Below are 104888 nucleotides of genomic sequence, written 5' to 3'. Positions count from 1 at the left end.
TTATTGAAACAGTTTTTAGTGTACTAAAGGGGTTTTGAACTGAACATACAAGACATAGATCAATTTGGAATGCCTTCGTCCATATCTTATCTACTCTTGTTGCTTACTGTATGAAATCTAACAAACCAGCTATATCTAAAAATTATCTAATCCAGAATTGAGGTTATTATGCAGGATTCTTGCACCCATAGGTAAAATAATTTTAGCTGTTAAAGTACCGTTATCTGATAAGTAATGCGATACTGCTCCGATTGTGCTTTTAATTTTTCCTACAATTAAAACTTCAGTATCGACTCCAACTTTTCCGCTTAAAGACTCCGGCAATTCAATAAAAATACTTTGTGAGTTTTCTGTTCCGGTAATGCTAAAAAGATAATCGCCTATTTTTACTTCATCGCCAACCATAGACTTAATTAAACCTATTTTACCGGAGTAGGGTGCAGTAATTATCATGTCGTTGTATGTTTTAGAGCTTTGGAATAATTAAATTTTGTATCTTCAAGTTCGCTTTTTGACCTTTTATATTCCTCGTTGCTTACAAATTTTTTAGCAAATAAAGCTTCTTTTCTATTATAATCTTCTTGTTTTGTATTTAATAAAGCTGCTGCTCTAGATTTAGTAGTTTCTGCTATGTTTTTATCTATAACCACAATATATCCCCTTTTTTACTATTTCTCCTTGATGCAACTACTCTGGTGGCATTAGCATAATAATCACGGCTATTATCATTCTGGCATTGCCCTACAATATTAAATATGTCGTAAAGCTTGGCAATTTGTACTTTAGTTGCTTTTACTCCTGTAATTTTTCCTTCTTCCTTTTTACTTGCCATAGTAGAAAGTGAGATAAGTAAGGTAAAAGGAACAATAAGTTTTGCAGGCATAATATTATACTCTAAGGTGAATAAGTGTTATTCTAGTAGTTTGTCCACGGCATCTAGGGAAGGTAACTAAAAGCGTATGTTGTTGTAACATTTTTAGCTGGATWCCGTGGACAAGCCACGGTATGACAAAGTGTGCTTTTTAAGCTCCTCATCTGTTAACCATTTATATTCTTTTTCTAGAATTTCAAATCTGATTTTTTCTAATTGTTCATCAAGATCAGGTTCAGGAACGATAGCAGAACCCATAAATTCAAATCCTTGATAGTTAATTTTAAGTTTCTTACAAGTTTCTTGTAATGATAATAAATTTTCTTCTATATTATCAATAAATATTATTGATTGCGGATAATAATTTGTTTTGCGTAATACATATTCAAGTACGCTTCCTTTATCATATTCTGCGGTGTAAATTATGCCGTCTTTTAATGTAGGTTCACCGCAGCCGGCATTAAAATCTTCTATTATTATCTCATCTTCTAAAGGTGAAAATTCTTGAAAAATTACCTTTAATTCAGTGAGTTCACGAATTCTCCATTCGATCATATCTTCAATTACGCCGAATTTACCGGTAGGAAGTTTAGTAAGACCCATTGCTGGTATATTTTTTTCTTTAAGTAGAGCAAATATTGTTAATATATCTTGATTAACAAATCTAGCTTTTCTATCTTTAAGAACGATGCTAAGTAATGATTCACATTCTTTTCTAGTAAGTCTTTTTTCAATGCTCTTCATTAATTCTTTTCTATAATCATGTGTTAACCTAGATTCATCACTATCCATTACAATTACTTCATCTACATCAAAAAGCACCAAGTTAGTATTATCGGCTTGTTTTACCGCTTCTATAACTTCTTTAAAATTGTGAACTTTATTTATTTTGCTATACATATTTATTATTTATTTAATATTAGAGAGGCTAATTACTTCTTCTAAGGAATTTGTCATTACCTTTAAATCTTCTTCTCTAGACAAATTATGGTGACCGTCTTTAATTAGCTTCATTACTATTTGTTTACTCGTTATTTTTTCTAATAATTTTACTGAAACATTATAAGGCACGTCTTCATCTAACATCCCATGGATTATATGTAGCGGTGTATTTATATCAATCTGTTTCTTTGTCAATAATAAATGTTTTTTTGCATCTTCTATCAGTTTATAGCTTATAGGATATTTATGCTCACAATTTTTACCGCTTACTTCTAGTATTCCTTCTTTTTGCATCTTATTTTGATCATTTAGAGATATATTTTGCCAAATATTTTCAGTAAAATCTGGAGCAGGGGCTACACACACAAGCCCTTTTATTTTATCAGGAAATCTTAAAGCCGCAAGAAGTGCTAGCCATCCTCCCATGCTCGAACCTACTAATATCGCCTCTTTATCAATTAATTTATCTAAAATTAGTGATACTCCTTCTAACCAATCACTAATTGTTTGATCCTCAAATTGTCCTGATGCGTTTCCATGACCGAAATTATCAAAAACAATAAAATTATAATTGTTTTTTTTACAATAATCTATTAAATAGATAGCCTTAGTTGATTTCATACTAGACATCAAGCCGTGTAAAAAAATTACAGATGGAATATTTGTATTAATTATTCTATAATTATCATAGACAATAAATTTGTCTTGTGTTTTATTATAAAGCTTGTGCATTTTAAATAATTATTTTAATAGATTGAGATTTAATGCCTTCATTAAAGTCAAGTAAACGATACAATAAATATACTATTTTGCAAGTAGTTCCTGCTCTAGTTTCGGGAGGGGTTGAAAGAGGTACTATAGAAGTTGCAAAATATCTTAAAATTCTCGGTCATACTCCTATCATAATTTCAGCAGGCGGTACTTTAGTTAAAGAGTTAGATAAGGAAGATATATTACATATTAAAATGAATAGTAGCAGTAAAAATCCTTTTGTAATTCTGAATAATGCAAAATTGATAGCAGAAATAATCAAAAAATATAATGTTGATATAGTTCATACAAGATCAAGGGCACCGGCATGGAGTTCATATCTAGCAACAAAATGGACTAATGCTAAATTTCTGACTACTTTTCATGGGGTTTATAATATTCCGAATAGTTTTAAAAAATATTATAATAGCATAATGCTAAAAGGCGAGAAAGTTATTGCCGTATCTAATTTTGTAAAACAACATTTGCTTGAAAACTATAAAATTGATGAAGATAAAATAGTAGTAATTGAACGTGGAGTAAATTGTGATTATTTTAATCCGGCAAATTTAACACCCGAAAAACTTAAAAAATGTCGTGATAAATATGATGCACCGAGCAACGTGCCGATAATATTAATGCCTTCTAGAATGACAAGCTGGAAAGGGCATCTTGTTTTAGTAGAAGCATTAAGTAAGTTAAAACATAGAGATTTTTATTGTTTAATGGTCGGTGATATATCTAGACATCCCAATTTTACTAATAGAGTAAAAGAGCTTATAGCTACTCTAAAACTTCAAAATAAAATTCAAATTTTCGGTAATGATTCGGATATAATAAACCTATATGGGATTTCCAATATTATCGTTTCTGCCTCAATCGAGCCTGAAGCTTTCGGTCGTACTATTATAGAAGGGCAGGCGATGGAGAAGCTTGTTATTGCAACTAATATCGGCGGTGCAGTAGAAACGATAAATAATAATATAACCGGTTTCCACGTAGAACCAAATAATGCCGAAGCGTTAGCACAGAAAATCGATTATTGTTTCTCAATTTTAGGTACTGATACTGCTAAGAAAATCCAAGAAGCGGCAAGACATACGGTAATTAATAATTTCTCTTTTGATCTGATGCTAAGAAAAAACCTTGAAGTCTATAAAGAAATCTTAAAAAACTTCCATAACTAAAGAACCCTCAGCTATAAGCTGAGGGGTTATAAAGTGGAATCGATTAGAAATCGATCATCATTCACAGGTTCACCTTCCTGTTCATCAATATAGTGCTGTATCATTTCATCAGTTATATTACCTGAACTGACCGCCATATAGCCCCTAGCCCACAAATGATTGCCCCAAAATTGTTTTCTTAAATGAGCAAATTCTTGCAATAAAATTCTTGAGCTACTACCTTTTAAATACTGTACTAACTTGCTAAGAGATATTTGTGATTTATATGAGATAAACATATGCACGTGATCACATGATATTTTCCCTGAAATTATATATACTTCATGTTCCATACAAATCTGCCTTAGTAAATCTCTAGCCCTTTCCGCTACTTTGCCTATCAATACTCTCTTCCTATATTTTGGTATCCATATAAGATGTACTTTTAAATCATACTGACTATGACTATTCTTTCTATAACTTCTCATGTTTCTTGATATAAATTCATTGCTAAAGCAATTTCATTATATCTTCCCTTCGCCTGAAGGCGAGGGATTTCTTATCCCCGAAGGGGGACATTAAGATTTTATTATAATCGCTATTAGTTAGTAGTGTGGTTTATGTCATTCCCGTGTGGCATTGTTGCGTAGACGCCTAATCGTCATTGCGAACGACTGCAAGGAGCGTGGCAATCCAAAAAAAATAACAAAAAAAATTCTATAAATCAGAATTTTACTGGATTGTTTCGTCAATTACTTACGTAATTTCCTCGCAATAACGGAAAAAACGCTCTACGCAACAATGCCTTCCAGCAACGGCGGGAAGGAAGAAAAAACATATATAAAAAACTAGATTACTCTTCATTTACTCGAAATATATAGGGATAGGGTTGAATAGAATGACTATTCTCCTAATAATTCTATTCCGGCATACAAATCTTCAAGATTTATATACTGGTCATAAAAATTATTATAGTCATGAATTTACCGTTATGATGTACTACAAGCATTAAAGTTTCCGGTAAAAATTCTTTTAAAGCTTGTTGTACATTTTCTATAGATGTTTTATCAAGATTGGCAAACACCTCGTCTAAAATTAATATTTTAGGGTTTGAAATTATAGCTTTAATGATTCCAATTTTTTTCTTTTGACCGCCACTTGGTGCATTTATTACATCATAATTTTTATTAAAAATTATGGCATTATATGTTCTTAAAAAGAATACGCAAGTAGAAACAATTATTATATACCTTTGATACTTCAAGATTTGGTACGTCAAATTTCGGGATTCGCCTGTGCTCACATACTATTGTACGCTGTGCAGGCTCACCGCTTATTTGACTTCCAACTTTTGAAGTATCAAAGGTATATATGGGGCATTGTTTATTAAAAATAGATATAGTCATTGCGAGCGGGCGTTGTTGCGTGTATCGAAAAAAGCACTCAGTGTCATATCGTGGCTTGACCATGGTATCCATAAAAACAACTAAAAATACTAATAATGTTAGTATTTTTAACTGGATTCCCGCTTTCGCGGGAATGACATTACGAACATTCTTAGTGGGCTTAATTTGTAAAGACAGTATTATGTATTAACGAGAATATAACTCGATTACTAAATGAACTTCTGCTTCAAAAGGATATGGAACATCAGAAAGAGCAGGAACTCTTAAATATTTACCGGTTAATGAAGGTACATCAAATGATAAATAGCCCGGTGTTGTTTGACCTTGTTTTGAAACGGATTCTTGGATAAGCGATATTTGTTTTACGGATTCTTTAACTTCTATAACATCACCTTCCTTTAGTCGTATGCTTGCTATATCGGCTTTCTTACCGTTTAATTTAATATGTCCGTGTGAAACTAACTGTCTTGCAGCAAAAATAGTTGGAGCTATGTTCATTCTATAAACAACAGTATCAAGTCTGCTTTCAAGTAACCCAATGAAGTTTTCACCGGTATTACCTTTCATTTTTTGAGCAAGTACAAAAATATTCCTAAATTGTTTTTCAGTGACACGACCGTAGTGGCATTTTAATCTTTGCTTAGCTTTTAAATGTAAACCATAATCTGAAGTTTTAATCATGGTATTCTGCCCATGCTGCCCGGGACGATAATTTCGTGTATTGAAAGCATCCTTGCTATCACCCCATAGACTTACCCCAAGTCTTCTACTAGCCTTATATTTAGAACGAACAATTTTTGTCACTGATAATATCCTTAACTTTTATTTGAATTACAGCGTCATTCAAAAAGCTTGATACAAGCGAATTTTCTGACATTTGCCTTTGCTCACGTACTTTTTGTACGCTCCGCAGGCTCAGTCGTCAATTCATCTTGTCTAAAGCTTTTTGAATCTAGCTTTGTAAAAAAATATATACATTTCTTACATCAAAGTCAATCATTGATTTTTAACCTAAAACTTTTTATACTTAAATAAAAAAATCGTATGAGTTCTTTGATAAAATCAATAAATTTAGGTAAAATAAATTACTCTCAGAGTACAGTTAAAGACTATATATTATTAATGAAACCACGTGTGATGTCGCTTGTGATTTTTACGGGTTTTGTAGGTATGTGGCTTGCTCCTTATTCCGTGCATCCTTTTATTGCCGGTATTGCAGTTGTTTGCATAGCTCTTGGTGCAGGTAGTGCAGGGGCAATTAATATGTGGTACGATAGAGATATCGATAGCTTAATGAAACGCACTCAAAAAAGACCTATAGTCAGAGGTGCTGTAGAACCTGATGAAGCTTTATCTTTTGGTTTGATAACGGGATTTTTTGCAGTATTTTTTATGGCTTTATGTGTTAATCTACTTGCATCCTTTTTACTGCTATTCACTATTTTTTATTATATCTGTATTTATACTATTTGGTTAAAGCGTCGTTCTATACAAAATATTGTTATTGGCGGAGTATCGGGAGCATTACCTCCTGTGATAGGTTATGCAGCGGTAAGCAATACTATATCTCTAGAGTCGATTATATTATTTTTGATTATTTTTATTTGGACACCGCCGCATTCATGGGCTCTTGCTTTATTCTGTAACGAAGATTATAAAAACTGTAAAGTACCGATGATGCCTGCAGTAAAAGGGAATTTATATACTAAAAAACAAATTCTAATTTACAGTATTCTTTTATTTATTGTTTCGCTAATGCCTTTTTTTATCGGAATGAATAATTTTATATATTTAATAATTTCCGGTATTCTTGGGTTAGTATTTCTATATTATTCCGGTTCTTTATTCTATGACACCCCTGATAACAAACAAGCTAAACGATTTTTTGCCTATTCGATATTTTACTTGTTTTTTATATTTTTACTTTTGTACTCAACTAACACTATATCCCCTATCAGTTGAGAGATAATAGTGTTGGGTTACTTTTATGGGAGATAAAATTGAAACCCAACGTGAAGAAACATATCATAAGTTTATTTTCATGCAAGTGATTTTTTATTTATAACTGTAATTTTCAAATTTTATGCTTTTGTTTCGTAATTTTGATAAGTAGGAAGAGTTAGAAGATATATTGGATTTGATTCCATGGGATCAATCTGTTATGCAATACATTCCATCGTTGGATTAAATTACTCTTAATACCGGCTTTATAACGTACAGCCTTGCTTCCGTATTCACTTACTTTATTTTCCTGTATGTTTGGTTGCCAAATTAAAGCTTCACTCTCTAATCTATTTGAGGCAATATTTCTTTCATGCTGCTTGTCGTTATGTGTTAAAAATATGCATTCCGCTTTTATAAACGGTTTATATTGGTTATTTATGTATTGATCTAAATCTTCAAATAACTTTGCATATTCGGTGAGCCAGCCTTCATAAGCAATAATAGGAGAAAAGTTTAGATGAACTTCGTAACCTGCTTCAATAAAAATATTCACTGCTTTTATTCTCTCAATAATCGGACTCATTTTTGGCTCTAATATCTCGCTTATCCTTGCCGGTATCAAACTAAATCTAATCCTTATTTAGCCTTCAGGATTAAAATTAAGCAGTTTAGGATTAACATATTTAACGCGAGTTTCGTATTCAAAAAGTCGCTGAATAGCTGATAGTAACTGGGTTACGGGGATCTTGATAATACTGTTTTTGTTATAAAGTGAGTACAAAATACAAATTGCTAATTAAAATATGGTATTTATAGTATTAGAAAAAAGTTTATAGGTTATTGAAAAAACTTTAAGAGCAATAACCTATGATAATGGATTTTACAGAAATATTTTGTTACGTCGATGATTTTTTTCAAGAATTAGACAAGCATACAAATTCAATTACTAACCATAACAACAAATCTGGTCCTAAAAGTCGACTGAACAGAAGTGAGGTAATAACAATTATAATAGGCTACTGGCAGTCATCTTATGATTGTTTTAAGAATTATTATCTGAAGCAAATATGAATTCATCATCAAAGAGATTTTCAATTAGTAAGCTATAGTCAATTTATAAAAATAATAGGTCCACATTTACCACTATTAGTACTAATATTCAATTCTATTTTGGATCAGTGTGACGGACTCTCTTTTGTAGATTCAAGTAATATAGAGGTATGTAAGAGATACCGTATTTCAATGAATAAAGTGTTCGCCGGCATAGCAGCAAGCAGTAAGACAACAAAAGGTTGGTTCTATGGACTTAAACTACATCTAATAATTAATAGAGCCGGTGGTATAGTTAAAGCATCTTTTAGCCCTGGCAATAAGGATGATAGAAAACAGCTGGAACTGATAATCAAAAATCTTTTTGGTAAAGTATTCGGAGATCGTGGTTATATTTCGCAACAATTATTTCTACAACTTTTAGAGCAAGGAATTTTTATGGTAACTAGGGTAAAGAAAAATATGAAAAATAAACTTATGTCTATGTTGGATAAAATATTATTGCTTAAAAAAGCATTAATAGAATCTGTGTTTAGTAAAATTAAACTATTGGGGAAGTTTGAGCATTCAAGGCATAGATCAGTTACAAATGCCTTTGTGCATATGGTTGCAGCACTGATAAATTATCAAATGTCTGATAATAAACCTTCTATTACATCTCTCTTGATATGCTAAATCCTATGCTATATTAATTCAAAACTCGCGTTAGTTAATAATTTATAACTACAATTTCGATGTAAGTAAATAAATCTGAAGTTTGTGAAGCTAAGTAAGTATTTTAAATAAACTTTAATTTAAAATCGTATGATTAAAAAAATAGTACAAAATACGAAAACTTTGCTGGTATAGCTTAAGCAGGTAAGGTAGTTACTTTTTGTAATACGTGATAAACAGCATCAAAAAAATATGTAAAGTTACTAGTATCTTTTCTAATTTGATGTTTAATTTTAAACCAATAATGTTCTATAGGATTAAGGTCAGGACTGTAAGTAGGAAGGAATAAAATACTTGCCCCTACCGATTCAATTAATTCTTTTACCTTAACGCGAGTTTCGTATTAATAGAGGAACTGAATAGCTGATAGTAACTGGGTTACGAGGATATTAGTAATATTGTTTTTGTTATAAAATGTACTTAAAACTGCATAAATTTTTAGTAAATTGTCTTTTTTGACTATAACTATTAAATTGTAAACTTGTCACACCTCTTACAAACCTTGAAAGGATAAGGATTATAGCATATTCATTAACCATAATTTAGGCATCTTAATACGAAACTCGCGTTAATTACAAATATATCATAAGTTATGGAAAAACCAAGCTATCTAAATTTTGATAATAAAAATTATAAATGGAAAAATGATATTGATTATCGTAAATGCCTGGAAAGTTATAGAGTAGGTAAAGGTGAGCAAGGAGTATTAATTTGTCAACCATATAAAAATGAAATTTTGCCTTATTGGAAGTTTAAAACTCCTAAAATTGCTAAAGAAAGTAGTGAAAAAATATATGAAATATTTTTAAAATACTTAGAGGATAATGATTTTGTTGGAGCTGATATGGCTCGTAAATATTTGCAGATGGGTTTTACTAAAAGTAGACGTTATGCTAATTATAAAGATGGGGAAAAATATGACAAAGAAAATGATTATAAGAAATTAGAAAGAGGAGGGGGATCCAAAAAAAGTGAAAAGTGCCTATATATTTTTCAAAAAATGGTAAGAGGCAGAAGATAATAAGAAATATAAAAAGATGAAAATAGAATGGAAAAAACAATATGGGTAAATATTAGCTTTACCAAGTTAGTTTTTTTATATTATAGTAGATTAATAGAGGATAGATTATGACTAAAGATGAAATTGCGGAGCTGTTTAAAAAATGTCTTGCTCTTCATAACAGATATCAATATCAAGAGGAAAAAGACAATTTACGAAAATTCGTTGAAACTGATCCTGAAGAACTTTCAAATTTTATTGAAACTTATAATAAAACAAGAATAAAAAATCATTATATGAAGACCTTATTATTTTATTAAAAAAGCAAATTATGATGAAGAAGAAGCAAAAATTACTGAAGCAATTCAAGATTCCCCTAAAAACATACCTAATTTGGTATTAGATATTGAGGAAACAAAGGATGTGTATCCATTAGGTTTGGCACAGGAATAACTGTATCAAAACGTGGGTATTTACGAGTTTTTCACTGTCATCTAGTTTGCTTGCTAACTAAGTCTAGAAAAAATAACTTCAACATTGTTACTATACTATATGTTTTGCTGGATCCCGTGAATAAATCACGGGATGACACAGAGAGGAATAATAAGTCGCACAACACCCGTGACGGTCACATCAAAACAGTTTCTTTAATCCTTTTTGTAGCAGTTTGTTTACAGGATCTGCTTGTTGGTTTTCCTGCGGAGGGCTGCTTTGTTCCTCTGCATTTATATCTTTTTTCTTTCTAAGACCTAAAGCATCTTTAATAATATTTTCAGGTTTCTTCTCTCCGCTTTTTAAGTCTTTAATAACGCTATTAAATACGTTTTTAACTAAATATGTTTGAAGGGCTTGAACGTCTAATTTATGCTGCGGATTATTTATGAATCCGTATAATTTAACGGCTATAGGTGGTAAATCCCCAATAGTAACGCTTGCACTAATATCCATCATATATTGTGGTAAGTTAATTTGACCGCTTGCATTTGCTTTGGCAGGTGAAGCATCTAAACTACATTCATTTAAATTAAGCTTGCCATTCGCTATATTTCCGCTGCCAATTAATTTTTTGAAAGATGTGGATCCGCCTCTAAAGGAGCTGTTAATAAGTCGCAATACTCCTTCGGTATTTTTAACATTATTTACCGTATCTGCAATTCGGTTTAAATCAAATCCGCTTATTTTCCCGTTATCACTATTTACGTTAAATTGTCCATTTAGATTATTAACATATGTATAAACGCTATTACCGTGAGAAGTAAGATCCTCTTTAAAGCTTAGTCGTCCATCGGTAATTTTTATTTTACCGGATTGTGGAGTTAAATTTTTGAGATAGGCATTTTTTAAATCGATTTTGATTGAAGCATTTTGATCTTTTCCTGAACTCACATAACCGGTGCTACTTAGTTCGCCACCGTAAATGCTTGCATTAACTGAAGTAATATTCAGCATGCCGCCGGTGATATTTAATTTTGCTTTTAAATTATTTATGATTAATGAGCCGTTAGTTAATTTATCAATATTTGCGGATAGTTGCCCTTCAATTTCATTTAAAAATCCTAAGTTAATAGGATTGTTTGACCAAGGAGAATTATTTTTAGCTGTAGGTGTATTTTGAGTAGTAGGGGTACTAGTTTTACTTGGATTAGCAGTAGAGTTATTGCTTGAAGTAATTTTCTCTAAATTAACTAACGGGCTATATAAGTTAAGGTTAAAATTTGGCTTCTGAGCGGCTAAATTAATATCTCCTTTAATAGATATATTAGTATTAAAAGCGGATATTTTATTATTAATATGGAAAGTATCTTTAATTTTTTGTACTTCCCCGTTTAACTGCAGCACCCCAATCTTACTTAAATTACTTACTCCCATAAGAGACATAAACGACTCAAAATTATTAATTTTTAGATTGTGAGAAATAGTTATATCTTGTGCTAAATTTTTAAGCTCAATATCTCCTATTAGATTACTATTTGCCGCCGATAAATTAATATTTTGCAGCTTTATTGCTTGGGAGTTATAAATTACATTAGAAGTAGCATTCAGTTTTTGGTTAATAATAGGAGGTAATTTATCAGTCTTTAGTTTTAGAGCATCAAGTATAGGTTTTAAACTATCAGCTTGTAGCATAATATTTGTCTTATCTAAATTAGAGTTAATCTCGGTTATAATGTTACCAGGATTGATAATAATATTTGATTTTAGGTTATTACGTTCTATATCATAATTTGCATTTGCTAGTAATTCTATATTTGGATAATTAAGTCTAGCATCTTTGATAGCTATATTTTTACTATCGGCAGTAATTGCCGTAGTTAGCTCATAGTCATTTTGTAAGTCAGCAGGCATACCTAAAGTTTTAGTATTGCCTTTAATATTTGCGTTACCTATAAAAGAATTATTTTCACTATCAAACTTTCCTTCGATTTTAATTTTTTCACCAGCAAGATTAATATTGGCACTTAACGGAATTATTTTTCCGATTTCTTCAATATTCCCCTCTATATTAATCTACTGTTCTAAAGCCTTTAAAGCTAAAGTAAAGTCTATAGGACCTTTAAGGCTTTTAATTTTAGTATCTAAATTAATATCGTTAAATATTTTCTCACTATTTTTTTCTATATATATTACTTTGCCGTCTATAATTTTAAAATGACTAATCAAAATAGGAAGTTCTAATTCACTATTAGCATTAGTAGATTCTGTAGAACTAACGTTATTTTCTTTAGGGTTATTATTAGATGTAACGAATTGCCAATTTTTTTGTCCGTTATTCAAGATTTCTAGATTTATAGTTGGTTTTTGCAGTTCTATAGAAGCTACTTCAATTGCTCCTCTAAAAAGAGGAAAAAGCCTTAATGACGCTTTAGCACTTTCAACGGAAACTAGATGAGGTTCTTTTGTGCCGTCTATGGATGATAATTTAATTTCTGATAGTGATACTGCCGGATTTGGTAATAAAGATAATTTTATATCGCCGTTAATAGTTAAATCTCTATTTGTAGCCTCTTTGACTTTGTCTATTATTACTCCTTTATAATTATTTAAAGGAATAAAGAAAGGAATAACAATTAATAACAATATTATACTTATAAATATAATAAGTGAGTATTTTAAAGTTTTAGGCATAGAGCTTAACCTTCTATTTATATATATATTGATTATAGTATTTAAGGATTAATTGTCAAATTCATATAATTTACTCAATTAAAGATTAAAATAATTATATTACTATATTATGGGACCATATGGTAAAGTAGGAGGATATTATCCATATGCTAAAAAAGCTTTTGAAGGTAATATTAATTATGATCCTAAAAAAGGCTTTGCTATTAGTGAAGAGTTTATGCTAAGAAATGAGATAGATCATTATAAAATAACTGCTGCACAAAGAAAATTATTTGGAGAGCTATATAAAAGCGGTAGACCAAACACTTTACAAGAGCATACACGTATAGCAGTTGAAGCTTTAAAAGCGGGTGGAGCAACAGAGCAACAAGCGCGAGATATTGTAGCTAAAGCTTTACAACAGTTAAGGAAAGATAAGGTATTGGCACCTACTAATATTCCTTGGTATAATAAAAATAAAAACTAATAAAAGGTAAAAATATGAGTAAAAAACAAAAACTATTAGATAAATTTGGAAGTGTATATATAGATTTTGTACGTGATGGTGTGCTAGCACAAATGCTTGGCATTTTAAATAATACAACTAAAGCAAATAAAATTTTAGCTCAAAAAGTTAATGAGATATCAAATGAAAGTAAAGAAATCATAGAAATAATTGTACAAGAAATCTTGGATAGATGCCTCCACTATACTTTATTTATGCTACAAGAGTATGAAGATGAAATGGCATTAATTATGTATGACGAAGATCATAATCAATACTCCTTAGCTGAAATTAGCGATGGTTTATGCGGAGAATTATATAGTGAAGATGGTTGGATAGCAAAATATTCTAAATACCCCAATTGGAAGACGATAGAAAAATAATCATTTAAAGCTGATTAAGAAAAAGTAAACCAGTAAAAGTATCAAGTATATCAGAAGAAGTGGTAATTAATTCTCAAGGTTCTATTAATGTCGAGATTGAAGCTGGTAAGAAGCCTGCATGGCTGAGTATGCTTGAGGCAAGACAGGGCGGGCAGAATGTAAATATAAATGAGATATAAGGCGATAACTGGGAGAAGAAAGTGCGTCAGTTAACGACGCAAGGGCAGGTGCTGATAACAACAGCAGTTACGGCAGCAACAACTGGTGCAGGTAGCACTATTGGAGCCGGAGCAGTAAGCAGTGCGATAGCAACGGGGATCAGTGGTTTTGCATCTAACTTAGCGGTAAATACGATCAATAGCGGCAGTAATGTAAGCAAGGGACTTAAGTCTGCAACGACTAAGGAAAGTTTAAGATCGCTCGGTAAGAATATGCTAGCAGCCGGTGTTACAACCGGAATAATGAACGGAACCGGTTTTGGAAATGTAAATTCAGCGTTAATGTACGCAATATGGCAATTGCCGAGCAAACAGGTAACCCTTACATAGCGGCACTTGCGGGCGGAATGGGTGAGGCGTTAAGCGGTCTTACTTCTTCCCCGGGTCATGAGTTCTCCAGCATAGGTCCAAGCAGCACTGGCTTATCTAACTGGAACGATACTATAGTTGCTGCTACTACCATGCTTGTTGGCACCTCCGCCGCTGATATGCAAATGGCAACCGCAGTCTCATCATCTGTTGTTAGGAGTATAATGATATATCACACATCAAGAGCATCTAGTGTATTTATAGTATCATACATCAATAATATTTATGTCTAAAAAGCTTAAGCATTCTATGTCATTCCCGCGAAAGCGGGAATGACATAGAATTAGTTAATATTGGTATTAATTATATAGAATTAATTTTATGCTATACTTTGACCAAAATTAGTCAAAATGATATAATAGAAATAGAAAAAATACTTAAATCACGCGAGTTTCGTATTAATAGAGGAACTGAATAGCTGATAGTAACTGGGTTACGAGGATATTAGTAATATTGTTTTTGTTATAAAATGTACTTAAAACTGCATAAATTTTTAGTAAATTGTCTTTTTTGACTATAACTATTAAATTGTAAAACTTGTCACACCTCTTACAAAGCTTGAAAGGATAAGCATTATAGCATATTCATTAACCATAATTTAGGCATCTTAATATGAAACTCGCGTTTAAATCACATTTGAACCCTGAAGAAGGAGAACAAATTATGGGAAGTATAGTGGAACATTGGCTGCAAGAAGGTAGACAAGAAGGTATAGCATAGGCAATTAAGATAGTGATATTAATAAAAGGATATGGTAAAGTAATTAGAAAATAGTTATGCCAAGTCCATATTCATATGATTTAAGAAAGGGAGTGATTCAATATATTGAGTCAGGGAAAAGAATAATAGAAGCAAGTCAAGTATTTAATATCAGCCGTAAAGTAATATATGATTGGAAGAAATTAAAGAAAGAAACAGGAGATGTTCAATTAAAAACTGGCTATCAAAAAGGGCATAGTCATAAAATAACAGATATGGAAGGATTTAAAAAATTTTTGGAATCTAATAAAGATAAAAGCAGTCGAGAGCTAGCCATCTTGTATCCTAGTAAAGTGTCAGCAAGAACTATAATAAACATGATTAGAAAAGTTGGTTACAGCTATAAAAAAACTTTTCTTCATCCCAAAAGAAATCATAAATTAAGAAATGAGTTTATAGAAAAGATAACCACCATAGACAAAGATAAACTAGTGTTTTTGGATGAATCAGGAATAGAAGATAATGCGTGTCGAGAACATGGCTGGAGCCCAAAAGGAGAAAGATGTTATGGTGAAAAAGTTTATCAGCACAAACACAGAATTAGTATGATTGCTGGCCTATTTAATAGCAATATTGTAGCACCTCTAATATTTGAAGGCAATTGTAATAAAGCTATTTTTGAGACGTATGTCAAGGATATACTCATTAAAGAATTAAGGGCAGGACAAGTCGTAGTAATGGATAATATTAATGTCCCCCTTCGGGGATAAGAAATCCCTCGCCTTCAGGCGAAGGGAAGATATAATGAAATTGCTTTAGCAATGAATTTATATCAAGAAACATGAGAAGTTATAGAAAGAATAGTCATAGTCAGTATGATTTAAAAGTACATCTTATATGGATACCAAAATATAGGAAGAGAGTATTGATAGGCAAAGTAGCGGAAAGGGCTAGAGATTTACTAAGGCAGATTTGTATGGAACATGAAGTATATATAATTTCAGGGAAAATATCATGTGATCATGTGCATATGTTTATCTCATATAAATCACAAATATCTCTTAGCAAGTTAGTACAGTATTTAAAAGGTAGTAGCTCAAGAATTTTATTGCAAGAATTTGCTCATTTAAGAAAACAATTTTGGGGCAATCATTTGTGGGCTAGGGGCTATATGGCGGTCAGTTCAGGTAATATAACTGATGAAATGATACAGCACTATATTGATGAACAGGAAGGTGAACCTGTGAATGATGATCGATTTCTAATCGATTCCACTTTATAACCCCTCAGCTTATAGCTGAGGGTTCTTTAGTTTTCATAAAAACTCTAAGGTAAAAGAATTAATTGAATCGGTAGGGGCAAGTATTTTATTCCTTCCTACTTACAGTCCTGACCTTAATCCTATAGAACATTATTGGTTTAAAATTAAACATCAAATTAGAAAAGATACTAGTAACTTTACATATTTTTTTGATGCTGCTTATCACATATTACAAAAAGTAACTACCTTACCTGCTTAAGCTATATGTATATAGGTGAAATGAAATTAGCAGAGATGGCAAAAAAATGTTAAGGAAAAATAAGCCTTTAGACGAAATTATTGAATTTACCGGTTTTACAAAAAAAGAAATTGAAGAATTACAAAAACAACTCCAAAAATAGGAGATTTAAAAACTACGGTAAATTATTCAAGCTTCTCTTTGATAATTTAAAATCACATAATCTTTAGTTATAACAGGAAAAAATTCTTTATTGAAAGGTAATAATTCGGTTGTTTGATCTGAAAATTCTATTTCAATTATGTCACTGGCACCAAAGTTAAGAATATTTTTAATTTTGCCTATTTCTTTATGATCTTGGTCTAATATCGGTAAATGATTTAAATCCGCTATATAAAATTCATCTTCTTCTAGCTCCGGTAAACTTGCTCTTAAGCAAAATATTTTATAACCTTTTAAATTTTCAGCTTCATTTCGAGTAGCTATATCATTAAATGTACAAATTAATTCTCCTTTGGCATTTTGGCTAATTAGCTTAATATGTATATTTTCTCCTGACTCATTTACTAAATTTCTTTCAAGTATTTTTGTAGCAGGGTCGGTAAAAGATTTTAAAATTACATGACCTTTAATTCCGTGACATGATTTTATTACACCGACTAAAATTAAATTTTCTAAAGAATTCATTAATTTGCCTTTAAATTTTGGTAATTATATATAATAATATATTTAAAAACTTTTTTATAGACATGATAAAAAAAATAGCTGCCGGCATCATAATTTGTTTCTCATTATTATTATTTATAATTTTTGGTACATTATCGTTTGTTAACTATAATTCGGTTACTAATAATTTTACCAGTCATTTAGGAATTGCGAAAGAAAATATCAGAAAAATAAAGATGAATAAATTTCCTTTGCCCTATTTAGTTATTGAGACGATAAGAGAAGAAGGAAAGTTAGATTTAGAGCAGATTAAAATTCATTTTTCATTATGGTCGCTTATAAAATTTAATCCTAAAATTAATAAAATAGATATATTAGATGCTAAATTTTATTCAAATTCTAATGTATTAAATATTTATAATCATGAAGAGTTAATAAAGAATTTCTTTAAATATAAATTACAAAATATAAATCTAAATGTTACTAATCTAAGTATTATTAATAAACAAGATTATTCTATTTTAAATTTTAATAATTATATATTTAAAAAAGAAAATGCTTTATCGTCTAATTACATATTTAAAACTACAAGTAACTATATAGGTAAAATTTCAGGTTCAATTAATAAACGTGACGATACAGTAGATTTTAGTCTTAATATTGATAATAATGATTATGGTTTTAAGTTATTGCAAATTTACAAAGATTCTAAGCTTACTAGCGGTAGCGGTGAATATCAGATTAAAAATTTAGCATCGGTAATGTATAATATATTACCGGATTTAAACCATCTTTTTAATAAATTTAATCAAAATGAGGCAGTAAACGTTAAATTTAATATTTCAAATAATGAAGATGAAATAGAGCTAAAAGACATAGTAATAGCATCGTCTTTTATTACCGGTAATGGATTTGTTAACATTGCTAAAAATGATAATATTACTACTAATGTGAAACTAAATTTTTCTAAAATAGATTTAAGTTCGTTAATTTCTCCAAATGCAGGGGTAACATTTAATACTTCTTCTTCAAATATTAGATTTATTTTTGCCGATAAATTACTTAAAGCAGATGTGGCAATTAACGAAATAATTTTAAGTAATAATGAAACACTAGAAAAAATAGTTTTTTCTTCTAACTTATCAAAGGGTACTTTAAAGATAAATGAATTTTCAGGTAATATTAAGTCAGGTGGGGAATTTAAGCTTACAGGTAATGTAACACAGAATGCAGTTAGAAGTATGTTCGATGGACAGCTATATTTAAAGCACAACGATATAAATTCGTTACTGAATATTTTAGGATTTAACGACGTTACTATTAAAGAAGCTATTCCTTTTATCTTGTCATCGGATTTAAAACTCACTTTAATAGATTTATTTTTTAAAAATTTATTACTCAAAACAGATAATTTAAATTTATCAGGAAATTTTTCTAGTAAATTTATTGCTCAAACACCTCGTTTAGATGCTACGCTTAATATATCTTCGCTTGACTTAAGCAGTAGAACGTATCCAATAATTTCGCCGCTTATCGAATTTACAAAAAATTTAACTAAAGATATGAAAACTTTAGATTATCCAAGCAAATTTATTCCTATTAGAACAATAGGATATTTAGCTAATTTAGATATTTTAATAGATAGCGTTAAATATAACGATCATATATTTGACAAAATGAATTTGCTTGCTAAAATTGTACCGGCTAATATAAAAATTAGTAATTTAGATTTTAAAACTGCTAACAGCTATTTATCAACTAGCTGGAACTTGGATGCATCGAGTGTATTACCGTCTTTGACCATAGAAATTAAGGACGGTAATCTTACTACTGATTTATTATCACCGGCAGGAATGCTTAATTTAAGAAATAAATTAATAAATGATTATAGTCTAGATAAAACTACATTGCAATTTTACGGGACATTATCAACATTATCACAAAATGATTTAATATTGAAAAATGTTAAATTTTATGTAGCAAATAATAATAATCTATTACAATTTAATAATATTGAAGCAGAATTATTAGGCGGTAAGCTTCGAGGTAGCGGCAATATTTTATTAGAACCTTATTCTATAAATTTCGTATATGCTTTAAATACAATAGATTTAAACAAAGTTTCGGCTCTTATGAAAATATTTACTGCAAGTAGCGAAAAAGTAAGTATAAGCGGTAGTTTAGGGACTAACGGTAACACTCTTCAAAGCCAGCTATATAACCTTACTACAAAATCACAGTTTGCTATAAACAATATAGATGTTAATAATTTTGCAATTGATTCTTTTATAGAAAAAATTAATACAGCTGATTATAAGGTACAAAATTTAGATAAAGATATAAATAGTGCTATAACCACAGGACAAGAAAATATTAGAGGCATAAGCGGTGATATTGAACTACAAAAAGGTATTGCCCTTTTAAAGAAAGTAAAATTTGCAACACAATATAGTAGTGGTGCGGCCTCTTTTGCAGTTAATATATATAATTTTGATATGGATGCATCGAGTATTTTATCATTTTATGTACCGGCAAGGCTTGTTAAGTTAAATACCTCAAATACGAGTTCCGATAAAGATAGTTTGGCACATCTTAATATAAAAATGCAAGGGAGTATTTTTGCTCCTAAGAAAACTTTTGATAGTAGTGAGCTAAAAAAATTACTTATACCACAAACAACTGAAGACAAAACTACTACAGATAACCATTAAAAAATAAAAATAAATGACTAATACTAAAACTTTAGAAGAAAATATTAGCTTTGAAGAAGCTTTAAAAGAGCTTGAGGAAATTGTTAAAAAAATAGATAACGGACAAGAGAGTCTAGAGACGGCAGTTAATAGCTTTGAAAGAGGTATTTTACTTAAGAATCATTGTGAGAAAAAACTAAAAGAAGCTCGGTTAAAAATTGAAAAAATTACTAAACTTGCTGATTCTACGGTGGTCTTAGAAGAGACGGAAGTGTAGTGTTGACATAAAGCATACATTGTACTAATATCATAAGATGACAAAGAAATGTAATTATAGCTTTTCTGCTGAAAAAAATTATAAGTTAATAAGTGAGCGAAAGGTAAGTTTTAAAGAAATAATATCAGTTATAGAAAGTAATTGTTTATTGGATATAATAGAACATCCAAATCCTGATAAATATTCAGAAATGTATATAGTTAAATTTAATGAATACGCCTATTTAGTTCCTTTTATTACTGAAGTTGATGGAACAGTTTTTTTAAAGACTATTATCCCAAGTTGAAAAGCTACTCAGAAATATCTAAAAATAGGAAAAAGTAATGAGAAATAAAGAGAATATATCAAATATAATACTAGATGCTGAAGAAAAAGCATTGCTAGAGTCTTTTGAAAATGATGAATGGCAAAGAATTAAAAATTTTGAACAAGAGAAACATATAGCACAAGTAGCAGCAGCTAATTATTTAAAAAAAGATACTCGAATAAATATTCGTATTTCTAGTAGTGATTTAATGAGAATAAAACAAAAAGCTGCTTATGAGGGATTACCTTATCAAACTCTTATTTCTAGTATATTACATAAATATTCAGCAGGACATAGTTAATAATACCTATGGTTAATCATATAATTGACTTTATCTATACCGTTCCTAATATTGTTTTGATGAGTTTTTGTGCGGGATGTTTATATTTAACAAAATACATTATTCCTAATAATTTTCTTACTACATGACAATTTTTAGAGATGTAAGGACTAAAGGATTGAATTTTGCTGATAATTCATGATGATAACAGGGAAAGAACTTGGTTTACATATGAAAGATCATTCCGCCCCTCTAGTCGAATTATTACAAAAACATATTTCGCTTAATTTATCAAGAGCAAAATGTTTAGGATTATTTATCATTTCAATGCTTAACAGCAGGACAGTAAACATGTCATTGTTATGCAATAGAATGCCGTCTGGGATTAAAGCAGCTTCATGGTATAGAAGGATGCAAAGATTTATCTCTGAAATCTCAATATCATGGAGAGTATTACCTGTTATGTTAGTCATGATGACTGGGTTTGAGCAGGAGCAAAAATGGTTATTGTGTTTAGATAGAACGAATTGGAAATTTGCTTACTACATGACAATTTTTCATTTTATCATCTTTGGATATTGGAATATCAAGGACAACAGCTGTATCCAACGTACTAATTGAGTAGAAATATTATACAAGATATTAACCAATGTATCTAATCCAACACGAAATATACTATTTTGCCTATAACCATGTTTTTTAATAACTATTGGTTTATCTAAAACTATAATCTCTCCAGTTTGATAAGCTAGGCAAAATGCAATAGACAATATTTGCATCAATGTATCTAATCGTAAATCATTAGTAATATGAGTTGCTTCACAGTTGAATCCTGCTGATTTAAAAGCTTTGAACATTGTTTCAATTTGCCATCTTTGAGCATATATCTCAGCAGGATTTTTGATCTCATCACTATGTATTAAGACTGCAAGTTCACTCTTCTTATTTCTGATCCCTACTACATTAAATATTTCACCTTTTGTACCAATTCTACGTTGTGACAAACTCACATGCGATCCTATGGCTAGAGGGCGAAATAACTCTTGTATTTTAACCATTTTTCCCCTTGCATTACTGATATATTGTCTATTTTCTCTAACTCGAAAAACGTATCTTATTTGATTTGTTCTAAGCCAAGAGAGCCATTCCTTACCTATAAATTCTCTATCAGCGGTTAATGCTTCAATGCGGTTTTTGTCAAAAACTTCTAAAAAACACTCCATCAGATCAATACGCTCAATATAATCAGAGTTACCACACTTTTTATCACTTAGAAAATTCCAAAAAGGGGGATCGCTATACCATGAAAACTGACAGCTAAATATAAAATATTTATATGTCGTTTACCAAATTTCCAATTCGTTCTATCTAAACACAATACCCATTTTTGCTCCTGCTCAAACCCAGTCATCATGACTAACATAACAGGTAATACTCTCCATGATATTGAGATTTCAGAGATAAATCTTTGCATCCTTCTATACCATGAAGCTGCTTTAATCCCAGACGGCATTCTATTGCATAACAATGACATGTTTACTGTCCTGCTGTTAAGCATTGAAATGATAAATAATCCTAAACATTTTGCTCTTGATAAATTAAGCGAAATATGTTTTTGTAATAATTCGACTAGAGGGGCGGAATGATCTTTCATATGTAAACCAAGTTCTTTCCCCGTTATCATCATGAATTATCAGCAAAATTCAATCCTTTAGTCCTTACATCTCTAAAAATTGTCATGTAGTAAGATTGCTTCCAAAAATTATGATAAAATTTATTATTAGTTGTAATAGGGGGTGTCAGAAAGTTTGTGTAAGTTATAAAAATAGTTAAGAATAAAATTAATTAAAACAACTTACATGAGGCTAATATGAAGAATAAGAGTAAAGTATCAAATCCGACTATAGAAAAAGTAGTATCAGAAATACTATCACAAAGTGATCCATCTGAGATATTTGGCAAAGAAGGAATATTTCAGGAAATTAAAAAGCAGATAGTAAATAAGATTTTAGAAAAAGAAATGGAATCTCATATAGGTTATGAGAAGCATTCTAAGAATACCAAGGAGTCAGATAATAGACGTAATGGCAATTATGAAAAGACTCTAATAGATTCCGAGGGTCGTAAATTGATAGTAGAAGTGCCAAGGGATCGGGAAGGAGAATTTGAACCTCAACTAATTCCAAAAGGAGTAAGGAGATTTGAAGGATTTGATGATAAAGTAATATCTTTATATGCTAGGGGAATGACTATTCGAGAAATACAAGGGCACTTAGAAGAACTATATGCCACCAAAGTATCATCTGAGTTAATATCAAAGGTAACTGATGGCATTTTAGAGGAAGTTACTGCGTGGCAGAATAGAGCACTTGATAGTGTATATCCTATAATGTAGATTGTATTCATGTTAAGGCAAGAGACAATCATATAATAATAAATAAAGCAGTTTATCTAGCTATTGGCGTGAATATAGAAGGCAAGAAGGAACTATTAGGTATTTGGATAGGCAAGAATGAAGGATCTAAATTTTGGATGCAAGTAGTAACAGAACTGAAGAATCGTGGTGTAGAACAAATATATGTTGCGTGTGTTGATGGTCTTAAAGGTTTTCCAGAAGCAATAAATAGCATTTTCCCAAAAACCACAGTACAACTGTGTATTGTTCATATGGTAAGAAACTCTGTAAAATACGTATCATATAAAGATTTAAAATTGGTAACAGCTGATTTAAAGGCAGTTTATTCTGCAATAAATGAAGCAGAGGGATTAAGAGAATTACAAAATTTTGCTAAAAAATGGGATGAAAAATATCCAGTTATTTTTGATATATGGCAGAGAAATTGGTCTGGAATAGCTCCGTTCTTTAGCTTTCCGGAAGACATTAGAAAGGCGATTTACACTACTAATGCTATTGAATCAACTAACCGTCAAATTCATAAAATTATAAAAAATAAGGGGGTATTTCCAGATGATAAATCGATTCAGAAAATAATCTTTTTAGCATTGACAAATGCTTCTAAAAAATGGACAATGCCTATTAAGAATTGGGCCATGGCTTTAAATCAATTTGCTATACTTTGTGATACTAATTTACAAAATTGGGCAAATGGAGAAATCGTACTTACACAAAAAATCTGACAGACCCCGATTTACTAAAAATTTATGCAGTTTTAAGTACATTTTATAACAAAAACAATATTACTAATATCCTCGTAACCCAGTTACTATCAGCTATTCAGTTCCTCTATTAATACGAAACTCGCGTTACATAAGATTTCGGTTGGTTTAGTTTGTATCACTTCATCATCAATGCTTTTTTTATTATTTATATTAGACAAACCTTTTCGAGGTCCTTTCGCCGTAAATCAATATGACCTTATTAAGGCTGTACATTATATTGAGAGATTAAATTAGTGATATCTGTAACAACATAACGCCATAATTTATCCGTGCCTTTGGTAATACCGATGCGGGTAGTAGTAGAGTAGGGGAGTTTTAAACCAATATCACTGACAAAAAATTCGTTGTTATTTATAAGATTGCATTTATTATGAGAAATATTAATTCCTAAATATTTGCATAATTTACCCGGACCGTTGAGGTATAGATTTTCAGGTGAAATAACATGTACGCCTCTTATTAAGGTCGCAGCAGGGAAGCCTTCAGCTTCAGTTACGAAATTTAAACAATAATACATTCCGTAAATTAAATAGACATAGCTAAAGCCTGCAGGACCAAACATTATATCCGTTCTTTTAGTCCGCCCTTTTGCTGCATGGCAAGCAGGATCATCCTGTCCTATATAGCTTTCAGTTTCAGTAATGATAGCTGTCTTACCTTGGAAATAAAGAGCTTTACCGATTAACTCAGTGCTTACTAGGTTAGTATCTCTTGCAAAAAATTCACGAGGTAAAGGATTTAAATTCATTTCACTATAGTATTTATATTTATGACCCTAGCAAAGCATATCGATTTCATTCCTGCGAAAGCAGGAATCCAGAAAAAGCGAAATTATTTGAGCTTTTAATTCTAAAATTTAGTGTGTTTATACCTTTTAGTGGCTGGATTCCCGCTTTCGCAGGAATGAAATCGAACTTCTGTATCATGCAATAAAACCCCATTATAAAACGGTTGGCATTTGATGATTCTTTTAAAGGTAAGCAATAAGCCTTTAAGTGTGCCGTGTGTTGTTATAGCTTCTTTTGCATATTCTGAACAAGTGGGACGAAATCGGCAATTATTGCCAAGTAGCGGGGAAATGAAATATTGATAAAACTTTATTATTAATAAGAGTATTTTACTCATTTTGCAGCTTATCTATAATAGTTTCCATTTTTTCTTGAGTTAGATCTTCATAATAATCATCATTGATTTGTATGACCGGAGCGTTAACGCATGCTCCTAAACATTCTATCTCGCTTAAAGTAAATTTTTGATCTTCAGTAGTTTCTTTGAGTTTTACACCTAATTTCTTTTCGCAAATTTTCATTATATGATCACTACCACGCAGCCAGCAAGGAGTAGTAGTACATACTTGAATATGATATTTACCGACGGGCTTTAAGTTAAACATAGTATAAAATGTTGCAACTTCATAAGCCCGCATATAAGGCATTTCTAACATATTTGCGACACATTCGATAGCAGGCACGGGCAGCCAACCGCCATTTTGACGTTGTGCTAGATCAAGCAGCGGAAGTATTGCACTTCTTTTACCTTTCGGCGGATATTTCTTTATAATCTCTTCTGCTAGATTTAAATTTTTCTTATCAAATATAAAATTTGTGTTCATATACCTCTTATATTATTCCTGTGTGGATCGATTCCCCCGCTGTCATCCCGCGACTTGATCGCGGGATCTAGTTAAAAAATACTAGTATTTTTATTGTTTTTCTGGATACCGTGGTCAAGCCACGGTATGACAAATTTGGCATTTTTCGATCCATGCAACAATGCCTGCTCGCAATGACGACCTATCTATCTATCTCACCAAATACTATATCAAGCGTGGCTATAATAGTAATAACATCTGCCATTAAATGACCTTTAGACATAAAATCTAGTCCTTGCAAATGAGCAAAGCCTGGGGCTTTAATTCGGCATCTATAAGGTCTGTTATTGCCGGTTGAATATAAATATACTCCGAACTCGCCTTTAGGAGCTTCTACTGCTTTGTAGGTCTCGCCGGCTGGTACGTCATATCCTTCCGTATAGAGCTTAAAATGATGAATCATTGCTTCCATAGATTCTTTCATTTTAGCTCTTGTCGGTGGTGTTAATTTAGGATCATCGGTTTTAACTGCACCTTTCGGCATTTTTTCTATACATTGCTTGATTATCTTAACAGATTCATACATTTCAAGCATACGAACGAAATATCTGTCGTAACAATCACCGTTTTTGCCGATTGGTACTTTAAAGTCCATTTCATCGTAAACGTCATAAGGGTTTGACTTGCGTAAATCCCAAGCTATACCCGAACCTCTAAGCATCGGTCCTGAAAACCCCCAGTTCATTGCCTCTTTTTGAGACACAACGCCGATATCTACTAAACGTTGTTTCCATAATCTATTTTCATTTAGTAGACTTTCAATATCGTGAAGTTTAGGAGGAAACTGCTCTATGAACTTATCTATATCCTCAAGTAAACCATCGGGTAAATCTTCTACAACTCCGCCGGGTCTGAAGTAGTTTGAATGCATACGAGAGCCGGAAACACGCTCGTAAAATTCCATGATCTTTTCTCGCTCTTCAAAAAGCCATAATAGAGGAGTAGTAGCACCGATATCTAAAGCTTGGCTGCTGATATTTAAAGTATGGTTAAGAATTCTTGTTAGCTCTGAAAATAGCACCCTGATAAACTGAGCTCTTCGTGGGATTTCGCATTCTAATAATGACTCGACAGCTAAAGCAAATGCATGTTCCTGGCACATTGGCGAAACATAATCAAGGCGATCAAAATAAGGTATAGCCTGCAAATATGTTTTATGCTCAATAAGTTTTTCCGTACCACGATGAAGTAATCCAATATGAGGATCGGCGTTATTTACTACTTCTCCGTCCATCTTAAGTATTAACCTTAAAACTCCGTGAGTTGCCGGATGCTGCGGACCAAGATTTAGAGTTATAGTTTTAGTGTTGTTAGTCATAGTATCCGTCATTGCGAGGAGCCGTAGGCGACGCGGCAATCCAGTTAAATAATTTCATCATACAAATCTTTCCAATTTACATTCATTTGCTCAATTAAATTAAGCTTTTTTGCTCTTGAGCCTGATTTAATTTGTGTTCATATATACGTTTGATAAGATTAGAAGTTACTCCTAAGTAAATAGTACCGTTTCGTTTATTAGCAATAATATATACAGTCGGTTGTTTCATAATTTTTACTGGATTGCCACGCTCCTTACAGTCGCTCGCAATGACGACTTGGTATCCTTCTCGCAATGACGTTGTTACTTCCCAGCTTTCTCATCCCCAGGCAATATGTAAGTCGGGCTGTGCCAGTGAGAGCTAAAATCAAACTCACGATATTCTATGTCTAAATCGACCGGTTCATAAGCTACTTTCTTTAGCTTCTCATCATATTTAACTTGCGTATAACCGGTTAACGGGAAATCTTTACGTAATGGATGCCCCTCAAATTCATAATCGGTTAGTATTCGTCTTTTATCATCATTGCCATCAAAATTTATCCCGTACATATCGTAAACTTCACGCTCATACCAACAAGCGGCACTAAATATATTCATTGCCGAAGGTATAGTTTCTTTTTCAGATATATCTACTTTTATTATTAAACGCTTATTTAATTTTAAGCTTAGTAAATTATATACTACTTCAAATCTTTTATCTCTTTCAGGAAAATCAGAGCCGAATAAATCCGTAAGTACAGTAAAACGTAATTCTTCCGATTCTTTTAAAGCTTTTAAAAACGGTAATAAAAAATTCGGCGCAATTTTATAAGCTAAATAATTCTTAACTGTGACCGGAGTTATTAAAATGCTAGATTTAGCTACAAGTTTTTCAATGAGTTTGTCTAGCGTCATACTTAAAACCTGTAGTGCGTTTAATTTTTTTCTGTAGCTGCATAAGCCCGTAAATTAATGTTTCGGCAGTAGGAGGGCAGCCAGGGACATATATGTCAACCGGTACGATTCTATCACAGCCACGCACTACCGAATAGGAAAAGTGGTAATAGCCGCCGCCGTTAGCACAGCTACCCATTGAAAGCACCCATTTAGGCTCAGCCATCTGATCATATACTTTACGTAGAGCCGGTGCCATTTTATTAGTAAGCGTTCCTGCGACTATCATAAGGTCGGACTGCCTTGGACTTGGTCTAAATAACATACCGAAGCGATCCATATCATATCTGCTTGCTGCTGCCTGCATCATCTCAACAGCACAACAAGCAAGCCCAAAAGTCATAGGCCATAAGGAATTAGTTCTCGCCCAGCCTATAACGTCATCAACTTTAGTGAGTAAGAATCCTCTATTAGAAAGCTCATGGTTTAATAATTCGTCTTCTTGATAAAAGTTATTATGCATGTTTATTCTTAATAAATTAAATACAGTAAATATAGTCATTCCGTACACGTCAATCCCGTAGCTTGTCCAGCTTTGTTGCATGGATCGGTTTTTTCGTCATTGCGAGKARAAACTGTAAGTTTTGACGAAGCAATCWCAGGAGKTTCTCATTATTTCATGAGAWTGCCACGYTCSTTACAGWCRCTCGCAATGACGAAAAAACCKATCCATGCAACAAAGCTGGACAAGCTACGGGATGACCCCAAGTATTTTTATTACCAGTCTAAAGCTCCTTTCTTCCATTCATATATGAACCCGATAGTAAGTACGAATAAGAAAAATATCATTGAGAAAAAGCCTATTTTACCTATTGTATTAAGGCTAATAGCCCAAGGCACTAAAAATGCGATTTCAAGGTCAAAGATAATAAATAAAATAGCAACTAAGTAAAAACGTATGTCAAATTTTGACCTTGTATCACTAAAAGGTTCAAAACCACATTCATAAGGCTCTAGCTTATCTTTATTATATTTCTTTGTCGATAATAGGTTAGGTAGAATCATTATTAAACCGGAAACCAATACCGCAATACCGAAAAATATAGCAATCGGTAGGTATTCTTGTAAAAGCTCTGAGTTTTGTAGCATATGTTTTTTATTATGTAATTTCTGTGTCATACCATAGAAAATGTCATCCCGCGACTTGATCACGGGATCCAGACTTTTTAAATTTTTTTCTGGACCCCGTGGTCAAGCCACGGGGTGACACAGTGGGTTTTACCGGTCCACGCAATGACGTAGGTTTAATGATACTTATTTCTATATTTACCTCAAATAGCATCAATTATCAACGACAATATCAGGTTTAACTAGTAACTTCATTAAAACTAGTACCCAAATACTGCTTGATATCCACCATATTTGCCAAATATTATATGAAATCATGCCGATAATGTAGTAATTTGTAAAACATGCATAAGAAGCTGACCTAAAATTATTATTCTTTATTTTATCAATTTGTTTTAAGTATTTATAGGTTAAGCTTAAAAATAATATTAAACCTATTATACCGAGTTCAAGAGTAATTTGTAATATATTATTATGAGGATGAAGCGGCAAAGGATGCCATTTTTCACCTTTATAATTGATCATTTCACTATCATTGACTTCGATATATTTAGAAGAAGCAAAGCCATAGCCTAAAATCGTCTTTTCGATGATTTTGTTTGCAGCGAAATGCAAAATAAATAAACGATGAGCAGCTGAAGGCTGAGTAGTTAAATATTTTTCAGATAAATATTGCGGTTCTATTTGTTTAGCTATAACGGGGAATAGTAATGAGCCGGTAATTAAACTTATTGCAATTAATTTGAAAAATATCGGCTTTATAAGTCTTGCTAAAATAAATATTACTCCTCCTATACCGAAACCTAAAAAACTTGCTAAACTATCGGAAATACTTAATAAATAAAGCACTAATATATATAGCATTAATGCATGTCTTCTTTTACTAGACCTCTTCGGAAACTCTACTTCTATAGGTAATTTGTACGTCGATCCGGTACTTGAGTCCTCACGTACATTTGAGTACGCTGCGGTTCTGCGTTCCGTGTCTCCTCCAAATTCCTCTCTATAAGCGAGTTTCCGAAGAGGTCTACCGTTAGAGAGTAAAATTATAATCGCTACCCAAGCAGTAATTGAAAGTAAAGCACAGCCCCGATCTAACATATATAAGCCAAAACTAGCTTTGAATATTCTTGTTAAAAAACCATGAGAAGAATATTCGATGAAGAATAATATTATTGCTGTGAGAATCCCGAATATTAAGGCTTTTTTAAGCTGTAAGCGATTTTGAAAAGGAGCAGAATTACTAACGATAAATCCAAGGAATAAGAGTATGGAAACTTGAGTAAAAGTAGCTAAGCTATTAATAGGATTAATTGCGAATGAACAAGATATAAAGCACCAAGCGGTGAATAATAGTTCGGTTTTTATGTCATCCCCACACTTTATGATGTCATTCCCGCGAAAGCGGGGATCCATTTTATTTTTTCTAGATTCCTGCTTTCGCAGGAATGACATAGACATTTGTGGGAGGGTATTCCGTACAACAATACTTAGCAAAAAAATTGTAACAGTAGCTGCAGCTGATAAGCCCGCAAGCATCCCAAGGCTTGGAATTAAAAATATTAAACTTGAAATTAAATATTGCATCTAAAAACAATCTTTAGCAAAAATTTCATAGATTGGGTGTTCAAACGTTGAAAGTGAAATGCTTGAAGAAATCATCCATCCTTGAAAGAGTAAATTAGGATCTTCGTCTATTTTATATTCTGTTATGGTCATCAACAAATAATTATCTTCATTATACGGATCAAGATTTTTTATACATTTATGTAATTTGATTTTTATATTACCGAAATATTTTTCTTCCCCGACTTTAAAATCTATCTCTTCAGAAGTAGCGGTAATTTTATTTAATGCAATAATTTTACCGTTTGTGTAATTCTTAAATTCAGAACTATTATTAATATTATCGTTTGGATTTAAAATAGGATGATTTTCATCAAGAGGGATAAATACATCATTTTCAATATCCTCGGTTGTAGTAACCGACTCTAAATTTTCTGCGAATATAGGAAAATTAATGCATATAGTAATGATAAAAATAATTTTTAGTAATTTCATAAATAAACATATTATTTTTCAAAATTATATATTATAGGGGATTAATGGCAATGATAATTTATGATATATGTCATACCGTGGCTTGACCACGGTATCCAGTTTTTTTAATTATTTTTTGGACCCCGTGGTCAAGCCACGGGGTGACAGTAAGTCACAGTATGATATAATAACATGCTCCACTCTAAAGAACTCTTAAATTCTATTTTACGGCAGGATTTTACAGTTTTATAATTAAGGTATTTAATACTATTAATCCCGGAGCAGAGTATTACCCAAGTAAACATATAAGAATAATTACCGATTATTTAAATGCCGTGCAAAGCGGTGATATTAATCGTTTAATAATTAATATACCGCCAAGGAGTTTAAAGTCTATTTGTGTTAGCGTTGCTTGGCCTGCTTATTTACTTGGGGCCAAGTCCCACCAAAAGAATTATGGCTGCCAGCTATTCTCAAATACTTAGCATTAAACACTCACTAGATTGTCGGTTTATTTTAAATTCCGATTGGTATAAGGAACTTTTTCCAAGTACTATCCTTAGTAAAACTCATAATCAAAAAGTAAATTTTTAACGACAGCTAACGGCTTTAGATTTGCAACATCGGTTGGAGGATCGGCAACAGGCGAGGGCGGTGATATCTTAATTATCGATGATCCTCATAATCCTACGCAAATTCATTCTTATAAAATACGTAAGAAAGTTATAGATTGGTTTGAGCAAACTTTTGTTAGCAGACTAAATAATCGTAATAAGGGAGCGATAGTTTTAGTTATGCAGCGTCTTCATACGGATGATTTATCCGGTTATCTACTTAATAATAGCAATTCATGGAATCATTTAAAAATTCCGGCGATTAGTATTCAAGATTATTCTTTTAAATTAATGAATAAAGAATATCAATATCTTAGTGGTGAAGTATTAGACAGCTATAAAGAGCCTCCTGATTGCTTAGCAAAGTTAGAGCAGGAAATAGGTAGCTATAATTATAATGCTCAATATTTGCAAGAACCTATAGCTATAGGGTCGTCGCTACTTAATATGGAGGAAGATATTAGCTTTTATGAAAATTTACCTTCAAGATTTGGTTATTTTGTACAAAGCTGGGATACGGCAATTAAGATTTCCGAAGATTCCGATTATAGTGTTTGCACTATACCTCTAGTAAATGAAACATTGCTTATAGTGAGATAATATGCTAATAAGTAATCATGGAATATAAAAAATTATCAATAATAGAAAAGCAAGAATTAAAGAGTCGTCATAAGCAGGAGAGAGACGGTAGGATCAGAGGATCAAAGCTGTTCTTATGTATGATGATGGCTATAGTATTGGTGAGATATCAAAAGTGTTAATACTGAGTGATGAAGGGATAAGGAACCATTTAATAGATTATCATAATGATCAGAAGCTGAAGCCGGAAAATGGTGGTAGTTGTAGTAAACTTACTAGAAATCAAGAAGAAGAATTAATAGAGCACCTTGAAACTAATAATTATGTGTATGCTAGAGATATAGGTTTGTATATAGAAAATCAATATGGAGTAATCTATACATTAGCTGGTGTAATAAAGTTATTACACAGATTAGGTTTTAGTTATAAAAAACCTAAGTTAATTCCTGGAAAAATAGATTTAGATAAACAAGAGGAATTTAAGCTTCAATATAGTTTGTTAAGAAATAATTTAGCAAGTGATGAGTGTATTTATTTTATGGATAGTGTTCATCCACAATATCAAACTAGGGCTCGATTTGGTTGGATTAGAAAGAATGCAGTAAAAACATTACCAAGCTTTAGTGGATGGAAACGTAAGCATATTATAGGTGCAATTAATCTAAAAAGTCTAAATGTAGTAACAACTGATAATCCTAAGGTTAATGGCGATTATATCATTGAATTTTTAAAGAAATTGGAAGAAAATAATCAAGATAAAAGTAAGATTTATCTGATATGTGATAATGCGGGATATCGTAGGTCAAAAAAGGTTAGAGAATATCTACAAAATAGTAAAATAGAGCTAGTCTTTTTGCCACCGTATAGTCCCAATCTGAATCCCATTGAACGACTGTGGAAATTTATGCATTCTATTATAAGTAACAATAAATTTTATGCAAATTTTGAAACATTTACTGATTCTATAAGGTTATTTTTTGAGAATATTGAAAAATATAGAAATAAAATTTCTTCATTGGTAAATGACAATTTCCAAACTATTGTTCCTAATCACTTTAACAACTCTTCATGTTAAAGAAGTATATATGAGGGGATTCTTGAGCAGAAATATTATCTAGTATCATTAGTACGGAAAAAAATTAATTATCCTGAGCTTAAGAATTTGACGGAAAAATTAGCTAGAGAATATCAGCCAAAATTTATATTAATCTTTATATTAATCGAAGATAAAGCAAGCGGTCAACAATTGATTCAAGATATAGGATTTTTAGGCGATAATATTAGAGTGATCGGGATTAAGCCAAGATTTGATAAAGTTACAAGATTCGCCTCGGTAGTTCCTTTATTTCAATCAGCTAGTGTTCTAATATCCAAACAATCAAGCATAATTTTAAAGGAATTATTGAATTTTTTCCATATTAAAAATGACGATATAGTAGATTCAGTTAGCCAGTTCTTGAATTTTATGAAGGATAAATCGTTTAAATATCCTGCAAGGATTAGGACTTTAATATAAAAATAGTTGCTTTTTTGTATGGATGTTGGTAGTATTACAGTGGTTTAGTAGTGGCTTTAAAAACGTCATTGCGAGGAAAGGCAAAGCCTTGACGTGGCAATCTCAGAAATTTTGTGCTACTTCATGAGATTGCCACGCTCCTTACAGTCACTCGCAATGACGATGGACATCATAAAAACAACCAAGGCTGGGTAGCAAAGTGGTAATGCCGTGGACTGCAAATCCTCTATTCGTCGGTTCGATTCCGACCCTGGCCTCCAATATAGAAATTAAAACATCTTATGGAATTTATTTCGCAATTCCTAGAAATGCTTTTAGCCGAGAGAGCATTGTCAAAAAATTCCATACTTAGCTATAAGCGTGACTTATTCGATTTTCAAAATTATCTTGCTAAACAAAAATTATCAGAATTAAATATTACCACAGAGAATGTTAGAGATTGGATTGAGTATCTAGCAACTAATGATTTGCAAGCACGCTCAATCAACAGAAAAATCTCAACTATAAAAAGTTATTATGAATTTTTAATTAGCGAAAACCATATCGCTTTTAATCCGGTTCTTAACGTAGATTTGCCCAAATATCAAAATAAACTTCCCGAAATATTATCTATAGATCAAATTAAATCGTTACTTGAACATTGCTCTCAAGATAATTCTCCTGAAGGTATCCGGCTTAATGCTATGATTCATTTGCTTTATGCTAGCGGTCTTAGAGTCTCGGAGCTTGTTAGTCTTAAGCTTGCTGATATTCTGACTAATAAAACGTCTAAAGGAGAAGTAAGAAAAATATTTTCGGTACTTGGTAAAGGTAATAAAGAAAGAGTCATAGTAATAAATGAACAGGCAGTTATCAGTATTGCTAAATATCTTGCAATTAGAGATGTTTTTGTGAATAAAGCTAAACCAAAAAATCTAATTTATTTATTTCCCTCATCAGCTTTAGCGGGTTATATGACTAGGCAAAATTTTGCTATTCTGTTAAAATCTGCTGCCCTTTATGCAGGACTTAACCCTGAGCATATTTCTCCGCATATATTACGTCACAGTTTTGCAAGTCATTTGCTTGAGGGCGGAGCAGACTTAAGAGTAATTCAAGAGCTACTCGGTCACGCTGATATATCCACTACCCAAATATATACTCATCTTCAAACTAATCATCTAAAAAAAGCATTATTGCATCACCCCCTTAATAAAAATTAATTTATCTTAATCTTTTATAAAGTGCTTGTTAATATTTTTTAACTAAATATAATACGCCTTTTTAATTTAAGGAATAAATTATATGAAGCTAAAAGAAATTATGATCTCTTGTATTAGTAAACCTAGAGAAATTGAAAAAAAATATCCTAGATTAGATCAAAAGAAAGAAGCAGGATTCAATGTTTGTTCCGGGTTAGGATACAAAAATCAAGAAGTAGAATTTAGCAACTATTATGAGTTAGTTAAAAAAACTCAACAAGGAGAAATAACTTTAGAAGTTCTAGAAAATTTAAGGAAATTAAAAGTAGATGATAAAAAATCTTTTCTAGCAGATGTGAAAGATATTATATCTAACAATAGGTTACATGAACTTAATGGAAAAATAATAGAACATGCTTTAGATTTAGTTGATTCTAAAGATTCAGCTTTTTTACTCCGTAGGACAAAAGAGGATGGTATATTTCGAGATCTAATATATTTAGAAGCAAAAGAAAACAAGTTTACTGTAGAAATTGATAGAAAAGGAACTTTGAAAATTAACTTTCCTAGCGGGGTACTTGAGCTTTACAAGCTATTAATTGATAATTTTTATTTGAAAAAATTTGAAGAAGAGGAATTACAGAAAAAATTATATAAAGAATTATTACCTGATTTCAAAATTCCTTTTGAAAAACTAATTGAAGAAGAGGAATTACAGAAAAAATTATATAAAGAATTATTACCTGATTTCAAAATTCCTTTTGAAAAACTAAATTTTTTTGATGGTTTTATTGGATGCTTAAAAGAATTTTATATTAAAAATAGTTTAGCACGAAGCATAATGAGTTTATTTGTAAGTAGAAATATTAAAGAACATGCTGTATGTGAAGGATTACTTGAATTAGATACATTTAAAAAATTATTTGAGGAAAAAATGTCATTATACGGAACTTCTACTGATTCTAAATTATTAGTGGTTGATTATGTATTAAATGATGTAAAAGATGTTTATATTAGCAATTTAGCATCTTCAAATATTTTAGATTTAGTAATGCATAGTCAGTCAAATAGTGAGATAGTAGAATCAATAGAAATTCTAGGAAATAGTGAAAGTCCAGTATGACTTTCTAGATACTGTCTTAAAGTTTTGATTATAAATATAGTAAAAACATCTAGAAATTAATTTAATTTAATCTATCATTAATATTTAAATAATTATAAGTTAGATTAATATTAAATATGGCTACAAAAAATAAAAAAGAAACAGTGAATACTGAAACAAAAAATTTAGCAAATTTAGTTATCAAAGAAATAGGTAACGAAAATTTTGATTTTGGTGTTTTGCAAAAGATGCAGCAGGCTTTTAGTACTGTAAGTAAGCAAAAACAAAGGGAAGCTTTTATAAGTTTTTTAGATAAAAAGCTTATAAAAGAGCAATTACATAAACTCAATCAAGCAATAATGGAAAATGCAAATGAATTAATGCCGGATAATGATCCTAATTTTGTTTGTCGTACTCCTAATAATAAAGTTTTTCAAGAAATATTATTATTGGAAGCAAAACGCTCAGGTATGAAAGCAAAATTTAATGATAAAGGAGAATTACAATCTCTTGATGTAAAAGATATAACACAGGAAATATTAGATCACTATTGTATTTTACAAGAAAAATTTTATCCTAAAAGAGATTCTAAAGATTTGATAGATAGTAGAATAGCTCAAAGTATTAATGTCCCCCTTCGGGGATAAGAAATCCCTCGCCTTCAGGCGAAGGGAAGATATAATGAAATTGCTTTAGCAATGAATTTATATCAAGAAACATGAGAAGTTATAGAAAGAATAGTCATAGTCAGTATGATAAAAGTACATCTTATATGGATACCAAAATATAGGAAGAGAGTATTGATAGGCAAAGTAGCGGAAAGGGCTAGAGATTTACTAAGGCAGATTTGTATGGAACATGAAGTATATATAATTTCAGGGAAAATATCATGTGATCACGTGCATATGTTTATCTCATATAAATCACAAATATCTCTTAGCAAGTTAGTACAGTATTTAAAAGGTAGTAGCTCAAGAATTTTATTGCAAGAATTTGCTCATTTAAGAAAACAATTTTGGGGCAATCATTTGTGGGCTAGGGGCTATATGGCGGTCAGTTCAGGTAATATAACTGATGAAATGATACAGCGCTATATTGATGAACAGGAAGGTGAACCTGTGAATGATGATCGATTTCTAATCGATTCCACTTTATAACCCCTCAGCTTATAGCTGAGGGTTCTTTAGTTTTTTATTATATGCTCCACTTTTCCGAGAATCAGATATATATACAAAATTAGGTTTAAAATCTGCTGAGATAGAGCAAGAAATACAAGATCCTAACGTAAGTATGTTAAACAATTAGTAGATGCTAAAATAGGAACCAATATACATTTTAATACCAAAGAAAATTTAGAAAATAAAGCAAATGAAAGAAAAGAGACTAAGATATCTTCAATAATTGAAAAAGCAATAACAACACTCGAGAAAGACAAAAAGGTAAGTATTGAAGATAAGAGACAAGGAGAAATAAAAAGGCATTTATCTAAATCCTTAGAAGGAGCTTCTGATTATATATTAACATTCAAAAAAAATGATTTAGTAGATGTAATATATCAAGGATTAGATAAAAGACAAACTTGGTGGTCAAAGATTGTTAATTATATAGGTACAAAATCATATTCCATTTCTAAAGAAAATCTTGAGAAAATAGGAAAAATAATAAATAGTGAAATTAAAAACTCTCATACTCCTTTAAAGATAGAAGTACAAGAACAGTTAAAACAAATCTAAAAAGAGTTAAATAGATTAAATAATCCGGCATTGCCGTCAGAGGCTAAAAAGGTTCAGGCAAAATCTAAAAAACTGCCTGTTCCTCCAAAACCTGGACACCTCAAAAAAAGAAATCACGAATTATAATGATTTTGTTGTGTGGCTCAGTTTTTTCGTCATTGCGAGGAAAAATTGAGAATTTTGACGAAGCAATCCAGTAAAAAATTCTGATTTTACAGAATTTTTTATTATTTTTCTGGATTGCCACGCTCCTTTCAGTCGCTTGCAATGACGATTCGGTGTCCACACAAGCAAGCCTTTCGCAGGAATGACATCAATCCCTACAATAATTTATTACTTCCCATAATATTATAACCGCAATCTACATAATGAATTTCACCGGTAACACCTTTAGATAAATTACTAAATAAATATACTGCTGCTCCTCCTACATCTTCTTGGGTAGTATTACGTTTTAACGGTGCGGTTGCAGCGTGAGATTTAAGCATAGTACTAAAATCACCTATTGCACTAGATGCTAAAGTTTTGATAGGTCCTGCCGAAATAGCATTTACTCTAATATTATTTTCTCCCAAATCGTTTGCTAGATATTTTACACTAGCCTCAAGTGCAGCTTTAGAAATCGCCATTACATTATAATTAGGTATAACTTTTTCAGCACCGTAGTAAGTTAACGTCACAATGCTTCCGCCGTCATGCATTAAGGCTTCTGCGGATCTTGAGAGTTCTAAAAGAGAGTAACATGATATATGTAAGGAATTATGAAAATTTTCTAAGCTAGTATCAACATAACGTCCTTTTAATTCATTTTTATCGGCAAAAGCCATACCGTGAAGTAAGAAATCGAAACTACCCCATTTCTCTTTTATATCATCAAATAAATTACTAATTGATTTTGGATTTGTAACATCAAGTTCGCTAACAAAATTACAACCTATTTCCTCAGCAAGCGGTTTAACTCGTTTTTCTAGTACTTCCGATTGATAAGTAAACCATAGTTCGGCACCGTGCTTTTTAGCAAGTTGTGCAATCGCCCACGATATTGACATATTATTTGCAATACCTGTAATTAAGCCTTTTTTTCCTTGTAGTAATCCTGTAGTCATTTATTTACTCATTATATTAAAACTTGCTGAAATGATAGCATTATGTATTATTTTGTAAACAAATAATCGATAAAAATGTATAAACCTAAAATCATATGTTTACTGCTAGGTATGTTAAGCGGTTTAGTTTTTGCTCCGACTTTCTTTATACCGGCATTATTAACGTTATCTTACTTATGTTATATAGTTCAAAAATCCGAAAATTGGCAAGAAGCCGCAAAATTTGGTTATTTATTCGGTTTTGGGCATTTTTTAAGTGGAATATATTGGATAAGTATCGGTGTTAGCGTTTATATTGCAGATTTTTGGTGGGCAATTCCTTTTGCGTTATTTGGACTACCTATAGTTTTAGCTTTCTCTATATCGGCAAGTTGCACGCTTAGTTTTTTCGCTAAAAATAATAAATATTACCAATTTATATTCTGTTTATGTTGGGTATTATTTGAGTGGATACGTTCGTGGATTTTTACCGGTCTTCCTTGGAATTTGATCGGTTATGCTTTTTCATTTTCAGATATTTTAATACAGTCTTTAAGTATAATAGGGATATATGGACTTAGTTTTATAGTTATATATATTGCCACTTTCGCTTATCCTTTATTTAGCAAGCAATTTACTCAGTTAAAAATATTACTAGCTAGTTCAGTTCTAGTATTAACCGTAATTGTCATTTACGGAGCAGTAAGGCTAAGTAATAACCATGCAAATTTTACCGATATAAAAGTGCGATTAGTGCAGCCTTCGATCCCTCAAACCGAAAAATGGAATGAAGAAGAATTTTGGCATAATTTAATGCTATATATTAATTTATCGGAAAATTCGGAACCTACCGATTTAATTATTTGGTCTGAAGCAGCATTAGTAGTACCTGATGATATACCGCAAGTTAAATCAGAATTATTAAAAATGCTAAATTCTACAAATGCTATTTTGATAACAGGAGGAATTTCGGATAATAAAAAACAAGGTGATGAATTTGAACTTTACTCAGCTATGTATGCTCTTGATAAAAATGATCATAAATTATTTGAATACCATAAATCACATTTAGTACCTTTCGGTGAGTATATGCCTCTTAAAAAGATACTACCGTTTAAAAAATTAACTCACGGTTTAATTGATTATAAAGAAGGAGACGGAGGGCTTGTTTATCTTGAAAAATATAATCTTAAAATTAAACCTTTAATTTGCTATGAATCTATTTTTCCTGATTTTGTACGGACGAATAATGAAATAGCCGATGTAATAATTAATATTACAAATGATGCATGGTATGGTAAATCAAGCGGTCCACATCAGCATTTTCATATTAGTAGAAGTAGAGCCGTAGAGAACGGTTTACCTATGATTAGAGTAGCGAATAACGGTATTTCAGCTATAGTAGATCCTTTTGGCAGAACAATAAAAAAACTAAATCTAAATGAAATAAATTATACCCAAGGTTTAATTCCTAAAAAACTAACCTCTCCTACTATATTCTCGCAATTCGGTAATTTTACTATTCTATTACTCATCGTTTTTATACTTTTAATTAATTATTTATTAGCCTTGATTCTTGATAACTAAAGGGTTTTAGTATTATTATATTAAATTTTTAATAAAGTTGCTTGATTAAATATAAAGTAATATATATACTACATTTAAAGTTGAATAGACTTTATAATAATTAATTTTTAATAATTAAAGCTTATTGTTAAAATGAATGATTCAATAAAACATCCGGACAAACTCGCAAGTGAACGTTTAAAAGAACGACGTCTTGCTGTAGGTATTAGCCAAAAAGAATTAGGGCAAGCTTTAGACATTAGTGCTCTCCAAGTTAAAAAATATGAAGAAGGTTTAAGTAGGTTATATGTTTTTGCAAAAGTTTTAAATACGTCTTTAAAGTATTTCTTTAATAGTTCTGAAGAAGAAAAGTTAAAAACTGACGATGAAAATACTTCTAATAATAAAATTGAATATCTATTCAAAGAAATAGAAAGTGATTTTTTAAATAATATTGCTGAAGAAGAAGGGCAATATGAAAATGACATCTCTTTTGATTATAAAGAATTATCAAGGACTATGGAAAGAGAACTTTTATCGTTAACTAGAGCATTTACTAGAGTACAAAATCCAAATATTAGAAAAATAATAATTGAACTTGTCAGATCAGTATCTATACCTTGTGAATAATATTAAATTTTCATTGACTTAGCATTACTAAAGTATTAATTTTTGTTAAGGTTTAGTAAATTCTGAACCATTAACAATTATTAAATATATTGGAGGAAGTTTATGAGTAATAAGTAAGGCTATAGAAAATAACGGTATTAGTAATACAAATAGTCCAAACGGTAAATATATGGCTCCAAGACCGGAAGGAGTAAAACCTACCTGTGTAGTAATTACTTATTCTGTAAGCAAGGATATTAAAGCTGCTCGTGAAGTATTGGATGAGCGAGGTGCAAGTGTTCATTACATAATTGATAAGGATGGAACTCAAAAAGAATATCATAATGATTTAACAGATCAAGCTTTTTATGCGGGCAAGAGTAGTTGGAAAGGAGAAGTAGGTGTTAATAAGTTTGGTATTGGGGTCATGCTTATTAATGATGCAAAAAGCGATTTTCCTAAAGAGCAAATAGGGAAATTAAAAAGCTTTTTTACAGATTTAGCAGAAAGATATCCAGATTTAGATTTAAAACATGATTTAGTTGGTCTTGGTGAAGTAACTGTAAACCGAGAAGAAAATGCTCATATAGCTCCTGGATCAAAATTTCCTTGGAAAGAATTAGCGGAAGCGGGTTTTGGTAGATATTTTGAGACTACGCAAGAGCAAAAGAGTAAATTATTATTAAGTCCTGATAGTACTGGAGAAAAAGTTAATACTTTACAAGGAAATTTAAAAGAATATGGCTATGGAGTAGAATCCACAAGTACATTTGATCAATTTACTCAGCAAGCAGTTAGAGTATTTAATGATCGTTATGGTACCGGTTTAACAGGTGAAGAGCCGCCCGTAAGCTGGACTGAAGCAGGTCAAGATGTTCTATCGCAATTACTAGGGCAAACGGTATTAGAACAAACAGAAAATGCAAAGTTTAAGAAATGAATTTCTTTTTCATTTTGCAAGCCTTGCTGCATAAGTACTGAATCGTCATTAAGAGGATGAATTGCTTGTTTAGGTCATTCCTGCGTGGATCGATTCCACCCCTGTCATCCCGCGACTTGATCGCGGGATCCAGTTTAAAATACTAAAAGTTTAGTATTTTAAGTTACTTTATGGATACTATGGTCAAGCCACAGTATGACAACCAAATGCATTTTTCGATCCACGCAACAATGTCATGCGGGGATGACATCGAGTAGGTTTTTCGAGTCGTGCAACAACTTTATGCAATAATAACTTTTCGCAAAGGTGGTAATGACATCGGAGTATAGGCTATCTTAAGCAATTCTTTTAGGCAATACTATTTATTGGTTATTGACATAATCTTAAAATGGTGCTAAACATTAAAAATTTAGAGGCTATCTGTAAATAAGTTTTAATTGGTAATTAAAACTTATTTACAGATAGCCTCTAAGGTAGAGCTTTCTTGACTATTTAGCTTCTAGTCAAAGAAAGATAAGTTTTTTATCTTTACTTTATATTTCTACAGTTAAAAATATTTATGATACCTTTAAAGGTTAATAGTTTAATACAGAATTGGCGTTGGCGTAGATAATTTTTTGCGTTTATATGTTTGCTATATGCAAATTTAGATTTTGATTATTAAATTATAACTTCTAGTCAATTGATTTGAACTCTGTGCTTCGTTGTTAGTCGGCTCGCCTATTATTATAGGCTTCGGTCCTCACGCCTATCACAAAATTCAACTGAATTGACTATATATAATAGGATATTAAAATGTTTATCTCTAATAAAAAATTTTTTTCTTTTCTTTTTGTTTTATTCATCACAGCTGCAGTTTATGCGGATCAAAAAAAGTAGCAGTCATTGTTCCACTTGAACATGCTGCAATGACTGAGATTATATCAGGAATTTAAAGAGTCGCTAAAAGATATAGATGCAGAAATTATAGTTAAAAATGCTCATGCTGATTCTAATATTTTACTTGCCATTATAAAGCAAATAAAAGATCAGGATATTGATGTAATAATTCCAATAGGCACGACAGCCAGCCAAACTGTTATTTCTCATATAACAAATAAACCTATTGTTTGTGCTGCTGCTATGATTAATAGCAAAAACCTACCTTTAGTTATCGGTGTTAACGATGAGATAAAAATCACCGACACCATTAGTAAATTACCTTTTTTATAGAATATCACTTTAATTTATAGCAGTAGCGAGAAAGTTATACCTGAAGTAGAAATGTTAAAATTATATACTGGAAACAATAATATTTCTCTGCACACGCTAATGATACAAAATTTAAATGATATGCCGGTCGCTGTAAAAAATGTTCCTGAAAATACGCAGAGTTTTATAATTTTGAAAGATCATTTAATAGTTAGCGGAATTAATATTTTAAACGCGAGTTTCGTATTCAAAAAGTCGCTGAATAGCTGATAGTAACTGGGTTACGGGGATCTTAATAATACTGTTTTTGTTATAAAGTGAGTACAAAATACAAATTGCTAACTAAAGAACCCTCAGCTATAAGCTGAGGGGTTATAAAGTGGAATCGATTAGAAATCGATCATCATTCACAGGTTCACCTTCCTGTTCATCAATATAGTGCTGTATCATTTCATCAGTTATATTACCTGAACTGACCGCCATATAGCCCCTAGCCCACAAATGATTGCCCCAAAATTGTTTTCTTAAATGAGCAAATTCTTGCAATAAAATTCTTGAGCTACTACCTTTTAAATACTGTACTAACTTGCTAAGAGATATTTGTGATTTATATGAGATAAACATATGCACGTGATCACATGATATTTTCCCTGAAATTATATATACTTCATGTTCCATACAAATCTGCCTTAGTAAATCTCTAGCCCTTTCCGCTACTTTGCCTATCAATACTCTCTTCCTATATTTTGGTATCCATATAAGATGTACTTTTAAATCATACTGACTATGACTATTCTTTCTATAACTTCTCATGTTTCTTGATATAAATTCATTGCTAAAGCAATTTCATTATATCTTCCCTTCGCCTGAAGGCGAGGGATTTCTTATCCCCGAAGGGGGACATTAAATGATATGCCGGTCGCTGTAAAAAATGTTCCTGAAAATACGCAGAGTTTTATAATTTTGAAAGATCATTTAATAGTTAGCGGAATTAATATTTTAAACGCGAGTTTCGTATTCAAAAAGTCGCTGAATAGCTGATAGTAACTGGGTTACGGGGATCTTAATAATACTGTTTTTGTTATAAAGTGAGTACAAAATACAAATTGCTAACTAAAGAACCCTCAGCTATAAGCTGAGGGGTTATAAAGTGGAATCGATTAGAAATCGATCATCATTCACAGGTTCACCTTCCTGTTCATCAATATAGTGCTGTATCATTTCATCAGTTATATTACCTGAACTGACCGCCATATAGCCCCTAGCCCACAAATGATTGCCCCAAAATTGTTTTCTTAAATGAGCAAATTCTTGCAATAAAATTCTTGAGCTACTACCTTTTAAATACTGTACTAACTTGCTAAGAGATATTTGTGATTTATATGAGATAAACATATGCACGTGATCACATGATATTTTCCCTGAAATTATATATACTTCATGTTCCATACAAATCTGCCTTAGTAAATCTCTAGCCCTTTCCGCTACTTTGCCTATCAATACTCTCTTCCTATATTTTGGTATCCATATAAGATGTACTTTTAAATCATACTGACTATGACTATTCTTTCTATAACTTCTCATGTTTCTTGATATAAATTCATTGCTAAAGCAATTTCATTATATCTTCCCTTCGCCTGAAGGCGAGGGATTTCTTATCCCCGAAGGGGGACATTAAAATATGGTATTTATAGTATTAGAAAAAAGTTTATAGGTTATTGAAAAAACTTTAAGAGCAATAACCTATGATAATGGATTTTACAGAAATATTTTGTTACGTCGATGATTTTTTTCAAGAATTAGACAAGCATACAAATTCAATTACTAACCATAACAACAAATCTGGTCCTAAAAGTCGACTGAACAGAAGTGAGGTAATAACAATTATAATAGGCTACTGGCAGTCATCTTATGATTGTTTTAAGAATTATTGTCTGAAGCAAATATGAATTCATCATCAAAGAGATTTTCAATTAGTAAGCTATAGTCAATTTATAAAAATAATAGGTCCACATTTACCACTATTAGTACTAATATTCAATTCTATTTTGGATCAGTGTGACGGACTCTCTTTTGTAGATTCAAGTAGTATAGAGGTATGTAAGAGATACCGTATTTCAATGAATAAAGTGTTCGCCGGCATAGCAGCAAGCAGTAAGACAACAAAAGGTTGGTTCTATGGACTTAAACTACATCTAATAATTAATAGAGCCGGTGGTATAGTTAAAGCATCTTTTAGCCCTGGCAATAAGGATGATAGAAAACAGCTGGAACTGATAATCAAAAATCTTTTTGGTAAAGTATTCGGAGATCGTGGTTATATTTCGCAACAATTATTTCTACAACTTTTAGAGCAAGGAATTTTTATGGTAACTAGGGTAAAGAAAAATATGAAAAATAAACTTATGTCTATGTTGGATAAAATATTATTGCTTAAAAAAGCATTAATAGAATCTGTGTTTAGTAAAATTAAACTATTGGGGAAGTTTGAGCATTCAAGGCATAGATCAGTTATAAATGCCTTTGTGCATATGGTTGCAGCACTGATAAATTATCAAATGTCTGATAATAAACCTTCTATTACATCTCTCTTGATATGCTAAATCCTATGCTATATTAATTCGAAACTCGCGTTATATTAGATCTCGAAAATTGGTTAGTGCCTTTAAAATAATCAATTGCCTTATTATATCTGCAGTTATAATTTTATTGAAAGGTAAGCTCGGTTTATTTCTTCGAGCTTTTGGTTTTAATAAAGATTTATTGATTAATTTAGGAAAACCTGCCGAGCTTTATCGCACTATCGGTCTTAACATAAGTAATTGCTTGGCTGCTTTAACGGGTACTTTATCTGCACAAATAAACGGTTTTGCCTATATTAATATGGGTTTTGGGGTGGCACTAGTCGGTATCGGTGCGATTGTTATAGGGCATCATATTTTAATCCATGCTAATAATTTTAATGCGTTTAAAGAGATATTTTCCTGTTTTATAGGTATATTATTTTACTTTATTGCTCTGAGCGTGTTGCTTCGGATTGGCATTGATCCCATAAACCTTAAACTTATATTAGGGATAGTATTGTTTATTTCGTTGAGTACGGTGAGTAAGAAGTAGGGTATAGTACTCTATGATTTTTATTGTATGTTATTCCCGCGTAGGCGGGAATCCAGAAAATGACTGTCACCCCGTGGCTTGACCATGGGGTCCAGTTAAAAATACTAAATTTTAGTATTTTTAAGTTGTATTTTTGGATACCGCGATCAAGTCGCGGTATGACAATGGAGGATTCCCGCATATGCGAGAATGACATAAACCCAATGCATGTAACAACCCCATGTTGAGCTAGGAATGTTTTTAAAACTAAGTTTTTTTGGGATAAAACCAAACGAGGAGTAAACAGATTAGAAGACCGATATTTAAGAGTAGATTATACTCTGTCATGGAAATACCCAGGATTTTGATAGCGGGTTTAGTGCAGGAAGTGATTGGCTGCGAGTAGAACATTTGTTTGATATGCTGGATGGATAAACCTTTCGGGATACGGATCATTGATGAACAAAGAGCACTTGGTTGTACTATGCCTCTTTCTACGAAGCTATGATATGTTGATAATATGCAAGAGCTAAGGATAGTTAGGAGAATGAATATTAAAGTATATTTGCTTAATTGTCTGATGATTAAAGCAGTTAAGCAAATTTTGATTAGCGTTAAATAGGGGAACCTTTCGTAAACGCATAAAGGGCAGGGGGTGTAATGGAATATATATTCAGCAATATAAGCGGTAGCAAGTGCTATTATAGAAATTGCAATTAGCCCTAAATGTAGAACTTTATAGCTATCTTTTGTGATGTAATTTATAATAGTATTAAATAGCATGGGCTTTTTATTCTTAATGTCATTGCGAGCGACTGTAAGGGGCGTGGCAATCTCAGGAAGTTTGACGAGATTGCCACGTCGCTTCGCTTCTCGCAAGGCATTGTTGCGTGGATCAGTTTTTCCAGTGTCATCCACGACTTGATCGCGGGATCCAGTTAAAAATACTAAAATTATTAGTATTTTTTATTGTTTTTATGGACCCCATGGTCAAGCTACGGGGTGACACAGTGGGTTTTACCGGTCCACGCAACAATGCCTCCTCGCAATGACGCTAGTTTATGCTCAAAATCGTAAAAAATTCAAGTGATATTTTACAAATAAATAAATTTAGTATATTGTCACTGATTATTAATTAAAGTGCAAGAAAAATAAATGTCAGAAATTTGGGAAGATGCAATTAAGTCAAATGCTTTGCCTTTTGTCGAGGCTAAGAAGATATTAGACAGCTTAAACGGTAAAACTCCTGAAAAAGGTTATGTATTATTTGAAACGGGTTACGGTCCTTCAGGTTTACCTCATATCGGTACTTTTGGTGAGAATGCTCGTATGGTGATGGTGCAGAAAGCGTTTGAGCAATTATCCGATATTCCGACTAAGCTAATTTGCTTTTCCGATGATATGGACGGGCTTCGTAAAGTGCCAAGTAATATCCCCAACCCTGAAATGGTAGCACAGTATATGGATATGCCGCTTACCTTTATCCCTGATCCGTTCAAGGAATGTGAAAGTTATGGGCATTATATGAATGCAAAGCTTCGCTCATTTCTTGATAAATTCGGCTTTAAGTATGAGTTTTATAGCAGTACTGAAAGTTATAAAGCGGGTATGTTTGATGAGATGCTACTAAAGGTGCTTGAGAAATATGATGAGATAATGGAGCTGATGCTACCGACTTTTAGAGAAGAGCGAAAGGCTACCTATTCACCTTTCATGCCTATATGCCCGAAAACAGGTAAGGTACTGCAAGTACCTATAGAAAAATGGGATGCTAAAGCAGGGACAGTTACGTATAAAGACGATGCCGGTAATTATATAGAAGTACCGGTAACGGGAGGGCATTGTAAATTACAGTGGAAGCCGGATTTTGGTATGCGTTGGGCTGCTCTTAAAGTCGATTATGAAATGTACGGCAAAGACCATTTGGCAAATGCTCGACTTTATTCGGAAATTTGCCGAATCCTAGGAGGAAAGCCGCCGGTGCAGCAATGTTATGAGCTATTCTTAGATGAAAACGGTGAGAAAATATCAAAATCAAAAGGTAATAGTATTAGCGTTGATGATTGGCTTAAATATGCTCCTGTTGAAAGTATGGCATTATTTATGTACCAAAATCCGACTAGAGCTAAGCGTTTGTTTTTTGATGTAATTCCTAAAAATGTTGATGAATATATTACTTTTAATCAGAAATATCATTTAGAAGAGGATAGGGCAAAGCGTTTTGCAAATCCCGTTTATCACATCCATCACGGAAATGTACCGAAAATTGAGACTTTTGGAATTACCTATTCGTTGCTTTTAAATCTTACTTCTGTGTGTAATCCTTCCGATAAATCGGTACTTTGGGGATTTATTAGCAAATATGAGCCAAAAGCAACTCCAAATACTAGTCCTTATCTTGACCACTTAGCAGAATTTGCTATAAGATATTATAATGACTTTATTAAAGCACATAAATCATATTTAGCTCCTTCTGAAAAGCATAAGGTTATTTTACGGGATATATTAGATATGTTATCTAGTATATCCGATCAAACCGAGGCTGAAGTAATTCAGAAAGCAATATATGATATAGGAATGAAAGCAGGGTATGAAAATCTGCGTGATTACTTCAAAGATTTATATCAGATATTGCTTGGGCAGAATGAAGGTCCAAGATTTGGGACTTTTATAAAGCTTTACGGTATAAAAGAAACGATGAAGTTGGTTGAAGGGAAGTTGTAACCTATATGTCATTCCTGCGAAAGCAGGAATCCATAAAATAAAACTACAAAATTAAAATGTACTGGGTATATTGGGTATATATTATGCTCTAATAAGCATGGTACTTTATATATTGGTATTACTAATAATATAATACGTCGTGCTTATGAACATAAACAAAAAATAATAAAGGGTTTTACCTCAAAAAATAATATTATAAAGCTTGTTTATACAGAAGAATTTACAAAGATTTAATTGAATAGTTCTATGGATTCCTGCTTCCGCAGGAATGACATTACATAAGCCAATTGTCATAAAACCATGAACAAATTATATTATAAAACTGGATACCGTGGTCAAGCCACGGTATGACACCGAAAACAAATGAATGAAATTTTTTGTAGTACGTTACCTATTTTTTTAATTACGCTTCTTGGTAGTATTATCAAAAATAAATGGTTAACTTCGGAAGAATTTTGGCGTGGTATTGAGAAATTATCGTATTTTGTACTATTCCCTGCCATGCTGTTTAATTACGTATCTACTGCCGACTTAAGCGTTGCATCCATAATTAAATTAGTAGTGGCTCTTATTATATCTACTATTCTTGTATCAATCGGTCTTATAATTTACCAAAAAAAATACAACATAGATAAAGTCCAATTTACTTCCATTTTTCAAGGGTCGATTCGTTATAATAGCTACATTTTTTTTGGAGTAAGTAGCCCGCTGCTTGGTCCTAGCGGGCTTTCTATTGTCGCCGTTATTTCTTCTTATATGATTATTTTTACCAATATTTTATCGGTAATGATTTTCGCTTATTATATCCCTAATAAATCCGTTACTAATACTATTAGAACTAGTTTTGTTTTAATGATGAAATTAATTGTGCGTAATCCGTTAATTATCGCAAGTTTAGTAGGATTCGTTTTTAATTACTCAAATCTTGAATTACATTTAGGGCTTAAGAAAACGTTAGATAGCCTTTCTAATGCCGCTTTAGCTATCGGTATGCTAAATGTTGGGGCAGGGCTTAATTTTACTATTAGACAAGAGCTTTTACATAATGTAATGTTTACAAGCTTTGTTAAATTAGTTGCATTTCCTCTAGTTAGTGTAGTAGTACTATGGTTAATGTCTATTGACGGATTAGATAGATCGGTAGGAATATTATATAGCTGTCTTCCATGTGCGAGTACGGCTTATGTTTTATCTCGTCAGCTTGACGGTGATCCTGATTCTATGGCGTCGATTATAACATTTACTACTTTTTTCTCGGTAGTTACTATATCAATTATTATGTATATAATGGGGTGAATTTATCACGTCATTGCGAGCGACCATATGGAGCGTGGCAATCTCAAGAATTTGCCTGAGATTGCTTCGTCGAATTACTACGTAATTCTTCTCGCAATGACGATAAATTAAAACAAATAAATAAAACAGGAATTTTTAAAATGGATGAAATGAATAAAATAAATTACGCTGAAGCACTTGAGTATCATGAAAAAGATAAGCCTGGTAAGATAGCTATTTCTGCAACAAAGTCTTTAGTTACTCAGCAAGATTTATCGCTTGCTTATTCACCGGGGGTTGCTGCTCCCTGCATTGAAATTGCTAAAAATCTAGAGGAAGTATATAAATATACGGCAAGGGGTAATTTAGTTGCGGTGATCTCTAACGGCACTGCCGTACTTGGGCTTGGTAATTTGGGAGCTGCCGCTTCAAAACCGGTGATGGAAGGCAAAGCTGTACTATTCAAAAAATTTGCCGATATTGATGCAATTGACTTGGAAGTGAATACGGAAGACCCTGAAGAATTTATTAATGCCGTGAAGTATCTCAGTTATAGTTTTGGGGGTATTAATCTTGAAGATATTAAAGCTCCAGAATGTTTTATTATAGAAGAAAAATTAAAATCTTTAATGGATATACCGGTCTTTCATGACGATCAGCATGGAACGGCGATTATTACCGCCGCAGGGTTAATAAATGCTGCGTATCTTACTAATCGCAAGCTTGAAGATTTAAAAATCGTAGTTAACGGAGCAGGTGCAGCGGCTATTGCTTGTATTGATTTATTAATTGCTCTTGGAGTCGATAAATCAAAGATTATTTTATGTGATACTAAAGGTGTTGTTTACAAAGGACGCCTAGAAGGTATGAATAAATGGAAAGAGCTATATGCAAGTGATACCAAGTTTAGAACCTTAGCGGGAAGCTTAAATAATGCTGATGTATTTATAGGGTTATCGGTAAAAGGGGCAGTAACTAAAGACATGGTGAAGGGGATGGCAAATAATCCGATTATTTTTGCTATGGCTAACCCTGATCCGGAAATTACTCCTGAAGATATAAAGCTTGTTCGAGATGATGCGATTATAGCAACAGGGCGATCTGATTATAATAATCAGATTAATAATGTTATGGGATTTCCTTATATTTTTAGAGGAACATTAGATGTAAGAGCTAAGACTATTAATACGGAAATGAAAATAGCTGCAGCAAAAGCCATTGCAGATTTAGCCCGTAGACCTGTACCGGAAGAGGTGTATAAAGCTTACTCAGGGCGTAAGATGGTTTTCGGTAATGAGTATATTATTCCTGTGCCTTTTGATCCTCGTTTAATTACTGTAGTGGCAGCGGCGGTTGCCGTTGCTGCAATAGAAAGCGGCGTTGCTAGGGTTAAAGATTTTAGTATAGGTAAATATAAGAAAGAATTAGGTAGCAGATTAAACCCTACTGCTAACTATATGAATTTCTTAGCTGAAAAAATTCATAATGCACCGCTTAAACGGATTGTTTTTGCTGAAGGTGAAGAAGAAGAAGTAATTTCTGCCGCTCTTATGATGCAAGACGAGAAATACGGCCATCCGATTATAATTGGTCGTGTTGAACGAATTGAGGCTACGTTAAAAAAGATAGGTCAAGATATTAGCTTAGACGGAATTCAAATAATGAATGCGGCCTTAAGCGATAGTTTAGAGAAATATACTGATTATTTATATAAAAGACTTCAGAGAAAAGGTTATTTATATCGTGATTGTGCAAAGCTTGTTAAAACTGATAAGAATATTTTTGCTGCTTGTATGGTAGCATGTGGTGACGGTGATGCTCTTTTAACTGGTGTTACGAAAAGTTATATCGATAGTTTAGAAGATATCATGAAAGCCATTTCACCAAAACCTAATCGTAGAATCCTTGGCTATTCAATTATGATTGCTAAAGATAATAATATTATTATTGCCGATAATTATATTACCGAATATCCAAACAGCTGGGAACTTGCACAAATAGCAACCCAAACTGCAAAAATTGCTAAAAATATGGGAATCACTCCTCGTGTTGCACTTCTTTCTTTTTCAACATTCGGTAATTCTTCTAAGGAAAAAACAGCTCGTATTCGTGAAGCAGTAAATATACTAGATAATTTTAGCAAAGACAAAGAAGAGCTGAGCGGCATGAAAGTAGATTTTGAATATGACGGAGAGATGTCGGTTAAGGTGGCTTTAGATGGTGATTTACGTAAATTATATAAATTTTGTAGATTATCAGGATCTGCAAATGTATTAATTATGCCTGGTTTAAATTCAGCTGCTATTTCTACTGAATTATTACAAGAATTTTCATCAAATAGCTTTATAGGTCCTATAACAAACGGTTTTGAAAAACCCGTTCAAATACTTCAAGCTACAGCAACAGCTAATGAAATACTAAAAATAGCAACTTTTGCTTGCGTTGAAGCTATAAAAGAGGTTTAATTACTATATCTTTAAAATCAATTAACTTGTGAGAGGTAAAGTGGCTTCGATTACAGAACTTCATAAAAATATACAAGAAATTACAAAAGATTTACGAAAACATGATCCTCAAATACCTGATACCAGTAAAAAACCGTTAGCTTCTAGAGAAAATTTTGAAGATCTAATACATTCTAATTTAGGAAAACCTGTACGAAGTAAACCGCTTTCTTTTGATGAAGAGTTAAAGAAAAAAGTTCAAAGCAGACAAGTAAAGGATTCTTCCGAGCAGCAAACAAAGATTACAGAAGAAAAAATAGATAATCATGCAAAACGTATAGAAGAATTAAAGCAAAAACAGAAAGAACTAGAAGATAGGAAAAAGGGGCTTGAAGAAAAAAAGCTAATTCTAATATTACTAGAGAAGAAAGATGGAAAATCGTTGCAGAATTAGAAGCTATTAATAATCAATTTAAGGCTATAGAAAAAGAACATAATACTATTAATAGTGCTTGTGCTTCCGAAAAAAAGTTTGATAATAAAAATAAACACTTATAGCATAGGCAATTAAGATAGTGATATTAATAAAAGGATATGGTAAAGTAATTAGAAAATAGTTATGCCAAGTCCATATTCATATGATTTAAGAAAGGGAGTGATTCAATATATTGAGTCAGGGAAAAGAATAATAGAAGCAAGTCAAGTATTTAATATCAGCCGTAAAGTAATATATGATTGGAAGAAATTAAAGAAAGAAACAGGAGATGTTCAATTAAAAACTGGCTATCAAAAAGGGCATAGTCATAAAATAACAGATATGGAAGGATTTAAAAAATTTTTGGAATCTAATAAAGATAAAAGCAGTCGAGAGCTAGCCATCTTGTATCCTAGTAAAGTGTCAGCAAGAACTATAATAAACATGATTAGAAAAGTTGGTTACAGCTATAAAAAAACTTTTCTTCATCCCAAAAGAAATCATAAACTAAAGAACCCTCAGCTATAAGCTGAGGGGTTATAAAGTGGAATCGATTAGAAATCGATCATCATTCACAGGTTCACCTTCCTGTTCATCAATATAGTGCTGTATCATTTCATCAGTTATATTACCTGAACTGACCGCCATATAGCCCCTAGCCCACAAATGATTGCCCCAAAATTGTTTTCTTAAATGAGCAAATTCTTGCAATAAAATTCTTGAGCTACTACCTTTTAAATACTGTACTAACTTGCTAAGAGATATTTGTGATTTATATGAGATAAACATATGCACGTGATCACATGATATTTTCCCTGAAATTATATATACTTCATGTTCCATACAAATCTGCCTTAGTAAATCTCTAGCCCTTTCCGCTACTTTGCCTATCAATACTCTCTTCCTATATTTTGGTATCCATATAAGATGTACTTTTAAATCATACTGACTATGACTATTCTTTCTATAACTTCTCATGTTTCTTGATATAAATTCATTGCTAAAGCAATTTCATTATATCTTCCCTTCGCCTGAAGGCGAGGGATTTCTTATCCCCGAAGGGGGACATTAAAACAACTTACATGAGGCTAATATGAAGAATAAGAGTAAAGTATCAAATCCGACTATAGAAAAAGTAGTATCAGAAATACTATCACAAAGTGATCCATCTGAGATATTTGGCAAAGAAGGAATATTTCAGGAAATTAAAAAGCAGATAGTAAATAAGATTTTAGAAAAAGAAATGGAATCTCATATAGGTTATGAGAAGCATTCTAAGAATACCAAGGAGTCAGATAATAGACGTAATGGCAATTATGAAAAGACTCTAATAGATTCCGAGGGTCGTAAATTGATAGTAGAAGTGCCAAGGGATCGGGAAGGAGAATTTGAACCTCAACTAATTCCAAAAGGAGTAAGGAGATTTGAAGGATTTGATGATAAAGTAATATCTTTATATGCTAGGGGAATGACTATTCGAGAAATACAAGGGCACTTAGAAGAACTATATGCCACCAAAGTATCATCTGAGTTAATATCAAAGGTAACTGATGGCATTTTAGAGGAAGTTACTGCGTGGCAGAATAGAGCACTTGATAGTGTATATCCTATAATGTAGATTGTATTCATGTTAAGGCAAGAGACAATCATATAATAATAAATAAAGCAGTTTATCTAGATATTGGCGTGAATATAGAAGGCAAGAAGGAACTATTAGGTATTTGGATAGGCAAGAATGAAGGATCTAAATTTTGGATGCAAGTAGTAACAGAACTGAAGAATCGTGGTGTAGAACAAATATATGTTGCGTGTGTTGATGGTCTTAAAGGTTTTCCAGAAGCAATAAATAGCATTTTCCCAAAAACCACAGTACAACTGTGTATTGTTCATATGGTAAGAAACTCTGTAAAATACGTATCATATAAAGATTTAAAATTGGTAACAGCTGATTTAAAGGCAGTTTATTCTGCAATAAATGAAGCAGAGGGATTAAGAGAATTACAAAATTTTGCTAAAAAATGGGATGAAAAATATCCAGTTATTTTTGATATATGGCAGAGAAATTGGTCTGGAATAGCTCCGTTCTTTAGCTTTCCGGAAGACATTAGAAAGGCGATTTACACTACTAATGCTATTGAATCAACTAACCGTCAAATTCGTAAAATTATAAAAAATAAGGGGGTATTTCCAGATGATAAATCGATTCAGAAAATAATCTTTTTAGCATTGACAAATGCTTCTAAAAAATGGACAATGCCTATTAAGAATTGGGCCATGGCTTTAAATCAATTTGCTATACTTTGTGATACTAATTTACAAAATTGGGCAAATGGAGAAATCGTACTTACATAAAAAATCTGACAGACCCTTTGGATTTGATAAAAAAATATAATTTACGGATGCCTATAATTTCCGAAGTGGCTTCGTGTATACTCGTTTAATGTCCCCCTTCGGGGATAAGAAATCCCTCGCCTTCAGGCGAAGGGAAGATATAATGAAATTGCTTTAGCAATGAATTTATATCAAGAAACATGAGAAGTTATAGAAAGAATAGTCATAGTCAGTATGATTTAAAAGTACATCTTATATGGATACCAAAATATAGGAAGAGAGTATTGATAGGCAAAGTAGCGGAAAGGGCTAGAGATTTACTAAGGCAGATTTGTATGGAACATGAAGTATATATAATTTCAGGGAAAATATCATGTGATCACGTGCATATGTTTATCTCATATAAATCACAAATATCTCTTAGCAAGTTAGTACAGTATTTAAAAGGTAGTAGCTCAAGAATTTTATTGCAAGAATTTGCTCATTTAAGAAAACAATTTTGGGGCAATCATTTGTGGGCTAGGGGCTATATGGCGGTCAGTTCAGGTAATATAACTGATGAAATGATACAGCACTATATTGATGAACAGGAAGGTGAACCTGTGAATGATGATCGATTTCTAATCGATGGGTCTGTCAGATTTTTTATGTAAGTACGATTTCTCCATTTGCCCAATTTTGTAAATTAGTATCACAAAGTATAGCAAATTGATTTAAAGCCATGGCCCAATTCTTAATAGGCATTGTCCATTTTTTAGAAGCATTTGTCAATGCTAAAAAGATTATTTTCTGAATCGATTTATCATCTGGAAATACCCCCTTATTTTTTATAATTTTACGAATTTGACGGTTAGTTGATTCAATAGCATTAGTAGTGTAAATCGCCTTTCTAATGTCTTCCGGAAAGCTAAAGAACGGAGCTATTCCAGACCAATTTCTCTGCCATATATCAAAAATAACTGGATATTTTTCATCCCATTTTTTAGCAAAATTTTGTAATTCTCTTAATCCCTCTGCTTCATTTATTGCAGAATAAACTGCCTTTAAATCAGCTGTTACCAATTTTAAATCTTTATATGATACGTATTTTACAGAGTTTCTTACCATATGAACAATACACAGTTGTACTGTGGTTTTTGGGAAAATGCTATTTATTGCTTCTGGAAAACCTTTAAGACCATCAACACACGCAACATATATTTGTTCTACACCACGATTCTTCAGTTCTGTTACTACTTGCATCCAAAATTTAGATCCTTCATTCTTGCCTATCCAAATACCTAATAGTTCCTTCTTGCCTTCTATATTCACGCCAATATCTAGATAAACTGCTTTATTTATTATTATATGATTGTCTCTTGCCTTAACATGAATACAATCTACATTATAGGATATACACTATCAAGTGCTCTATTCTGCCACGCAGTAACTTCCTCTAAAATGCCATCAGTTACCTTAAAGATATTACTTTATCATCAAATCCTTCAAATCTCCTTACTCCTTTTGGAATTAGTTGAGGTTCAAATTCTCCTTCCCGATCCCTTGGCACTTCTACTATCAATTTACGACCCTCGGAATCTATTAGAGTCTTTTCATAATTGCCATTACGTCTATTATCTGACTCCTTGGTATTCTTAGAATGCTTCTCATAACCTATATGAGATTCCATTTCTTTTTCTAAAATCTTATTTACTATCTGCTTTTTAATTTCCTGAAATATTCCTTCTTTGCCAAATATCTCAGATGGATCACTTTGTGATAGTATTTCTGATACTACTTTTTCTATAGTCGGATTTGATACTTTACTCTTATTCTTCATATTAGCCTCATGTAAGTTGTTTTAATTAATTTTATTCTTAACTATTTTTATAACTTACACAAACTTTCTGACACCCCCTGGTATTTTTAAAAGATTTCAATTGTTTGATAGGGTATTATACCTTATAAAGAAAAATCCTATTATAATGCCCCTTTAAATCGCTAATTTAGTATTACGAGTTTTAGAGGTAAGCTGTGTATAAAAAACTTTTTTGTTATTTCAGAATTTTTTATAAATGATTTTTCAAACAGCAGAGTAAATTTTACAAGAAATATGTTTACTCTAAAGAACTAATAAAAGCTTCATCAAGACCTGTTACACTAGAAATTAAAGAAACATTACAACCTTGAGCTAACATTTTCTTTGCTACCTCTACTGCTTTATTATATTCCCCTTCAGCTTTTCCAATTTGGATACCTTCAGCTTTTCCAATTTGGATACCTTTAGCTTCACCAACTTGTAAGCCTTCAAGAATACCTATTTCTTTCCCTTCTTGTTGCCAATGTTGTGCTAAACTTCTCATAAGCCTTGTTCCTATTTCTGGATTTAACTTTGTTGATAATAAATTCTCTAGTTTTATTTTATCAGCTTGCTCTATCTTCGTCAATGTATAATATAATATCATTTCTAAATAATCATATCCTATAGTTATTTTGGTTAATTCCGGCAGTATATCTGATATTTCTTGCCATCTCTTTAATAACTCCCTMTCATGTATATGCTTGAGAAAAAATTCTAATATCCCTGACCATATCCTTTGTTTAAACTCTTCATCAGGAATTTCATGGACATTCACTAACTGGTAATCATTAATCCATAATTCTTTTGCTAATTTGTTATTGGCAAATAAATCCCACAAATTCCTTGAAACATTGTATTTCGCCTGACTATTGTAAAATATCATTGGGTATACCAATGGTAAAGTCTTAGCTTTAGGATTTTGTATTAAATATCGCTCACAAATATTAATCATATATTTAAATAGCCTAAAAGCCATAAAATGATCTGCTTTTGATTGATGCTCGACAAGCAAAAATAAATATCCATCTTGTTTATCAAATTTGCATGAGAATAAAACATCAGAGATAGAATCTTTTAAAGAGCTTTCTACAAAAGTGGTGTTTTCCATTGCTAAACTAGGAAAATCTATTAAACTTTTAATATTTGGGGGCAAATGTGCATTAAAGAACTCATGGGCGACTAGAGGATTCTCGAGTGCCTTACGAAATATCTTATCATGCTTAGCTTTCTTCGTGCCTTTATCTGGATCACCAAGCAGGTTTCCTTGTTCACTCATATATTTACATTTTTTAAACTTGATAAATATTATTACACTATACTCTAAACTCTTATTCCTTGACTAAGCTTTACCTCAGATACTTGCTTTACTGCACTTTTTATTTCTTTAGCTATTTCTGAGCTTGGACTTATATACTGCATTACTTGTTTATCCCTTCCTATAGTATTTAAGTAATCTTCAGGAACGAGATGACTTTTGCCTTGAAAATCATGTACTACTATATCACAAAATCTTTTATCACCAAGATTATAATTAGGATCAAATTTATTCTGCATAATTTGTAAATCTTTCTTTATCTTCTGCTCTATTGCTGCTATGCAAATCTTGTTACTGTAGAGCATACAAGAATCTATACCTTTTTCTCTGTAGATTTGTATTGCGGTATTGATATTTTCTTCTGTGCCAAACTTTGCTAGAGCTGTTATTTGCTGTTGCTGCAAATTATTTAGTTCGTTATTATCGTTATTTGCAAATTTTGAAAATAGTAATTCTATAGACTGAAATTGTGATTTTCTATTATCATTTGTTTTCAATGATGATTTAAGTTCTATTGCATTGCTAGCTGCTGTTAATTTTATTATTTCAGGCTCTATAAGCTTGTCTATAGATTCTACCCCTTGGGATTTTAACATATCGTTAAAATCGCCTTTTTCTGGTGGTCGTATTATTGCTACCGTCGCTCCTTGCCTAATTAATTCTTCCTGAGCCTTAATTACAGTATTAACTGATACTGCGTCTTTGCCATCATTATCGGCAGCAATTATTATTCTTTCTCCTTTGATAGGCTCATAGTTCCTAATGTTACTTACACCTAAACTACAAAGAATTTTGCCCTTAATACCAGCTTCTGCAATGCTTAAAGCTGTCTCTACCCCTTCTGCTATAATCGTTATATTACTAACTGAATTATTGCCATCTTTACTGCTTTGTACGTTCTGCTGTTCGTTATTTTTATTAATCTCAACAAAAGAACCTCTGATTCTACCAAATGAACGTTTATTAACCTCAATATTAGCTTTATTATTTGTGTCTTTGTTTAAATAAATTGATTGTCCACCAGTAATATTACCATCTTTATTTCTAGCAAAAGCAATTAATGCAGGATAATATTGTTTGCTATTACTATCCCACATCATATTGGTTCTAAGATCGTTACTTAATTGATATCCTGTTAATATTTTTTCAATTCCACGATGTTCTGATAAATATCTTGTTGCTACATTATTAGGCATAGAATATTTTATAGAATCTGATTTTTCATATAATATTTCTGCCCTCTTAATTTTTGCCATTTCAGATTCTTGCTCTGTTTGAGTCTTAATTTGCCGCTTTTTGTTTGTTGATAAATTTACTGCTAGAGCTTCATCTACTTTGGTTGATATACTAACCATATCTTGTAAATATTTCTTAGCTTCTACAAAATCACAATTTTTTTCTCGTTGTACTAAAGTAAATAAATCTCCTCCCTCTTCTTTACTAAAATCATACCATATGCCAACTTTACTGCCATTTATCTTCATCGCTATCTTACCATCTTTCTCCCAGCGGAGTAACTGGCTATTTGATAAATGCTTATTTGGACTACCTAGTAAATTTCTTCCTATTTCTTCTGCTTTAAATGATAATCTTTGCTTTAATTCTACTGCTTCTTGTTTATTAATAGCATTATAATCTATTTTTTTCTTTGCCATAATATCCTCTTGTAACTTGATACTTATTGTTGTATCCTGTTTATTACAATTCTTGAGGTTATAAGAAGAGCGTGTCCGCTCTTCTTGGACTTTATGGCTTGTGGCAAGATTTGTGCTAGTACTTCCTAGGATCTCTGCTACTTTAGCAGGTGGCTCTAACTTCACTCTTAAGTGGTAATAGTTATCATTACTATGTAATCTATCCTTAATATCTTCTACTACCCCTTTAAACCAATTACCTACTTTATCTATAATATTAGGACTCTTATTTTCTTGATCTTGAATCGCTACTAATTCTTCTAAAGTTTTAAAATTAATGCTAGATAGCCTATTATCTATTTTGTTAAGTTGTGGTCCAAGCTCAGAAATAGGTAAAGAAATAAGAAGTGCGGTAAAGCAAGTATCTGAGATCAAGCTAAATCAAGGAATAAGAGTTTAGAGTGTAGTGTAATAATATTTTATCAAGTTAAAAAATATAAATATATGAGTGAACAAGGAAACCTGCTGGGTGATCCAGATAAGGATAAGAAGAAAGCTAAGCATGATAAGATATTTCGTAAGGCACTAGAGAATCCTCTAGTTGCCCATGAATTCTTTAATGCACATTTGCCCCCAAATATTAAAAGTTTAATAGATTTTCCTAGTTTAGCAATGGAAAATACCACTTTTGTAGAAAGCTCTTTAAAAGATTCTATCTCTGATGTTTTATTCTCATGCAAATTTGATAAACAAGACGGATACTTATTTTTGCTTGTCGAGCATCAATCAAAAGCAGATCATTTTATGGCTTTTAGGTTATTTAAATATATGATTAATATTTGTGAGCGATATTTAATACAAAATCCTAAAGCTAAGACTTTACCATTAATATACCCGATGATATTTTTCAATGGTCAGGAAAAATATAATGTTGCAAGGAATTTGTGGGATTTATTTACTAATAACAAATTAGCAAAAGAATTATGGATTAATGATTACCAGTTAGTGAACGTCCATGAAATTCCTGATGAAGAGTTTAAACAAAGGATATGGTCAGGGATATTAGAATTTTTTCTCAAACATATACATGAGAGAGAGTTGTTAAAAAGATGGCAAGAAATATCAGATATATTACCGGAATTAACCAAAATAACGATAGGTTATGATTATCTAGAAATGATATTATATTATACATTGACGAAGATAGAGCAAGCTGATAAAATAAAGCTAAAGAATTTATTATCAACAAAGTTAAATCCGGAAATAGGGACAAGGCTTATGAGAAGTTTAGCACAGCATTGGCAACAAGAAGGAAAAGAATTAGGCATTCTTGAAGGCTTACAAGTTGGTAAAGCTCAAGGTATCCAGATTGGTGAAGCTAAAGGTATCCAGATTGGAAAAGCTGAAGGAAAAGCTGAAGGGGAATATAATAAAGCAGTAGAGGTAGCAAAGAAGATGTTATCCCAAGGTTGTAATATTGCTTTAATTTCTAGTGTAACCGGTCTTGATGAAGCTTTTATTAGTTCTTTAGAGTAAACATATTTCTTGTAAAATTTACTCTGCTGTTTGAAAAATCATTTATAAAAATTCTGAAATAACAGAAAAGTTTTTTATACGCAGCTTACCTCTAAAACTTGTAATACTAAATTAGCGATTTAAAGGGGCATTATAATAGGATTTTTCTTTATAAGGTATCCCCCCCTATCAAGCAATTGAAATCTTTTAAAAATGCCATTAAAATGGTTTAATATTTTTAGATTTAAATCAAGTTTGTAAATTCATTGGCAATTTAGTAATTGGGAAATTACCCGCAAGTTTTACATAACAGGTAAGATCTGGTAGATTCATAATTTCAGAAGGCATTACTAATAATTTTCTTTTCTCTAAGCTATGCATATTTACTCCATCACGCATGGAGTTAGCACCATAAGAGAGATTCTCTTGAGTTTCAATAATTTCTTGCTCACCAAGCATTAAAGCTGATTTATGTGCTGTTTGCCAGTCACTTACCCGAAAAATAAATTTACTGCCAAATAGATCAAGCATTGAAGCTGCTCCTGCATGACCATATATCTCCTCTAATTGATGAATATTCTGCATGCCTGCAACAACGCAGCCACCATATTTCCGGCTTTCAGCTAAAGCTATAGGGAGTGAAGATATCTTTTGTAAAGCTGGCAGCTCATCAATCACAAACCACATATTACTATGAACATTATTGATATTCCTATTCATTAATGCTTTTATCGCTATGCTAATCCATGCAGCAATAAGTGGTCGAAGCATTACTCTCTGATTAGGAGTACTAGTTATAAATAACCAACCTTTGTCCGCAGTAAACCACTTTCTAATACTAAAACTACCATCAGGCTTTAAATGTTGCAGAGCTTCAATATTTTTACTAACAGTTGCTTGAATACCTGAAGATGTCTCAGGGGCACTACTGCTAATTATACCGGCTACTGCACTATTTTTAAAGATCCTAACAAATTCCTTATTATTTGCATAAAGAATAGTATTTATTAGCTTTTTGATGTCTTTACTATCCTGGTATAATCTTAATCCTTCAGCTAATACTAACTCAGCACTTTTAGCAAAAAAATCATCTAATTTTGGATTATAATTACTAAAGTTACTTGCCATATCATTATAATCCCAAATTTCATGACAATCATTCCATGGTAGCCATGCTGAACTATTCTCTTGCAAAGGATTAAGTATCTTATCACATTTTGGATCAAAAAATCTATCAGTAAAGCTACCTGTTAAATCAACAATAATTGCTCTACCACGCTCTTTTCTAATCTGAGGTAATAGCTCATTTAACATGTTAGTTTTACCACTACCCGTAGTGCCGGTAATAAGAATATGTCTCCTTTCACTATTTTTAACTAATGGCAATCCAGAAAAGCAAATATTAGCAGCTTGTTTATTTTTATAAAGCATTTTTGCTAAAATACCTGCTTCTACAAAATCTGCTCCCCTGACCTTATCTTGGATAACAGCTTTTTTACCTCGATACATAAAAAAGATGATAGCAGTAAACATACCCACAGTAAAAGTAATAATACCTTCTTGCCAAGCTGAATGCAATAAAAATTGCCTAAATTGATTGATATTATGCGAATGCGGTGTAACATGCCAAAATTTATGCACAAATTCTTCAGCATTACGGTAAACCCAAGCTTTTTGCTCTAAATAATAGAATTTAATACCTATTTGATCTATAGGATAAAAATGTACTCCTAGAGCAAGTTTTAATTGTGTGTATCGCTCTATGATAAAATAATATAGGCTTATTAAAGATAATTGCTGAGATATTCGTAATATCAGCCAAATTACAGAAAATATTAATCCAGCTATTATAGCATTAATACTGCCTTGCCCAAGCATTCTCATCTGATGAGCAAAAATTTGTGAACCACGAGTAAAATTATTTTGATTTTGGTAGCTCATAAATAAATTATTTGTGTTTTAGGTTTACACTCATGAGATCCATATTACATAACTTCAAGTTTATAAATTATTTTTGAGTATTTGTAATTTTTCTTCCAAATAATCGGCCATACTACTATTACCTAGTTTTCTTAAACCTTTAATTATTTTTTCATATTCCTCTATAAGATTAGGCCTATATTTAAGAGCCAAGTTAAAGTTCTTTGTAGCTTCTTTGTGTTTACCTAAATTAACTAAAACAATGCCTTTTTCTAAGTAACTTTCAGAATAATCCGATTGATACTTAATTGCTAAATCATAGTTTTTAATTGCTTCTTCATATTGGCCTAATTTTCTAAAAGATGCACCTTTATTACAATATGCTGCCGCATGATTTAATTTATGATTAATCGCTAAATCATAATTTTTAATAGCTTCTTCATACTTACCTAACATACTTAATGTATAGCCTTTCAAATTATATGTTGCTTCATCATCAAGCTTATATTTGATAGCCAAGTCAAAACTTTTAATTGCTTCTTGATATTTCCCTAAATGCATTAAAGACGTAGCTTTATTATAATAAGCGTTTGCATAATCAGGTTTATATTTAATGGCTAGATTACAGTTTTCTATTGCTTCCTGATACTGTCCTAAGTTTATTAAAGATATACCTTTATTGTAATATGCTTCTGGATATTTTAGATTGTAGTTTAGAGCTAGATCAACATTATTAATTGCTTCTTGATATTTACCTAAGCTATTTAATACATCTCCTTTATTGTTATATACTGCTGCAAAATTTGGTTTGTATTTTATAGCTATGTTATATAATGCAATCGCTTCTTGGTATTTTCCTAATTTTTTATATGATACTCCTTTATTATTATAGGCCTCTGCAAAATCAAACTCATATTTAATAGCTAAATCATAATTCTTTATCGCCTCTTCATATTTACCTAATTTTGCCAAAATCATTCCTTGATAATTATAAGCATCTGCGTAGTGAGGTTTATATTGAATTGCTAGATTAAAATTTTTTACTGCTTCCTTATATTTACCTAATTTATAAAATGCTCTACCAATATTGAAATATTCTTCTGCTAAGATATTTTGATCCTGAATGTGGTTTTGTTGATCTATTTGTTGTTTTGTATCAACAGGATTAGTAGAGTTTTGTGCAAAAACACTATTAAAAAATATTAATGGCAAAATAGCTATGATAGCCAATTTCTTGATATTTCGCATAAATTTATCCTCAATTATTTTTATTTTTGTAATCCAGTAATTTTATGTTTCTTTTCTTTATTGCCTTATCACTAATGCCAATATTATATGCTATTTGCTGGCCAGTTCTGACAATCGTTGATTCAGGAGTTTTATTAAATTCATCTTGAATTTTCATCTTCTTATCTTTTACTTTATCAGATAACTGCTCAAGAAGCTTTACTTTTTCTAATTCATTATTATCTACACTTTGAATAAGCATTTGTTCTATACTTGTATCATAAATATCATTTTTTCTGTTATCAATACTACTAATAGCAGCTTGATCATTTAACTGCTTGATATTTTTATCAAAATTTGATCGTATATTTTCTTTAGTTGGAATATGGAGGCTACTTGTAGAGCTTAAGTTTTGCGGTATAGTGTTATTAATTTTAGCTATATCTAAAGCTATTTGTTCTGCTTCCTGCCTGTGAGTATTGGCCCAGGTAGCAGCTTGCTCTTTACTGTTTACTCCAGGAATATTTTTTGCAATTATGCTATTTAATACCGGTTCGTTTAAATTCCGATCAATAGAAGCAGAGTTTTGTGATATATAATTCATATTATAGTTTAACTGCTCGATATTTTGTTTAGTTTGTGTTATTTCTTGCCCTACGGATTGTTGTTCAGAGAAATTACTATTTAAATTATTGCTAAGTGAATGCAGATCACTATTTGTGTGACCTAATCTGCCATCTTTAGTAGCACTTTTAATTTTAGATAATGCTTCGTTATATGATTGCTGTTGATTTACTGATTTTCCTCGTTCTTTTCCTTGCTCATTACTTGATCCAACTTTAGTCATTGCGTGACCAACCATAGTATTTACACCAATACCCCCTTCAGCACTAGTACTAGTTCCTTTTCTATTATTGCTACTGGTATGATCAGTAGCAGCGATGCTATCTGAATTCATCTGTTGCAATGCTAGATACTGGTTATCAGTAATACCTATGGACTTTGCCTCTTCGTAGCTTAATCTTTTGCCTATTTCAGTTGCTATAGAATTTCCTGTAGTAGTTAAATCACTATATCTATCATTTAATGAGTCAAGATAACTTTGTGAGCTCATAAACTGAGATTGATAACTATCTTGCAATAATTTAGAGGAGCGGTAATTGTTAACTAAGGAGTCCACTGCTTGAGTCAGTACCTGCCTGCCGCTATCTGTGCTAGTCACTCTCATTCCTCCATCATCAATAATCCCTCCTGCCAATTGCAGCGTTGGGGTAAGATTTTGCTGAGCAATTGTTCTATTACCAATGCTATAATTATCCATAGAGAGATTATTATCAGCAATATTAGCACCAATATTACTTGCAACCGGTACTGGAGAAAATTGATTAGCTAATGTTGTTGTTGCATGAGCACAAGCCTTTAATACTGCCCAGGATAACATCGGAACTGAAGCTGCTAGCATCTGAAATGTTGCAAATTCATGCAACAGAATTTCTGAAAAACTCCCCTGTGATAAGATATTTAAACCAGTAAATTGACTAGTACCTGATTTACTAGCTAGGCTAATCATGCCTAAACAATGAATTACAGTAAAAAACACTGGCCAGCTGGTTACCCAGATAATCAAGGTTATCCAGGTCTTAAAGATAGTATAACCACCGGGCAACATCGACATTGGAAATACTACAAAAATAAGACAAATTACTAAAGCAAAAAATACTGATTGTAAGATAGGCATTATATTTGCTGCCATTTCTCCTGCAACCAGGTAAGAAAATGATTGCTGAAATAATCCACGAGTCGCATTCATACTAACTAACTGAGGATATATTCTAGAAAGTGAGAATTTTTCTCTTAAATCATCATAAGCTTCACGATAGCTATTTAATAGCATTGCTTGCCTCATCCACTGGTGAATATCTGTTTGCTCTTTTTTAAGATATTTTAAAGTATCAGATGTTATAGCTTTTAATCTACTTGCTAATAGCTCTTGCCTATCAGAACTAATACCTATACCATTTGCAAATTGAGTCAACAAGCCTTCGTTTAATTCTTTATTAAAAGCTGCCTTAATTAAAGGAGTGACCTGCCTGCAGGTTTTAAACGAAATAGCAGAATTACTTGGATCCTTATAATAAATACCAAAATTATTGGGCATATTTTGCTCGATAAAAGCAATGATGTCACTTGCTCTTTGTGCTTCTGCTTTTTTACCTAAAATATTACCAATTATATAAGGTTTCATAAAACATTGTCTTAAAAATTCTTTTGTATTGGTCAAAGTTACCGGATCCTCTATTTGAATGTCCTTGATTTTACCAATAGCTTTTGCTCCAAACATAATCCCATTCTTCCTGCTTGATAACCCTTCATCAGGAGGTAACAAGTGTTTTTCCAGCATTTCTGAGACTAAATAACTTATTTTAGATGATACTGAAGCAAATAAAGCGATGCCTATTGGAATATTATCAATTTTCACAGGAGCCTGCATTGATATTTCATCTTTAAGCCACACATTTGCTTTTGGAGCAAATAAAAAGATAAAAATAAATAAGGATGGAAAAAACCATTCCATAGCAAAAATACCAATATTACCTCTAAAAATAGCACGAGTTGCTGCCCAAATTCCACCAATTGTCAAAGCAAATTTACCTACCGGTGTAAAATACTCACTATTTGAGGCAAAGACTCTTCCTATGCCATTAAAAACTTGCCATAATATATCTCCTCCACCAAATGTATGTATTACGTAATCTGTCATATTCTTTTTATATTTTATCTTCTTTGCTTATTTTTGTACCTGCTTATCTGCTTGCTCATCTAATTTTAATTTTTAAGCCCTCTCTTTAGCGATCAAATGTTGCTCTATTAATCTTGCTCTTCTATCAATCTGATCACTACTGGTTAGCATATTACTCCATTTCTCCTGAGCAAAAAGTTGTACTCGATCTAAAGCTTTTAAGTAGGCAGTTAAATGATGATCTGCTACTTGCTTGGATTTTAGCATAGTTACTGCTTTTCTTACCTCTGAGGTTACTTCCTTTAAATGCTGCAGTAAACTATAACTAGCAACTAATTCTGAAGAGCTATCTAAAATAGTCACCCCAGATATTGCTTCTAAAGTAATATAGTCATATATTGGAAATGCCTCCCCTATTGAGGATAGGAAAGTAATATCGGCATTACTAAACTCGTTATTACTTGTAAGTTTGCTCTTTAATTCATCTAGTTTTGTTTTAGCCTTGCCTTGATATGATTGATCTAGAGCAATAGTAATATTACGTCTTAGAGCTGGGTTTAAACAATTACTATTATCACAAGTATAAATTGAGGCAGATTCTCCGCCTTTTAAATGAGTAATCCAGCTCTTTTCATCTTGAGCAAGTGACGCAAGAAAATATACATTATTATCTCGAACTATTATAGTTCCTGTCATTGACATAATGGCACTTCTCATATTTTCAGGAATCCCTGCTTTTTCTGCTGCTTTAGTAAAGATATTATAATCAGTAAGCATTAATTCTGGATCTTGATTTTGGACATTCGTTAAAGCTTGTTTCTGCTCTAAATCACTACGACATTTTTTGCCGGCAGCAAAATAATCCAAACCAGAGCTGGATTGTAAATCTTTGCAAACTGATTCTCTCATTGCTGAATCTTTAGGCAAAATGGAAGCAAAAAGAGCCTTAGTCATTTCACAATCTCCCTTAGCAAATTGATTCATTTCCATAGCAAGATTTCGTAAATCTTTTAAGGCATTTTCTATTTGTGGAGCGAATGTTTTAAGACCCAATGAAAATGCATAAGCTTTTGCTTGCGTACCAATATTTTTCATCAGCTGTACTAGCTCGTCTCCTGAGATAATCGAAAAACTACCAAGATAAGCGTCTATACCGCTACAGCTCATGTTTAAAGATGGCGGAGTAATAGAAATAGGATTAAAAGATGTTTTACCTGTCCGCATTGATAGTCCTCCTGCCGCATAATAGCCAGCTGCTTGAGTCTGATACGCACCAGGTTTAGTGACATTAACGCTCATGCCTTGAAATACATCCTGTAAATCCCAAGCATAAGCTGTTGTTGTTTGTAACAATAAAATTATCATGAGAATATGCATCACATGCTTTATGTAGATTACTCTTCTAAACTTATTGTTACTGATCATAATCATTAACCTTTAGTCTATTATAGTGCTGAATTACCAATAAAATATTTTCAGCAATTTTATCTTCACTAATAATTCCTCTTGCAACTGGATATATTTGTATGCCGCTGCTATCGACTAAATATAATACCGGTACAAGCTTTGCAGGATTTAGTGTTTGTAACAAACCAGTATCTTTAATGGTTGGCATCCCTTGAAATCTAGTTTCACTATTACTTACAAAAATTAATTGAAAGCCATATTTATCTGCAAATTCTCTTACAATAGGGGTAAATGCCTGGCAGTAATTACATTCTTGATTTACTTGCATAATTAATCCCCAATTCTTAGCTAAAAATCTTAGTTTTTGGCTGCTGTCTTTATCTTGTCTTATCTCGTATAATTTTTTATGCAATGAATTTGCAGGTATATTCTCGTTTGTAAGACTATAATCAAGTAAGGTAGCAAGCTGCCACATAGTAGCAAATTTATGTGATTTTTCTAAAATTTGTTTATGTAACCTTTGAGCAATAATAACATTGGTAAGTGTTGGATTATCAAGGGCTCTGCGTTGAGCCTTAGAAAATTCCTGCTTTAATTTATTTATTCTTTGATCATAAGGTGTTTCAGTAAAATCCTGTTTTGTAACTACTGAATCTAGCTTTATTACTTCTCTTGTTTGAAACAAATCTTCATTATACCAAAGGAAACCTGTTGGTTGAGTGCTATCTTTTAGTTCATTGTTGCTGGCTAAATCTAATCCTATCATTTTATTTATACTATTAGCATTTAAGTCCATAGTACCAGCAAATGCATGATTTGACCAATCATTGATTAGTAACAATAAAATAATTACTAGTGATGTAATGGCTAGTGATGATTTAGTTATTGTGTTTACTAGCCACTTCATCATTTTAATAGGATAAATTTGAATCAGTATGATTATTATTAAACCTTTGCTGTTGCATTATAGGCATCTGGTTTTTTAGTTGCTGTGGAAAGCTCTTATGCATTTTACTTTTAGCATGATCAAGTAAATCACTAAATAGCTCCTCTAAATCAAATTTAGAAAAATCTATTCTTTGTAACTCTTCTACTGTAAACCCACGACAATTAGCCTGCTGCCCTGTGCCAAAACTAATAGCTAATTGTTTTTTGCCTTGCTCTTGAAATACTCTTGCAAGTTTTGAATAAAAACAACAATAAGTAGATTTTTTAGTAATACATGTCTTAAATATTTTATCTTTCTTAGCACAATATGTCCCAACATAGTAGCACTGACCTTTTGCCCTTTTTAAGGCTAAGGCTTTTTCTTCTGCATTACACTGGCTCAGCCCTAAATCCTTACCCCAACCTTTGAATCCAGAGCAACAATTAAGAAAATTGCCAATATTTGTTTTGCGGCAACTGTTGGCATGCCCCTTAAATACTGAAATTGGATTTGTCTGCATATCTTTTTTCATTTCATTTAACATGGCAAGGTGCCCAATACTTGCAATATCATTATTTGGCACAATAGTTGCAGTATGACAATTCCCTCCTAAACAAAACATTTTCGATCCTGCTATAGAGGAGCTAAGCTCTTTTTTCTCATTAGAGCATATGTAATCTTTGTGCCATTGCAAACAGATACTAGCAGCTTGCCTAATGCAATTGCTCCTTGCAAGTTCACAACCTTGCTTCTTTAAATGATCACACCCATATTTTGGCTCACTACTACATTGATATTTAATTTGCTCGCTCCAGCATGGACGATTAACATTATATTGATTAAAAAACAACTTATTACCAGCTTCAAGACATATGCGATTTATTTCATGGCATTCATTTTCCTCAACCAAAGCTTCTGAAACCTCATTTACTATTTGGAAGTATTCACCTTTTTCTCTAAATTCCTTGATTTTATCACGATATTTATAAGTAAAAACATATCTATCCCATTTTACTATATCACCATCCCAGCCTTCAGTTAATGCTCCTTCTCCTTGAGGAGAAATTCCTATATATGTATCAATATGATCAAGGGAAGTATTTAACTTAGCAACAATAGCTGCTCTCACTTCTTCCATTATGATCTGATTATTATGCATATGCATGCTGTATATTGTTTTACGCTTACCTAAACGTCTTTTCTTCTTCCAAAAGACAGGATAAAGCCAGTGACGATAACTGTTACTTATCTCAGAACCTGAAAATGCTATATTTCGATCCTGCCAATCTCCCCATTTATCTATTAATTCAGCATCTAGTATGAGGTTTCTGATAATATCTACTTCAAATTCTACCCCTTCACAGCAACTCTTATTAATTTTGGTTTTCAATACTTTTTCACTAACATTAAGTGCAGTCCCTTCTGTATGCTTTAATGGATCTGCCTCAATCTTAGCTGAATTACTAATTAAGAGATTGTCAGGATTAAGGTCATATTCTTGCATTGCATTTATTTTCTTCAGCTCACTTTGTTGCAGTAATTGCCCTTGTGCAGAGTTATTTAGAATAACACTACCTTGATTTGTGAAGTTTTGATCATTCATTTTACTTAAATTTGATATATTTACCTCTTTATCAAATATTATCTTATTGCCCATTTGATCAGGATTACCAAGCTTAATACTGTGTTCATACTGTCTGGCACTATTATAACTATCCTCCATAGTAGCAGAGTAAGAACTGATTGCATTCATCACTAAAATAACTAACATAATAATATTAATACTTTGTCTCACATTTGTTCCTCTTGCATTATCTGCAATGCATCATTTAATCCTATATGACCTGCTAGTTTTTTAACTTTGCCTTGGTTATTATCTATCACTACTATCGGTACAGAAGTAATTTGATATTTCTCAAATAGATTTGGATCAATATCAAAGCTAATACCAATTTCATCAGCTTTTGCTTTAGTTTCTAAAAAAGAATTATTTTTTAGACCTTGCATTACAAGTCTTGCTCCTTCTTGTTCTGCTTCAATATAATAACTCTTTAATGCTGAATCAGGCATTGAAAATGAAACAAAAATATAGATGTTATTATATGTGTTAGGCTCTAACTTAGGTTGTAATATATTGTGTAACAATACTGCTGGTTGTGCCAAAGAACTTGTTCCACCTAATATTAGTAAACAAGTTAAAATTATTGCCTTTAAGTTAAATTGCATATCTCTATATTTGTAAATTTAGCTTCTACATCATCATCACAACATCAAAAGAGACAACATGTCCTTTTTCTCCAAATCAAATAACCAAAATCCTCACCTTTAACAGGAAATTCTTTTCCTGCCTGCCAGCTTATTTCAGTCTCGCCAATCTTTTTACAAGAATGTACCTCTGGTATAGGATAAGTCATTTGCAATCTATACTGACTTTTTTGCATTATTGGCATTGGATATTTACCGCATAATCCTTTGCTTCCCATATAGCCCCAGAGTAATAATTCACGATGTAACTTAGCCATAAATTTAGCCACTATTAATGCGGAAGATCCAACTCCACCATTATGAGAGCTAGTTGTACCTGTAAATGGATAAAGAGATCCTTGACATCCCCCACACCAAAACATCGTATCATTTGAGAGGTTACCAGAACTACAGCTTACACAATCAGCTATGCAAGCTGCCCCAGCTGCAATATTGCCAAATAATAAACTTTCAGGATTTAATATTGCAGATTTAGCATCATCTCCCCATAACGGATCAAATTCAGTTAAATATGCTATGTCAAATTGTGACATCTCTAAACAAGCAAAATCAAGTAATATCTCAAGCCAGTAAATAACTGGATAAATATACCAATGTACATGATAAAAGCTACTTCCCTCTATATCATCCTTAACTCCTTTTTGCATGCTAGTACCAAGATTAATGCCTCCAAGGCTTACCATACACATAGGAGATTTCGTTACATCAACTAACCGCACAGGCTCCCAAAATCCAATTGGAATACCAGGAATTGGCATAGGAATGCCGGCTTTAGGGCAAAAACAAATTATTTGCCTTGGGTTATTAGTATCAGCCATAGGGCTTGGCACTACTTTTACTGCTCCTATCGTAATTGGAAATAAACATTTCCAGCAAATATCAGTTATTGGATTTACAAATCTTCCTACGCAGCCAATCGATGCATAACTATAATTACCAAGCAAAATAATTATAATAAACATTATTAACTTCATTATTACTTGTATATTTCAGAAGTTATTAAATCTGTATTTGCTTGACAACCTACCTTTGCTTGTTCTGCTATCATATTATTTTTCTCACCGGCGATTAGATATACTACTTCTCCACTAGATTTTACTATTGCATGCACCTTACCTTGTAATACATGATCTATTATCTTTTCTAAATTTTGCTTTGCTTCTGATAATTGCCACTTTTTCATAGATTACCTCCGGATTTTATCAGTGTTTATTCACACCTTAATTTTTTACTTAAATACTATGACATTTCAATTAATCTTTATTTCACTAATTTTTAACAAAATCCCTTCTTGCTCTATTACAGCTGGCACTGCTTTTATTTTAAAACGAGTAGTAAGCACGCTACCTTGATCAAAAAATACCGGCTTATTTAACTTTTTTGCCAGCTTAATAGGATTTCCTTTAGTAAGTAATAATTTTCCTATTCGTAATTTAACCCACTTAATCTGCTTCTCGTCATCTCCATCAATAAACATTAATGGTTCTCCCCAGCTTATTTTCTCTAAAGGATTAACCTTAGTGCCAGCTTTTATTATTACAGCGTCACTAGAATCTTTAATATCAGTTTTTTGAATAAAACTTGGTTCTATAAACCAGCTTCGGTTTTCACTAGCTTTTGTTAAACCTCTTACTGGAGTTGGTCTAGAGATTTTTTGCTGTACTTTATTTTTAAATTCTTCTTGCATTTTCTCTAAATCACCATTGTGTTTTACAGTTTGAAGTTTAGCCATAATAACCTCTAATAATGACTCTTCAATAATTGGAAATACATGGCCTCTGACTCCATAATCTTTAATTTTTACTTTAGCATTTCTATCTGTTACTGTACTGATTGCATTAACATTACTTACCTGTAATATAACTAAAAATAGAAGAATGGAGCTTATGGCAATAATTTTTATGTCTAAATACCTTCTCATATTTTCCCATAAAACTTTAAACCAAGCCTCKCTCGTCCAGTATATTATTRATGGCATCTGTAACGCTCATTCCCCAATTCATCCTATCTTCTATGGCTTGGTAATCCCTAGCATTAGTAGAGGTCAGCATTAGAGTAAATGGATCTAACATTAATCTTGCCACAACTCCATGAACACTTGGTCCATAAATCGCTGCTTCACTATAATGCGGTGGATTTGAATTAATAGACTGCAGTAAATTTAGCTTCCAGTCCTCATCGACAAAACCTGCAAGTTTGGGGTTTGCTCTCATTGCTTTAAAGCTCTCAGGATTTTGCTTAAGAATAACTTTATGTGATGAGTTCTCAAAAGCTTTTTCAGCAGCAGATCCTGCTTCCCTAAAGTAATCAGTTAATTGCTGAGTAGCAAGGGTTATTGAGCCGTTGTATTTTCTAGCTATTCTTCCTGCTTCTTCAATAAATTCTCCAGATCTCTTGCCAGATAGTAATTTCCATGCTTCATCAATCATGATTAGAAAGGGACGCTTCCTATCACCTTTAACCATTGCTTGGTTAATATGAACAATCATGATTTGTACAATTACTGCAAGTAGTGCCTGGTTACTGCGAAGATGATCAGTTTCAATTACTACTATATCTGAGCTTAAGGATAATTTTGCCTTACCACTAAAAAACTTGCCATATTGCCCATCACGGGTAAATGGAAATAGCATATTACCAAGTTCTTGCGAGTAAGACTCTTCTCTTTTAAGCAACCAATCTGCTATGTCAGTTATCTCAGCTCTTGCTCCTTTTGCTTGCCAAACAGCTATTAAGGCTTTTTGTAGCATTGGTTGCTGTAAATCATTAGTGCCATACTGAGGAGCTGCCATAGTTGCTAGAATCGATGGAAAACTTGCTAAAAAATCTGCCTGTGCTTCAATTGAGCCTTCGCTGCCGTCTGCTGGAATTTCTGAAAATGGATTAATAGAAATAGGATTTTTTACATCAAATTCAATATAATTACCACCTAATAACAAACAAGTTCTTTTAAATGATCGACCATAATCAAGAACAAATACTTTGCCGCCTATACCTAAGACCGATAGCATTAATTCTTGCATAAACACTGATTTACCAGATCCTGGTACTCCTGCTATACAAAGATTAAAATTTTCATTTGGAGTTGCAGATGCACTATATAAATTTGAGCCAATTAATGCTGAGCCAAAAGGCGACCAATACATTATCTGTCCTCTTCTACCAGTAAGCAGCATTCCAGGAGAGCTTAAATCCCCTTTCCATTCACCAATGATGGGAAGTAACACCTTACTTTCTGAGGCAATAGTTTTTATGCCTCTACCAAGACTTGATAATGCTACGCCAACTCCCCGAATCTTTTTGTTAAATATATTATTGAATCTATTAAACCTACTAGCTATAGAATTTGGTATAGCTTCAACTAACTGCATAGGTAAACTAGCAAGTACCACCGCTAAATGATCATATTTACAAGGGACAAAATACCAACCACTTCTTCGCATATGTGAGCAAAACTGTGATGCTGCCTGTTTAGCTTTATTCTGCTTATCCCACATAATGACATTTAAGTGGATATTTACTACTCTATCGCCGTTTTGCAAGCACGCTACTGCTCCTGCTAAATCTTGTGCCTCTAGCTGCAGGTTAGGAAAAAACTTCCCCATCCCGGCATTAATGTTTCTCTCTAATGCTTCTCTTTTGGTAATAGCAGATGTTTTTGCCACTAACTGATTTGGTATAATCTGCAAACCAAAATGAATTAAAAAATTTGATCTAATATATTCATCTCGTCTTAGCTCATTACCTAAAAACAAATCCATGGCTGATAAACGCCACTCTGCCGGTCTTTTTCCTGCCTCTAAGCTTATAAATATTTGATTATCATTAAGACTTACATAATCTTCCTTTTCATATAAAGAAAAATTACCAGGTAAAATCTGCTCAGATAATATTTCATAAGGATTAAGTTCAGGATGTTCTTCTTCCCTCCAACCAAATATTAAACGGACAAATTTTAATAGCAATGTTGCCTCAACATTATAAGTAGTAAGACCAATTGATTTAAATGTATCTTGCAATACTTCTCTTCTTCGTATCATCTCATTAATATCAATCGTCAGCGTCGGAATAGTTACTGAAATTAATAAAACTACATCTTTGATATTTCCCTCTTCCTTTGCTTTTTGCTCTAAAAATTTTGTTCTTCTACTGCTAAGCTCAGCAAAGATGCTGCCCTTTCTATGTAATTGCCAGTTATCTAGATATTCTCTTATATGATCAGAGCCAATCATCAATATTTGAAAACTACTGCCTGTCGGTAAATTCTCATCACTTTTTAAAAATTCTGCAATCTCACCTTGAGCTTGCAAGCTTGTTCCAACAAGTGGCCAACCAAGTAGTACAAATCCTACTGAAGCCCTATTAAAAAACAAGCTACTCTCCTCATCATATGATTCATAAACAAAATGTTTAGCTAGTCTTTCCCGAGCAAAATCTTTATCAATTCCTGATATCATTATTATACCTTCCAAAGCATCTAGTAGAGCATCTCGATTTAAAATTAGGCTGATCATTATTATTATTTGGATTAAACATATCAAGATCTGCCATTTTATTTACTTCATATAATGATTTACATTTTAGTCCTTGGGGCAGCGGGCAATCAAAATCATTCCTATATGGCATCAACTTACAATTAGCAACGCTAAAGCTTAACATTAATAACAAAAGCAGATTAATTATTTTATTATTCATTAAAAATTACCCGGATATTGTTGTTCTGACTGCAAATCAATCTCTGTCATTTCATAAGTCCCATTATCCGGAGTAAAACGTTCTTGCAATTTAGTTTTTGCCTTAGTAAAACTTGTCACTTTATTCCTAGAATAATTTTGATTATTACTATAATTTGTGCTATTTTGCGAATAATCAGTAGTAGTTGGTGGTAGTAATCTATCTACTTTACCTGATTCTTTATTATCCCTTAAATCAAAACCTTTTTTAAATACTACATCTATTACTCTACCTGAAGCTACAACAATTACCGGACTCATGCTTTCTGCTCGTTTAATTGCAAAATCAGCAAGCTTTTCTAAAGCATTACCAGTGCCGGCATAAACACCGGCTTTTAGAGAATCCTGAGCTTTTAAGGCATTTTGTTGCCCAGTAATCGGTGACACCGGAAATATACTATTTGTTGCCTGGTTCTGAAAAAATTGTGCTATTCCGCCAAGTACGCCGTTAAGCACCGCCATCCTTGCGACATCTGATGATCTATCAACAACTATCCCTTTAATTCCAGGCCTACCATCCTCTCCTATTAACCACCCCTCTACTGATTTTTCAATTATCTTGCCATGACTATTTAGTAAAGATACCGTCTCTAACCGGCATTTAGCCCGCTCTGATGAAATATCCCCAGTGCATGAACCAATTAAAATTGCTTCTTTGATTTGCTCCGTTGTATATCCTTTAGAAAAAATAGCTGTATTAACAAGCCTTATCATTATTGGCTCAGGCGATGCGGCATTATTAGTGCCTGTCCCAACTACTACTCCAGTAAGCAGCACCCCTCTTGCAAAGCTGCCGGTAGTAATATAATCTTTAACGTCTTTTTTGAGCTCCACATCAGCTCTTTTTATATAACCAAGTAATCTTTTTACTGGAGCAGTAGGAGCAGCAGCAATGCTTTGCTCAGGGTTATTATCTAATAAATCTTCTATCTTGTGATTATTGTTAAAGTCATTGCCATCATATAATATAGTTTCTTTAAGAGGATTCTCTAATGATTCTAATTTTTGACTAAAATCATCAATTTTAGTTTTAGTTTCTAAATATTTACTCTCTATTAGTTTCTCTAAATGGTTCTGCATGTTTTTAACTTCGTTTAATATTTCTGCAGTCCATTTAGCTCTTGGATCTATGGCCTTTTCTATTCCGGATATTTCCCTTGATTGTCTATCTTCCGCTAAAACCATAGAAGTTTTTACCTCACTTTCTGAAAATCCATAAAATACCAAAATCATTATTACGCCTAGGCAAGCTAGAGTTACTAATGGTCTGTTTTTAATTATCTCTATAAGCCCTGATAATCTTTTACTAAATGTAGATGGTAATTTATGATCCTCTACTTTACCTTGTACTTCTTCCTGCTTATTGAAATCTTGATCCATTGCTTTTAATCAATATCCTAATTATCTAACTGATTTTCATCCCACTAGAGACCCACTCTAAATAAAATCCTAAAATAATACCAATAGCTACAATTGCTCCGGCAAGCCTTAAATTACCTCTGACCACTGCCCAGATTGATGACAAAATCGTTGCCCCTGATATCCCAATAGTTTTAAGTTTACCAGTAGAGAGGCCACCAATGCGATCTAACTGTCCTTCCAATGTTTCTCCCAAAGCAACTTCAGATAGTATTACATTTACACAAAAAATTAATAATACCGGCAATAAAGAATATATTATCCTTAAACACTGTTTATTATTTTCTTTTTCTATTACATCTTTGTTTTTTACATTCATGATGCTTATCTTCCTTATTATTAGTTAACTTTGTTACTTCTTGTTCTAAATCAAACTTAATAAGTCTAATCGGTGCTGGTTTAGTTTTAGTAAAATTCAGCATTAAATCTTGAATCGTACCATTTTCTCCAATTAGTGTTAAGTAAAGCTTAGCTTGGGTCTGCTGCGGTAAAATAAATAAACAGCCTGAATCATGTACTACTACTTCTGCAGCCTCCTCCGGATGGATAAAGATATCATTAATCTTTTCTCCTTCGATATTAATCCTAGTTGGAGCGTCTTTAGCTATTTGCAGCTCTAACAAAGAATCAGCATGTAACATATAACCTATAGCGTAAGTATTACTACTAAAGCTTGCAAGCATTATTCCAACAAAAACTACTAAGATCTGCAACTCTGACTTCAAACTTCTCATTGCTTATTTGCCTCTTCTTCCTTAATACCTGTAAGTAATAATAAATGATTTGCTCCTCGCTTGTAACTTAACAAATAAGTTTTATCAGCTGCTATATGCTTATTCTCGGAAAACCAATAACGAAATGTTCCATTAATTAATACTCCATCTTCGATGACTTTTACTTTTTTAGGAAAAAATACTGATGAAATATTAGAGCCCTTAACAAAATCTAAATGTTTTTTAAAAAACTTATCTAATTGCTCTGTATTACTAGACACCACCTTCATATCAGCTATTTGCCTCTCTACTCCTTCTGGCGAAGTAGTAAATAATTCTTTCATTACAAAAACTGCCCATTCTTTAAGATATGTCTCATGATAGCTTTTGGATGATACTATCATCCGACGATCCGGCTCTATTGCCGGAATTAATAACCATTTTTCTTCCGTGCTAATTGTTTTAATCATTCCAAGCAGACTCGTAACTGCAAGCAGCAATGTGATCAGCAATAATCTCTTATTATATTTAACTAGCTGCTGAATAGAGCTTTGCTTAAATAAATGATCCATTACTTGCCTACCTTTTTACCAAGCAAATTAGGATAAGAAGTAGGAGCATATAGCCATTTCTTGGCGACTAAATAACTTTTGAGTATAAAATATTCTGATAGTTTCTTAAACTTTTTAAATATATAGCAAAGCACAATACCGGTTATAATGCTAATGATACCAAGCTTAGCATGTCCGCTATTCAATAACACTATCCCAGGTACTATACCAAATAATATAACGAGCCACTCATCTAAGCTTAAACCCATATATTTTAAGGAAGTAGTTAATGACCAATATAATCTTTGATTTGCACAATTATTATTCATATAATAAGTGATATTTCCATTAATAGATCAGTTCTCTAGTGTGATGACATTAACATCCTAATTTTTACATTGCCAGTGGAGTTTTAAGCCATAATAAAAAAAGCTGTAATTCATCTAAAACTGTGCCTATCTGGAGATAAAATCTATAGCTCTATCTATGAATTTGTTGATAACTAGTAATAATTTTGTTAATATTAACTAAATAAATTATTGGTGAGTTGTATATGTTTAGAAGTGATATGGAGTTAAAACTAGAATGTTTAAAACTTGCTATCCACTCCTGCTGTAGTTATGATGCTGTGGATCTTGCAAAACAATATTATCGTTTTCTTGTAGAAAATAGTGAAAATGTGCCGGCTCAATTCCTTTTTAATAATAAAGCTAATTTAAATTAACCATTAATTCCAATTACTTATTTTAGGGTTAGTACGTTTCCAGAATTGTAACTGCTCTAGAGCTTCATCAGACCAAGTGACTTTCAATTTTTATTACCTGCCTTTTTTTTCTTTGCCTTTAAAAGGTATTCTGTAATATCTTCAGCAAGTACGCCACTATCATAGTTCATCCACCACCCATCTTCAGCATTTTCTATTTGAGCAATATCTTCTTTAGTAATTGATAAAATATAATCTTTAATATTATTTATTATATTAGCTTTAAAAAATTCCTGTATCTTTTCTTTAGTAATAGTATTATCTGCTTTCTCTATAGCTTCATACCAAATAGAATGTGTATGTGTTAAGTTACGTAAATAAGCAGCTGAATGTGCACCATAAAAAGAATATACTTTATGAATTAATTTTTTTTGTAGCTCGGTATAAATAGCAAAATCTATTTCGTAAGGCAAAGGGATTACATTATCTCTAAAGTTGCCAAATATTGAGCGTAAAGCTGGTACTACTGGCCCATGTTTCCAAGCCTTAATCTCTTCTTCAAACAACGCTTTATCAAATAAAGCAAGATGAATGCCTTGAGCAAAATATATTAATTTCTGTAGCTTTAACTGGGTTATACTATCCCCTGCTTCTCTATCAACTAACACTAAAAAATAATTAGCTACATCAAAACAGCTAAGTACTTTAGCTTTTTCTTTAGTATTCATAATTATAAATTTCTTCATTGTTGTAAAATCTTCAAAAACTCAATAATTCTTAAGAGTATAGAAGAAGCAAAAAAGGAATTTCCAAGCTTGTTGCAACAATTGCTTTACTACTTTCCTCTTCTAGCCTTTCTGTTCTTATAGAACTCACTTAATACAGGAATTATTATAACATGAATATATCAATTAATATATATTTAAGATTTTATATTTATAATAGTACTTACGGCTCTTTGCATATATTCTCGAGCAGTATCATTGGCAAGTCTAGTATACACTGCTGTTGATCTTGGATCTCTATGATTGAGAAGCTGTCCTATTACATATTGATTTGCTCCAGTCATTGCCATCCAGCTTGGTATTGTTCTTCTTAAATCATGGATTCTTAAATTTTCTATTCCTGCCTTTTTACAAATCCTCTTCCATGCTTTCTTTGGTTCTTGCAGGTGACCACTACTGCTAGTCTCACTTGGAAATACCCACATACTAGTAGATTGCTCTTTCCTGGCTTTTAATATTTCTACTGCCTGATCTAGTAAAGGTAAACGGTGGGGATCACCATTCTTAGTTTCTGGAAGATATAATTGTTTGTCAGTAAAACTTACTTGTTCCCATTTCATAGTAAGTAAATTATCCTTACGAACTGATGTATACAAAGCTATTAAGAAAAAGTCTTGCATTACCTGGTTTTGCTCGTCTGCTATTGCTGTAAAAAATCGTGGTATTTCTTCCCTAGTTAAATACCTGTCTCTGGATTGTTCCTTGTGCTTCTTTATGCCAATAACTGGATTTATTGTAAGCAATTCCCATTCTATTGCTTTACTAAATACAGGACTTAAAACTTCAAGAAATCTATTAGCTCCATATTTACCAGTTTTAGTTAAATTATTAAACAACTCTTGAATATCTGTTTTTTGAATAGTGGATATTTTTCTAGGATATAAATGTTTTGCATATCTATCTACAGAATCAGCATAATCTTTCCATCTTTTATTATTAATTTTACTGTATTCATCAAGGTATCTATCATAAAACTCTTTAAAGGTAGGCTCTTTAGATAATCTAGCTTTTTCTTCTATAGGATTATATCCTTGAGCAATTTTCCCTTTTAACTCAGATGCTTTGAGTCTTGCATCAATAATAGATAGATAGGGAAATACTCCTATTTTGATTCTATGATACTTTTTACTAAGTACCACTCCTAAATAAAATATTTTACTACCACCGTATGAGACGATTAGCAATAATCCTTTTTCTTTGGTATCTTTATATATATCTCGCTTTGCTTCTGGAGCTTTTATTTCTTGAAGCATTTCTTTAGTAAAAAGTAATGATTTAACTGGCATAATATTACCTACCATAGCTTAACTGAAATATATATTTAAAACTGTAGTATGTTTTAATTGTAATAGCAAATTCTATATCAAATATAATTACAATGAACTTGATTATTACTTTTACAATATAAACAACTAATAATTGTAATTATTGATTCATAAATTCAAAAGGTCCAAGTAAATTGCAAGGTAAAAATTGATCATAAAATTTGACTCGCTATATGCTCATTATATCCATATCCTATTTTAAAATTTCTAATATTTTTTAAAGATTGACAAATTATTGCAACTCTACTAAAGTTAAAGCATAGTATTGGTAGTAAGAAAAAACCCTTAACATATAAAGAGTTATGAGGTATAAATTGGTTTATAAGAAAAAGGCAAAAAGTAAGGTAAAACAAACCGTTACATTGACATCGTAAAGGTCAGAGGTTTAATCCCTCTATCACCCACCACCATATCTCCAAGCTTTTCATAATCTACTAATTTTACCTCCCTACTCTGTATGCTGCTTATATGCTCCTCACATTTTTAAAAATACTGCTTTAATTGCCTTATTACCTCGATTAAACCTGATGTTTAAGTTGAGGTCTTATGCACACTATATGCTCATCGCATTTTACTAATGATTGTGCAACGCATAATTTTGATGATCAAAAGCAAATAATTTTCTATAATTTTGTTGGCAATTTTATTCCTCCTGAATGGAGTAATCTCTCATCTCATAACGGAAAAATATTAAGTAAAACTGCAAGACAGCTTCTATCTCTAATAGTCTTCCGCATGCAAATCTACTATAACAATAGTATCGACGAACTTCAGGAAACCTATCATTTCTTTCAAGAATCCTTAGGTGTATGCCAAGAACGTGTACGACAATGCTTACTTGAGTTACAAAAAAGTGGCTTTATTAGCGTTTACAATGCAACAATCGTAAAATATGGCATTAAATGCCGTAATACTCCTTGTATTAAACTAGCTAAAAATTTTCATCCATTTTCTCAAAAAAATACTCTTGAAAATGAAAAAAATTTTGGCTCAACCCCCAAAAAGTTTGGACCACTCTATATATATAGATAATAATAAAAATATATCTAATAAATCTAGATGTAGTGAATCTACAATTTTTCCAAATCAACAAAAGCCAACTCTGCACGATCAGAAATTACTACAAGATCAATAAACACCAAATCTTGCACAAGAATTAGAATTTAAAACAATAAGATCACCAAATAATAAACAAAAAAGTGAAAATACCGAAACAGCCAAAAATAATTTTGTCATCGCTCCATTACAAGTTAGTAAGCCATTGCAAGAAATTCTTGATAAAATTGATAAGACAAGATGTAAGCAAGTAGCATTATCATCTCATAATAATCCAGCAGGAGAATTTGTAGAGAATAAGGGCTGGTTCAAAAGAAAAAAATTAATAGATTTTTATCCATTAAGCTAAGAAGATGGCAATTTACTTACAGCTCAAATCAAATAGAGAATTTAATCTTGATTCTATCAATCAGTTACTCTTAAAGCTTGCAGAAAAATATTCAAATCATCATTTTGGTCATAAAAAAGTGCTACTAGATTATATGGCTAAGGCATTATTTCATGAGTTAAGTGATGAATATACTCAAGCGAATCATTATGCTACTAAATCTCAATTTAGTAACTTCAATAAAGCTCAAGAGCAATATTTAGATAAGATAGAAAGCAGTCGTAATAATAGCAAACAAGCTCAACTAAAACGTAAAATAATCAGCATTTTTGATGCTAATACCGCTTATGACTTACTAAGTTCTTGCTGCTTTATTGGGGCAATTGATAATCAATACCAAATCAAACTACTTAAAAATATTACGCTTTCAGAAAATGCACAAGATAAAATACTACAGCAAGTACAAATGATCTATGGTCGTAGTATTGAGAAGTTGAAAATCATACCATTTTCTGAGCTTGAAGCGAAGCAGAATAATACCGAAGATGAAAAACAAAATTATCTATTGCAGCTAAGCAAACAATTAAATCCTGATTCAGTATGGTACAGGGCACGGAAATTTCTTATTGAACGTTATAACCAATATATTGATTGTGGGGTATTAAGTAAATTAGTAGTGGTAGAGGAAGATATAGTCAACCAAAAGGTAATCCTTAAATCAACAACGGCTTTTAATGATTATTATGTTAGGAATCGTCATATGCAAGATCTAGAAGAATCTTTTAAGACGCAAGATTATTGCTTTGAATTAATCAAGTTTGAATATAACTAAGCTATTGTGGTAATTGATAATTTGTAATAACTACTTCATCAGATATTTTATTGTGCTCGGGCATGGAATATTTAACCTTAATAATACTAATATTAAAATTTTTGTATAAGTTTCTAATAAAGGGAGTATTACTATTAGAAATCATTATTTTAATATTTTTATCATTAAGTTCTGTAGCAAAATCTTTAAGTCTCGTTTGTTCATTCTCATCAAAAGGTAATCTAGTATAAAACTTCTCACCTGATTTATGATAAGGAGGATCAAAATAAACAAAATCATTTTTTTGTGGTTCAATGAAAGAAAAATCTATAGCACAAATAGATGTGCCCGATAAAAGCTGACTACACTGTTTTAATCTAAAGGCAAGATCAGATTTACTATAATTCCTACCAGAGAAAGTTTGAGCTGGCTTTCCATCAATATTAATTCGGTAAATGCCTTTAAATGAATATCTATTAAGATAGATAAACCTTGCAGTAATTTTTGCTGGGTCATTACTGTCATTATTACTTCTAACTTGGTAATAATGCTCTTTAGAATGTTTTTCTTTATGAGAGTCTAATAGTTTACTGACCTGCTCTGGATTCTTCTTTATTGTGTTATAGGACGTTACTAGCTCTAGATTAATATCAGATAAATAGCATTGTTTAAATTTATCTCTAACTTGAAAAAATAAAGCTCCACCACCAAGAAATGGTTCATAGTAGTTGTTTAATTTTGCAGGAATAAATTTAATTAATTGATCAACTAATTATAATATAAAGTAGGCTTAAATGCCAGCAAAATACTATATTCAAAAGAATTTCTGATGTTTTTTGTAGCATAATTAATGCTACTTTGGATTTAGATGTAATAGATAAAGAGTTGAGCTAATAAACAATAGTAATTTAGCTGTGTCTCATTTGTGCAGCTGTTTGCCTAATTGTATAAAAATCTGTCAAAAAGCTTTTAAATCCTTTGTACTTCAAAGAATTGTAGTGATATCTGTCCTTGTTAAGAGCGGCCGTAGTGCAACTCTGGTTCAGAGGTTAAATTCAAGACTTCAATATTCTAACACTTTAACCTCTGAGCTGTTTTCTGAACTTTAACAGCAAGGAGATGCTATGACAATTAATAATCAAAATCAACCAAATAAAAGATTTACAGGAGTTTCGCACTTTGTAAAATTAGATAGAAGTATTTATAATACTTGCTACTATTAGTGGTAAATTTTATACAAAATTTACTATTTTTGGATTTATTTAGTGTATGAATATTGTAACTTATTCTATACAAGTGCGAAGCTCCTAATTTAAAAAACAATAATTTTAGTATAGTTGCGTCTCTTAATCCTTAAGGTGATCAAAAATATTTTTGCCGATTGTAGTCCACTGATCTTGGATATTAGGATTTTGTATTAATTTTTCTTTTAAAGAAACAAAAGCTCCTAGTAAACTGTTAGTGGGTAAATCATCAAGTTTAGCTTTCACAACTAAGCCGCCGATTTCAATTAAACGACGGGTACGAGTTTTTCTTTCTTGAATTTTAAGTCTTGCTTCTTCAGTAATAATTTTAGCTTTTTTTTGTTCTAATTTTAATCTACGTTTTATGACATTCTCCATAGAGATAGTTTTATTTTTGATTGTTATAATCATCATGAATCATCAATAAATTATGGAAGTCAACTGTATAATTATAGGTGCTAAGAAATTCTACAAATTTTTTTCTCAAACAGGTTAGTGCTGTATACAACTTCAAACTTGCAGAGTCTAGCATAGCAAGAAAATAACCAGCATGCAAAATCAAAATATCCCCATACCTAACCGAACCAGTAAACTAAGATCAATAGAAACAAATAAAGGTGATTGCTATTAATCAAAATATATAAAAAGGAGTAAATAAAGAGGTTGGTACTTGTTGCATAACAAAGTACCACGCAATATATAAACCTAAAGGTTTATTATTTACTTGCTGGTTCATATGTTTGAAATTCAGTGGATGATTTTAAGATTGCATAGTAATGTTATTCAGGATTGAATAAGATTGAGATTCACTAACCATGGCGATACAGTTTGCAAGAATAGAAATAGTAGGTAGAAGTGAAGGTAAAAATGCTTGCCTTAAAGCTGCCTATAATGCCAGACTGATTATTAAAGATGAGAGCACTAACGTTACTTACAATTTTAGCAAGAAAGGCGATAATGTTTACCATGCAGTTTTGTTACCTACTCGTGTAGATCAAAAATTCAAAGACTCAAGCGTCTTGACGAATGAGGTGGAGCGTATCGAGAAGAGAAAAAACAGTCAATTATTAAAAGATGTAGTAATAGCATTGCCTGATGATAAGGAATTAGATTTACAAGATAGAATAGCAATTACGCATGAGATAATCGAAGAAATGGCATGGGTTAAAAATGGCTTAGGGGTTCAGGTTGATATTCATCAGCCGCATGATGGAGAGAAGAATTGGCACGCCCATTTGCTTGTTACTACCAGAAAATTTACAGAAGATGGTAAATCTTTAGGAGCTAAAGCAGTAGATTTGAATCCTAAATTTGCCAAAGTAAGTGGCAAAGCTTTTATTATCCCAGAAGATAAAATAATTCATGAAAGAGCTAAAGAAGTAATTAATAAATATTTTGCTAAGTTAGATTTAGACATCAGAGTAGACCCAATAAGTTTCGTGCCTCAGCAGCATGTTGGTCCTACTAGAATGAGAAATATTATCAATGAAATATCTGAGCAAAATAAAATATGTAAGCTTGCTCATCTTGAGATCATCAAAGGAGCGGATGGAGTACTTAATCGCATTATTCGTCATCAAGCTATTTTTACTAAATTCGATATAGAAAAAGCAGTTAAAGAGATTCCAGCAGAAGCAGAAAAATCAAAACTACTAAGGGAGGTATTAAATTCCGATAGATTAATCAAACTATATAATGCAGATGCTACTGATACTAAATACTATACTACTCACGACGTAAGAGAAGAAGAATTAAGGATAGTTAGAATAGCAGATAAGGTAAATAGCCAGATTCATTTTAATAACGTTATTAAGCTTAAAAGTGATATCGCAAATATTACCAGTGTTAATGAAGCACAAAGAGCAAGCCTGCAACATATTTTAATTAATAGTCAAGGTATTAGAATCCTTCGAGGTAGAGCTGGCACCGGTAAGTCACAAGTACTTGCTGAAGTTTATAAAATTGCCACTAATCATGGGCAAAATGTTATAGGGCTTAGCCCTACTCATAAAGCAGCATCAGAGCTTAAAAGTAAAGGTTACCGGAAGTGTCATACAGTAAAAGGATTTTTATTTAAATTGTATAATGGTAAAGCTAATCTACCAAGAAATACTACGCTAGTAGTAGATGAAGCAGGGATGGTAGGTAATAGTGATTATTTAGAATTACTAAAAGTAGCAAGGAGTAATAATTGTAATCTGATATTGGCTGGAGATGAGAGACAACTCACTTCCGTTGAGCGAGGAGGAATGTTTACAGTATTGGCTAGTAAATTTGGCTCATATGAATTAAGTAACATTAGAAGACAAAGCAAGGCATGGGCAAGAGAAATGGCTTAATGCTTTGCAAAATCAGATATTGCTGGTGGCCTGCAATTACTAGAACAGCATAAATGTTTAAAGATTGATCATACGCTAGAAGAATCAATGGTAAGATTAATTAACGATTGGAGTAACAGCAAATTTGCTCTGAATGAGCGTTTAATAATTACCATGCGTAATGCTGAAGTAGATAGTATTAATCAAGGGATCAGGGAGTTACTAAAAGCTAAAGGCTTACTTACCGCTTACTTACCGGTAAAGAATATAGAGACTATATTTCATCTGAAAAGCATGAAGATTATATGGCAGGAGATCGTATTTTGTTTAAAAGTACAAATAAAGATTTACAAATAGAAAATGGTGAATTTGCAACGATAACTCTAGTCAGTAACGATAAGTTTGTTGCTAAAACAGATAGCGGGAAAGAAATAGAATTTAATCCTCAAGATGTAAGCTTTAAACATGGCTATGCTTCTACAGTGTATAAAGCACAAGGAGCCTCAATTAAAGATGTCTATGTATTACATAATTTAGCAGGAAATAGCAGAAATTCTTATGTAGCGATGACGAGGCACATAGAAGAGGTAAAACTCTACTATAATAAGGACAGTACAAGAAATATAGCAAGTTTAATATCACAACTTAACAAAATAGATAATAGGCTATCTAGCATTAATTTTAAAACTTTAGAAGAATTAGTAGCGATTCAAGATCAAGAAAATAAGAGTCCTAATATTATAGATAAAGTAGGTAATTGGTTTAAAGGGGTAGTAGAAGATATTAAGGATAGATTACATAGTAATGATAACTATTACCACTTAAGAGTGAAGTTAGAGCCACCTGCTAAAGTAGCAGAGATCCTAGGAAGTACTAGCACAAATCTTGCCACAAGCCATAAAGTCCAAGAAGAGCCAAAAACCTCTTGTGATAACCTTAAGCATCATAATCAAAAAGATACAATAACAAAGATTAAGTTGCAAGAGGATGTTATGGCAAAGAATAAGATAGACTATCATGCTATTAACAAACAAGAGACAGTAGCATTAAAGCAAAGATTAGCATTTAAAGCTGAAGAAATAGGAAGAAATTTGTTAGGCAGTCCAAATAAGCATTTGTCAGATAGCCAGTTACTTCGCTGGGGAGAAGATGGTAAGATAGCGATGAAGATAAATGGCAGTAAAGCTGGCATATGGTATGATTTTAGTAAAGAAGAGGGAGGAGATTTATTTACTTTAGTACAACGAGAAAAAAATTGTGATTTTGTAGAAGCTAAGAAATATTTACAAGATATGGTTAGTATATCAACCAAAGTAGATGAAGCTCTAGCAGTAAATTTATCAACAAACAAAAAGCGGCAAATTAAGACTCAAACAGAGCAAGAATCTGAAATGGCAAAAATTAAGAGGGCAGAAATATTATATGAAAAATCAGATTCTATAAAATATTCTATGCCCAATAATGTAGCAACAAGATATTTATCAGAACATCGTGGAATTGAAAAAATATTAACAGGATATCAATTAAGTAACGATCTTAGAACCAATATGATGTGGGATAGTAATAGCAAACAATATTATCCTGCATTAATTGCTTTTGCTAGAAATAAAGATGGTAATATTACTGGTGGACAATCAATTTATTTAAACAAAGACACAAATAATAAAGCTAATATTGAGGTTAATAAACGTTCATTTGGTAGAATCAGAGGTTCTTTTGTTGAGATTAATAAAAATAACGAACAGCAGAACGTACAAAGCAGTAAAGATGGCAATAATTCAGTTAGTAATATAACGATTATAGCAGAAGGGGTAGAGACAGCTTTAAGCATTGCAGAAGCTGGTATTAAGGGCAAAATTCTTTGTAGTTTAGGTGTAAGTAACATTAGGAACTATGAGCCTATCAAAGGAGAAAGAATAATAATTGCTGCCGATAATGATGGCAAAGACGCAGTATCAGTTAATACTGTAATTAAGGCTCAGGAAGAATTAATTAGGCAAGGAGCGACGGTAGCAATAATACGACCACCAGAAAAAGGCGATTTTAACGATATGTTAAAATCCCAAGGGGTAGAATCTATAGACAAGCTTATAGAGCCTGAAATAATAAAATTAACAGCAGCTAGCAATGCAATAGAACTTAAATCATCATTGAAAACAAATGATAATAGAAAATCACAATTTCAGTCTATAGAATTACTATTTTCAAAATTTGCAAATAACGATAATAACGAACTAAATAATTTGCAGCAACAGCAAATAACAGCTCTAGCAAAGTTTGGCACAGAAGAAAATATCAATACCGCAATACAAATCTACAGAGAAAAAGGTATAGATTCTTGTATGCTCTACAGTAACAAGATTTGCATAGCAGCAATAGAGCAGAAGATAAAGAAAGATTTACAAATTATGCAGAATAAATTTGATCCTAATTATAATCTTGGTAATAACAGATTTTCTGATATAGTAGCATATGATTTCCAAGGAAAAAGTCATCTTCTCCCTGAAGATTATTTAGTAGCTATCGGCAAAGATAAGCAAGTCATGCAGTATATAAATCAAGCTTCAGAAATAGGTAAAGCAATAAAAACTGAGATTCAAAATGCTGCTGAGATCAAACTCAATCAAGGAATAAGAGTTTAAAGGTACCATTAAGTGGTACTGCTATACGAATTAAATAATAAAAGTTATATGGCAAAAAAATTAAAACATGATGCTTTAGTAAAGAAGATTCTAACTGAGAAGATAGCAGCTCAGGAATTTTTAGAACATTATTTGCCCTCAGATTTTAAGGAGTTAATAGATTTAAGAGAAATAAAAGTAGAAAAAGAGTCATTTGTCGAAGATGATTTAAAAAGAAAATATAGTGATATAATCTATTCGGTAAAAACTAGAGATCAAGAAGAAGCATTTGTTTATGTACTAATAGAGGCTCAATCTAGTTGTGATTATTGGATAGCATTAAGATTATGGAAATATATGCTATTGCTTTGTGAGCGTCATGAAAATAATAAGAATAAATTACCATTAATTTGTCCATTGTTAATATATAATGGTTCTGAAGTATATAATGCGCCAAGAAATTTCTGGGAATTATTTACAAAACCAGAGCGAGCGAAGAAACTAATGGTACAGGATTACCAACTAGTAGATTTGCAAAATCAGTCTGATGATGAAATAGAGCAGAAGAAACATCTTGGCATGATGGAGTATTTTTTAAAGCATATACACCAAAGGGACATGCTGAAACTATGGGATGAGTTTTTAATTAGATTTAAACCAAGTATAATAATGGATAAGGAATCAGGGTATATTTACTTAAGATCATTTGTATGGTATACTGATGCTAAGATCTCCGAAGAGAAGCAACAGGAATTAGAACAAATAATAGTTAAACATTTATCAACGGAAGAAAAAGATAATATTATGAGAACAATAGCACAAAAATATATAGATGAGGGCGTTCAGCATGGCATAATTCAAGGTATACAACAAGGTATACAACAAGGGGTTGAAAAAGGTAAAGCTGAAGGTCTTAAAATAGGAGAAGCTAAAGGTAAAGCTGAGGGTAAAGCTGAGGGTAAAGCTGAGGGTAAAGCTGAGGGTAAAGCTGAGGAAAGAGTAGAAATAGCAAGGAAAATGCTATCCCAAGGTTGTGATTTTTCTTTCATTTCTAGTGTTACTGGTCTTGAAGAAGCTTTTATTCGTTCTTTATCGTAAAATATTGTTGATATGATTTACTCTAGTAGTCGTTGATTTTAAATCGATAAAATTCGTAAATACTCAATTAAAAAAAGATATTTTTATAAAATTTTTTAATACCGTCTTAGTTACAAAGTTTACAATGCTAAATTAGCGATTTTAAGGGGTGTTATAATAAGATTTCTTGTGTTCAGGTATTTTCATATCAAGTAATAAAAATCTTTTAAAAATGCTATTATAATGATTTTTACATTTTTGGATTAAAATCAGTCTGTAGATTCATTTGCAATTTAGTAATAGGAACATTACCGACAAGTTTTACATAGCATGTAAGATCTGGTAGATTCATGATTTCAGATGGCATGACTAGTAATTTTTTCTTCTCAAGGTGATTGATATTGACTCCGTCACGCATAGTGTTAGCTCCATAAGATAGACTTTCTTGAGTTTCAATAATTTCTTGTTCACCAAGCATTAAAGCTGATCTATGAGCTGTTTGATAATCACTAACACGAAAAATAAACTTACTGCCAAATAGATCAAGCATTGAAGCTGCCCCTGCAAGACCATATATTTCTTCTAACTGGTAAATATTTTGCACTCCAGCAACAAAACAACCACCATATTTTCTGCCTTCCGCTAACGCTACTGACAAAGCTGGTATTTTTTGTAGTGATGGTAGCTCATCAATAATAAACCACATATTCTGGTTAGTATTATTAATGTTTCTATCCATTAATGCTTTTATCGCAATACTAATCCACGCAGCAATCAGTGGTCTTAAAGTTACCCTTTGATTAGGAGAAGCTGTAATAAACAGCCAGCCTTCTTCACTATTAAACCATCTTCTAATGCTAAAATTACCGTTAGGTTGTAAATGTTTTAATGAAGCAATATTCTTGCTAATTGTTGCTTGAATACTAGAAGATGTTTCAGGAGCACTACTGCTTATAATACTTGATACAGCGGTAGATTTAAAAATTCTAGCAAATTCTTTATTACTTGAGTAAGCTAAAGCACTAATTAACTTTTGAATATCTTTGCTATTTTGATATAGTTTTAATCCTTCAGCTAACACTAATTCAGCAGTTTTAGCAAAGAAATCATCTATCTTAAGGGTATAACTACTAAAACTACTAGCTATATCATCAAAGTCAGCAATCTCCTTACAATCATTCCATGGTAGCCAGCACTCACTCCCTAATGCAAACGGATTAAGCAACTTATCAGATTTAGGATCAAAAAACTTATTAAAGCTACCTGTTAAATCAACAATAATCGCTCTACCACTCTCTTTCCTAATCTGTGGTAATAGTTCATTTAACATATTAGTTTTACCACTACCTGTAGTACCAGTAATTAAGATATGTTTTCTTTCGCTATCTTTTACTAATGGTAATCCTGAAAATATAATCTTTGAAGCTTTATTGGACTTTTTAAGTATTTTAGCCAGTAACTTTGCTCCGATTAAATCTGAACCTCTGACTTTATCCTTGATAACAGCTTGTCTGCCTTTAAAAGTAAAAAAGATTATCGCAAGTAATGTCGCTACAACAAAAACAATAATAGTCTCTCCTAAAGAATCATATAATATAAAAGTCCACAATTTATTAATATTAGACCCATGAGGTGTAACATTCCAGAATTTATGAATAAATTCCTTAGCATTGCGATAAACCCAAGCTTTTTGTTCTATATAATAGAATTTGATTCCTATTTGCTCTAATGGATAAAAATGCTCTCCTATTACAAGTTTTAATTGTGTGTATCGCTCTATGATAAAATAATATAGGCTTATTAAAGATAATTGCTTCAATACTCTGAATATCAGCCAAATTATAGAAAATATTAATCCAGCCATGATAGAATTAATACTTCCTTGCCCAAGCATTCTCATTTGATGAGCAAAAATTTGAGAGCCACGAGTAAAATTATTTTGATTATAACGGCTCATATTAGTCAGGACTGCTGATAAGATTATTGAAGATGCTAATTGCTATAATCTCAACTAAGTTCAAGTTTATATATTATTTTTTAATATTTGTAATTTTTCTTCCAAATAATCAGCCATCAAATTATTGCCAATTATTTTTAAAGCTTTAATGATTGCTTCATATTCTGTTATAAGATTAGGCTTATATTTAATAGCTAAATCATAATTTTTGATAGCTTCCTGATATTTACCTAATTTATAAAGTGATTGTCCAACATTAAAATACTCTTCTGCTAAAATATTTGGATCTTGAATCGTGCTCTGTTGATCTATTTGTTGTTTATTAGATAAATTAGTTAAATCTTTTGCTAGAACAATATTATTATATATTAGTGGTAAGATAAATATTAATGCTAATTTTTTAAAATTTTTCATAAACTTATCCTTACTGCTTTTTATTTTTGTAATTTTATATTTCTTTTTTGTATAGCCTTATCACTAATAGCAAGATTATCTGCTACTTCTTCAGCTGTTCTGACAATCGTTGATTCAGGAGTGTTATTAAATTCATTCTGAATCTTCATTCTCTTATTATCCACTGTAGCAGATAATTGCTCAAGAGTCTTGACTTTTTCTGCTGTATGATTATCTACATTATTAATGTCCCCCTTCGGGGATAAGAAATCCCTCGCCTTCAGGCGAAGGGAAGATATAATGAAATTGCTTTAGCAATGAATTTATATCAAGAAACATGAGAAGTTATAGAAAGAATAGTCATAGTCAGTATGATTTAAAAGTACATCTTATATGGATACCAAAATATAGGAAGAGAGTATTGATAGGCAAAGTAGCGGAAAGGGCTAGAGATTTACTAAGGCAGATTTGTATGGAACATGAAGTATATATAATTTCAGGGAAAATATCATGTGATCACGTGCATATGTTTATCTCATATAAATCACAAATATCTCTTAGCAAGTTAGTACAGTATTTAAAAGGTAGTAGCTCAAGAATTTTATTGCAAGAATTTGCTCATTTAAGAAAACAATTTTGGGGCAATCATTTGTGGGCTAGGGGCTATATGGCGGTCAGTTCAGGTAATATAACTGATGAAATGATACAGCGCTATATTGATGAACAGGAAGGTGAACCTGTGAATGATGATCGATTTCTAATCGATTCCACTTTATAACCCCTCAGCTTATAGCTGAGGGTTCTTTAGTTAGCACTTGTTCTACACTTTGATTATCAATATCATGATTTCTATAATTTATGTCAGTTGCTTGGTCATTTAATATTTGAGTATTTTTATCAAAATCTGAACGTAAATTTTCTTTAGTTGGAATATAGTAGCTACTTTTAGAATTTAAGTTTTGTGGTATAGTATTATTAATTTTGGCTATATCTAAAGCGATTTGTTCTGCTTCTTGTTGTGAGTACTTGCCCACATAGCTGCTTGCTCTTTACTGCTTACTCCAGGAATATTTTTGTCAATTATGCTATTCAATACTGGTTCGTTTAAGTTGCGATCGATAGAAGCAGAGTTTTGTGATATATAGTTCATATTATAGCTTAATTGCTCCATATTTTGTTTGGTTTTTGCTATTTCTTGTCCCACAGATTGTTGCTCAGAGAAATTACTATTTAAATTATTGCTAAGTGAATGCAGATCACTATTTGTGTGACCTAACCTTCCATCTTTAGTAGCACTCTTAATCTTAGATAATGCCTCATTATATGATTGTTGTTGATTTACTGATTTTCCTTGCTCTAAAGCTTTTTTATTATCTGATTCAACGTTTATTCCTCCTATGCCAGGAATCTTGAAACCAATCTCAGCACTAGTACCAGTACTCTTCCTATTACTACTGCCAGTATGCTCAGTAGCAGAGGTGCTATCTGAATTCATCTGTTGCAATGCCAAATACTCACTATCAGTAATACCTATAGATTTTGCTTCTTCGTAGCTTAACCTTTTGCCTATTTCAGTTGCCATAGAATTTCCTGTAGTAGTTAAGTCACTATATCGATCATTGAGTGAGTCAAGATAACTTTGTGAGCTCATAAACTGAGATTGGTAACTATCCTGTAATAATTTAGAAGAGCGATAATTATTAACTAGTGAGTCAACTGCTTGAGTAAGTACCTGTCTGCCACTATCAGTACTAGTTACCCTCATTCCTCCATCATCAATCATTCCTCCTGCCATTTGCAGAGTTGGAGCAAGATTTTGCTGTGCAATGGTTCTGTTACCTATATTATAATTATCCATAGAAAGGTTATTATCAGCAATATTTGCCCCAATACTACTTGCAACTGGTACTGGCAAGAATTGGCTTGCAAGCGTAGTTGTAGCGTGAGCACAAGCCTTTAATACTGCCCAGGACAACATCGGTACTGAAGCTGCTAACATCTGAAACGTTGCATAGCAGTGCAAGATATTTTCTGCAAAACTCCCTTGTGATAAAATATTTAAACCGGTAAAATAACTGCCTCCTGATTTACCGGATAAACTAATCATGCCTAAACAATGAATTACCGTAAAAAACACTGGCCAGCTAGTGACCCAAATAATTAAGGTTATCCAGGTTTTAAAGATAGTATAACCCGAAGGCATCATTGACATTGGAAAAACTATAAAAATAAGACAAATTACTAAGGCAAAGAATACTGACTGCAAAATAAGCATTAGATTTGCTGCCATCTCTCCTGCAATAAGGTAGGAAAATGATTGCTGAAATAATCCTCTTGTCGCATTCATACTAACTAATTGAGGATATATTCTAGCAAGTGAGAATTTTTCTCTTAAATCATCATAAGCCTCTCGATAGCTATTTAATAGCATTGCTTGCCTCATCCACTGATGAATATCTGTTTGCTCTTTTTGCAGATATTTTAAAGTATCAGATGTCATGGCTTTTAATCGAGTTGCTAATATTTCTTGCCTATTAGACTGAAGTCCTATGCTATGAGCAAATTTAGTTAATAATCCATCATTTAATTCTTTATTAATAGCTGCTTTAATTAAAGGCGTTACTTGCTTGCAAGTTTTAAAAGAAATAGCAGAGCTAACTGGATCTTTATAATAAATACCAAAATTATTGGGCATATTTTGTTCGATAAAAGCAATTACATCACTTGCTCTTTGTGCTTCTGCTTTTTTACCTAAAATATTGCCAATAATGTAGGGTTTCATAAAGCATTGTCTTAAAAATTCCTTGCTATTTGTTAAGGTTACAGGATCTTCAATTTGAATGTCTTTGATTTTACCAATAGCTTTAGCACCAAACATAATACCATTCTTCCTGCTTGATAACCCATCGTCAGGTGGCAATAAATGTTTCTCTAGCATTTCAGATACATAGTAGCTTATTTTAGATGATACTGAAGCAAATAACGCAATACCTATAGGAATATTATCAATTTTCACAGGAACCTGCATGGAGATTTCATCTTTCAGCCACACATTGGTTTTAGGAGTAAATAAAAAAACAAAAAGAAATAAAGATGGGAAAAACCACTGCATAGCAAAAATGCCAATATTACCTCTAAAAATAGCTCTTGTTGCTGCCCAAATACCGCCAATTGTCAAAGCAAACTGACCTACCGGAGTAAAATATTCACTATTTGAGGCAAATACTCTGCCTATGCCATTAAATACTTGCCATAATATATCTCCGCCACCAAATGTATGTATTATGTAATCTGCCATATTTTATTATATTTATGCTTTTTAATCTCGCCAAAAATTTATAATGATTTAAAAATGGTTTAAAAGTACCTAATGGTTCAACATACTTACAAGTTTAGCCTCTTGCTTTAGCAACTAAATGTTGCTCTATTAATCTTGCTCTTCTATCAATCTGATCACTACTTGTTAGCATATTACTCCATTTCTCTTGAGCAAAAAGTTGCACTCTATCTAAAGCTTTTAAATAAGCAGTTAAATGATGATCTGCTACCTGCTTAGATTGTAGCATAGTTAATGCTTTTCTTACCTCAGAGACTACTTCCTTTAAATGCTGCAATAAACTGTAGCTAGCCACTAATTCTGAAGAGCTATCTAAAATAGTAACTCCTGATATTGCTTCTAAGGTAATATAATCATATATTGGAAATGCTTCTCCTATAGATGATAGAAAATTAATATCAGCATTACTAAATTCATTATTACTTGCAAGCTTACTTTTTAATGCATCTAGCTTTGTTTTAGCCTTACCTTGATATGATTGTTCAGGAGTAATGGTCATATTGCGTTTTATTGATGGATTCAAACAAGCAATATTATCACAACTGTACATTGAAGCAGATTCACCACCTTTTAAATGACTAATCCAGCTTTTTTCATCTTGAGCAAGTGATTCAAAAAAATAAACATTCTTATCTCTAACTATTATAGTGCCTGTCATTGACATGATAGCATTTCTTAACTCAGTCGGAATATTTGCTTTTTCCGCTGCTTTAGTAAAAATATTGTAATTTGTTAGCATTAATTCTGGATCTTTATTTTGGATGCTTAATAAAGCTTGCTTTTGTTCTAGATCATTTTTGCATCTTTTACCGGCAGCAAAATAATCAAAACCAGAGCTGGATTGTAACTCTTTACATACTGACTCTCTCATTGCTGAATCTTTTGGCAAAATCGATGCAAAGACAGCCTTGGTCATCTCGCAATCAGATTTAGCAAATTGGTTCATCTCCATCGCAAGGTTACGTAAATCTTTTAAGGCGTTTTCCATTTGCGGTGCAAATGTCTTAAGTCCTAATGAAAAAGCATATGGTTTTGCTTGCGAGCCAATATTTTTCATTAGTTGTACTAACTCTTCACCTGATATTATAGAAAAACTGCCAAGATAAGAGTCAATACCGCTACAGCTCATGTTTAAAGATGGCGGAGTAATAGCAATAGGATTAAAAGCTGTTTTGCTGGTTCTAAGTGATAATCCACCTGCAGCATAATAGCCAGCCGCTTGAGATTGATACGAGCCGGGTTTAGTAATATTAACGCTCATTCCTTCAAATACATCTTGTATATTCCAACCGTAAGAGGTAGATGTTTGTAAAAGTAGCATGATTATAAGAATATGTATAACATGCTTTATGTAGCATTGAGTGTTACTAAACTTATTGCCCATAATTACTAACATTTAATTGATTATGGTGCTGCAGTATTGTTAAAATATTCTCAGCAATCTTATCTTCACTAATAATACCTCGCGCAACTGGATATATTTGAGTGCCGAGACTATCGACCAAATATAATACTGGTACAAGATTCTCAGGATTGAGATTAGTAAATAATCCAGTATCTTTTACAGTTCTTATATTTCCAAAATTTTCTCCATTATTAGAGACAAATAGCAGCTGAAATTGATATTTATTTGCAACTGTTAGTGCAATGCTGCTAAAAACCTGAGAATACTTACATCCTTGATTTACTTGCATAATTAAACCCAGTTTTTAGCTAAAAATCTTAATTTTTGGCTGTTTTCTTGATCTTGTTTGATCTCATATAATTTTTTATGTAATGAATTGGCAGGTATATTATTACTTATAAGGCTATAATCAAGTAAGCTTGCAAGCTGCCACATAGTAGCAAATTTGTAGGATTTTTCTAAGATTTGTTTATGCAATCTTTGAGCAATAATAACATTTTCTAGTGTTGGATTATCAAGAGCCTTACGCTGAGCTCTATTAAATTGTTGCTTTAAATCTTCTATCCTTTGATCATATGGTTCTTGTTGTAGCTTTGATAATGATGATGCATTATGAGATTGCAATTTATTAATTTCTGCCACTTGCTGCTCATTATACCATAAAAAACCTTGTGGTTGCTGCCATATTGCTTGCTGCCATATATTGTTATTTAAGTTTACTTCTGTCATCTTATTTACATTGCTTATATCTGCTGTTATAGTACCAGCAAATGAGTATTCAGACCAGTGATTGATTAACAACATCACAGTTATTATTGTTAATATCGTTTTTGTTATGCTTGTTCTCACTATTATCTATTGCTCAGCTGTTCAGTAAAACTAGTACGATAAATTATGATTTCTATTACCAAGAGAATGCTGCTTTTGCATTATTGGTATTTGGTTATTTATTTGTTTGGGAAAATTCTTGCCCATCTTATTTTTAGCATCAAATAGTAAATCAGCAAATAATTCCTCTAAATCAAACTTTAAAGAATCTATTCTTTGCAACTCATCGACAGTAAATCCTCGACAATTTGGATACTTACTAGAGCCAAAACTAATGCCTAATTGATTTCTCCCTTGCTCTTGAAATACTCTTGCAAGTTTTGAATTAAAACAACAATAGGTCGATTTTTTAGTTAAACATTTCTTAAATACCTTATCTCGCTTACTACAATAAGTGCCAACAAAATGGCATTGTCCTTTCCCCCTTTTTAATGCAAGAGCTTTCTCACCTAGACTGCATCTAGCAAGTCCCAAATCTTTTCCCCAACCTTTCATTGCAGAACAACAATTAAGGAAATTAACAATATTCTTCAACTATTTGACTCTACCTTAAATACTGAAATCGGATTTATTTGCATATCTTTTTTCATTTCATTTAACATGGCAAGCTGTCCAATATTTGCAATATCATTGTTTGGCACAATAGTAGGTGTATGACAATCCCCTCCTAAACAAAAAATAGTTGCACCTGCTAAGGAAGAGCTTAAATGCTTCTTTTCGCTAAAACATCTATAATTCCTTTGCCATAATAAGCAGATATTACCATGTCTTTTTAAGCAAGTACTATTTTCTAACTGGCATCCTTGGGATTTTAAATGTTTACAACCAGCTTGTGGCTCAGAGTAACATTGATAGCTGATTTTCTCCTGCCAACATGGACGGTTGATAATATATTTATCAGAAAATGTCTTATTACCAGCATCCAGGCAGACTCGATTTATTTCATGACATTCATTTGCTTCTGCTAATTTTTCTGCTTCTTCAGTGGTTACTTGCCAATATTCACCTTTTTCTCTAAATTCCTTGATTTTCTCACGATATTGATAGTTTAATCTGGCTATTTCTGGTATTGTACTGAAATGAAACATTTGAATTTCTTTTTCATCATAACCTACTGTGATATGATGACCTACATTATTTATATCTAAACCTAATCTATCTGCAATAAACTGCCTTAATGTCCCCCTTCGGGGATAAGGAATCCCTCGCCTTCAGGCGAAGGGAAGATATAATGAAATTGCTTTAGCAATGAATTTATATCAAGAAACATGAGAAGTTATAGAAAGAATAGTCATAGTCAGTATGATTTAAAAGTACATCTTATATGGATACCAAAATATAGGAAGAGAGTATTGATAGGCAAAGTAGCGGAAAGGGCTAGAGATTTACTAAGGCAGATTTGTATGGAACATGAAGTATATATAATTTCAGGGAAAATATCATGTGATCACGTGCATATGTTTATCTCATATAAATCACAAATATCTCTTAGCAAGTTAGTACAGTATTTAAAAGGTAGTAGCTCAAGAATTTTATTGCAAGAATTTGCTCATTTAAGAAAACAATTTTGGGGCAATCATTTGTGGGCTAGGGGCTATATGGCGGTCAGTTCAGGTAATATAACTGATGAAATGATACAGCACTATATTGATGAACAGGAAGGTGAACCTGTGAATGATGATCGATTTCTAATCGATTCCACTTTATAACCCCTCAGCTTATAGCTGAGGGTTCTTTAGTTCTATTTGTACTAATGGGTCTTCTTCTCTTACACCTTGATAAGTAGCTCTAGACCAATTATGCTTATCATAATAAACTTCTTTAACTAATTCCTTCCTCCAACTTGGTGCAATATCAGATGGAGTGATTTCTATTATGCGATCTTGCCACTCTCCCCATCCTTCAAATAATTCATTCTCTACGATTAACTGCTTGATTATATCTATCTCAAACTCAACGCCTTCCCTGCAACTCTTATTAATGTCAGTCTTAGTCACAGATTCACTAGAACTAAAATAACTCCCTTCAGTATGTAGTAATGGATTTTCTTCAATCTGTTTTGCATTCACTAGCAAAGGATTTTGATTATTTAAATCATATTCCTTTAAGGCATTGATTTTCCCTAGTTCAGTTTGTTGAATAAATTGCCCCTCTTCAATATTTAAAATATTGCTACCTTTATTCGTTAAATCATTATCTCTCATATTAGTTAAGTGTGATACATTAGCATCTTTATCAAATATGATCTTATTGCCTATTTGGTTAGGATTACCAAGCTTAATACTATGCTCATACTGCTGAGAGTTATTATAATTATCCTCCATAGTCATAGAGTAAGCTCTGTTTATGCTTAAATTTTTTACTAAAATTAACAAGCAAATAGTTGTAATAACTTGTTTCACATTTGTTCCTCTTGCATTATTTGTAATGCATCATTTAATGCTATATGTCCTGCTAGTTTTTTAATCTTACCTTGGTTATTATCAATTACTATTACTGGTACAGCAGTAATTTGATATTTTTCAAATAATTCAGGATCAATATTAAAACTAATACCAATTTCATCGGCTTTTGCTTTACTCTTAACAAATGCATTGTTTTTTAAACCTCGCATTATAAGTTTTGCACTGATTTTTTCTGCTTCAATAAAATAGTTCTTTAATGTTGAATCAGGCATTGAAAATGATACAAAAATATAGATTTGAGACTGCAAAGTATTTTTAAGCAAATTTTCTTGCTTTGCCAAAATATTAGCATTACTTGTACTACTTAACACTAATAAACTAGTTAACATTATTATCTTAAGATTAAATTTCATACTATTACACCCGATAAAATCAAAAGACACAGCAATTGCGTTTACGCCAAATCAAATACCCAAAATCCTCACCTTTTACTGGGAATTCCTTTCCTGCCTGCCAGCTTATTTCACTCTCACCAATCTTTTTACAGGAAGCTACTTCTGGTATAGGATAAGTCATCTGCAGTCTATACTGACTTTTTTGCATTATTGGCATTGGATATTTAGAACATAATCCTTTGCTGCCCATATAGCCCCAGAGTAATAATTCCCGGTGCAGTTTAGCCATAAATTTAGCAACTATTAACGCAGAAGTGCCAACTCCTCCATTATGATGGGCGGTAGTCCCAGTAAATGGATAAAGAGAGCCTTGACATCCCCCGCACCAAAACATCTCATCATTTGAGAGATTGATGCTACTGCAGCTAATACAATCAGCTATGCAGGCACTTTGAGCTGCAATATTGCCAAATAATAAACTCTCAGGATTTAATATGGCAGATTTAGCATCATCACCCCATAATGGGTCAAATTCCGTTAAATACGCTAAATCAATTTGTGACATCTCTAAACAAACAAAATCAAGTAATAGCTCAAGCCAGTATATTACTGGATAGATATACCAATGCACATGATAAAAGCTGTTTCCTTCTATATCATCTTTCATCCCTTTTTGCATGCTAGTTCCAAGACTAATACCGCCAAGGCTTACCATACACATTGGGGATTTTGTTACATCTACTAGCCGTGCTGGTTCCCAGAATCCAATTGGAATCCCTGGCACTGGCATAGAAATCCCAGGTCTGGGACAAAAACAAATAATCTGTTTTGGGTTATTAGTATCAGCCATAGAACTTGAGACAATTTTTACTCCCCCGATAGTAATTGGAAATAAACATTTCCAGCAAACATCAGTTATGGGATTAACAAATCTGCCAACGCAGCCAATTGATGCATAACTATAATTACCAAGCATAATAATTATAATAAATATAATTAACTTCATTGAAGGCTGATCTCAGGAGATACCACGCTTACCTCTTCTTGGTTAGACAATAAATTAGTAGCATTTTTTGTAGGTAAATATTTTTCACCTGGTATTAAATATACTACTTCGCCGCTCGATTTGACAATCGCTTGCACCTCACCATGCAGCACATCATCTACTATTGTAGTTAAATATTTCTTTGCCTCCTGTAATGACCATTTTTTCATAGATTGCTCCCGATGTATTAGTTGTTATTTACAGTTTAATCTTGACTCTTTGCTTAAATACTACTACAAATTTTAATTGATCTTTACTTCACTAATTTTAAGCAATTTGCCTTCCTGCTGGATAGTAGCAGGTACTGCCTTTATTTTAAAACGAGTAGTAAGCACACCTCCTTGATCAAAAAATACTGGCTTATTTAACTTTTTTATCAGCTCTATAGGACTACCATTTATTAATATTAATTTTCCTATCTTGGATTTAGCCCAATTAATCTGTTGCTGATCATCACCATCAATAAATATTAATGACTCACCCCAGCTTATTTTATCTAAAGGATTTACACTTGTTCCTACATGAATTACGACATTGCCTTTTTGATCCTTTATATCGGTTTTTTGTACAAAACTAGGGTCATAATGCCAGCTACGATTCTTCCTAACCTTACTTAATCCTGCTACTGGAGTTGGTCTAGAGATTTTTTGCTTGACTCTATTGTTAAATTCTTCCTGCATTGTTGCTAACACGCCATTTTGCTCTGCTATTTTCAGTCTTGACATAATTACCTCGAGTAATGACTCTTCAATGATTGGAAATAAATGACCTCTGACGCCATAATCTTTAATTTCTACTTTGGAATTATTACCTACGCTGTTCTCTAAAGTATTATTCTGTGCATTGACATAACTGACCTTTAATACAATCAAAAATAAAATAAAGGAGCTGATGAAAACAATTTTTAGATATAAATACCTCGTCATATTTTCCCGCATGCTTTTAAGCTACACTTCTTATCTGCAGTACACTATTAATCGCATCTGTGACATTCATCCCAAGCATCATCTTATCCTCTAAAGCCTTGTAATCCCTCGCATTAGTAGATGTTAACATTAAAGTAAATGGATCTAACATTAATCTTGCTACTACTCCATTAACGCTTGGACCATAAATTGCCGCCTCACTATAATAGGGCGGATTTGAATGAATT

99 protein-coding genes, 1 tRNA gene and 22 pseudogenes (1 of these 122 running past the window's edge) are annotated in these 104888 nt (G+C 32.1%); 55 read left to right on the top strand and 67 right to left on the bottom strand.

Annotated features, from left to right (window positions below; genetic code table 11):
* Positions 1-162: 162 nt before the first annotated feature.
* From REIS_RS04345 to REIS_RS04335, 3 genes and pseudogenes are all read right to left on the bottom strand, one after another.
* Positions 163-886 (bottom strand): annotated as a pseudogene (locus REIS_RS04345) (efflux RND transporter periplasmic adaptor subunit); the annotation flags it as partial.
* Between the two features lie 90 nt (positions 887-976).
* Positions 977-1771, bottom strand: coding sequence for a DUF2608 domain-containing protein (locus REIS_RS04340; protein WP_008580055.1), 795 nt, complete (start codon positions 1769-1771; stop codon positions 977-979).
* Between the two features lie 9 nt (positions 1772-1780).
* On the bottom strand, positions 1781-2545 hold the full coding sequence (locus REIS_RS04335) for an alpha/beta hydrolase (RefSeq protein WP_008580054.1): 765 nt from the start codon (positions 2543-2545) through the stop codon (positions 1781-1783).
* 32 nt (positions 2546-2577) lie between these two features.
* Between REIS_RS04335 and REIS_RS04330 the strand changes: the two genes are divergently transcribed.
* Positions 2578-3750 carry a glycosyltransferase family 4 protein gene (locus REIS_RS04330; RefSeq protein WP_008580053.1) on the top strand — a complete coding sequence of 391 codons (1173 nt, stop codon included), beginning with the start codon at positions 2578-2580 and terminating at the stop codon, positions 3748-3750.
* Between the two features lie 26 nt (positions 3751-3776).
* Here REIS_RS04330 and tnpA (REIS_RS04325) read toward each other — a convergent pair whose 3' ends face one another.
* From tnpA (REIS_RS04325) to rpsD, 4 genes and pseudogenes are all read right to left on the bottom strand, one after another.
* Positions 3777-4217, bottom strand: coding sequence for an IS200/IS605 family transposase (gene tnpA / locus REIS_RS04325; protein WP_008579210.1), 441 nt, complete (start codon positions 4215-4217; stop codon positions 3777-3779).
* A gap of 458 nt (positions 4218-4675) precedes the next feature.
* Entirely contained in the window at positions 4676-4993 is a 318-nt protein-coding gene (locus REIS_RS15620) for an ATP-binding cassette domain-containing protein (RefSeq protein ID WP_008580052.1), read from the bottom strand.
* A pseudogene (locus REIS_RS15615) lies at positions 4974-5099 on the bottom strand (palindromic element RPE5 domain-containing protein); the annotation flags it as partial. The gene REIS_RS15620 and the pseudogene REIS_RS15615, both read right to left, overlap by 20 nt.
* Positions 5100-5321: 222 nt before the next feature.
* Positions 5322-5939 (bottom strand): 30S ribosomal protein S4, encoded by a 618-nt coding sequence (rpsD, locus tag REIS_RS04315; protein ID WP_008580051.1) that lies wholly within the window; start codon positions 5937-5939, stop codon positions 5322-5324.
* 240 nt (positions 5940-6179) lie between these two features.
* On the opposite strand from rpsD, the gene cyoE reads away from it, so the two are divergent.
* A complete protein-coding gene (cyoE, locus tag REIS_RS04310; RefSeq protein ID WP_008580050.1) occupies positions 6180-7097 on the top strand; it encodes a heme o synthase in 918 nt (305 codons plus the stop codon).
* Between the two features lie 157 nt (positions 7098-7254).
* On the opposite strand, the gene REIS_RS04305 is transcribed toward cyoE, so the two are convergent.
* Positions 7255-7713, bottom strand: coding sequence for a spore photoproduct lyase family protein (locus tag REIS_RS04305; protein ID WP_371256163.1), 459 nt, complete (start codon positions 7711-7713; stop codon positions 7255-7257).
* Positions 7714-8150: 437 nt separating this feature from the next.
* On the opposite strand from REIS_RS04305, the gene REIS_RS11070 reads away from it, so the two are divergent.
* The gene (locus tag REIS_RS11070) at positions 8151-8804 is read left to right on the top strand and encodes an IS982 family transposase (RefSeq protein WP_083787737.1); all 654 of its coding nucleotides are present in this window, start codon (positions 8151-8153) and stop codon (positions 8802-8804) included.
* 175 nt (positions 8805-8979) lie between these two features.
* On the opposite strand, the pseudogene REIS_RS12480 reads toward REIS_RS11070, so the two are convergent.
* A pseudogene (locus tag REIS_RS12480) lies at positions 8980-9168 on the bottom strand (transposase); the annotation flags it as partial.
* Positions 9169-9435: 267 nt separating this feature from the next.
* On the opposite strand from REIS_RS12480, the gene REIS_RS04295 reads away from it, so the two are divergent.
* From REIS_RS04295 to REIS_RS17160, 3 genes and pseudogenes are all read left to right on the top strand, one after another.
* Positions 9436-9864, top strand: coding sequence for a DUF4385 family protein (locus tag REIS_RS04295; RefSeq protein ID WP_008580047.1), 429 nt, complete (start codon positions 9436-9438; stop codon positions 9862-9864).
* 107 nt (positions 9865-9971) lie between these two features.
* A complete protein-coding gene (locus tag REIS_RS15610; RefSeq protein WP_008580046.1) occupies positions 9972-10163 on the top strand; it encodes a hypothetical protein in 192 nt (63 codons plus the stop codon).
* Positions 10118-10319, top strand: a pseudogene (locus tag REIS_RS17160) (hypothetical protein); the annotation flags it as partial. The gene REIS_RS15610 and the pseudogene REIS_RS17160, both read left to right, overlap by 46 nt.
* A gap of 157 nt (positions 10320-10476) precedes the next feature.
* Here the strand turns inward: REIS_RS17160 and REIS_RS04285 are convergent.
* Positions 10477-12969, bottom strand: a pseudogene (locus tag REIS_RS04285) (AsmA family protein).
* Between the two features lie 109 nt (positions 12970-13078).
* On the opposite strand from REIS_RS04285, the gene REIS_RS04280 reads away from it, so the two are divergent.
* The 9 genes and pseudogenes from REIS_RS04280 to REIS_RS17150 all read left to right on the top strand — a co-directional run.
* A complete protein-coding gene (locus tag REIS_RS04280) occupies positions 13079-13435 on the top strand; it encodes a hypothetical protein (protein WP_008580045.1) in 357 nt (118 codons plus the stop codon).
* A 14-nt stretch (positions 13436-13449) separates the two neighbouring features.
* Complete coding sequence (locus REIS_RS04275) at positions 13450-13836, top strand: hypothetical protein (RefSeq protein WP_008580044.1); 387 nt, start codon at positions 13450-13452, stop codon at positions 13834-13836.
* Between the two features lie 200 nt (positions 13837-14036).
* Positions 14037-14384, top strand: coding sequence for a DUF637 domain-containing protein (locus REIS_RS15605; RefSeq protein WP_037213678.1), 348 nt, complete (start codon positions 14037-14039; stop codon positions 14382-14384).
* A gap of 17 nt (positions 14385-14401) precedes the next feature.
* Positions 14402-14656 (top strand): hypothetical protein, encoded by a 255-nt coding sequence (locus REIS_RS15600; protein WP_241760921.1) that lies wholly within the window; start codon positions 14402-14404, stop codon positions 14654-14656.
* A gap of 53 nt (positions 14657-14709) precedes the next feature.
* A pseudogene (locus tag REIS_RS15595) lies at positions 14710-14811 on the top strand (transposase); the annotation flags it as partial.
* A gap of 388 nt (positions 14812-15199) precedes the next feature.
* Entirely contained in the window at positions 15200-15892 is a 693-nt protein-coding gene (locus REIS_RS12465) for an IS630 family transposase (RefSeq protein ID WP_008580041.1), read from the top strand.
* Positions 15893-15963: 71 nt separating this feature from the next.
* Complete coding sequence (tnpA, locus tag REIS_RS04255; protein ID WP_008579210.1) at positions 15964-16404, top strand: IS200/IS605 family transposase; 441 nt, start codon at positions 15964-15966, stop codon at positions 16402-16404.
* A 28-nt stretch (positions 16405-16432) separates the two neighbouring features.
* Positions 16433-16642 (top strand): annotated as a pseudogene (locus REIS_RS12460) (transposase); the annotation flags it as partial.
* Between the two features lie 40 nt (positions 16643-16682).
* Positions 16683-16784, top strand: a pseudogene (locus REIS_RS17150) (transposase); the annotation flags it as partial.
* 26 nt (positions 16785-16810) lie between these two features.
* Here REIS_RS17150 and rimM read toward each other — a convergent pair.
* The gene (gene rimM / locus REIS_RS04245; protein WP_008580039.1) at positions 16811-17308 is read right to left on the bottom strand and encodes a ribosome maturation factor RimM; all 498 of its coding nucleotides are present in this window, start codon (positions 17306-17308) and stop codon (positions 16811-16813) included.
* Positions 17309-17370: 62 nt separating this feature from the next.
* Between rimM and REIS_RS04240 the strand changes: the two genes are divergently transcribed.
* The 5 genes from REIS_RS04240 (at position 17371) to REIS_RS12455 (ending at position 21462) form a co-directional block, all read left to right on the top strand.
* Positions 17371-19998: an AsmA-like C-terminal region-containing protein gene (locus REIS_RS04240; protein ID WP_037213688.1), complete on the top strand. Its 2628-nt coding sequence runs from the start codon at positions 17371-17373 to the stop codon at positions 19996-19998.
* A gap of 13 nt (positions 19999-20011) precedes the next feature.
* Positions 20012-20254 (top strand): exodeoxyribonuclease VII small subunit, encoded by a 243-nt coding sequence (locus REIS_RS04235; protein ID WP_008580037.1) that lies wholly within the window; start codon positions 20012-20014, stop codon positions 20252-20254.
* A gap of 37 nt (positions 20255-20291) precedes the next feature.
* Entirely contained in the window at positions 20292-20540 is a 249-nt protein-coding gene (locus REIS_RS04230; protein WP_008580036.1) for a hypothetical protein, read from the top strand.
* Positions 20541-20577: 37 nt separating this feature from the next.
* Positions 20578-20862: a CopG family antitoxin gene (locus tag REIS_RS04225; RefSeq protein ID WP_008580035.1), complete on the top strand. Its 285-nt coding sequence runs from the start codon at positions 20578-20580 to the stop codon at positions 20860-20862.
* A 177-nt stretch (positions 20863-21039) separates the two neighbouring features.
* A complete protein-coding gene (locus tag REIS_RS12455) occupies positions 21040-21462 on the top strand; it encodes a hypothetical protein (RefSeq protein ID WP_040614694.1) in 423 nt (140 codons plus the stop codon).
* On the opposite strand, the gene REIS_RS11055 is transcribed toward REIS_RS12455, so the two are convergent.
* A complete protein-coding gene (locus REIS_RS11055; protein WP_241760926.1) occupies positions 21399-22073 on the bottom strand; it encodes a transposase in 675 nt (224 codons plus the stop codon). The two genes, REIS_RS12455 and REIS_RS11055, sit on opposite strands and share 64 nt — an antisense overlap.
* A 38-nt stretch (positions 22074-22111) precedes the next feature.
* A complete protein-coding gene (locus REIS_RS04215; protein ID WP_008579269.1) occupies positions 22112-22528 on the bottom strand; it encodes a hypothetical protein in 417 nt (138 codons plus the stop codon).
* Between the two features lie 183 nt (positions 22529-22711).
* Between REIS_RS04215 and REIS_RS11050 the strand changes: the two are divergent.
* A pseudogene (locus tag REIS_RS11050) lies at positions 22712-23979 on the top strand (IS256 family transposase).
* A gap of 241 nt (positions 23980-24220) precedes the next feature.
* Here the strand turns inward: REIS_RS11050 and REIS_RS04200 are convergent.
* The 10 genes from REIS_RS04200 to REIS_RS04160 all read right to left on the bottom strand — a co-directional run bounded on the left by REIS_RS04200 (position 24221) and on the right by REIS_RS04160 (position 31055).
* Positions 24221-24769: a DNA-3-methyladenine glycosylase gene (locus REIS_RS04200; RefSeq protein WP_008580031.1), complete on the bottom strand. Its 549-nt coding sequence runs from the start codon at positions 24767-24769 to the stop codon at positions 24221-24223.
* 101 nt (positions 24770-24870) lie between these two features.
* Entirely contained in the window at positions 24871-25146 is a 276-nt protein-coding gene (gene yidD, locus REIS_RS12445) for a membrane protein insertion efficiency factor YidD (RefSeq protein WP_008580030.1), read from the bottom strand.
* Positions 25139-25633, bottom strand: a complete 495-nt coding sequence (gene nuoE / locus REIS_RS04195) for an NADH-quinone oxidoreductase subunit NuoE (protein ID WP_008580029.1) — start codon at positions 25631-25633, stop codon at positions 25139-25141. Before nuoE ends, yidD begins: the two co-directional genes overlap by 8 nt.
* 181 nt (positions 25634-25814) lie before the next feature.
* Entirely contained in the window at positions 25815-26990 is a 1176-nt protein-coding gene (gene nuoD / locus REIS_RS04190; RefSeq protein WP_008580027.1) for an NADH dehydrogenase (quinone) subunit D, read from the bottom strand.
* A 94-nt stretch (positions 26991-27084) separates the two neighbouring features.
* Positions 27085-27219 carry a GIY-YIG nuclease family protein gene (locus tag REIS_RS04185; protein ID WP_008580026.1) on the bottom strand — a complete coding sequence of 45 codons (135 nt, stop codon included), beginning with the start codon at positions 27217-27219 and terminating at the stop codon, positions 27085-27087.
* A 74-nt stretch (positions 27220-27293) separates the two neighbouring features.
* Positions 27294-27887, bottom strand: coding sequence for an NADH-quinone oxidoreductase subunit C (locus REIS_RS04180; RefSeq protein ID WP_008580025.1), 594 nt, complete (start codon positions 27885-27887; stop codon positions 27294-27296).
* Positions 27865-28389: a NuoB/complex I 20 kDa subunit family protein gene (locus tag REIS_RS04175; RefSeq protein WP_037213697.1), complete on the bottom strand. Its 525-nt coding sequence runs from the start codon at positions 28387-28389 to the stop codon at positions 27865-27867. The genes REIS_RS04180 and REIS_RS04175 overlap by 23 nt, the downstream gene beginning before the upstream one ends.
* Before the next feature lie 254 nt (positions 28390-28643).
* Positions 28644-29015 (bottom strand): NADH-quinone oxidoreductase subunit A, encoded by a 372-nt coding sequence (locus REIS_RS04170; protein WP_037213699.1) that lies wholly within the window; start codon positions 29013-29015, stop codon positions 28644-28646.
* A 192-nt stretch (positions 29016-29207) separates the two neighbouring features.
* Positions 29208-30581 (bottom strand): palindromic element RPE1 domain-containing protein, encoded by a 1374-nt coding sequence (locus tag REIS_RS17135; RefSeq protein WP_008580021.1) that lies wholly within the window; start codon positions 30579-30581, stop codon positions 29208-29210.
* A complete protein-coding gene (locus tag REIS_RS04160; RefSeq protein ID WP_008580020.1) occupies positions 30582-31055 on the bottom strand; it encodes a DUF2155 domain-containing protein in 474 nt (157 codons plus the stop codon). It abuts the gene before it with no gap.
* 773 nt (positions 31056-31828) lie between these two features.
* Between REIS_RS04160 and REIS_RS15580 the strand changes: the two genes are divergently transcribed.
* The 9 genes and pseudogenes from REIS_RS15580 to REIS_RS12410 form a co-directional block, all read left to right on the top strand.
* Positions 31829-32248, top strand: coding sequence for a phage protein (locus REIS_RS15580; RefSeq protein ID WP_008580018.1), 420 nt, complete (start codon positions 31829-31831; stop codon positions 32246-32248).
* 100 nt (positions 32249-32348) lie between these two features.
* Positions 32349-33302, top strand: a complete 954-nt coding sequence (locus REIS_RS12415) for an IS630 family transposase (RefSeq protein ID WP_256377136.1) — start codon at positions 32349-32351, stop codon at positions 33300-33302.
* 6 nt (positions 33303-33308) lie between these two features.
* Positions 33309-33743, top strand: coding sequence for a phage terminase large subunit (gene terL, locus REIS_RS04145; protein ID WP_081819056.1), 435 nt, complete (start codon positions 33309-33311; stop codon positions 33741-33743).
* A 185-nt stretch (positions 33744-33928) separates the two neighbouring features.
* Positions 33929-34003 (top strand) — tRNA-Cys (locus REIS_RS04140).
* A 21-nt stretch (positions 34004-34024) separates the two neighbouring features.
* The gene (xerD, locus tag REIS_RS04135) at positions 34025-34945 is read left to right on the top strand and encodes a site-specific tyrosine recombinase XerD (protein WP_008580012.1); all 921 of its coding nucleotides are present in this window, start codon (positions 34025-34027) and stop codon (positions 34943-34945) included.
* An 82-nt stretch (positions 34946-35027) separates the two neighbouring features.
* The gene (locus REIS_RS04130) at positions 35028-36047 is read left to right on the top strand and encodes a DUF5410 family protein (RefSeq protein WP_008580009.1); all 1020 of its coding nucleotides are present in this window, start codon (positions 35028-35030) and stop codon (positions 36045-36047) included.
* 116 nt (positions 36048-36163) lie between these two features.
* Positions 36164-36655 (top strand): annotated as a pseudogene (locus REIS_RS04125) (DUF5410 family protein); the annotation flags it as partial.
* A gap of 123 nt (positions 36656-36778) precedes the next feature.
* Positions 36779-37183 (top strand): IS200/IS605 family transposase, encoded by a 405-nt coding sequence (tnpA, locus tag REIS_RS04120; protein WP_008580007.1) that lies wholly within the window; start codon positions 36779-36781, stop codon positions 37181-37183.
* Between the two features lie 28 nt (positions 37184-37211).
* Positions 37212-37885 (top strand): annotated as a pseudogene (locus REIS_RS12410) (DUF5410 family protein); the annotation flags it as partial.
* A gap of 194 nt (positions 37886-38079) precedes the next feature.
* On the opposite strand, the gene fabI reads toward REIS_RS12410, so the two are convergent.
* Positions 38080-38865, bottom strand: a complete 786-nt coding sequence (gene fabI, locus REIS_RS04115; RefSeq protein WP_008580006.1) for an enoyl-ACP reductase FabI — start codon at positions 38863-38865, stop codon at positions 38080-38082.
* Between the two features lie 75 nt (positions 38866-38940).
* Between fabI and lnt the strand changes: the two genes are divergently transcribed.
* The 4 genes and pseudogenes from lnt to REIS_RS04095 form a co-directional block, all read left to right on the top strand.
* The gene (gene lnt, locus REIS_RS04110) at positions 38941-40431 is read left to right on the top strand and encodes an apolipoprotein N-acyltransferase (protein ID WP_008580005.1); all 1491 of its coding nucleotides are present in this window, start codon (positions 38941-38943) and stop codon (positions 40429-40431) included.
* Positions 40432-40563: 132 nt separating this feature from the next.
* Positions 40564-41040: a helix-turn-helix domain-containing protein gene (locus REIS_RS04105; protein ID WP_008580004.1), complete on the top strand. Its 477-nt coding sequence runs from the start codon at positions 40564-40566 to the stop codon at positions 41038-41040.
* Between the two features lie 109 nt (positions 41041-41149).
* Positions 41150-41959 carry an N-acetylmuramoyl-L-alanine amidase gene (locus tag REIS_RS04100; RefSeq protein ID WP_037213708.1) on the top strand — a complete coding sequence of 270 codons (810 nt, stop codon included), beginning with the start codon at positions 41150-41152 and terminating at the stop codon, positions 41957-41959.
* 795 nt (positions 41960-42754) lie between these two features.
* A pseudogene (locus REIS_RS04095) lies at positions 42755-43381 on the top strand (ABC transporter substrate binding protein); the annotation flags it as partial.
* Between the two features lie 141 nt (positions 43382-43522).
* Here REIS_RS04095 and tnpA (REIS_RS04090) read toward each other — a convergent pair.
* On the bottom strand, positions 43523-43963 hold the full coding sequence (gene tnpA, locus REIS_RS04090) for an IS200/IS605 family transposase (protein ID WP_008579210.1): 441 nt from the start codon (positions 43961-43963) through the stop codon (positions 43523-43525).
* A gap of 90 nt (positions 43964-44053) precedes the next feature.
* On the opposite strand from tnpA (REIS_RS04090), the pseudogene REIS_RS14135 reads away from it, so the two are divergent.
* Positions 44054-44152, top strand: a pseudogene (locus tag REIS_RS14135) (ABC transporter substrate binding protein); the annotation flags it as partial.
* A gap of 141 nt (positions 44153-44293) precedes the next feature.
* Here REIS_RS14135 and tnpA (REIS_RS04085) read toward each other — a convergent pair.
* Positions 44294-44734: an IS200/IS605 family transposase gene (tnpA, locus tag REIS_RS04085; RefSeq protein WP_008579210.1), complete on the bottom strand. Its 441-nt coding sequence runs from the start codon at positions 44732-44734 to the stop codon at positions 44294-44296.
* 365 nt (positions 44735-45099) lie between these two features.
* Here tnpA (REIS_RS04085) and REIS_RS11030 point away from each other — a divergent pair, with 365 nt between their 5' ends.
* Together REIS_RS11030 and REIS_RS04075 are read left to right on the top strand one after the other, a co-directional pair.
* Positions 45100-45753, top strand: coding sequence for an IS982 family transposase (locus tag REIS_RS11030; RefSeq protein ID WP_083787758.1), 654 nt, complete (start codon positions 45100-45102; stop codon positions 45751-45753).
* Positions 45754-45785: 32 nt separating this feature from the next.
* Positions 45786-46267: pseudogene (locus tag REIS_RS04075) on the top strand (ABC transporter permease subunit); the annotation flags it as partial.
* 246 nt (positions 46268-46513) lie between these two features.
* Here the strand turns inward: REIS_RS04075 and REIS_RS12405 are convergent.
* Together REIS_RS12405 and REIS_RS17125 are read right to left on the bottom strand one after the other, a co-directional pair.
* A complete protein-coding gene (locus tag REIS_RS12405) occupies positions 46514-47029 on the bottom strand; it encodes a disulfide bond formation protein B (RefSeq protein WP_081819057.1) in 516 nt (171 codons plus the stop codon).
* 80 nt (positions 47030-47109) lie between these two features.
* Positions 47110-47291, bottom strand: a pseudogene (locus REIS_RS17125) (tRNA(Ile)-lysidine synthetase); the annotation flags it as partial.
* A 110-nt stretch (positions 47292-47401) separates the two neighbouring features.
* Between REIS_RS17125 and REIS_RS04070 the strand changes: the two are divergent.
* From REIS_RS04070 to REIS_RS04050, 6 genes and pseudogenes are all read left to right on the top strand, one after another.
* Complete coding sequence (locus REIS_RS04070) at positions 47402-48970, top strand: lysine--tRNA ligase (protein WP_008579995.1); 1569 nt, start codon at positions 47402-47404, stop codon at positions 48968-48970.
* A 69-nt stretch (positions 48971-49039) separates the two neighbouring features.
* Positions 49040-49201 (top strand): annotated as a pseudogene (locus tag REIS_RS17120) (GIY-YIG nuclease family protein); the annotation flags it as partial.
* A 132-nt stretch (positions 49202-49333) separates the two neighbouring features.
* The gene (locus REIS_RS04065) at positions 49334-50266 is read left to right on the top strand and encodes an AEC family transporter (protein ID WP_008579993.1); all 933 of its coding nucleotides are present in this window, start codon (positions 49334-49336) and stop codon (positions 50264-50266) included.
* Between the two features lie 140 nt (positions 50267-50406).
* The gene (locus REIS_RS04060; protein ID WP_008579991.1) at positions 50407-52710 is read left to right on the top strand and encodes an NADP-dependent malic enzyme; all 2304 of its coding nucleotides are present in this window, start codon (positions 50407-50409) and stop codon (positions 52708-52710) included.
* 40 nt (positions 52711-52750) lie between these two features.
* Positions 52751-53143, top strand: coding sequence for a hypothetical protein (locus tag REIS_RS04055; RefSeq protein WP_233466267.1), 393 nt, complete (start codon positions 52751-52753; stop codon positions 53141-53143).
* Between the two features lie 165 nt (positions 53144-53308).
* Entirely contained in the window at positions 53309-53692 is a 384-nt protein-coding gene (locus REIS_RS04050; protein ID WP_008579989.1) for a helix-turn-helix domain-containing protein, read from the top strand.
* 9 nt (positions 53693-53701) lie between these two features.
* Here REIS_RS04050 and tnpA (REIS_RS04045) read toward each other — a convergent pair whose 3' ends face one another.
* Positions 53702-54142: an IS200/IS605 family transposase gene (gene tnpA, locus REIS_RS04045; RefSeq protein WP_008579210.1), complete on the bottom strand. Its 441-nt coding sequence runs from the start codon at positions 54140-54142 to the stop codon at positions 53702-53704.
* A gap of 115 nt (positions 54143-54257) precedes the next feature.
* Between tnpA (REIS_RS04045) and REIS_RS11025 the strand changes: the two are divergent.
* Both REIS_RS11025 and tnpA (REIS_RS04030) read left to right on the top strand, forming a co-directional pair.
* Positions 54258-55516 (top strand): annotated as a pseudogene (locus REIS_RS11025) (IS256 family transposase).
* Positions 55517-55695: 179 nt separating this feature from the next.
* Complete coding sequence (gene tnpA / locus REIS_RS04030) at positions 55696-56148, top strand: IS200/IS605 family transposase (protein ID WP_008579840.1); 453 nt, start codon at positions 55696-55698, stop codon at positions 56146-56148.
* On the opposite strand, the gene REIS_RS17755 is transcribed toward tnpA (REIS_RS04030), so the two are convergent.
* From REIS_RS17755 to REIS_RS04010, 4 genes and pseudogenes are all read right to left on the bottom strand, one after another.
* Positions 56141-56869, bottom strand: a complete 729-nt coding sequence (locus REIS_RS17755; RefSeq protein ID WP_410525717.1) for an IS256 family transposase — start codon at positions 56867-56869, stop codon at positions 56141-56143. The two genes, tnpA (REIS_RS04030) and REIS_RS17755, sit on opposite strands and share 8 nt — an antisense overlap.
* Positions 56870-56945: 76 nt before the next feature.
* A complete protein-coding gene (locus REIS_RS17750) occupies positions 56946-57314 on the bottom strand; it encodes a transposase (RefSeq protein ID WP_008579988.1) in 369 nt (122 codons plus the stop codon).
* Positions 57315-57591: 277 nt separating this feature from the next.
* Positions 57592-58611 (bottom strand): Rpn family recombination-promoting nuclease/putative transposase, encoded by a 1020-nt coding sequence (locus REIS_RS04015; RefSeq protein ID WP_008579987.1) that lies wholly within the window; start codon positions 58609-58611, stop codon positions 57592-57594.
* A gap of 44 nt (positions 58612-58655) precedes the next feature.
* Positions 58656-60665 (bottom strand): annotated as a pseudogene (locus REIS_RS04010) (toprim domain-containing protein); the annotation flags it as partial.
* A 123-nt stretch (positions 60666-60788) separates the two neighbouring features.
* On the opposite strand from REIS_RS04010, the gene REIS_RS04005 reads away from it, so the two are divergent.
* A complete protein-coding gene (locus tag REIS_RS04005; RefSeq protein ID WP_008579985.1) occupies positions 60789-61820 on the top strand; it encodes an Rpn family recombination-promoting nuclease/putative transposase in 1032 nt (343 codons plus the stop codon).
* A gap of 228 nt (positions 61821-62048) precedes the next feature.
* On the opposite strand, the gene REIS_RS04000 is transcribed toward REIS_RS04005, so the two are convergent.
* The 18 genes from REIS_RS04000 to REIS_RS03910 all read right to left on the bottom strand — a co-directional run bounded on the left by REIS_RS04000 (position 62049) and on the right by REIS_RS03910 (position 82491).
* Positions 62049-63740: a type IV secretion system DNA-binding domain-containing protein gene (locus REIS_RS04000; protein WP_008579983.1), complete on the bottom strand. Its 1692-nt coding sequence runs from the start codon at positions 63738-63740 to the stop codon at positions 62049-62051.
* Between the two features lie 60 nt (positions 63741-63800).
* Positions 63801-64967, bottom strand: a complete 1167-nt coding sequence (locus REIS_RS03995) for a tetratricopeptide repeat protein (protein WP_008579982.1) — start codon at positions 64965-64967, stop codon at positions 63801-63803.
* Positions 64968-64977: 10 nt separating this feature from the next.
* Entirely contained in the window at positions 64978-67707 is a 2730-nt protein-coding gene (locus REIS_RS03990; RefSeq protein ID WP_008579981.1) for a conjugal transfer protein TraG N-terminal domain-containing protein, read from the bottom strand.
* Between the two features lie 72 nt (positions 67708-67779).
* Positions 67780-69111 (bottom strand): conjugal transfer protein TraH, encoded by a 1332-nt coding sequence (locus REIS_RS03985; RefSeq protein WP_008579980.1) that lies wholly within the window; start codon positions 69109-69111, stop codon positions 67780-67782.
* On the bottom strand, positions 69101-70003 hold the full coding sequence (locus tag REIS_RS03980) for a conjugal transfer protein TraF (protein WP_008579979.1): 903 nt from the start codon (positions 70001-70003) through the stop codon (positions 69101-69103). Before REIS_RS03980 ends, REIS_RS03985 begins: the two co-directional genes overlap by 11 nt.
* Position 70004: 1 nt before the next feature.
* Entirely contained in the window at positions 70005-71792 is a 1788-nt protein-coding gene (locus REIS_RS03975; protein ID WP_008579977.1) for a conjugal transfer protein TraN, read from the bottom strand.
* Positions 71793-71812: 20 nt separating this feature from the next.
* Positions 71813-72247, bottom strand: coding sequence for a TrbC family F-type conjugative pilus assembly protein (locus REIS_RS03970; RefSeq protein WP_008579976.1), 435 nt, complete (start codon positions 72245-72247; stop codon positions 71813-71815).
* 44 nt (positions 72248-72291) lie between these two features.
* Positions 72292-73260 carry a conjugal transfer pilus assembly protein TraU gene (gene traU / locus REIS_RS03965; protein ID WP_008579975.1) on the bottom strand — a complete coding sequence of 323 codons (969 nt, stop codon included), beginning with the start codon at positions 73258-73260 and terminating at the stop codon, positions 72292-72294.
* A gap of 2 nt (positions 73261-73262) precedes the next feature.
* Complete coding sequence (locus REIS_RS03960; protein ID WP_008579916.1) at positions 73263-73469, bottom strand: type II toxin-antitoxin system prevent-host-death family antitoxin; 207 nt, start codon at positions 73467-73469, stop codon at positions 73263-73265.
* A gap of 66 nt (positions 73470-73535) precedes the next feature.
* Positions 73536-74207 (bottom strand): type-F conjugative transfer system protein TraW, encoded by a 672-nt coding sequence (gene traW / locus REIS_RS03955; RefSeq protein ID WP_008579974.1) that lies wholly within the window; start codon positions 74205-74207, stop codon positions 73536-73538.
* Positions 74208-74223: 16 nt separating this feature from the next.
* On the bottom strand, positions 74224-76743 hold the full coding sequence (locus tag REIS_RS03950) for a TraC family protein (protein WP_008579973.1): 2520 nt from the start codon (positions 76741-76743) through the stop codon (positions 74224-74226).
* 237 nt (positions 76744-76980) lie between these two features.
* A complete protein-coding gene (locus REIS_RS03940) occupies positions 76981-78399 on the bottom strand; it encodes a TraB/VirB10 family protein (RefSeq protein ID WP_008579971.1) in 1419 nt (472 codons plus the stop codon).
* 25 nt (positions 78400-78424) lie between these two features.
* Positions 78425-78757 (bottom strand): hypothetical protein, encoded by a 333-nt coding sequence (locus REIS_RS03935; RefSeq protein WP_037214437.1) that lies wholly within the window; start codon positions 78755-78757, stop codon positions 78425-78427.
* Positions 78717-79172 (bottom strand): hypothetical protein, encoded by a 456-nt coding sequence (locus tag REIS_RS03930; protein ID WP_037214435.1) that lies wholly within the window; start codon positions 79170-79172, stop codon positions 78717-78719. Before REIS_RS03930 ends, REIS_RS03935 begins: the two co-directional genes overlap by 41 nt.
* Complete coding sequence (locus REIS_RS03925; protein ID WP_008579969.1) at positions 79169-79723, bottom strand: TraE/TraK family type IV conjugative transfer system protein; 555 nt, start codon at positions 79721-79723, stop codon at positions 79169-79171. The genes REIS_RS03930 and REIS_RS03925 overlap by 4 nt, the downstream gene beginning before the upstream one ends.
* Entirely contained in the window at positions 79723-80031 is a 309-nt protein-coding gene (locus REIS_RS03920) for a hypothetical protein (protein WP_008579968.1), read from the bottom strand. The genes REIS_RS03925 and REIS_RS03920 overlap by 1 nt, the downstream gene beginning before the upstream one ends.
* Positions 80032-80509: 478 nt before the next feature.
* Positions 80510-81133 carry a Panacea domain-containing protein gene (locus REIS_RS03915; protein ID WP_008579965.1) on the bottom strand — a complete coding sequence of 208 codons (624 nt, stop codon included), beginning with the start codon at positions 81131-81133 and terminating at the stop codon, positions 80510-80512.
* A gap of 194 nt (positions 81134-81327) precedes the next feature.
* Positions 81328-82491: a tyrosine-type recombinase/integrase gene (locus tag REIS_RS03910; RefSeq protein WP_008579964.1), complete on the bottom strand. Its 1164-nt coding sequence runs from the start codon at positions 82489-82491 to the stop codon at positions 81328-81330.
* A 570-nt stretch (positions 82492-83061) separates the two neighbouring features.
* Here REIS_RS03910 and REIS_RS15570 point away from each other — a divergent pair.
* The 3 genes from REIS_RS15570 to REIS_RS15560 all read left to right on the top strand — a co-directional run bounded on the left by REIS_RS15570 (position 83062) and on the right by REIS_RS15560 (position 84731).
* Entirely contained in the window at positions 83062-83547 is a 486-nt protein-coding gene (locus tag REIS_RS15570) for a hypothetical protein (RefSeq protein ID WP_008579963.1), read from the top strand.
* Between the two features lie 229 nt (positions 83548-83776).
* Positions 83777-83920, top strand: coding sequence for a hypothetical protein (locus tag REIS_RS15565; RefSeq protein WP_008579962.1), 144 nt, complete (start codon positions 83777-83779; stop codon positions 83918-83920).
* A 4-nt stretch (positions 83921-83924) separates the two neighbouring features.
* The gene (locus REIS_RS15560) at positions 83925-84731 is read left to right on the top strand and encodes a hypothetical protein (protein WP_008579960.1); all 807 of its coding nucleotides are present in this window, start codon (positions 83925-83927) and stop codon (positions 84729-84731) included.
* Position 84732: 1 nt separating this feature from the next.
* Here the strand turns inward: REIS_RS15560 and REIS_RS12385 are convergent.
* Both REIS_RS12385 and REIS_RS03895 read right to left on the bottom strand, forming a co-directional pair.
* A pseudogene (locus REIS_RS12385) lies at positions 84733-85482 on the bottom strand (DNA adenine methylase); the annotation flags it as partial.
* Positions 85483-86056: 574 nt separating this feature from the next.
* A complete protein-coding gene (locus REIS_RS03895; RefSeq protein ID WP_008579956.1) occupies positions 86057-86332 on the bottom strand; it encodes a conjugal transfer protein TraD in 276 nt (91 codons plus the stop codon).
* Between the two features lie 437 nt (positions 86333-86769).
* Here REIS_RS03895 and REIS_RS17115 point away from each other — a divergent pair, with 437 nt between their 5' ends.
* The 4 genes from REIS_RS17115 to REIS_RS03885 all read left to right on the top strand — a co-directional run bounded on the left by REIS_RS17115 (position 86770) and on the right by REIS_RS03885 (position 91991).
* Positions 86770-88293, top strand: a complete 1524-nt coding sequence (locus REIS_RS17115) for an AAA family ATPase (protein WP_371256138.1) — start codon at positions 86770-86772, stop codon at positions 88291-88293.
* An 87-nt stretch (positions 88294-88380) separates the two neighbouring features.
* Positions 88381-88629 carry a hypothetical protein gene (locus REIS_RS17110; RefSeq protein WP_371256047.1) on the top strand — a complete coding sequence of 83 codons (249 nt, stop codon included), beginning with the start codon at positions 88381-88383 and terminating at the stop codon, positions 88627-88629.
* The gene (locus tag REIS_RS17105) at positions 88578-90914 is read left to right on the top strand and encodes a toprim domain-containing protein (RefSeq protein ID WP_371256137.1); all 2337 of its coding nucleotides are present in this window, start codon (positions 88578-88580) and stop codon (positions 90912-90914) included. The genes REIS_RS17110 and REIS_RS17105 overlap by 52 nt, the downstream gene beginning before the upstream one ends.
* Before the next feature lie 48 nt (positions 90915-90962).
* A complete protein-coding gene (locus tag REIS_RS03885) occupies positions 90963-91991 on the top strand; it encodes an Rpn family recombination-promoting nuclease/putative transposase (RefSeq protein WP_008579954.1) in 1029 nt (342 codons plus the stop codon).
* Positions 91992-92220: 229 nt separating this feature from the next.
* Here REIS_RS03885 and REIS_RS03880 read toward each other — a convergent pair whose 3' ends face one another.
* The 3 genes from REIS_RS03880 to REIS_RS14125 form a co-directional block, all read right to left on the bottom strand.
* Positions 92221-93927: a type IV secretion system DNA-binding domain-containing protein gene (locus tag REIS_RS03880; RefSeq protein WP_008579953.1), complete on the bottom strand. Its 1707-nt coding sequence runs from the start codon at positions 93925-93927 to the stop codon at positions 92221-92223.
* A gap of 66 nt (positions 93928-93993) precedes the next feature.
* Complete coding sequence (locus tag REIS_RS03875) at positions 93994-94341, bottom strand: tetratricopeptide repeat protein (protein ID WP_008579952.1); 348 nt, start codon at positions 94339-94341, stop codon at positions 93994-93996.
* Between the two features lie 20 nt (positions 94342-94361).
* On the bottom strand, positions 94362-94505 hold the full coding sequence (locus tag REIS_RS14125) for a hypothetical protein (RefSeq protein WP_160142965.1): 144 nt from the start codon (positions 94503-94505) through the stop codon (positions 94362-94364).
* Between the two features lie 152 nt (positions 94506-94657).
* Between REIS_RS14125 and tnpA (REIS_RS03870) the strand changes: the two genes are divergently transcribed.
* Entirely contained in the window at positions 94658-95098 is a 441-nt protein-coding gene (tnpA, locus tag REIS_RS03870) for an IS200/IS605 family transposase (protein ID WP_008579324.1), read from the top strand.
* A gap of 31 nt (positions 95099-95129) precedes the next feature.
* On the opposite strand, the pseudogene REIS_RS03865 reads toward tnpA (REIS_RS03870), so the two are convergent.
* The 5 genes and pseudogenes from REIS_RS03865 to traN (REIS_RS16390) all read right to left on the bottom strand — a co-directional run.
* Positions 95130-97618 (bottom strand): annotated as a pseudogene (locus REIS_RS03865) (conjugal transfer protein TraG N-terminal domain-containing protein); the annotation flags it as partial.
* Positions 97619-97712: 94 nt separating this feature from the next.
* Positions 97713-99041 carry a conjugal transfer protein TraH gene (locus REIS_RS03860; protein WP_152540715.1) on the bottom strand — a complete coding sequence of 443 codons (1329 nt, stop codon included), beginning with the start codon at positions 99039-99041 and terminating at the stop codon, positions 97713-97715.
* Positions 99031-99866: pseudogene (locus REIS_RS03855) on the bottom strand (conjugal transfer protein TraF). The gene REIS_RS03860 and the pseudogene REIS_RS03855 overlap by 11 nt, the downstream one beginning before the upstream one ends.
* 75 nt (positions 99867-99941) lie before the next feature.
* Entirely contained in the window at positions 99942-100385 is a 444-nt protein-coding gene (gene traN / locus REIS_RS16395; protein WP_256377121.1) for a conjugal transfer protein TraN, read from the bottom strand.
* 35 nt (positions 100386-100420) lie between these two features.
* Positions 100421-100978, bottom strand: coding sequence for a conjugal transfer protein TraN (gene traN / locus REIS_RS16390; protein WP_256377120.1), 558 nt, complete (start codon positions 100976-100978; stop codon positions 100421-100423).
* A gap of 180 nt (positions 100979-101158) precedes the next feature.
* Here traN (REIS_RS16390) and tnpA (REIS_RS03845) point away from each other — a divergent pair, with 180 nt between their 5' ends.
* On the top strand, positions 101159-101599 hold the full coding sequence (tnpA, locus tag REIS_RS03845) for an IS200/IS605 family transposase (protein WP_008579210.1): 441 nt from the start codon (positions 101159-101161) through the stop codon (positions 101597-101599).
* A 9-nt stretch (positions 101600-101608) separates the two neighbouring features.
* On the opposite strand, the gene REIS_RS03840 is transcribed toward tnpA (REIS_RS03845), so the two are convergent.
* The 6 genes and pseudogenes from REIS_RS03840 to REIS_RS03815 form a co-directional block, all read right to left on the bottom strand.
* Positions 101609-102292, bottom strand: coding sequence for a hypothetical protein (locus tag REIS_RS03840; RefSeq protein WP_037213935.1), 684 nt, complete (start codon positions 102290-102292; stop codon positions 101609-101611).
* Complete coding sequence (gene trbC, locus REIS_RS03835) at positions 102289-102708, bottom strand: type-F conjugative transfer system pilin assembly protein TrbC (protein WP_037213943.1); 420 nt, start codon at positions 102706-102708, stop codon at positions 102289-102291. Before trbC ends, REIS_RS03840 begins: the two co-directional genes overlap by 4 nt.
* 19 nt (positions 102709-102727) lie before the next feature.
* Positions 102728-103696: a conjugal transfer pilus assembly protein TraU gene (gene traU / locus REIS_RS03830; RefSeq protein WP_008579947.1), complete on the bottom strand. Its 969-nt coding sequence runs from the start codon at positions 103694-103696 to the stop codon at positions 102728-102730.
* Positions 103693-103905, bottom strand: a complete 213-nt coding sequence (locus tag REIS_RS03825; RefSeq protein WP_008579946.1) for a type II toxin-antitoxin system prevent-host-death family antitoxin — start codon at positions 103903-103905, stop codon at positions 103693-103695. Before REIS_RS03825 ends, traU (REIS_RS03830) begins: the two co-directional genes overlap by 4 nt.
* A gap of 72 nt (positions 103906-103977) precedes the next feature.
* Complete coding sequence (gene traW, locus REIS_RS03820) at positions 103978-104661, bottom strand: type-F conjugative transfer system protein TraW (protein WP_037213936.1); 684 nt, start codon at positions 104659-104661, stop codon at positions 103978-103980.
* Positions 104662-104677: 16 nt separating this feature from the next.
* A pseudogene (locus REIS_RS03815) lies at positions 104678-104888 on the bottom strand (TraC family protein) (it continues 2300 nt past the right edge of the window).

Source organism: Rickettsia endosymbiont of Ixodes scapularis (assembly GCF_000160735.1).
In the GTDB taxonomy this organism is placed as follows: Bacteria; Pseudomonadota; Alphaproteobacteria; order Rickettsiales; family Rickettsiaceae; genus Rickettsia; species Rickettsia tamurae.
This window is presented reverse-complemented; position numbering and strand designations above follow the sequence as displayed.

Bases quoted from the DNA above. Each gene is read 5' to 3' on its own strand.
- cyoE (WP_008580050.1), top strand. From the start codon at position 6,180: ATGAGTTCTTTGATAAAATCAATAAATTTAGGTAAAATAAATTACTCT.
- tnpA (WP_008579210.1), bottom strand. From the start codon at position 54,142: ATGAGAAGTTATAGAAAGAATAGTCATAGTCAGTATGATTTAAAAGTA.
- REIS_RS04170 (WP_037213699.1), bottom strand. From the start codon at position 29,015: ATGCTACAAAACTCAGAGCTTTTACAAGAATACCTACCGATTGCTATA.
- REIS_RS03880 (WP_008579953.1), bottom strand. From the start codon at position 93,927: ATGAGCCGTTATAATCAAAATAATTTTACTCGTGGCTCTCAAATTTTT.
- tnpA (WP_008579324.1), top strand. From the start codon at position 94,658: ATGAGAAGTTATAGAAAGAATAGTCATAGTCAGTATGATTTAAAAGTA.
- REIS_RS03970 (WP_008579976.1), bottom strand. From the start codon at position 72,247: ATGCAATTTAACTTAAAGGCAATAATTTTAACTTGTTTACTAATATTA.
- REIS_RS04335 (WP_008580054.1), bottom strand. From the start codon at position 2,545: ATGCACAAGCTTTATAATAAAACACAAGACAAATTTATTGTCTATGAT.
- REIS_RS17750 (WP_008579988.1), bottom strand. From the start codon at position 57,314: ATGAAGAATAAGAGTAAAGTATCAAATCCGACTATAGAAAAAGTAGTA.
- fabI (WP_008580006.1), bottom strand. From the start codon at position 38,865: ATGACTACAGGATTACTACAAGGAAAAAAAGGCTTAATTACAGGTATT.
- tnpA (WP_008579840.1), top strand. From the start codon at position 55,696: ATGAGAAGTTATAGAAAGAATAGTCATAGTCAGTATGATTTAAAAGTA.
- REIS_RS04230 (WP_008580036.1), top strand. From the start codon at position 20,292: ATGACAAAGAAATGTAATTATAGCTTTTCTGCTGAAAAAAATTATAAG.
- REIS_RS04185 (WP_008580026.1), bottom strand. From the start codon at position 27,219: ATGAAACAACCGACTGTATATATTATTGCTAATAAACGAAACGGTACT.
- REIS_RS03875 (WP_008579952.1), bottom strand. From the start codon at position 94,341: ATGAAAAATTTTAAAAAATTAGCATTAATATTTATCTTACCACTAATA.
- traN (WP_256377120.1), bottom strand. From the start codon at position 100,978: ATGTTTCATTTCAGTACAATACCAGAAATAGCCAGATTAAACTATCAA.
- REIS_RS04130 (WP_008580009.1), top strand. From the start codon at position 35,028: ATGAAGCTAAAAGAAATTATGATCTCTTGTATTAGTAAACCTAGAGAA.
- REIS_RS03940 (WP_008579971.1), bottom strand. From the start codon at position 78,399: ATGGATCAAGATTTCAATAAGCAGGAAGAAGTACAAGGTAAAGTAGAG.
- REIS_RS03990 (WP_008579981.1), bottom strand. From the start codon at position 67,707: ATGACAGATTACGTAATACATACATTTGGTGGAGGAGATATATTATGG.
- REIS_RS04225 (WP_008580035.1), top strand. From the start codon at position 20,578: ATGAGAAATAAAGAGAATATATCAAATATAATACTAGATGCTGAAGAA.
- traU (WP_008579947.1), bottom strand. From the start codon at position 103,696: ATGAAGTTAATTATATTTATTATAATTATTATGCTTGGTAATTATAGT.
- REIS_RS04280 (WP_008580045.1), top strand. From the start codon at position 13,079: ATGGGACCATATGGTAAAGTAGGAGGATATTATCCATATGCTAAAAAA.
- tnpA (WP_008579210.1), bottom strand. From the start codon at position 4,217: ATGAGAAGTTATAGAAAGAATAGTCATAGTCAGTATGATTTAAAAGTA.
- tnpA (WP_008579210.1), bottom strand. From the start codon at position 44,734: ATGAGAAGTTATAGAAAGAATAGTCATAGTCAGTATGATTTAAAAGTA.
- REIS_RS04060 (WP_008579991.1), top strand. From the start codon at position 50,407: ATGGATGAAATGAATAAAATAAATTACGCTGAAGCACTTGAGTATCAT.
- REIS_RS03920 (WP_008579968.1), bottom strand. From the start codon at position 80,031: ATGAATAATAATTGTGCAAATCAAAGATTATATTGGTCATTAACTACT.
- REIS_RS04065 (WP_008579993.1), top strand. From the start codon at position 49,334: ATGAATGAAATTTTTTGTAGTACGTTACCTATTTTTTTAATTACGCTT.
- REIS_RS04330 (WP_008580053.1), top strand. From the start codon at position 2,578: ATGCCTTCATTAAAGTCAAGTAAACGATACAATAAATATACTATTTTG.
- nuoE (WP_008580029.1), bottom strand. From the start codon at position 25,633: ATGAACACAAATTTTATATTTGATAAGAAAAATTTAAATCTAGCAGAA.
- REIS_RS15570 (WP_008579963.1), top strand. From the start codon at position 83,062: ATGCACACTATATGCTCATCGCATTTTACTAATGATTGTGCAACGCAT.
- REIS_RS15600 (WP_241760921.1), top strand. From the start codon at position 14,402: ATGGGTGAGGCGTTAAGCGGTCTTACTTCTTCCCCGGGTCATGAGTTC.
- REIS_RS04160 (WP_008580020.1), bottom strand. From the start codon at position 31,055: ATGAAATTACTAAAAATTATTTTTATCATTACTATATGCATTAATTTT.
- REIS_RS03930 (WP_037214435.1), bottom strand. From the start codon at position 79,172: ATGAGAAGTTTGAAGTCAGAGTTGCAGATCTTAGTAGTTTTTGTTGGA.
- REIS_RS04235 (WP_008580037.1), top strand. From the start codon at position 20,012: ATGACTAATACTAAAACTTTAGAAGAAAATATTAGCTTTGAAGAAGCT.
- lnt (WP_008580005.1), top strand. From the start codon at position 38,941: ATGTATAAACCTAAAATCATATGTTTACTGCTAGGTATGTTAAGCGGT.
- REIS_RS12405 (WP_081819057.1), bottom strand. From the start codon at position 47,029: ATGCTATTTAATACTATTATAAATTACATCACAAAAGATAGCTATAAA.
- nuoD (WP_008580027.1), bottom strand. From the start codon at position 26,990: ATGACTAACAACACTAAAACTATAACTCTAAATCTTGGTCCGCAGCAT.
- REIS_RS03915 (WP_008579965.1), bottom strand. From the start codon at position 81,133: ATGAATACTAAAGAAAAAGCTAAAGTACTTAGCTGTTTTGATGTAGCT.
- REIS_RS04000 (WP_008579983.1), bottom strand. From the start codon at position 63,740: ATGAGCTACCAAAATCAAAATAATTTTACTCGTGGTTCACAAATTTTT.
- trbC (WP_037213943.1), bottom strand. From the start codon at position 102,708: ATGAAATTTAATCTTAAGATAATAATGTTAACTAGTTTATTAGTGTTA.
- REIS_RS03925 (WP_008579969.1), bottom strand. From the start codon at position 79,723: ATGGATCATTTATTTAAGCAAAGCTCTATTCAGCAGCTAGTTAAATAT.
- REIS_RS04180 (WP_008580025.1), bottom strand. From the start codon at position 27,887: ATGACGCTAGACAAACTCATTGAAAAACTTGTAGCTAAATCTAGCATT.
- tnpA (WP_008579210.1), top strand. From the start codon at position 15,964: ATGAGAAGTTATAGAAAGAATAGTCATAGTCAGTATGATTTAAAAGTA.
- REIS_RS03910 (WP_008579964.1), bottom strand. From the start codon at position 82,491: ATGGTAGGTAATATTATGCCAGTTAAATCATTACTTTTTACTAAAGAA.
- REIS_RS04240 (WP_037213688.1), top strand. From the start codon at position 17,371: ATGATAAAAAAAATAGCTGCCGGCATCATAATTTGTTTCTCATTATTA.
- REIS_RS03975 (WP_008579977.1), bottom strand. From the start codon at position 71,792: ATGTTAGTTATTTTAGTGATGAATGCAATCAGTTCTTACTCTGCTACT.
- REIS_RS03825 (WP_008579946.1), bottom strand. From the start codon at position 103,905: ATGAAAAAATGGTCATTACAGGAGGCAAAGAAATATTTAACTACAATA.
- REIS_RS04215 (WP_008579269.1), bottom strand. From the start codon at position 22,528: ATGATGATAACGGGGAAAGAACTTGGTTTACATATGAAAGATCATTCC.
- REIS_RS15560 (WP_008579960.1), top strand. From the start codon at position 83,925: ATGGCAATTTACTTACAGCTCAAATCAAATAGAGAATTTAATCTTGAT.
- REIS_RS03960 (WP_008579916.1), bottom strand. From the start codon at position 73,469: ATGAAAAAGTGGCAATTATCAGAAGCAAAGCAAAATTTAGAAAAGATA.
- REIS_RS12455 (WP_040614694.1), top strand. From the start codon at position 21,040: ATGATGATAACAGGGAAAGAACTTGGTTTACATATGAAAGATCATTCC.
- REIS_RS03935 (WP_037214437.1), bottom strand. From the start codon at position 78,757: ATGAATGTAAAAAACAAAGATGTAATAGAAAAAGAAAATAATAAACAG.
- tnpA (WP_008579210.1), top strand. From the start codon at position 101,159: ATGAGAAGTTATAGAAAGAATAGTCATAGTCAGTATGATTTAAAAGTA.
- REIS_RS04005 (WP_008579985.1), top strand. From the start codon at position 60,789: ATGAGTGAACAAGGAAACCTGCTGGGTGATCCAGATAAGGATAAGAAG.
- tnpA (WP_008580007.1), top strand. From the start codon at position 36,779: ATGATAAAAGTACATCTTATATGGATACCAAAATATAGGAAGAGAGTA.
- tnpA (WP_008579210.1), bottom strand. From the start codon at position 43,963: ATGAGAAGTTATAGAAAGAATAGTCATAGTCAGTATGATTTAAAAGTA.
- REIS_RS03885 (WP_008579954.1), top strand. From the start codon at position 90,963: ATGGCAAAAAAATTAAAACATGATGCTTTAGTAAAGAAGATTCTAACT.
- rimM (WP_008580039.1), bottom strand. From the start codon at position 17,308: ATGAATTCTTTAGAAAATTTAATTTTAGTCGGTGTAATAAAATCATGT.
- REIS_RS04295 (WP_008580047.1), top strand. From the start codon at position 9,436: ATGGAAAAACCAAGCTATCTAAATTTTGATAATAAAAATTATAAATGG.
- traW (WP_037213936.1), bottom strand. From the start codon at position 104,661: ATGACGAGGTATTTATATCTAAAAATTGTTTTCATCAGCTCCTTTATT.
- yidD (WP_008580030.1), bottom strand. From the start codon at position 25,146: ATGAGTAAAATACTCTTATTAATAATAAAGTTTTATCAATATTTCATT.
- REIS_RS03895 (WP_008579956.1), bottom strand. From the start codon at position 86,332: ATGGAGAATGTCATAAAACGTAGATTAAAATTAGAACAAAAAAAAGCT.
- REIS_RS17115 (WP_371256138.1), top strand. From the start codon at position 86,770: ATGGCGATACAGTTTGCAAGAATAGAAATAGTAGGTAGAAGTGAAGGT.
- REIS_RS04050 (WP_008579989.1), top strand. From the start codon at position 53,309: ATGCCAAGTCCATATTCATATGATTTAAGAAAGGGAGTGATTCAATAT.
- REIS_RS04070 (WP_008579995.1), top strand. From the start codon at position 47,402: ATGTCAGAAATTTGGGAAGATGCAATTAAGTCAAATGCTTTGCCTTTT.
- REIS_RS03985 (WP_008579980.1), bottom strand. From the start codon at position 69,111: ATGATCAGTAACAATAAGTTTAGAAGAGTAATCTACATAAAGCATGTG.
- REIS_RS04175 (WP_037213697.1), bottom strand. From the start codon at position 28,389: ATGCATAATAACTTTTATCAAGAAGACGAATTATTAAACCATGAGCTT.
- REIS_RS15580 (WP_008580018.1), top strand. From the start codon at position 31,829: ATGCAGCGTCTTCATACGGATGATTTATCCGGTTATCTACTTAATAAT.
- REIS_RS15610 (WP_008580046.1), top strand. From the start codon at position 9,972: ATGACTAAAGATGAAATTGCGGAGCTGTTTAAAAAATGTCTTGCTCTT.
- traU (WP_008579975.1), bottom strand. From the start codon at position 73,260: ATGAAGTTAATAATGTTTATTATAATTATTTTGCTTGGTAATTATAGT.
- REIS_RS04200 (WP_008580031.1), bottom strand. From the start codon at position 24,769: ATGAATTTAAATCCTTTACCTCGTGAATTTTTTGCAAGAGATACTAAC.
- REIS_RS03995 (WP_008579982.1), bottom strand. From the start codon at position 64,967: ATGCGAAATATCAAGAAATTGGCTATCATAGCTATTTTGCCATTAATA.
- REIS_RS04105 (WP_008580004.1), top strand. From the start codon at position 40,564: ATGAATGATTCAATAAAACATCCGGACAAACTCGCAAGTGAACGTTTA.
- REIS_RS03980 (WP_008579979.1), bottom strand. From the start codon at position 70,003: ATGATGAAGTGGCTAGTAAACACAATAACTAAATCATCACTAGCCATT.
- REIS_RS17110 (WP_371256047.1), top strand. From the start codon at position 88,381: ATGGTAAGATTAATTAACGATTGGAGTAACAGCAAATTTGCTCTGAAT.
- traW (WP_008579974.1), bottom strand. From the start codon at position 74,207: ATGAGAAGGTATTTAGACATAAAAATTATTGCCATAAGCTCCATTCTT.
- REIS_RS17135 (WP_008580021.1), bottom strand. From the start codon at position 30,581: ATGCAATATTTAATTTCAAGTTTAATATTTTTAATTCCAAGCCTTGGG.
- REIS_RS17105 (WP_371256137.1), top strand. From the start codon at position 88,578: ATGGCAGGAGATCGTATTTTGTTTAAAAGTACAAATAAAGATTTACAA.
- REIS_RS12465 (WP_008580041.1), top strand. From the start codon at position 15,200: ATGCCAAGTCCATATTCATATGATTTAAGAAAGGGAGTGATTCAATAT.
- REIS_RS03860 (WP_152540715.1), bottom strand. From the start codon at position 99,041: ATGGGCAATAAGTTTAGTAACACTCAATGCTACATAAAGCATGTTATA.
- xerD (WP_008580012.1), top strand. From the start codon at position 34,025: ATGGAATTTATTTCGCAATTCCTAGAAATGCTTTTAGCCGAGAGAGCA.
- traN (WP_256377121.1), bottom strand. From the start codon at position 100,385: ATGAAAGGTTGGGGAAAAGATTTGGGACTTGCTAGATGCAGTCTAGGT.
- REIS_RS04275 (WP_008580044.1), top strand. From the start codon at position 13,450: ATGAGTAAAAAACAAAAACTATTAGATAAATTTGGAAGTGTATATATA.